The organism is Streptomyces araujoniae, from assembly GCF_050871195.1.
Lineage (GTDB): Bacteria > Actinomycetota > Actinomycetes > Streptomycetales > Streptomycetaceae > Streptomyces > Streptomyces bacillaris.
This window is the reverse complement of the sequence record NZ_CP194070.1, coordinates 1,375,001-1,485,577: the sequence shown is the minus strand read 5'-3', so window position 1 is coordinate 1,485,577 and position 110,577 is coordinate 1,375,001. Positions and strand designations below refer to the sequence as shown.

Here is a 110,577-nt window from a genome sequence, read left to right as displayed (position 1 = left end):
ACGAGCTGCTGGTCGGCAAGGAGCTGACCCAGGCGCGGAAGATCCAGGACACCTTCCTGGAGCTGATGCAGTCCAAGGGCCAGCTGGAGCCGGACGACGCGATGGAGGAGGTGCTGGAGGACGCGGTCGCGTTCGCCGGCGTCTCCAAGTACCCCGCCCGGGTCAAGTGCGCGCTGCTGAGCTGGATGGCGTGGAAGGACGCGACGGCCAAGGCGCTGTCCGAAGGGAAGACCGCATGAGCGAGAACGAGACCGCGACCATGAAGCCGGCCTCCGAGGAGGAGGTCCGCGAGGCGCTGTACGACGTCGTCGACCCCGAGCTGGGCATCGACGTCGTCAACCTGGGCCTGATCTACGGCATCCACGTCGACGACGCCAACATCGCCACCCTCGACATGACCCTCACGTCCGCGGCCTGCCCGCTGACCGACGTCATCGAGGACCAGGCGAAGTCCGCCACGGACGGCATCGTCAACGAGCTCCGGATCAACTGGGTCTGGATGCCGCCGTGGGGCCCGGACAAGATCACGGACGACGGCCGCGAGCAGCTGCGCGCGCTGGGGTTCAACGTCTGACGCACCCTGAGCATCACGGATACGGCCATGCCCGCCAGCCATACTGGCGGGCATGGCCGTATCCCTGTACCACCTCGCCGTCGACGCCCACGACCTGCCGCTCATGGCCCGGTTCTGGAGCGCGGTGCTGGACTGGAAGATCCTCTACGAGGACGAGCACGAGGTCGTCATCGGCGCCCACGAGACCGCGCTGCCGGGCATGTGCTTCCTCCCCGTGCCGGAGGAGAAGACCGTCAAGAACCGGCTGCACATCGATCTGACCCCCGACGACCAGGCCGCCGAGGTCGAGCGGATCATCGCGCTCGGCGCACGGCGGCTGGACGTCGGGCAGGGGCCGGAATCCACCTGGGTGGTGCTGGCGGACCCCGAGGGCAACGAGTTCTGCGTACTGCGCCCGAAGCGGACGCTCACGGACTGAGTCCGGAGCCCTACGCGGGGCCGGGGCCCGGCCCCGACGCGGGGGCGGCCGGCGGCGGGCCGTACTGCTCGGGCAGGGGCTGGGCCGCCGCCTCCGTCAGGACCTGGGCCAGGTTCTCCTTGCGCATGCGGAGGTCCACGTACAGCAGGCCGGTCACCAGCGGCGGGAAGACTGACGAGAAGAGCTGGCTCACCAGGCCGCTGACCATGGACAGCACCATGAAACCGGCGAACAGGGCGATGATCTCGCCGCCGCTCGGTTCCCCCATCGTGTTCGGGTCCTCGAACGTGCCGGGGAGCATCCCCATCGCCTGGAACGGCAGCTGGACCATGTAGCCGACCATGGAAGCGAGGGCGTAGGCGAGCAGGCCGACGCCGAAGACCCGCCACCAGTCGCCGCGGACCAGCTGGGCCGAGCGGCGCAGGGCCGCGACCGGCCCCTGTCCCTCGAAGACCACGATCGTGGGGGCCAGCGAGAACCTCACCATCAGCCAGACGGCGAGCGGGGTGAGGGCGAGCCAGCCGAGAAGGGCGGCGAACAGCAGCGGAAGCACGGAGTCCGAGTCGCCCAGCGTGACCAGGTAGATCACGGCCGCCACCATCGTCGCCATCGCGAGCGCGAAGGGGACGAAGATGATCAGCCCCACCAGGAACACCGTCCCGATCATCGCCCAGACCCGGGACCAGGCGCGGCGCCAGACGGCGCCGAAGCCGATCGGGCGGCCGAGGACGGCCTCCTGGAGGACCACCGGGACCGCCGCCTGGACGACGGCCGACGCCAGCAGGTAGGCGAGGACGCCCAGGACCATCAGGACGCCGAACGCGATGCCCAGCGGGACCAGTTGGGCGGTGTCCGGTTCGCCGAGGCCGGTGAGGCCGTCCCAGTCGGCCGCGACGGTGGAGAAGGCGATGGCCACCCCGATGCCCATCACCACCGCCGCCGCGCCGAAGAGCGCCAGGGCGATGCCGACCAGCGGCTTCCAGTAGCGGCCGATCGTGGTGAAGGCGCCGCTGAGCATGTCCGAGACCCTCAGCGGCGCCAGGGGTATCACCCCCGGCTTGGGCGGTGCCCAGCCGCCGTACCAGCCGGGGCCCGGACCGTACCCGCCCGGACCCGAGCCGCCCGGTCCGCCCTGGCCCGGTCCGCCCGGTCCCTGCGCACCCCCGTGGAAGGGTCCCCCACCGTGGGGCGCGGCCCCCTGCGGGCCACCGCCCCACCCTGCGTCCTGCGCCACTGCGTCTCCCCGTGGTCTCGTCGGCCCGTGCTGGGTGCGGGGCCGTTCCGTCGGTCGGGACACCGTAACGCCCCCGACGTGGGCCGATGATATGTACAGCCGTACGCAACGATGCGTACTCTTGTACACATGGGATACGCATACGGACTGCTGGCCGCGGCGATCGCGGCGGAGGTGGCCGGGACGACGGCCATGAAGTACAGCGAAGGCTTCACCCGGCTCTGGCCCTCGATCGGCACCGCGGTGGGCTATCTCATCGCCTTCACCCTGCTCGCCCAGACCCTCAAGACCCTCTCCGTGGGCACCGCCTACGCGATCTGGGCCGGTGTCGGCACGGCGGCCGTGGCGCTCATCGGCATCCTGTTCATGGGGGAGTCCAGCAGCCTGGTCAAGATCGTGGGGGTCGGTCTGATCGTCGTCGGGGTCGTCGTGCTCAATCTGGGGGGAGCGCACTGATGGCCCGCCGCTACGATCCCGACCGGCGTACGCGGATCATCGACGCGGCGCTGCGGGTGATCGTGGCCGACGGGATAGCCGGGCTCAGCCACCGGTCCGTGGCCGCCGAGGCGGACGTGCCGCTCGGCTCGACCACGTACCACTTCGGTTCGCTCGACGAGCTGCTGACGGCCGCCCTGCGCCGGTCCAACGAGAACTTCGCCCAGGCGCTGCGCGACAGCGAGGTCTGCGCCGGGGACGCGGACGGGGGTGGGGGCGGGGGCGCCTCCTCCGGCGCCCGGCTCGCCGATGAGCTGACCCGGGTGCTGGGGGAGTGGTTCGCCGGGGAGCGGGGCGCGATCGAGCTGGAGTACGAGCTGTACCTCGCCGCCCTGCGCCGCCCTGCCCTGCGCCCGGTCGCCGCCGAGTGGACCACGTCGGCGGTCGAACTGCTGTCGACGCGCACCGACCCGGCCACCGCGCGGGCGCTGGTCGCGCTGATGGACGGCGTCTGCCTCCAGGTGCTGCTGACCGGTTCCGCCTTCGACGCGGAGTACACCCGCGAGATGCTGACCCGGGTCGTGGACGGGTGCGCCTGAGTGGGGGCGCCGGGACCGGCGCGGGGCGGCGGGGTCGGCGCGGGGCGCCGGTCGGCCCGGGGCCCGTACCGTCCGCAGGGCCGTCCGCCGCCCGCCCCGACGGGCACCGGCGGGCGGCCGTGCGGGGTGAGGCGGTACGGGGCCGCGGCGAACGTGCCGGAAGCTGAGACCGGTTCGCCCGAGCGGGCCCCGGCCGGTTAGGTTTCTGTCCATGACCGACACGACTTCCCAGGCCACTTCCCGTACCACCGGCGCCGTCGCCGCCGGCCTCGCCACCGTCGCCGGTGACGGCACCGTCCTCGACACCTGGTTCCCCGCCCCCGAGCTCACGCCCGAGCCCGGCCCGGCCGGTACGACGCGGCTCACCCCGGACGAGGCCGTCAACCGCCTCGGTGAGGGTGCCGCCAAGGCCATCGGCGTGGACGCCCGGCGCGGGGTCGAGGTCGTCGCCGTCTCCACGGTCATCTCCTCGCTGGAGGACAAGCCGCTCGACGCGCACGACGCGTACCTGCGTCTGCACCTGCTCTCGCACCGGCTCGTCCAGCCGCACGGCCAGAACCTCGACGGGCTCTTCGGCCTGCTCGCCAACGTCGCCTGGACCTCGCTCGGCCCGGTCGCCGTCGACGAGCTGGAGCGGGTCCGCCTCAACGCCCGCGCCGAGGGGCTGCACCTCCAGGTGACCTCGGTCGACAAGTTCCCGCGCATGACGGACTACGTGGCCCCCAAGGGCGTACGCATCGCGGACGCCGACCGGGTCCGGCTCGGCGCGCACCTCGCCGCCGGGACCACCGTCATGCACGAGGGCTTCGTCAACTTCAACGCCGGCACGCTCGGCACCTCCATGGTCGAGGGCCGCATCTCCGCGGGCGTCGTCGTGGGCGACGGCTCCGACATCGGCGGCGGCGCCTCCACCATGGGAACCCTCTCGGGCGGCGGCAACGTCCGCATCGTCATCGGCGAGCGCTGCCTGGTCGGCGCCGAGGCGGGCGTCGGCATCGCGCTGGGCGACGAGTGCGTCGTGGAGGCCGGGCTGTACGTCACCGCCGGCACCCGCGTCACGCTGCCGGACGGCCAGGTCGTCAAGGCCCGTGAGCTCTCCGGCGCCTCCAACATCCTCTTCCGCCGCAACTCGGTCACCGGCACGGTGGAGGCCCGCCCGAACAACGCGGTGTGGGGCGGCCTGAACGAGGTCCTGCACGCCCACAACTGACCTTCAGCCCGCGAGGAGTTCCTCGTACGCCGCACGCAGCCCGTCGACCGCATCGCGGCCGGCGGGCTGCAGCGGTTCCCGGACCGGGCCCGCGTCCAGCAGGGCCTTCACGGTGACGGTGCCGGGCAGGCCGGCCGCCATCATCAGCTCGACCAGCCGGACCGTGCGCCCGTTGAGCCGGGCCGCCTCGGCGGTGCGCCCCGCGTCGAACGCGTCCAGCGGCGCCCGCAGGTGGCGCGGGGCCACGTTGGCGACGGTGCTGACATAGCCCGCGCCGCCGACCGCGTACAGCGGGAGGTTCAGCTCCTCGCACCCCGAGTAGTACGCCAGCGAGGTCCGCGCCAGCACCTTCGTCGACCCGAGCAGGTCGTACGCGCAGTCCTTGACCGCCACGATCCGTGGATGGTCCGCCAGCCGCAGCAGGGTCTCCGGCTCGATCCGGACGCCGGTGCGGCCGGGGATGTCGTACAGCATCAGCGGTACGCCGGCGGCCTCCGCGACCCGCAGGAAGTACGCCTCCACCGCTTCCTGCGGCGGGCGGCTGTAGTACGGGGGCACCACCAGCAGACCGTCCGCGCCCGCCTCTTCGGCCTCGCGCGCCAGCCGTACCGCGTGCGCGGTGTCCGCGCTGCCGACGCCGGAGAGCAGCGGCACCCCGGCGCCGACCTCCGCCCGCACGGCCCGCAGCAGCTCCGCCTTCTCCGGGGCCGAGGTGGTGGGCGACTCGCCGGTGGTCCCGCTGAGCACCAGCCCGTCGCACCCCTCGGCCACCAGGTGCGCGGCGTGGGCGCGGGCGGCGTCGAGGTCCAGCGCCCCGGTGGCGGTGAACGGCGTGATCATGGCGCAGAGGGTGCGGCCGAAGGGGCGGGGGCGGGGCGCGGTGGGAGTCATGCCCGAAGTGTCGGCTCCGGCGACCGTGAAGGTCCACTTAGATCTGCTTGCTCGGACCGGAAAGAGATGCTGAACAGTGTGATGCGGCGGCCTTCTGCTGACATGATCGAACATCTGGACGGCGTACGGCTGGTGCGGCGGGGGCTGCGGTGAGGCGGGGGCTGTGGTGAGGGGCGGGCGGGCAACGGTGAGCGGTACGGGCGAGGGGACGCGGAGGCCGGTGCCTGCCGCGGGGGTGCTGCTCGCGGCGGTGGCGGCCCTGGTGCTGACCGGCTGTGCGGGATTTCTGGTTCCGGCCGGTGAGGGGGAGCCCGAGCCCACCCCGACGCCCGCACCGGCTCTCTCCGCCGCTGCTCCGTCCCGGCCGCCCGCCGCCGATGTGCCGGCCGCGGAGGAACCGGGCCCGTCCCCCACCCCCACCGAGGAGTGCCCCGCCTCCGGGGCCGTGGTGACCGTGGGGGAGGTGCAGGCCCTGCTGATGAGCCGCGCGGTCGTCCTCACTCTGACCAACTGCGGCTCCACGCCCTACCGGGTCGACGGCTACCCCTCCGTCCAGGCGCTCGGCGAGGACGGCGAGCGCCTCCCGGTGAAGGTCAACCCGGCGGGCTCGAAGTTCGGCCGGGACCACGGGCCCGAGGCGCTCACCCTGAAGCCCGGCGGCACCGCGCGGTCGGTCCTCGCCTGGGTCTCCACCCAGGAGGGCGGCGAACTCATCATGGCCGACGCCCTGGAACTGGCCGCCGCCCCCGACGCCGGGGCACGGGTCCACCCGCTGGAGGGCCACGACGTCCGGTACATGGACGAGCTGAACATGACGGCCTGGCGGGCCGAACTGCCCGAGTGACCGCCCGGTCCGGGTGCGTCGTGACCGTGGACGTGGAGTCCGGCATGCGTCGTGACCGTGGAGGTGGCGTCCGGCATGCGTCGTGACCGTGGACGTGGCGTCCGACGGGCCCGCACCGGAGCGGCAACGCCCCTGCACCGACGCCGTCTTCGAGAGGCGCTCGACAGCGGGACGACCGGCGGGGGCACGCACCGGTACACGCCCGCGCTCGGCATGCGGGCGGAGCGGGAGCCGGGGTGGGGCACGGCGAAATGCGCATAGGCTGGGACGGCTGAACGCGTACGCGCTCCGTACGCCCCCGAGCACGCACCGAGGAGAACCCCCGATGTCCGCAGAGCGCCCCGTCCTGCCGCCGGTACGGCTGAACTCCGAGGCCGAACTGGCGCGGGACGCGCTCGCCGCGCCGCTGTTCGTCCGGGCCGTCCGGCTCGCCCGCTGGGCCGGTCCCGAGACCCGGGTCGGCGCGGGCGGCGAACTCGTCGAGGCCCAACTGCCCGCCGCCGCCGAGCACCTCGGCCTCCCGGCCGACGAGGACGGCGCCGCGTACGCCAGCGAGGCCTGGCGGCTCGCCGTCGACACCGGCCTCCTCGACGTCACCGACCCCGATGGTGAAGGCGAGGACGACGGGGCCGAGGGCACCGTCACCGCGGGCGAGAACCTGGCGCTGCTCACCACCGGCTCCCCGCAGGAGATCCTCGCCATCTGGCTGGACGGTCTCGACGCCGTGCACGCCGACGCCACCGCGCCCCTCCTGGACGACTTCGCGGACCTCGTCGGCGAGGACGGGTCGATCGACTTCGACGCCCTGGACTGGGACCCGGAGGAGGAGACGGAGTTCCTCGACGGGGTCCTCGGCAACCTCTACCTCCTCACCCTCGCGGACAACGGCGCCGGCGACGCGCCCGTGCCGCTGCCCGCCCTCGCCGCGTCGATGATCGTTCCCGACGACATGGGCGAGCCCACCGACGACATCCTGGAGCAGGTGTCGGAGGCGATGATGCGCCTCGACGACCAGTTCCGGCTGCTCGAACCCATCGGGATCGTCGAGTACCAGCCGGTGGACGAGGCGCTCATGGCCGAGGCGGGCGACCCGGCGGACACCGCCGCCGGCGCCGACGAGGAGGACGTCACCCGGTACGGGATGGTCCGGCTCACCCCTCTCGGCCTGTACGGCATCCGGGCCCGGATGCTGGAGGCCGGGGTGGCCGCTCCCGCCGTCGGCGACCTCGCGGACAAGGGCGCCGACGCCCTCCTCGACGGCGTCGCCCACTACCCGGAGACCGCCGCCCGCGCCGAGATCCAGCTCTGGCTGGCCGGGCGCGGCGCCGGAGGAGCGGTCCCGGCTGCGGCCGAGCTGCTGGCCGCCGCACGTGGCACGGACGAGGGCGCGCCGCTGCGCCGCCTCCACTGCCAGCAGGCGCTCGCCCTCGCCGGTGAGGAGGCCGAACCCGCCGTACGCGCGGTCCTCGGCGACCCGGAGCTGGGCGGCCTGGCCCGGGTCTGGCTGGCCGAGCACGGCGCCACCGACGTCCCGGCCCCCTCGGAGGCGATGGTCTTCTGGCTGGCCATCGACACCATCGCCGCCCAGCTCGACGCCGACGGCGAACTCGACGAACTCCAGGGTCTGGTCGAGGGCCTCTCCGCCCAGCACACCGGCTTCTTCGACGAGATCTGGCGCGTCGACCACCCGGCCACCGCCGAGGTGCTGGAGGCCATGGGCCGCCTGCACAGCGACAAGAAGGCCGCCAAGGACGCCCGGAAGGCCGCGTTCAAGGCGCGGTCGCGGGCAGGCGGCTGAGGGCGACCGCCGGTCTTCCGCCGAGCGCTGCTCCTGCACAGCGGATGTCGGCTTCCGGGCCGATCTCCGCTGTGGAAAACTCCACACGTTCGGGGGTGCTTTCGGGCGCCCCCGAACGCGTGGATCCGCCGCTCAGGGGCGGGGAAAGCGCTGACCGGCGGCGGTGGGCGCGGGTCACGAATGCGGTACGTCTGGGGGGCGGGCGGCAAACGGGCATGGCGTCGGGCCTTCACAAGGCGCATACTCGACCTGATGAAACAATCAGCCGGCTCCCGCCGTCACCTGCCGTCCAGTCCCTTCAACCGCCCGGCCCAGGAGGCCCCACCGGTCGAATGCTTCGATGTGGGCGACAGGGTGTCGCACGACCAGTTCGGACTCGGCAGGATTCTCGCTGTCGAGGGCGACAACGACGCGGTCCTCATCGACTTCTCGGGGCGCCAGGGAAGGATCCTGAGCCCCTACTCCAAGCTCACCAAGCTCTGAGCACCCGCCTTCTTCCGGTCCGGGGCATCTGAACCACTGGTTCAGGTGCCCCGGACGCGTCGGTGCTGAGGGGTGTCCTGCCGATCACGCCGGGCTCGCGGGGTCTGGTGCCCCACCCTGATCCGGCCTGATCGACAAGACACCCCTAGAGCGCCTGGGCGGCGGGCTTCACCATGCCGCGTACGGTCCGTGACTTCACGAACTCGCCCATGGCCGTCATCTCCCACTCACCGCTGAACTGCTTGATCAGCTTGGCCATCATGACGCCGGTCTGCGGCTCGGCGCCGGTGAGGTCGAAGCGGACCAGCTCCTCGCCCGAGGCGTCGTCGATCAGGCGGCAGTAGGCCTTGGCAACCTCGTTGAACTTCTGGCCGGTGAACGAGTTGACCGTGAAGACCAGGCCCGTCGCCTCGGCCGGGATCCGGCCGAGGTCCACGACGATCGTCTCGTCGTCGCCCGCGCCCTCGCCCGTGAGGTTGTCGCCGGAGTGCTTGATCGCCCCGTTCAGGATGGTCAGCTTGCCGAAGTAGCAGCTGTCCAGGTGGTTGCGGTTGGGGCCGTAGGCGATGACGGAGGCGTCCAGGTCGATGTCCTTGCCCCGGAACGCCGGCTCCCAGCCGAGGCCCATCCGGACCCGGGAGAGGAGCGGGGCGCCGCCCTTGACCAGGGAGACGGTCTGGTTCTTCTGGAGGCTGACCCGGCCCTTGTCGAGGTTGATCTTCCCGGCGGCCGCGGGCGGCGCGGCGGGCGGGGCCGGGGGAGCGGCGGGGGCCGGCGGGGCGATCCGCGGGTCGACCGGCGCGGCCACCGGAGCCGGCGGCGCGGCGGCGGCCGGGACCGGCGCGGCGGCCGGCTCCTCCTCGACCGAGACGCCGAAGTCCGTGGCGATGCCCGCCAGCCCGTTCGCATAGCCCTGGCCCACCGCGCGGGCCTTCCAGGCCCCGTTGCGCAGATAGATCTCGATGACCACGAGCGCCGTCTCGTCGCTCAGCCGGGGCGGGGTGAACGTGGCCAGCGGGGTGCCGTCGTCGGCGTTGCGCACGGTGGCGGTGGGCTCGATGCCCTGGAAGGTCTGTCCTGCGGCGTCCGGACTCGCGGTGACGACGATCTTCTCGATGCCCGCCGGGACCGCGGTGGTGTCCACCACGATCGCGTCGGGCGCGGAGCCGCCGCCGGCGCGATAGGTCACACCCGGGCCCGAGGGCTGGTTGTAGAAGATGAAGTCGTCGTCGGAGCGCACCTTGCCGTCGGCGGTGAGCAGCAGGCCCGAGACGTCGAGCCGCACCGGAGCGGCGACGTCCACCGCCACACGGGCGGCGGAGAGAGGAATGTTCGAGCCGGGGGTCATTGCGGTCATGCACGGGGTAACGAACGACCCGGCTTTGCCGTTCCCTTACCTTTCCCCCTCGTCCTCGTCCCCCGGGCGCCGCCGCGAACGTTACGAGCCACCCGTCCGGTGCGCCTCCGCGCGCTCCACGAAGATCCGGTGCAGGTCGCGGGCGGCCCGGGTCACCGAGCCCGAGCGGCCGCGCTGCACCACCAGGAGGACCGTAGTGGTGTCGTCCTTCAGCGGGCGCGCGGTGATCGCGCCGGTACGCTCCAGGGGGTCCCCGATCACGCTGTAGTCCGGCAGCACGGTGACGCCCAGCCCCTCCGCCACCATCAGCTTGCCCATCTCCGCGCCGTCGGCGGAGTACGAGAACGAGGGCGTCCGGCCCTTCAGCAGCCGGTGCGTGAAGCGGTGCATCAGATAGCCGGAGCGCATCACGATCAGCGGCTCGCTCAGCAGATCGTCCACCCCGACCGACTCCAGCGCCGCCAGCGGGCTGTCGGGGCGCAGGCAGACCACCGGGCGGCCCCGGAGCAGCTCGGTGGTCCGCAGGTCCGGGGCCAGGTCGTCGCCCTCCAGGTAGTTGACCAGGCCGAGGTCCACCCCGCCCTCCAGCAGCGAGCGGTGGATCACCGACTGCTGGGCGGCGATCACCTCGACCTCGGTGGCCGGGTGCAGCGCGTGGAACTCCCGCACCGCCGGTACGAGCAGGGGCACCGTCGCCGCGAACACCGTGCCGAGCCGGACCGTGCGGCTGGTGCGGTGCTGCTCGTCGGCGGCCCGGCGCAGCCGGTCCACCGCGTCCAGCACCCCGATGATGTGCGGCAGCAGCTCCCGCCCCGCGTCGCTGATCGTCGCCCCCGACCGCTTCCGGTCCAGCACGGCCACCCCCAGCTCGCGCTCCAGGTTCCGTACCGTCTCGCTCAACGCGGGCTGGGACAGGTGCAGTTCCTCCGCCGCCCGGCGCAGCGACCCCAGCCGGGTGACGGCCTCGATGTACTCCAGCTGCTCGATCCGCACGCTCGCCCTTCCCTCCCGGCCGGACCTCCGGCGGGACCAGGCCGGAAGCGGTGAAAGGAAAACCCTATCGCTCCCTCGACGATGCCTTCTCGACCCGGAGCGTTCCCGCGCCCTACTCTGGAACCCGAAGGCGCCCTGTGATCCACCGGGCGCCCGCCGCGGAACGCGAAAGGAGAGGGATGTGCGCCGCTTGACCCGTCGCCGCCACATCGACCTCGGCCGCGTTTCCAGCGCCTTCTGTTGTTCCCGCTGACGCGAGGCCGGAGGGCCCGAACCCTCCTTAGTGCTCCCGCGTACGACCGCGTGTGTCCGGGTGCGCCCACGTACGGCCGCGTACACCCGCGTACGGCTGTGCACCCCACGCACGCCCGCGTACGCCCTCGCTCTCTCTTCCCGCATCCGTCGCCCCTGATCGGGTTTCTCGATCACCGGGGCCGGTCCGCCGCGCCCGGCCACCCGGCGCGCGCCCCGCCGTCCTGTCCTGTCCACGGGAGAACCGCATGCCCACTCCGCCCTCCGCCGACCCGGTCCGCTTCGCGTACTGGGTGCCCAACGTCAGCGGCGGTCTCGTCACCAGCACCATCGAGCAGCGCACCGACTGGGGGTACGACTACAACCGCGAACTCGCCGTCCTCGCGGAGAACAACGGCTTCGACTACGCCCTCAGCCAGGTCCGCTACATGGCCAGCTACGGCGCCGAGTACCAGCACGAGTCCACCTCCTTCAGCCTCGCCCTGCTGCTCGCCACCGAGCGGCTGAAGGTCATCGCCGCCGTCCACCCCGGCCTCTGGCACCCCGGCGTCCTCGCCAAACTGGGCGCCACCGCCGACCACCTCAGCAACGGGCGGTTCGCCGTCAACGTGGTCAGCGGCTGGTTCAAGGACGAGTTCACCGCGCTCGGCGAACCCTGGCTGGAGCACGACGAACGCTACCGCCGCTCCGAGGAGTTCATCCGTGCCCTGCGCGCCGTCTGGACCGAGGACCACGCCGAACTCGCCGGTGACTTCTACCGCGTCCGGGACTTCACCCTGAAGCCCAAACCGCTCGCCTCACCGGACCGCCCGCACCCGGAGATCTTCCAGGGCGGCAACTCCACGGCCGCCCGGCAGATGGCCGGACGCGTCTCCGACTGGTACTTCTCCAACGGCAAGGACTTCGACGGCGTCACCGAACAGATCAGGGACGTCCGGGCCTCCGCCGGGAGCGCCGGACGCACCCCGCCCCGCTTCGGCCTCAACGGATTCCTCATCGCCCGCGACACCGAGGCGGAGGCCCGCGACACCCTGCGCGAGATCGTCGCCAAGGCCGACACGGACGCCGTCCACGGCTTCGGCTCGGCCGTCAAACAGGCCGGACGGTCCACCGCCGACGGCAAGGGCATGTGGCAGGACTCCTCCTTCGAGGACCTCGTCCAGTACAACGACGGCTTCCGTACGGGGCTGATCGGCACCCCGGAACAGATCGCGGAGCGCATCGTCGCCTACAAGCGCCTCGGCGTCGACCTGCTGCTCCTCGGCTTCCTCCACTACCACGAGGAGGTCGCGTACTTCGGCAAGAACGTCCTCCCCCTCGTCCGGGAGCTGGAGGCCCAGGAGCCGGAGGAACGCGAGCCGGAGGACCACCGAGCCCACCCCTCCCTGGATCTCTCCCCGAAAGGTTCGTCATGAGCACCGCAGCGCCCACCCAGTGGAAGACCCTCCCGGCCCCCGACAGCCCCGAGGCCTGGATCGAGCGGGCGGCCGAGGTCGCCGCGATCCTCGCCACCGACGCCGCGGCCCGCGACAAGGCGGGCGCCACCCCGTACACCGAGGTCCGGCTGCTCAAGGACTCCGGACTCGTCACCCTGCTCGGCCCGGCCGGGCACGGCGGCGGGGGACAGGACTGGACGACCGCCTACCGGGTGATCCGCGAGGTCGCCAAGGCCGACGGCTCCATCGGGCAGCTCCTCGGCTACCACTACCTCTGGAACTGGGCCGCCCGCCTCGTCGGCACCCGCGAGCAGTGGGAGCACGTCGAGGCCGAAGCGGTCCGCCACACCTGGTTCTTCGGCGGCGCCGTCAACCCGCGCGACAGCGACGTGGTGGTCACCGAGGACGGCGACGACCTCGTCTTCACCGGCGCCAAGACCTTCTCCACCGGCAGCAGGGTCTCCGACGTCACCGTCCTCGAAGGCGTCCTGGAAGGCACCGACCGGCACATCTTCGCCATCGTGCCCTCCGACAGCCCGGGGCTCACCTTCCACGACGACTGGGACAACATCGGCCAGCGCCTCACCGAGAGCGGCGGCGTCACCCTCGACGGCGTCCGTACCCCGTGGGCCTCCGCCGCCGGCTATGTCGACAAGGAGTTCCGGCCCCGCGTCTACAACACCCTCAACGTGCCCACGATCCAGCTGGTGTTCATCAGCTTCTATCTGGGCATCGCCGCCGGGGCGCTGGAGACCGCAGCCACCTACACCCGCACCAAGACCCGCTCCTGGCTGCACGGCGGGTACGACAAGGCCATCGACGAGCCGTACGTCATCGACACGTACGGCGACCTCACCGCCAAGCTCTGGGCCGTGGAGGCCCTGGCCGACGCCGTCGCCGCCGAGGGGCAGAGGCTGCACGACGCCCCGGACGAGGTGACGGAGCAGACGCGTGGCGAGTTCGAGGTGCGGGTCGCCGCCGCCAAGGCCCGCGCCACCGAGGTGGCCCTGGAGGTCACCAGCCGCATCTTCGAGGTGACCGGGGCCCGCGCCACCGCCTCCGCGGAGGGGCTCGACCGCTTCTGGCGCAACATCCGCACCCACACCCTGCACGACCCGGTCGCCTACAAGCGCCGCGAGGTCGGCCGCCACGTCCTGACCGGCGAACTCCCCGAACCCACCTGGTACTCCTGACCCGCCGACCCGGGGCCGGTGCGTACGCCACCACCGCCACCAGCGGTGCCGCACCGGCCCCGGGCCACCCCAGAAACGAGGTCCCCATGGCCACCGTCCTGTCGATCTCCGGCAGCCCATCCGCCACCTCCCGCACCGCCCGGCTGCTGCGCCACCTCGACGCCGACCTGATCGCCCAGGGCCACGAGGTGATCCCGCTCGACGTCCGTACGCTCCCCGCCGACGCCCTCCTCGGCGCCGACTTCGCCCACCCCGAGATCGTCCGCGCCACCGGGCTGTTCGCCCGCGCCGACGGTGTCGTCATCGGCACGCCCGTCTACAAGGCCGCCTACTCGGGGCTCCTCAAGACGCTCCTGGACCTGCTGCCGCAGTACGCGCTCACCGGGAAGACCGTCCTCCCGCTCGCCACCGGCGGCACCACCGCCCACGTCCTGGCGCTCGACTACGCGTTGCGACCGGTGCTCTCGTCGATGGGCGCCGCTCACATCGTCCCGGGCTGGTTCGTCCTGGACCGGCACATCACGACGGGCGACGACGGGGGAGTGGTCCTGGACCCGGCCTCCGCCGCCCCGCTCGACCAGGTGGTGGCCCAGTTCGCCGCCGCCCTGGACCGGACCGCGCCCACCACCGCGCCCGCGCCCGTCCCGGCCGCCCGCTGACCCCGACCCGTACGAACCCCTTCTGGAGGCAGGTCCGTGGACCCGTCCGCACTTTTTCTGGAGGCAGGCCCGTGACCGCGCCGGCCCGACGACGACCGCCCCTCACCGCGCGGGTGATCCGCGACGACACCGAGGCGCTGCGCACTGCCGCCGCGCTCGCGGAGGAGTTCCGCCCGGGCGCCTCCGGCCGGGACGCCCGCCGCGAACTGCCCCGCGCCGAGCTGGACCGCCTCACCGCCACCGGCCTCCTCGCCGTCACCGTCCCGGCCGCACACGGTGGCGCCGATGTCTCCGCCGCCACCCTCGCGGAGGTCTTCCGGCTGCTCGCCTCCGCCGACGCCAGCCTCGCCCAGATCCCGCAGAGCCACTTCGCGTACGTCAACGTCCTGCGGCAGCAGGGCAGTCCGGAGCAGCAGGCCTTCTTCTTCGCGGAGGTGCTGGCCGGCCGACGCTTCGGCAACGCCCAGTCCGAGGCCGGGACCAAGCACCTCCAGGACATCCGTACCCGGCTCGTGCGCGGCGAGGGCGGCTCGTACCTCCTGACCGGCGTGAAGCACTACTCCACCGGCGCCCTCTTCGCGGACTGGATCCCCGTCCTCGCCCGCGCCGGCGACGACCTGCTCCATGTCGCGTACGTCCCCGCCGACGCCCCCGGCCTCACCGTCACCGACGACTGGGACGGCATGGGCCAGCGGACGACGGCGAGCGGCACGGTCGAACTGGCGGACGTCGCCGTCCCGGCGGCCCACGTCGTTCCGCACCACCTCACCTTCACCGGCCCCCAACTCCATGGCGCACTCGCCCAGTTGCTGCACACCGCCATCGACGCCGGGATCGCGGCGGGCGCGCTGGCGGAGGCGGCGGAGTTCGTACGGACGCGGAGTCGGCCGTGGTTCGAGAGCGGGTACGACACCGCCGCCGAGGACCCCCTCCTCATCCAGCGCTTCGGTGAACTCGACCTCCGCCGCCGGGCCGCCGACGCCCTGCTCGCCACCGCCGCGCGGGCCGTCGACGCGGCACGCGCGGACCTCGACGACGACAGCGCGGCCGAGGCGTCCGTCGCGGTCGCGGCGGCGAAGGCGTACGCCGGGAGCGCGGCCCTGGAGATCGCGGACGCGCTCTTCGAGGTCTCCGGCACCCGGGCCGCCCTCGACGGCCTCAACCTCCACCGGCACTGGCGCGACGCCCGCACCCACACCCTCCACGACCCCGCGCGCTGGAAGATCCAGCACCTCGGGCGGTACGTCCTCAACGGCACCCGCCCGCCCCGCCACGGCCTGCTCTGACCTCCCATCCCCTGTTCGGAGAAACGATGTCCCTGACCTTCCACTGGTTCCTGCCCACCAACGGCGACAGCCGCCATGTCGTCGGCGGCGGCCACGGAACCCCGGTCACGGCGGCGGGCGGCGACCGCCCGCCGACCGTCCGCTACCTCGCCCAGATCGCCCGCGCCGCCGAGGACGTCGGCTTCACCGGGGTGCTCACCCCCACCGGCGCCTGGTGCGAGGACGCCTGGCTCACCACCGCGATGGTCAGCCAGCACACCGAGCGGCTGAAGTTCCTGGTCGCCTTCCGCCCCGGATTCGTCTCCCCGACCCTGGCCGCCCAGATGGCCGCCACCTACCAGCGCCAGACCGGCGGCCGGCTGCTGCTCAACGTCGTCACCGGCGGCGAGAGCCAGGAGCAGCGCGCGTACGGCGACTTCCTGGACAAGGACGCCCGCTACGCCCGCACCGGTGAATTCCTGGAGATCGTCCGGCAGTTGTGGGACGGCAGGACCGTCGACCTGGACGGCGACCACCTGCGCGTCGAGCAGGCCCGGCTCACCCGGCTTCCCGACCCCGTGCCGGAGGTCTACTTCGGCGGCTCCTCGCCGGCCGCCGGTGAGGTCGCCGCCCGCCACGCGGACGTCTACCTCACCTGGGGCGAGCCCCCGGCCCAGGTCGCGGAGAAGATCGCCTGGATACGGAAGCTCGCCGCCGGGCAGGGCCGTACCCTGCGGTTCGGCATCCGGCTGCACGTGATCACCCGGGACACCTCCGGGGCGGCCTGGGCGGAGGCGGACCGGCTGCTCGCGGGGTTCGACCCGGAGACCGTGCGCTCGGTCCAGGAGGGGCTGCGGCGCAGCGAGTCGGAGGGCCAGCGACGGATGCTGGAGCTGCACGGCGGCGGCCGGGACGGGCTGGAGATCCATCCCAACCTGTGGGCCGGTATCGGCCTCGTCCGGGGCGGCGCGGGCACGGCCCTGGTCGGCAGCCACGCGGAGGTCGCGGAGCGGATCCGGGAGTACCACGCCCTGGGCATCGACGAGTTCGTGCTCTCCGGCTACCCGCATCTGGAGGAGGCGTACTGGTTCGGGGAGGGCGTGCTGCCCCGGCTGGCGGAGGCGGGCCTCTGGGCGCACCCGGCGGGCCCGGTCGGCCCGGCGCCCGCCACGGAGATCCCGTTCGCGGGCGCGGCGCGGTAGGCAGGGCTCCGGGGGAGGTGAAACTTCGGCAGGAAGCGGGACCTCGGCGGAAGTCGAGTGGCTGAGGGCCGAAGGCAGGCGCGGGAGACGGGAGGTGAGAGGCGGGGTCAGGCGGCGAGCGGCGGGAGCGGAAGTCGAGTGGCGGAGGGCCGAAGGCGGGGGCGGCAGACGGCAGACGGCAGACGGCAGACGGGAGGCGGGTCAGGCGGCGAGCGGCAGGAGCGGGAAACGGCAGGCGGGGCAGGAGGCGAGTGGCGGGAACACGGTGTGCGGTAGGCGGTGCGCGGCAGGGCCGCGCCAGGCGGCAGGGATACGGGGCGGGGCTGCGCCAGGGCGGCACGGGCACGGCCCTGGTCGGCAGCCACGCGGAGGTCGCGGAGCGGATCCGGGAGTACCACGCCCTGGGCATCGACGAGTTCGTGCTCTCCGGCTACCCGCATCTGGAGGAGAGGCGGGAGGCGGGGGCAGGCTGCGAGCGGCAGGAGTACGGGGTGCGGTACGCGGCGCGCCAGGCGGCAGGGGTGCGGGGCGGAGTCACCGGCCGCGGAGGGCCAACCGCCTTATCTCCTCCGCCAGTTCCGCCGCCGAGGTGGTCACCACCATGTGGTCCGCCTCCGGCAGCACCACATGCCGTCCGTGCGGCGACCGGCGGGCCCGGTACGCGTGCGAGACCGTGGCCCGTTCCCGTACGGCCTTCGGCATGCCGGGGGAGACCCGCCCCGCCGACACCACCGTCACCGGCAGCCCCGCCAGCCCCGGCGGGTTCTCCAGGAGCGCCCGCAGGTCGCCCGCCGCGTCCTCCAGTTCGCGGCCCCGGGTGCGGGTCATGGCGACCGTGAACCCCTCGGCGTTCATGTCGGCGGCGGCGTCGGGCGGCAGGGCGGCGGTGAGCGAGCGGTAGGCGCGGCCCAGCAGTCCGAGCCGGGCCAGCCAGACCGTGGCCAGCTGGCCGACCCGCTCGGCCCGCCGCGTCGCGGGCCGGAACAGCAGCTCGCACGCCTCGTCCGAGGGGTCCACGAGCACCAGCCCGGCCACCCGCGCGGGCCGGGCGGCCGCGGTCAGCCGCACCAGCGGCCCGCCCCAGCTGTGCCCGACCAGGAGGTACGAGCCCCGACAGTCGCCGTCGGGACCGTCCAGGTGGTCCAGCAGATCGCCCAGGTCGTCGGCCAGCGCGTGCAGCCGGCGGGAGACCCCGGGCGGGGCGGCGGGGCTGCGGCCGAGACCGCTGCGGTCGTACACCACCGTCGGCACGACATCGGCCAAGGCTGCCTGGACCCCCGCCCAGTACGAGCGCCCGGCGGCGAGTCCGCCCTCGAAGACCACGGTGGGCACGGTCTCCGCCCCGGCCGGACCCGGCAGCCGCTGGTAGTACAGCTCGCGCCCGTCGCGGGTGCGGGCCAGGCCCGCCTCGCCCTGGCTGTGGACGGGGGCGTCGGTGCCGGGCCCCGTACCGTGCTCCGCCGGACCCATCCCCGTACCTCCCGCGCACGTCCGTACGTTGGCGCCCCGGGACCGTCCGGGGCGCCAAGTAAGGCAAGGGTAACCTAAGTCGAGCGGCGGGGTGTGTCCTTCGGGTTCCGGAGTGTCCCGCTCCGGTCCAGGGGCGCGCCGCTCGGGTTCAGCGGTGTGCCGCCGGGGTTCCGGGGTGCCCCGCCCGGGATCCCGCCCGTCCCGCTCACCGCTCCAGCGCCGCCTTCATCATCTTCTGGGCGATCGGCGCCGCCAGCCCGTTGCCGCTGACCTCGGAGCGCGCCGAGCCGGAGTCCTCGACGATCACCGCGACGGCGACCTCCTTGCCGCTGCTGTCGTCCTTCGCGTACGAGGTGAACCAGGCGTACGGGGTGTTGCTGTTGTCCACGCCGTTCTGCGCGGTCCCGGTCTTCCCGCCGACCTCGGCCCCGGCGATCCTCGCGTTGGTGCCGGTGCCCTCCTCGACGACGGTCACCATCGCGCTGCGCAGCTGCTCGGCGGTGGACTCCTTCACCACCCGCTCGGTCTCCCCGTCGCCGGTCTCCTCCAGCGTCGAGCCGTCGCCGTCCGTCACCGACGAGACCATGTGCGGGGCGGCCAGCTCACCGCCGTTGGCGAGGGCCGCGGTGACCATCGCCATCTGGAGCGGGGTCGCGGTGACCTCGAACTGGCCGATGCCGGTCAGCGCGGTCTGCGCCTGGTCCATGCCGGTCGGGTAGACGCTCTTCGCCGCCCGCACCGGGACGTCGAGCTTCTCGGTGTCGAACCCGAACGCGTCCGCCATCGCCTTGACCTTGTCCTGGCCGAGGTCGGCCGCCGTCTTGGCGAAGACGTTGTTGCAGGAGTACTGGAGGGCGGTGCGCAGGGTGGCGTTCTCGCAGGGGGCGGAGGCGTTCTCGTTGCGCAGGACCGTCCGGGTGCCGGGGAGGGTGTACGGGTCGGGGCTGTCGGTGGCCTCGTCGACCGAGCCGTACAGCCCGTTCTCCAGCGCCGCCGCCGCGACCACCAGCTTGAACGTGGAGCCCGGCGCCAGCGGCTGCCGCAGCGCCCGGTTGACCAGCGGCTTGTCCTCGTCGGCCAGCAGCTTCTTCCAGGTGTCGCCGTCGTCCGTACCGCTGATCGTGGAGGGATCGTACGAGGGGGTGGAGACCATGCCCAGGATGCGGCCGGTCTTCGGGTCGATGGCCACCGCCGCGCCCTTGTCATCGCCGAGCGCCTCGTACGCCGCCTTCTGGACGTCCGGGTCGATGGTGGTCAGGACGTTGCCCGGGGCGGCCTGCTTGCCGGTGATCAGGTCGGCCGGGTTCTTCAGGCGGTCGTCCGTGCCGTCCAGGACATGGCTGTAGATGCCCTCCAGCTGGGTCGCCCCGTACGCCTGCGAGCTGTAGCCGGTGACGGCCGCGTACAGCTCGCCCTGGGTGTAGGTCCTCTTGTACCGGAGGTCGCCGCCACTGGTCCCCTTCGATCCGGTGACCGGCGAACCGGCCACGATGATGTCCCCGAGCGGCTGCGCGTACTGCGCGATGGTGTTCCGCCGGTTGTGCTCGTCGTCTGCGAGCGCCTTGGCCTGGTAGCCCTGCACCCACGTCGCCCGCACCAGCAGGGCGAGCACCGCGAGCAGGCAGCAGACCGAAGCGCGCCTGATGGTTTTGTTCATCCCGCTGGAGGACGAGCGGGGGCGTTCCGCGCGTTCCCGCTTGTGCCGCTTCTCACCGGTTTCTCACGCGGCGCGGACCCCGGCTGCGGGGTCAGAGCCTGCGCGTCGCCAGCGTCAGCCGGTCGCGGGCGTCGAGCAGGGCGTCCTTGACCGTCTGCTCATGGGCGGGGGTGAGCCGGGCGACCGGCACCGAGCAGCTGACCGCGTCGCGGGCCGGGGTCCGGTACGGGATCGCCACGCCGAAGCAGCGCAGGCCGAGGGTGTTCTCCTCGCGGTCCACCGCGTACCCCTGCTCACGGACCAGGCGCAGTTCCTCGATGAGCCGCTCGCGGTCGGTGACGGTGTGCTCGGTCAGCGCGGGCAGCGTCTCGGGGAGCAGCTTGCGGACCTGCTCGTCGGTGTGGGTGGCCAGCAGGGCCTTGCCGAGCGCGGTGGAGTGGGCGGGGAGCCGGCGGCCGACCCGGGTGAAGGGGCGCAGATAGTGCTGGGACTGGCGGGTGGCGAGGTAGACCACGCTCGTGCCGTCGAGCCGGGCCAGGTGGATGGTCTCCGTGGTGTCGTCGGCCAGCCGGTCCAGGGTGGGGCGGGCAGCGGCCACCACCTCGTCGCCGTCGATGTAGGAGGTGCCCACCAGCAGGGCGCGGACCCCGATCCCGTACCGCGTGCCCGTGGCGTCCGTCTCCACCCAGCCCAGCTCGACCAGGGTGCGCAGCAGCATGTAGAGGCTGGACTTGGGGTAGCCCACGGCCTCCTGCACGGTGGCGAGCGAGTGCATCCCGGGGCGCCCCGCGAAGTACTCCAGCAGCTCCACCGTGCGTACCGCGGACTTGACCGGTGCCCCACCGGACTCGGCGACCGACATCGCCCCACGCTCCTTCTTCGGCTTCTGCGGCCATTGCCAACACGGAAGGCCCGGAAATAGAGTCCGAGGACATTCACGATCAGGAACTCCGTTCAGAATAACGAACGTTTCCGGCCGGTGTTCCAGGACCCGAGGGGAACCACGGTGAGCACAGCACCAGTCTGGAGCGTCGACCCCCGCAGCGGGAACCCGCGTGAACAGGTCGCGGTGGAGGCCACCGCCGAGGAGGTCGACCGGGCGGTCCGGGCGGCCCACTCCGTACGGGACGCCCTGGCCGACCGCACGGCACGCGCCGCGTTCCTGCGTACGGCGGCGGAGCTGCTGGAGGAGTCCGGCGCGCACATCATCGAGGCCGCCGACGCGGAGACCGCCCTCGGCCCGGCCCGCCTCACCGGGGAACTCGCGCGCACGGCCGCCCAGCTGCGGTCCTTCGCGGAGGTGGTGGAGGAGGGCGGCCACCTCGACATCCGCATCGACCACGAGGACGGCTCCCGCACCCCGCCCTGGCCCGACCTGCGCCGCTGGAAGATCCCGCTCGGGGTCGTCGCCGTCTACGCGGCGAGCAACTTCCCGCTCGCCTTCTCCGTCCCCGGCGGCGACACTGCCAGCGCGCTGGCCGCGGGCTGCCCGGTCGTGATCAAGGCCCACCCCGGCCACCCCGCCACCTCCGAACTCTGCGCCTCGGTCCTCCGCCGCGCCGCCGCCCGCACCGGGCTGCCCGAGGACGTGGTGACCCTGGTCCACGGGTTCGACGCGGGCGTCGGGCTGATCCGCCACCCGCTGGTGAGCGCGGCGGGGTTCACCGGCTCCGTGCGCGGCGGCCGGGCCCTGTTCGACGCGGCTGCCGCCCGCCCCGTCCCGATCCCCTTCCACGGCGAACTCGGCTCGCTCAACCCGGTCGTGGTCACCGAGGCGGCCGCCGCCGAGCGGGCGGCGGAGATCGGCGCGGGGCTCGGCGCCTCCATGACCCTGGGCACCGGCCAGTTCTGCACGAAGCCGGGGTTCGTCCTCGCCCCGGTGGGCGGTGCGGGCGACCACCTGGTCAAGGCCCTCACCGAGACGGTCAGTTCCACCGGCTCCGGCGTGATGCTGGACCACCGGATGCGGGACGCGTTCCTCGCGGGCGTACGGGAGAGGGCCGGGCTCCCCGGCGTCGAGGCGCCCGTCACCCCCGGCGCGGCCGGTGAGCACACCGTCTCGGCCGGTTTCCTCACGGTGCCCGCCGGCCGTCTGACGGCCGAGGGCCCGCACGACGCGCTCCTGGAGGAGTGCTTCGGCCCGGTCACCGTGATCGCCCGGTACGCCACCCGGGACGAGGCCGCCGCCGTGCTCGCCCGGCTCCCGGGCAACCTCACCGCCACGCTCCAGACCGCGACGGAGGGCGAGGACCCCGGGGCGGCCGGGCTGCTGGCCGCCCTCACCCCGCTCGCCGGGCGCGTCCTGGTCAACGGCTGGCCGACCGGCGTCGCCGTCGCCCCCGCCCAGCACCACGGCGGCCCGTACCCGGCCACCACCTCGCCCACCACCTCGGTCGGTGCGACGGCGATCGAGCGCTGGCTGCGCCCGGTGACGTACCAGAACACGCCCGACGCGCTCCTCCCGCCGGAGCTGCGCGAGGACAACCCCCTGGGACTGCCCCGGCGGGTGGACGGCCGCCGGGCCTGAGCCCGGCCGGACGGTTCCCGGGAATGACCAGGTCATGTCCGGTGTTCGACCGAGAGGCCGGTACGGCGGAGAGCCTCTTCGCCCACCGCGCCCGCCCCGCCCGCACACCGTCCGCCGCGCCCGTCCGCGGCCCCTGGAGAGAAGAAGAGTCATGCGCGTCGAGATCTGGTCGGACATCGCCTGTCCCTGGTGCTACATCGGCAAGGCCCGTTTCGAGAAGGGGCTCGCCGAGTTCGCCCACCGGGACCGGGTCGAGGTCGTGCACCGGTCGTTCGAGCTGGACCCCGGGCGGGCCAAGGGCGAGCGGGAGCAGGTCATCGACATGCTGGCCGCCAAGTACGGGCGGACCCGCGAGGAGGCCGCCGGGATGGAGGCCAACGTCGCGGCCAACGCGCGGGCCGAGGGGCTCGGGTACCGGACCGAGGGCCGGGACCACGGCTCCACCTTCGACATCCACCGGCTGCTGCACCTGGCCAAGGCCCGCGGCCGCCAGGACGAGCTGCTGACCCTCGCCTACCGGGCCAACTTCGCCGAGGAGCGGTCCGTCTTCGACGACGACGTCCTGCTTGCCCTCGCCGTGGAGGCCGGGCTCGACGGCGAGGAGGCGCGGGCGGTGCTCGCCGACCCCGAGGCGTACGCGGACGAGGTCCGGGCGGACGAGCGCGAGGCGGCCGAACTGGGCGCCAACGCGGTGCCGTTCTTCGTGCTCGACCGCCGGTACGGCATCTCCGGCGGCCAGCCCACCGAGGTCTTCGTCCAGGCGCTGGAGCAGGCCTGGAAGGACCGCCCGGCCACCGCCCTCACCACCGTCGGCGGCGACGCGGAGGCCTGCGACACGGACGGCGCCTGCGAAGTCCCGCGCGGCTGAACCCCTCAACCATAAGGAATCCTTGGGTTCGCAACGTAAAATTCAGTCATTGACTATGAGGTGTGGCGGCTCCAGGCTGAGCGTATGACGATCTCTCCGCTCAGCCGGGCCGCCGCCGCCGAGTTCGCGCCCGAGGTCACCTACCTCAACACCTCCAGCTGGGGGCTGCTGCCCCGCCGGACCATCGCCGCCGTCAAGGCCCTCGCCGACGAGAACGCCGTCGGCCGCCGGACCGGCGCGGGCAGCTTCGACGCGGTGGAGGCGGCCCGGGTCGGCTTCGCCCGGCTGGCCGGGGTCCGGCCGGACCGGGTCGCCACCGGCAGCTCGGTCACCGTCCACGTCGGGCTGATCGCCGCCTCGCTCCCGGCCGGGGCCGAAGTCCTCGTGCCCGAAGGGGAGTTCACCTCTGTCGTGAGCCCGTTCGCACTCCGGGGCGATCTGCGGATGCGGTACGCCCCCCTCGCGGAGCTGGCCGACGCCGTACGCCCCACGACCGCGCTCGTCGCCTTCTCCTCGGTCCAGTCGGCCGACGGCCGGGTCGCCGATCTCGCCGCCGTCCGCGCGGCCGCCGCCGCCCACGGGGCCCGGACCCTGCTGGACGCCACCCAGTCGGCGGGCTGGTTCCCGCTGGACGCGGGGGCGTACGACTACACCGTCGCCGGCGGCTTCAAGTTCCTGCTCTGCCCCCGCGGTACGTCGTTCCTCACCGTCACCGAGGAGGCGCAGGAGACCCTGCCGAAGCTCTTCGCGGGCTGGGTCGCGGCAGGCGCGCCCTGGACCCGCAACTACGGTCCGCTGGACCATCTGGCCCCCGGGGCGCGGGGGTTCGACGAGCCGCCCGCCTTCCTCTCGTACCACGGGGCCGAACACTCCCTCGCGCTGCTCGGGGAGATCGGCACCGACGCGCTGTACGCCCACGCCACCTCGCTGGCCGCCCGGCTGCGCGCGGGACTGGTGGAGCGGGGGTACGAGGTGGTGGCGGGGGAGTCCGCGATCGTCTCCGTGCCGGGGCTGGAGGGCCGGCAGCCGGAGCTGGCCGAGGCCGGGATCGCTGTCTCGGCGCCCGCCGGCAACCTGCGCATCTCCTGCCACCTCTACAACACCGAGGCGGATGTGGACCGGGCGCTGGAGGTCCTGGGCCGCAGGGAGCCCGGCCTGCCCGCCTGAGGAGGCTCGGCCCCGCTCCGCGACCCGCCCCGGGCGGGGTCCGGTCCGCAAGGCCGGGGGCCGCCGGGGCGGGTCGCGGAGCGGGGGCCCGGGACCGATGGGCGCCGTGCGCCCGGGGCGGCGGGCACCGGGGCCGAAGGGCCCGCACGCCCCGGGCGCACGGGCCGGGGCGGGCCGGGGCGGGCCCCCCGGGCTACCGCCTCGGCCCGGCCAGGGCGTAGGAGACCGTACCGGCGGTGCCGAGGACGAGGGCCGTCCAGGTGCTCGACGGTGTACCGGGAGGCATGAGCATCCAGGCGGTCACCGTCATGGAGGGCGGGGCGACGAAGGCGAGGACGAGCCAGCCGAACGGCAGCGTCCAGGCGTACGGCGCGCCCGCGAGGACGGCGCCCACGGCGGCCAGGCCGGTGAGCCCGAGGGCGTTGCGGGCCGTGAGGGCGAGGGGGACACCGGAGTCCCCGAGCGCCTGGACCGCCGTCACGGCCGCCGCGACCGCCCCCGCGGCGACCAGCACATGGGCCGCGCGCCTCGGCCACCACCGGATCGCGGCGGTGCGGTCCAGGGCGTGGTCCCGGCCGCCGAACCCGACGGAGACGACCATCGCGCCCAGGGCCAGGACGAACGCCCCGGTCCGCGGATCGGCGGCCCGTCCGCCCGCGTCGTGGGTGAACGCCCACAGCAGCGCGGCGCCGGCCAGGACGGCGAGGGCACAGGCGGGTACGTGGCGTGAGCGCGCGTACAGGACCAGCGGGGTCATCGGGCGGTACCGCCTTCCAGCGCGGCCAGCGGTTCGCCCTGGCAGGAGTGCGTGACCTCACGCATCGCCCGGACGCGGGCGCGCTGCTCCCCGGGCGGGAGCGCCGCGAGGGCCCGCCACGCCGACTCCGCCCGCTCCGCCGCGTCGGGCGGCAGCGCCCCGGGCAGCGGCTGCGGGTGACCGGTCACCCAACGGGTGGCGACGGACTGGGCGATGACGTCGTCGATCGCGACGGATCCGCCCCAGGAAGGGGGCAGGAGGGAGCAGTCGGGCACCAGACTCTGGGCGATCACCGCACGGGTCAGCCGTTCCCCGCGCGCCCCGGCGAAGAGGGGGTCGTCGAAGCGGAAGAGCACCGTCGCCCGCCGCCGGGGCGGCGGTGTGCCGACCGTCGGGGAGGCGGTGTCCTCCTGGACGGCACGGGGCGCGTCCGGGCCCAGCTTCCGGTCGAGCAGCGACAGCGCCGTGCCCGCCGGTCCGGCCAGCCCGGCGAGCTGCCGCCGCTGGACCTGGGTGACGCAGACCGGGCCCTCGCACACCAGGCGCGCGGCGGATCCGTCGGCGACGTACATCCGGCGGAGGTCCGTGGGCAGCACGGACAGTGCAAGGACCAGCCCCGCCAGCAGGGGAACACCGGCCAGCAGCCGTCCGCGAGGCGTCGAGGCCATCAGGAGCGCGAGCCCGGTGGCGGCCATGCCCAGCAGCCAGGCGCTCTGCCCCAGGTGGACGGAGGGCGCCAGGGTGGTCAGCACGTCCCGTACCTCGCCCACCGCCGGTGACAGCAGCGAGAGCCGGTTGGGCTCGGTGTACGGGATCCCCTGGTCGGTGACGAGCCGCCGCTGCCCGAGCAGGTCGCCCAGGAGCACGACGAACGCGAAGGCGGCCATGGCGAGGGCGGGCGGGGTGAACGGGGACGGCAGGGCCCTGCCCACTCCCAGACCGAGCACGGCTCCGGCGGCCAGGGACAGCGCGCCGACGAGGACGATCGGCAACCAGCGCGGATGGACGTAGGTGGCGTTGCCCATGACCTGCACGGCCCCGGACAGGACGATCAGGGCGAAGGCGGTGACGACCGCGAGGGCCAGCGCGCCCGCGAGTACCGCGGTGCGGTGGAGCAGCGGCCGGGGGGTGCTCGCCAGCAGCTCCACGGTCTTCGAGCGGTGGTCGCGCAGTCCTTGCAGCGCCCCGAGCCCGACGGCGACGGGCCACAGGACGACCAGCAGCGAGCGGGTCCACAGGGCGAGCGCCGTCCACTGGGCGGTCCACGCCGTGGAGCGCTGCGTCCAGGGACCGTCCAGCAGGTACAGGTAGGCGACGCCGCCCGCCAGGACGGCGAGGGCGGCCACGGGGGCGACCGACCTCTTCAGCTCGGTGCGCAGGGGAGCGGCGTTCACCAGGTGCCCCCGTCCCGGCCCGTGGTGCGCAGCAGGGCCGAGTACCCACGTTCCAGGGGGCTGTCGCCCACGTGCTCCGGGCCGCCCGCCGCGGCGAGTTCGCCGGGTGTCCCCTGGAAGACGAGGCGGCCCTCGGCGAAGAGCACCACGTCGGTGCAGGCGGCCGCGACGTCCTCGACGAGGTGGGTGGAGACCAGCACGCAGGTGTCCGTGCCCAGTTCCTGCAGCAGATCCCGGAACCGGAGCCGCTGGGCCGGGTCCAGACCCGCCGTCGGCTCGTCCAGCAGCAGGACCGCGGGGTCGTTGACGATGGCCTGGGCGATGCCGACGCGCCGCACCATGCCCCCGGAGAGGGTCTTCATCCGGTCGTCGGCCCGCTCGGCGAGCCCGACGCGTTCCACGGCGCGCTGTACGGCGGCGGGGGTGTCGGCCTTCGGCACCTCCTTGAGCCAGGCCATGTACGACACGAACTCCCGGACGGTGAACCGCTTGTAGTAGCCGAAATCCTGCGGGAGATACCCCAGCCTGCGACGCAGGGCGCGCTGTCCGCCACCGCCGTCGGCCGGCCTGCCGAGGAGGGTCAGCGTGCCCTCGGTGGGACGCAGGACGGTCGCGAGGGTGCGGATGAGCGTCGTCTTCCCCGCCCCGTTGGGGCCGAGCAGCCCGTGCACACCGATGCCGAGGGACAGGTCCAGGCCGTCGACGGCCATCCTCCTCCGGCCGACCCGCACCTTCAGCCCGGAGGCCTGGATCTCCCAGGCGTACGTGTTGGGGGCGAGGTCGGCCGCCCGTGTCGCGGACGCGGTCATGCGCTGTTCCTTCCGGTCGGTCATCGGTGGGCTCCCAGCAGGGCGTAGGTGTTCCTCCGGCCGATCACCACACCGGTGGAGAGGACGAGCACCCCGGCCCACACGGGCAGCCCGGGGCCCGTGAGGAGGAATCCGGTGTGCTGGGCGGTGAGCGCCGGGAGCACCGTCACCGCTGCCCAGAGGGCCGAGAGCAGTACGGCGGCGCGGTGCAGCGCCATCACGGTGCCCAGGGCGAGGGCCAGCATCGTGAACCCCAGACAGGGCAGCAGCCACTGGGCCGCCCCCGCCCCGGTGGCCCAGCCGGACGCCCACAGGGCCGGGATCACCGCCGCGAGCACCGCGGCGGTCCGCCGCAGCACCAGGGGCAGCCCGGCCATGGGGGTCGAGACCGTCAGCTCGTGGGCGGGGTCCGTCACCCGCGACCAGGACACGGCGACACCGAGCACCGGCAGCAGGGGCGCGATCAGGACGACCGGGGAGACCGCCCCGGCGCGGTGTCCGGCCAGGTCCATCAGGAGCGCGAGCCCCGTCAGGCCCACCACCGTGGCCAGCCACGGCAGCGCGGCCGGTGTCATCCAGCGCGCCGGCCGGATCCGGCCGTGCCGTCCCGCCCCGGCTCCCGGGGCCGCCAGCTCGGTGGCGAGCCCGGTCCACACGCTCCGGGTGAGCGCCGCGACGGCGGGCACCTGCCCGGCCACCGCCTCCGACAGCAGCCCGCGGCAGTCGGCGCACGCTTCCAGATGGGATTCCACCGCCCACAGGACGTCGGCGGGCAGCGCCGTGTCGCCCCGCGCGTAGGCGGTGATGATGTGGGGTGATGCGTGTCCTGCGGTCATGCCAGCGCCCTCCGCATGGCGATCCGGGCCCGCCGTGCGCGGGTCTTGACTGTGCCCTCGGGCAGCCCCAGCAGGACCGCGGTCTCGCGGACCGTCAGCCCGTCGAGCACCAGGGCCCGCAGCACCTCGCGCAGTTCCGGCGCGAGCGCGCTCAGCGCGTCACCGATGTCACCGCCGACGCTCGCGTTCAGCGCCTCCTCCTCGGCGGCCGGCGCGGTCGGTGCCGGAGCGGCCGCGGAGGGCGGTGCGGCGTGGTGGGCGCGGCGGCGGAAGGCGTCGACCAGACGCCGCGCCGCGATCGTCCACAGCCAGCCGACGGCCGTGCCGCCCGTCGCGGTGCCGACGAAGCCCGCCGCCGCGCGCCAGACGGCGAGGTAGGTCTCCTGCATGACCTCGGCGACGATCTGCTCGTCGGCGCAGCGCCGGCGCAGGCGGGTGGCGAGCCAGGGGGAGGTGCGCCGGTACAACTCCTCGAACGCGGCGAGATCGCCCCTGCTCACTCTCCGGACGAGCTGTTCCTCGTCCAGCCGGTCGAGTGCTCTTCTGCCTGTTCTCACACCTGCTAGACGTGGGGATCCGCCCCGGGGTTTTCCTCCTCGTGTGACGTGGGTCACCTCGGCGGCGTCCTGGCGGTGCCCGGGGGCTTTCCCGACCCGGGCGCCGCCAGCGGGAGGGTCAGCTCCCTTCCGGGCAGCCCTCCGTCTCCCGGCAGAGGTTCGCCTCCACCTTCGCCAGCAGCCGCGTCAGCTCCGTGCGCTCGCCGTCGTCCAGCCCGGCGAGCGTGTGCTCCTCCAGGCTGCCCCACGCGTCCCGTACCGCCCGGTGCAGCGCGCAGCTCGCCTCCGTCGCCTCGACCAGCGCGGCCCGCCGGTCGTCCGGGTCGGGGCGGCGGCGCACATGACCGGTCTGCTCCAGGCGCTGGAGCATCTTGGTCACCGTGGAGGGGTCCAGGTCCAGCGTCCTGATCAGCTCGGACTGGCGTACCGGCCCCGCGTCCCACAGGTGCATCATCAGCAGCTCCTGCCCCGGGTAGAGCCCCAGCCCCTTCAGCAGCTTCCCCGCCGCGATCCGGTGCAGCCGGGCGACGCGGGAGACGGCGTGGCTGACGGGCCCGCTGAGCGCTGCTCCGGGCAGCGCGTCGGTACAGGCGGCTTCCGCGGCGCCTGCGTGAGCGGTGTTCATGGCGGGGCTCCTTCGATCCTGCTCCGGCGGCGCTTCCGGTGGTTCCTGACGGGTGTTCGGTCCCGGACGGGTGACGGGTGACGGGTGACGGGTGACGGGTCCGGTCCCGGCGGGTCCGGGGACTGACGGCGGCTTCCGGGGTCCGGTGGCGTCCGAGGCTTGCCCACACTTTACCTTGGTCGGCCAATTAATGAGCTACAGTGACGGCAGCGCCAATACTTGGCCGACCACATACTTTGTTTATCGGTCAATTACCCATCTTTCCCCGGGAGTTCGCATGACCACCGCTTTCGACCCGATCGACCTGGCCGGCACCCGCCTGGCCAACCGCATCGTGATGGCCCCGATGACCCGCAGCCGGGCGGGCGAGGGCGGTACGGCCACCGAGCTGACCGTCGCCTACTACACCCAGCGCGCCTCCGCCGGGCTGATCGTCACCGAGGGCATCCAGCCCTCCGCGGTCGGCCAGGGCTACCCCTTCACCCCCGGGCTGCACAGCGCCGAGCAGGTCGCCTCCTGGCGCACGGTCACCGACGCCGTGCACGCCGAGGGCGGCCGGATCTTCGCCCAGATCATGCACGCGGGCCGCATCGGCCACCCGGTCCTGCTCCCCGACGGACTCGTCCCGGTCGCCCCCTCCCCGGTCCGGGCCGCGGGCCAGGTCTACACCGCCGAGGGCCCCAAGGACTTCGTCGAGCCGCACGAGCTGACCGACGCCGAGATCCGGCAGACCATCGCCGACTTCGCCGCCGCCGCCCGCAACGCCGTCGAGGCCGGGTTCGACGGCGTGGAGCTGCACGGCGCCAACGGCTACCTGATCCACCAGTTCCTCGCGCCCAACACCAACCTGCGCACCGACGAGTGGGGCGGCTCGGAGAGCGCCCGCGTCCGGTTCGCGGTGGAGGTCGTCAAGGCGGTCGCGGCCGAGATCGGCGGAGCCCGTACCGCCCTGCGGATCTCGCCGTCCAACCCGTACAACGACATCGACGAGCCCGCCCCGGACGCCGTCTACACCGCGCTGGCCCAGGAGATCGAGCCGCTCGGCCTCGCCTATCTGCACATCCTGGAGGACGCGCCGATCCGCGAGCTGACCCTCCAGCTGCGCAAGGTGTTCACCGGCTCCGTCCTCATCAACGTGCACTCCGACGGGCCGACCGGGCCGGAGGACCACACCGTGATCGACGACGGCATCGCCGACCTCATCTCGTACGGCGTTCTCTTCCTCGCCAACCCGGACCTCCCCGCCCGTCTCAAGGCAGGGGGCCCCTTCAACACCCCCGACCCGTCGACCTTCTTCGGCGGCGACGCCAAGGGCTACACCGACTACCCGGCGCTCGACGCCGTCTGATCCGCCGGGGGCCGCCCGTCCCACCGCCACGCGGTGCGGCGCGGGTGGTCCGGCAGTCCGGCGCGGCCGGTGGCCCAGAGCAGCACGGTCCACCGGTCGCCGCCCGCCGGGGCGTCGGGGAAGAGCCGGGCCAGCACCCGGTCGCAGAGCGCGGCCGGCGGCGCCCAGTCCAGCCCCAGCCCCGCCGCGACGTCATGGGTGTGCACCAGGGTCTCCACCACCCCCATCGCGGCGAACCCCTCCGGGTCGGAGACGCCGAACCCGTGGTACGAGCGCACCTCCGGCGGCGTCGTCCGCGCCATCGAGGCCAGCAGCGCACCGCTCGCCTCCAGGGTGGCCAGCAGCCCGGCGGGCCCGGCCGCCCGGTCCGCGAAGACCGCGTTGTACGGCCCGCCCTGCCGCTCGGGCGCCCACCGGTAGGGCACCTCACCGTCGAGCGGGGGCGTACGCGGGCCCAACTGGACGGCGTACGCGAAGAGATCGTCGCTCAGGTGCTCCACCGTCTCCCAGCAGGTCCACTCCAGCGTCCCCGCGGGCGCGTCCCACCCCTCCGCCGGGGCCCCGGCCAGCGCGTCCACCGCGAGCCGCACGGCGGTGGTCACGTCGTCGGCGGTCACCGGCAGCCGGGCCCCGGTCAGCGCGGCCCGCTCGGCGGCGGAGCACTCCACACAGAACTCGTTGCCCTCCGGATCCGTGAGGGTCGCCCACCCCCGCCCGTCCGGTCTGCGGCGGTCGCCCACGAGCGTGGCGCCCAGCGCGAGCAGCCGCTCCACCTCCTCGTCCCGGGTGCGGTCCTGCGGCTGGACGTCCAGGTGGACCCGGTTCTTGACGGCCTTCGGGTCGTCGTTCCGGACGAAGAGGACCGCCGCGCCGGGGGTCTCCAGCAGCGCTTCCGGGTCGCCGGGGAAGTCGTCCGGGGCCAGCGGCGCGCCGAGCACCCGGGACCAGAAGGTGCCGAGCGCGTAGGGGTCGGCGCAGTCGATCGTGATGTGCCGTACGTGAGAAGTCATGGCCGCCACCCTCTCCGCTGCCCCGGGGCCCGGTCCACCGGGTTATGCGCGAGGGCCGGGAACGGGTCACGCGCGAGGAGCCGGCCCGGGGTACACGGCGGGGGCCCGGGACGGTGTGCTGTCCCGGGCCCCTCGCGCGTGGCACGTCCCGCTACTTCACCGGGGTGAAGTCCCGCGCCCCGATGAACTCCGGGCGGCGGATCGGTGCCGCGAACGGCTCCTGCGCCGTGTTCTCCACGCTGTTGAAGACGATGAAGACGTTGGAGCGGGCGTACGGGGTGATGTTGTCGCCCGAGCCGTGCATCGCGTTGCAGTCGAACCAGGTCGCCGAACCGGCCTGGCCCGTGAAGAGCCTGATGCCGTGGCGGTCGGCCATCTTCGTCAGCGCCTCGTCGGACGGGGTGCCCGCGTCCTGCATCTGGAGCGACTTCTTGTAGTTGTCCTTCGGCGTCTCGCCCGCACAGCCCAGGAAGGTCTTGTGCGAACCGGGCATGATCATCAGCCCGCCGTTGGTGTCGAAGTTCTCCGTCAGCGCGATCGACACCGACACGGCCCGCATGTTCGGCAGCCCGTCCTCGGCGTGCCAGGTCTCGAAGTCCGAGTGCCAGTAGAAGCCCGAGGCGCCGAACCCCGGCTTCACGTTGATCCGGGACTGGTGCACGTACACGTCCGAGCCGAGGATCTGGCGGGCCCGGCCCACCACCCGCTCGTCGCGGACCAGCCCGGCGAAAACCTCGCTGATCCTGTGCACCTCGAAGACGGACCGGACGTTCTGCGACTGCTTCTCGACGATGGAGCGCTCGTCGGCACGGATCAGCGGGTCGGCGACCAGCCGGTCCAGCTCCGCGCGGTAGACGGCGACCTCGTCCGGGGTGATGAGCTGGTCGACGGTGAGGAAGCCGTCGTGCTCGTAGCTCTGGAGATCCTTGGCGGCGACCGGGCCCGGCGCGCCCGGCGCCGACCAGATGACCGGGTCCTGGCGGGGAGTGGTCATCTCGGCGGCGCCGCGCGAGGGGTACAGATCGGCGCGTACTTCGGTGGTCATACGGTTCAGGCCTCCTCGGTCAGCAGTGGGTAGACACCGTTCTCGTCGTGGTCCTCCCGTCCGGTGACGGGAGGGTTGAAGACGCACACGCAGCGGAAGTCGGTCTTGGGCCGCAGGGTGTGCCGCTCATGGCCGTCCAGCAGGTACATCGTGCCGGGGGAGATCCAGTGGGTCTCGCCGGTCTCGTCGTTGGTCAGCTCGGCCTCGCCCTCGGTGCACAGGACGGCCTCGATGTGGTTCGCGTACCACATCGAGGTCTCCGTGCCCGCGTAGAGCACGGTCTCGTGGAGGGAGAAGCCGACCTTCTCCTTGGCGAGCACGATGCGCTTGCTCTCCCAGGTGCCGGACGCGGCCTTCACATGCCGGTCGGTGTTCTCGATGTCCTTGAACGATCGGACGATCACGGTGAGCGGTGCCTTTCTCTCGTGCTCCGCCCCGGGCCGTGAGGCCCGGGGCGCCTCTTCTTCCTGCCGCCTGCCCCGGCCGCGCCGGGTCAGGCCGTCTCGCGGACGCAGCGGGCCAGCGTGCGCAGGCCCTCGTCCAGTTCCTCGGTGGTGATGGTCAGCGGCGGCAGCAGCTTGACGACCTCGCTCTGCGGGCCCGAGGTCTCCAGCAGGAGCCCCAGCTCGAAGGCGCGGGCGCAGACCGCCGAGGCGCGCGCCGGGTCCTCGAACTCCATGCCCCAGACCAGGCCCCGGCCGCGGAACTGCGCGGTCGGCTCCTCGGCGCAGATCGCCAGCAGCGCCTGCTCGACCTGGAGGCCGCGCTCCTTGGTCTGCTGCTCCACCCGGCCGTCGGCCCAGTAGGCGTCCAGCGCGGCGGCGGCCGTGACGAAGGCCGGGTTGTTGCCGCGGAAGGTGCCGTTGTGCTCGCCCGGCTCCCAGATGTCCAGCTCCGGCTTGAACAGGCAGAGCGACATCGGCAGGCCGTAGCCGCTGATGGACTTCGACAGCGTGACGATGTCCGGGACGATCCCGGCCTCCTCGAAGGAGAAGAAGCCGCCCGTCCGGCCGCAGCCCATCTGGATGTCGTCGACGATCAGCAGCATGTCCTGGCGCTCGCACAGCTCCTGGAGGGCGCGCAGCCACTCGGCGCGGGCCACGTTGATGCCGCCCTCGCCCTGCACGGTCTCCACGATCACGGCGGCGGGCTTGTTGAGCCCGGAGCCCTGGTCCTCCAGCAGCCGCTCGAACCAGAGGAAGTCGGGGACCTTGCCGTCGAAGTAGTTGTCGAACGGCATCGGCGTGCCGTGCACCAGCGGGATGCCGGCGCCCGCCCGCTTGAACGCGTTGCCGGTGACGGCGAGCGAGCCCAGCGACATGCCGTGGAAGGCGTTGGTGAACGACACCACGGACTCGCGGCCCTTGACCTTGCGGGCCAGCTTCAGCGCCGACTCGACGGCGTTGGTGCCCGTCGGGCCGGGGAACATCACCTTGTACGGCAGGTCGCGCGGGCGCAGGATCACGTTCTGGAACGTCTCCAGGAAGGCGCGCTTGGCCGTGGTCGCCATGTCCAGGCCGTGGGTGATGCCGTCGCGCTCGATGTAGTCGATCAGCGCTCGTTTCAGCACGGGGTTGTTGTGGCCGTAGTTGAGCGAGCCGGCCCCGGCGAAGAAGTCCAGGTAGGAGTGGCCGTCCTCGTCGGTCAGCCGGGCGCCCTGCGCGCGGTCGAACACGGCGGGCCAGCCGCGGCAGTAGCTACGGACCTCCGACTCCAGGGTCTCGAAGACGCTCAGTGCGGGCGGGGTGATGGTCACAGCGGATCTCCTGCGTGAGGGGGTGTGACGGGCGGTGTGGTCGGTGCTCCCGGCCCCGCGGGGCGGCCGGGACCGCGCCGGGTGGTCGGCCGGCGCGAAAAGTCGTGGGGGACCGGGCGTACGGGTGCGGTACGCCGGTCGTGCGGGGGTGTACGGGCCGTGCGGTCGTACGGGACCGTCCGGGCCCGGGCATTCCGGGCGGGCCGGGCGGGTCGTCTCCGGCGGCCGGGCGGTGGCCCGGCCGGTGGGGCCGGGCGCCTCGGACGCCCGGGGCCGCCGCGGCGGCGCCCCGTTGCCTCGGGGCTCGGTGGCGCCCCGGGCACCTCAGCCGGTGAGCGGTCCTATCCGGTAGAGGACCTCGGGCAGGTGCGTCCCCTCGGGGAACAGCCCGCCGTCGAAGAGCACCTCCCGCTCCAGCGCCACGTCGTGCCGCTGGGCGTAGGACGTGAACAGCCGGTCGGACGCGGTGTTGTCGGGGGTGATCGTCGTCTCGACCCAGGAGAGCCCCTGGTCGGCGGCGACCCGGGCGGTCAGCGCGTCCAACAGCGTGGCGGCCAGCCCCTTGCCGCGGTGCGCTCCGTCGACGGCCACCTGCCAGACCACCAGGGTCTCGGGGCGGTCGGGCCGGATGTAGCCGGTGACGAAGGCGATCGGCTCGCCGTCCTCGCCACGGGCGACGACGGACGTCGCGGCGAAGTCACGGCACCACAGCAGGTAGCTGTACGAGGAGTTCAGGTCCAGGACCTCGGAGTCGCGGGCGATGCGCCAGATCGCGGCTCCGTCCTCCACTCGTGGCGTGTCGATACTCAGGAATTCGCTTCGGGCACGGGCAAAATCTGCTGGTGCGGCGGTCATGTGAATTGAATTTACCCAGCAAATTTCGAAATTGCATCGAGGCAAGGGGTTGGGTGGAGCGCTCGTCTGTGTTATCAGGCGTGCGTGAGACCCGGGGTGATCAGGGGGCGATTCAGTGCTTTTTGTCCTGAATTTTTCGGGCATAACGCCGAGCTAGTGGAGTCGGTCACAAGGTGGTAACTCCTTCGGAACGTGTCCGAATCATGAAGTTCGGGCCCCGGGAAAACTTCTGCGTTTAGGGGACGGGAAAGCGGGCAGAAGAATGCGGGGAGCTGATTTCGATAAAGCAGCTCCCCGCATTTTGAATATCAGAGGCTCAGAGGTCCGGAGAGGTTTCCGAGACCGCGCGGCGGGCAGCATCGAAGTCGACCTGCCGGCCTGTGTCGCCGAGCGCCGCCCCCAGGGCCGCGAGCGAGGACAGCACCGCGCTCCGCGTCGCGTCCGCCCCGTAGTGATTGACCCGGATCATCTTCTTCGACAGCGCCCCGCCGCCCGCGACGAGCGGCAGCGAGGGTTCCGTCGTGAGCGCCCGCGCGACCAGTGCGGCGGCGTCGGTCCCCGCCGGGGCGCGCAGCGTGGTGGCCACAGGAGCGGCGTCCCGCGCCTCGTGGACGTACGGCTCCAGCCCGCCGCCGAGGGCCACCGCGCCCGCCCGGGTCGCCGCCGCGGCTGCGGCGTGACGGGCCATCACGTGGTCCGGTCCCTCCTCCTCGATCCGCTCCAGGCACGCCTCCAGGCCCAGCATCTCCAACTGCGCCGGGGCGTGCGGGAGCGCCTTGCGGCCGGCGTCGATCCAGCGCTCCTTCCAGTCCAGGAGCGAGAGGTAGGAGCGGCGCGGGGCGGCCGGGTTGGCGGCGAACCGCTCCCAGGCCCGCTCGCTCACCGACACCGCCGAGACCCCGGCCGGACCGCCCATCGCCTTCTGCGCGCCGATCACGCACAGGTCCACGCCCCAGGCGTCCGGCAGCAGCGGCTCGGCGCCCACCGAGGCGACCGCGTCCAGCATGAACAGCGCCCCGTGCGCCCGGACCGCCTCACCGATCTCCGCGACCGGGTTGGTGTTGCCGGTGGCCGCCTCCGCGTGCACCAGCGAGACGAAGTCGATCTCCGGGTGCCCGGCGAGCGCCTCGGCGACCTGGCCGGCGGTGACCGCCGTGTGGAAGGGCACGGTGAGGTCGACGACCTGGGCGCCGCAGTCCCGCAGCCAGTTGCCGAAGGTCTGCCCGTACGGCCCCGTGACCACGTTCAGCGCGGTCGAGCCGGGCCGGGCGCCGCTGCGGATGCAGCCCTCCAGCGGCAGCAGCGCCTCGCCCTGGGTGATGACGACGTCCTGCCGGGTGGCGAGGAGCGCGGCCACCCGCCGCTCGATGGCCGCGAAGCGGTCGGCGGTCAGCGGCGGGAGGTCGAGGAAGGGGTGCGTCACGGTGGGGCTCTCTTCGGATCGGGGCCGTGGTCGGGCGGCGGTGCTGCGGAGCGGTCGGCGCCCCCTCGGGGGAGTGCCGCGCCCAGGGGTGTCCGGCTCGGTCCCGACGCCCCCCTCGCAGCCTACCGATGGCCTCGTACAGTGCCGCTATGAGTGATCAGGTGCGCGATCAGGAGCGGCAGCCGGTGCTGCGCGTGAAGGGGCGGGTCCTCGTCGGCCCGGACGAGGTGCGGGACGGACTGTGGGCCGTCGACGGGCGGATCACCTTCGACCGGCCGCCGGGCGCGGACCGCGCGGAGACCGTCACGGGCTGGGCGCTGCCCGGCCTCGTCGACGCGCACTGCCATGTCGGCCTGGACCGGCACGGCCCGGTCGACGGGGCGACCGCCGAGAAGCAGGCACTCACCGACCGGGAGGCCGGGACCCTGCTCATCCGGGACGCAGGGTCGCCCTCCGACACCCGCTGGATCGACGACCGCGAGGACCTGCCGAAGATCATCCGGGCGGGCCGCCACATCGCCAGGACCCGCCGCTACATCCGTAACTACGCCCACGAGATCGAGCCCGGCGACCTCGTCGCATACGTGGCGCGGGAGGCCCGGCGCGGGGACGGCTGGGTCAAGCTGGTGGGGGACTGGATCGACCGGTCCGCCGGGGACCTCACCGCCTGCTGGCCGCGCGGCGAGGTGGAGGCGGCCATCGCGGAGGCGCACCGGCTGGGCGCCCGCGTCACCGCGCACTGTTTCGCGGAGGAGTCGCTGCGCGATCTGGTCGAGGCGGGCATCGACTGCGTCGAGCACGCCACCGGCCTCACCGAGGAGACCGTCCCGCTCTTCGCCGAACGCGGGGTCGCCATCGTCCCGACCCTGGTCAACATCGCCACGTTCCCCGACCTCGCGGCGGGCGGCGAGGACAAGTTCCCCCGCTGGTCGGCCCATATGCGGCAGCTGTACGAGCGCCGGTACGACACCGTGCGCGCCGCGTACGACGCCGGCATCCCGGTCTACGTCGGCACCGACGCGGGCGGCTCGCTGGCGCACGGCCTGGTCGCGGGCGAGGTGGCCGAGCTGGTGAAGGCGGGCATCCCGTCCCTGGAGGCCCTCTCCGCCACCACGTGGGGGGCGAGGCGGTGGCTGGGGCGGCCGGGCCTGGAGGAGGGCGCTCCGGCGGATCTGGTCGTGTACGAGGAGGACCCGCGCGCCGACGTCCGGGTGCTGGCGGCCCCGCGCCATGTGGTGCTCAACGGTCGGGTGGTGGGGTGAGCCGGGGCCGGGGCGCCGGGTGGTGACGGGTTGACCGGGGGTGACGTAACCGGCCCCCGGCTCGTTGAACGCCTTTACGCGGCCCCCGGTACGGTCGCACGCCGTTCGGTTCACCCGTGGGAAACGGGTGACGGAACGAGGCGCGGGGGAACGCGCGTGCCGAAAGATTCGAATATGCGCGCGAAAACCCCCCTTTGGGGTGAACTCACTTCAGGTGTCCGCCAGTTCACCCACAGTGCGTAAAGATTCACGGAGTCGATGCCACCGGCACAGGCGATGTCCCCCATTGGACTGCGCCGGTGGCTCCATGTCTCTTGTGGGGGTTCCACCATCTTGAACAGCAACACCTTCCGTCTCGCTGCCCTGGCGGCCGCCGCCGCTCCCGTCGCCCTGTTTGCCGCCGTCCCCGCGCAGGCAGCCCCGGCGACGCCCGCCACCGGCGGCGAGGGCAAGGCGAGCGCGGTCGTGCTCCGTACCGGGCTCGACGTCTCGCTCCTCAACAAGTCCGTCCAGGTGCCCCTCAAGGTCACGCTCAACGAGGTGCAGGCCCCGGCCAGCGCCGAGAAGACCGCGCTGACGGTGAACCTGGACGGTGTCGAGGGCGGGAAGCCGGTCAGCGTGCTGCGCGCCGACGTGGCCACGGCCGAGGCGACCGTGGACGAGAAGAAGGCCGAGGGCTACACCAACCTGGCCAAGGCCCGCGTCCACGTGCCCGGTCTGCCGCTGCTCTCGCTCATCGAGGTCGAGAAGGTCACCTCCAAGGCGTTCTGCGAGGTCGGCAAGGCGCCCGTCGCCGAGTCCAACGTGCTCGGCCATGTCGCGGTGCTCGGCAAGAAGGTGACGCTCTCCGCGGGCGGGCCGACCCGGGTGGCGGTGCCGGGCGTCGGTGAGGTGAGCCTCGACCTGTCGAAGACGGAGACCACCTCCCGTACGGCCGCCGCGACGGCGCTTCAGCTCAAGGTGGCGGTCAACCCGCTCGACCTCAACGTGGCCGAGGTGAACGGCGAGGTCACCCTCGCCGGGGCCACCTGCGAGACCCCGAAGAAGCCCGAGAAGCCGGGCACCACCGACGGCGGGGCCACGAACGGCTCCACCGGAGGCTCCACGGGCGGTGACACGGGCGGTTCCACCGGTGGTTCGGACGGCGGTTCCACGGGCGGCTCCACCGGCTCGACCGGCGGCGACCAGGGCGACGGCGGTGCCGGGACGAAGCCGCAGACCGGCTCCGACACCACGCCCAACCTCGCCGAGACCGGCGGCAACTCCTCCACCCCGTACCTCGCGGGCGGCGCGGCCCTGCTGCTCGCGGCCGGCGCGGGCGCCACGGTGATCGCGCGCCGGCGCAGCGGCAGCCAGGGCTGATCCCCGCCTTACGGGGGACCTCGGGGCGGCGCCCGTACGACGGAACGCCGCCCCGAGGGGGCCGTGACGCCCTACGGGCCCCTCAGCGCCCCGTCCGCGCGGGCAGCGCCTGCACCGCCTGGTCCAGGGCCTGGAGGAAGCGGTTCGTCGTCGTCCGGTCCCGCACGGCGAGCCGCAGCCACTGCGGCCCGAGCCCCGGGAACGTGTCACCGCGACGGGCCGCGAAGCCCAGCAGCCGCAGCCGCTCCCGGATCTCCGCCGCCCGCTCCAGCCGGACCAGCACGAACGGCCCCCGCGCCTCCTCCACCACCCGCACCTCGCTGAACTCCGCGAGCCCGGCCAGCAGATGGGCCCGGTCCACCGTGATCCGGTCCGCCGCCTCGGCCGCCTCCACCAGCGCCCGCGGCTCCATGCACGCCTGGGCCGCCGCCAGCGCCGGGGACGACACCGGCCAGAGCGGCTGCGCCTCCGCCAGCAGCGCCACGGTCTCCGGCTCGGCCAGCACATAGCCGATCCGCAGCCCCGCCAGCCCCCAGGTCTTGGTCAGGCTGCGCAGCACGACCAGCCCCGGGATGTCCGTACGCCCGCAGAGCGCCTCGCGCTCGCCCGGCACCACGTCCATGAACGCCTCGTCGACCACCAGCGTCCGCCCCGGTCTGGCCAGCCGCTCCAGCAGGGCCGCCGGGTGCAGCACGGACGTCGGGTTGGTCGGGTTGCCGACCACCACGAGGTCCGCCTCCTCCGGCACCGCCGCCGGATCCAGCCGGAAGCCGTCCTCCGCCCGTAGCAGCACCCGCCCCACCCCGTGACCGGCCGCCCGCAGCGCCGCCTCCGGCTCGGTGAACTGCGGATGCACCACCACCGGGCAGCGGGCCGGGAGCGCCCGCGCGATCAGGACGAACGCCTCGGCGGCGCCCGCCGTCAACAGCACGCGCTCCACCGGCAGTCCGTGCCGCTCGGCGACCGCCTCCCGGGCCGCGGTGCCGTCGGGATAGGCGGCCAGCGAGACCAGGGACGCGGCTATCCGCTGGCGCAGCCACTCCGGTGGGGTGTGGGCCCGGACGTTCACGGCGAGATCGGTCAGATTCTCGCCGCGCACCTCCGCGTCGCCGTGGTGCCGCAGGTCGGGCCCGGCGCTCTCGATGTCCCGCGTGGGGGGATGCGTGGGGGGATTCATGGCTGCCATGGTGAACGGGCCGGGGCCTTCCGTCACGAGTGGGGTGGAAGTTTTCTCGCCGGAAACGGGGAATGACGGGAGGACGGCCGGAAAGCGGCGGGCCACCGCACAGGTCGCACGTCCCTTTCCGGCGGACTTCTCCACCACCAGCTCGTCCGCCTCGATCAGCGCCGCCGCCTCCGCGACCGACGGTGTGCCCACCGAACCGGCGGCCGCGTCCGACGGGTTCGGCACCCGCACCCCGGCCAGCGCCGCCGCCGGATGCGACCGCACCGCGACCCCCAGCCGGGCGGCGGCCCCCACGATCCCGGGCTCGTCCGCCTTCGCGTCGACGGTCGCCACCTCCACCACATCGGCCATCCGCAGCCCGGCCCCGCGCAGCACCGCCTCGATCAGGCCGTACACCTCGTCGGCCGGCACACCGCGCCGGGCACCGACCCCGACGACCAGGTTCCGCACACCGGGCTCAGGGGTGGGGGTCGTCATGGCGGGGCCGGCCTTTCACATCAAGCACGTCGAGCGGTGGGGGGTGGATCTGTTCCGTATACGGTCACGGGCCCGGTCCCCGTGGCGGGCGGGGCCGCCGGGGAGAGGGCCACGGGTAAGGACCCACCGAGATGCGGGCGACGGGGTCGATCGGCTAGCAAGACCCCATGGCGGTGTTCGTCGCGCTCGGCGCGTTCCTGATGACCCTGGTCGGCGGCTGGGTCGCGCAACGCGTCACCGACCGCCGCCACCTGGTGCTCGGCCTCGCGGGCGGGCTGATGCTCGGCGTGGTCGGCCTGGACCTCCTGCCGGAGGCCCTGGAGGCGGCGGGCACACCGGTGTTCGGGGTGCCCGCGGCGCTGCTGCTGTTCGTCGGCGGCTTCCTGGTGGCCCATCTGGTCGAGCGGCTGCTCGCCGCCCGCCAGGTGGCACACGGGGCGGACGGAGAGCGGGTGCCGCAGGTGGGGCTGGCGGCGGCCGCCGCGATGGTCGGCCACAGCCTGATGGACGGCATCGCGCTCGGCGCCGCCTTCCAGATCAGCGGCTCCATGGGCGTGGCCGTGGCGCTGGCCGTGATCAGTCATGACTTCGCCGACGGATTCAACACGTACACCCTCACCAGTCTTTACGGGAACGCCCGCCGCAAGGCGCTCCTGATGCTCTTCGCGGCCGCCGCGGCCCCGGTCGTGGGGGCCGCGACGACGCTGCTGTTCACCCTTCCGGAGGAACTGCTCGGCGGCTATCTCGGATTCTTCGGCGGAGCCCTGCTCTATCTGGCCGCCGCCGAGATTCTTCCCGAGGCACACCACACCCATCCCGCCCGCTCCACCCTTCTCTGCACCGTCGGGGGCGTGGGCTTCATCTGGCTGGTGGTCGGCATCGCGGAGTGAGCCGCGCGCACGCCTCCGCGCGCCCTGGTGCGCCTCACCGCGCCCGGCAGTGCTCCACGAACCGCCGGGCCACCTCCGGCGAGGCCGCCCAGTGGGTGTGCAGATAGCTGGCGTGCACGCCCCGCTGGACGTACCCCTCCACCCGCCGCTCCGGCTGGTGCATCCCCCAGGCGGGCACCGGACCCGCGCCCGGCTCCAGCACCGTCCGGTGGAACTCGTGCCCCCGCATCCGGGTCCCGGCCGCCGCGAGCGGGCTGTCCGAGACCGCCACCGCCTGCCGGTACCCGAGCGTGAGCCGCTCCGACATCCGGGCCTCCGCGTCCAGCACCCCGCACATCGGCTTCCCGTCCAGCTCCCGCGCCAGATAGAGCAGCCCCGCGCACTCGGCCGCCACCGGGGCACCGCTCAGCGCCAGCCCGGTCACCGCCCGCCGCAGCGGCTCGTTGGCCGACAGCTCGGGGGCGTACACCTCCGGGAACCCGCCGCCGATCACGAGCCCCGCCGTCCCCGCCGGCAGCTTCTCGTCCCGCAGCGGGTCGAAGACCACGACCTCCGCACCGGCCGCCGTCAGCAGCTCGGCGTGTTCCGCGTAAGCGAAGGTGAACGCGGCCCCGCCCGCCACGGCGACGACGGGCCGAGGGCCTTCCGCAGGGGCGTACGCGGGCTCCCACGCCTCATCCGGCAGCGCGGGCGCCGTCCGCGCCAGTGCCAGCAGCGCGTCCAGGTCGCACCCGGCGAGGACCCGCTCACCCATGGCCCGTACGGCCTCCACCGCGTCGCCCTGCCGCTCGGCCACCGGGACCAGCCCCAGATGGCGCGAGGGCGTCGCGACCTGCGGGGCCCGCCGGATCACGCCGAGCACGGGCAGCCCGGACTCGTCCAGCGCGTCCCGCAGCAGCGCCTCGTGCCGGTCGGAGGCCACCTTGTTCAGGATCACCCCGCCGATCCGCACCTGAGGGTCCCAGGAGGCGAACCCGTGCACCAGGGCCGCCACCGACCGCGACTGCGAGGAGGCGTCCACCACCAGCACCACCGGCGCCTTGAGCAACTTCGCCACCTGCGCGGTCGACGCCAGCTCGCCCTGCCCCGAGGCACCGTCGTACAGCCCCATCACGCCCTCGACCACGGCGAGGTCGCACCCCGCCGACCCGTGCGCGAAGAGCGGGGCGACCAGCTCCGGCCCGCACATGTACGCGTCGAGATTCCGGCCCGGGCGGTCCGTCGCCAGCGCGTGGTAGCCCGGATCGATGTAGTCCGGGCCCACCTTGTGCGGCGAGACGGCCAGCCCGCGCGCGGTGAAGGCGGCCATCAGGCCGGTGGCGACGGTGGTCTTGCCGCTGTTCGAAGCAGGTGCGGCGATGACCAGACGGGGCGTACTCACCACTCGATGCCCCTCTGGCCCTTCTGCCCCGCGTCCATCGGGTGCTTGACCTTCGACATGTCGGTCACCAGGTCGGCGGCCTCGATGAGCGCGTCCGGCGCGTTGCGGCCGGTGATCACCACGTGCTGGGTGCCGGGCCGGTTCCGCATCACCTCGACGACCTCGTCGGTGTCGATCCAGCCCCAGTGCAGCGGATAGGCGAACTCGTCGAGCACGTACAGCTTGTACGTCTCGGCGGCGAGGTCGCGCTTGACCTGCTCCCAGCCCTCGCGGGCCTTCTCCTCGTTGTCGAGCTGGCCGTCGCGCTGGACCCAGGACCAGCCCTCGCCCATCTTGTGCCAGTCGACGGTGCCGCCCTCGCCGCTCGCGCCCAGCACCTTCAGCGCGTTCTCCTCGCCGACCTTCCACTTCGCCGACTTCACGAACTGGAACACCCCGATCGGCCACCCCTGGTTCCAGGCGCGCAGCGCGAGCCCGAAGGCGGCGGTCGACTTGCCCTTCCCGATGCCCGTGTGGACGAACAGGAGCGGGCGGTTGCGGCGCTGACGGGTGGTGAGCCCGTCGTCCGGCACCGATATCGGCTGTCCCTGCGGCATTAGGCGGCCCTCCCGGCGGCGGTGACGTCCTTGACGAGCCCGGCGATCGAGTCGGCCCGCAGCTCGTCCAGCGTGACGGCGGTGCCTCCCAGCTCCCGGGCCAGCTCCCCGGCGAGACCGAGGCGTACGTACCCCGACTCGCAGTCCACGACGACCGAGGCCGTCCCCTCCGAGCGGTGCAGCCGCGCCGCCCGCCCCGCGAGCGCCACGGGCTCCGGCCCCCCGGTCGCCCGGCCGTCCGTGACCACGACGAGCAGCGGCCGGCGCGACGGATCGCGCAACCGCTCCACCCGCAGCACGTCATGGGCCTTGAGCAGCCCGGCGGCCAGCGGAGTGCGCCCGCCCGTCGGCAGCGACTCCAGCCGGGCGGCGGCCGCGTCCACGGACGAGGTCGGCGGCAGCGCCACCTCCGCCTCCTTGCCCCGGAAGGTGACCAGACCGACCTTGTCCCGCCGCTGGTAGGCATCCAGCAGCAGCGAGAGCACGGCCCCCTTGACCGCGCTCATCCGCTGCCGGGCCGCCATCGACCCGGAGGCGTCCACGACGAACAGCACGAGGTTGCCCTCCCGCCCCTCCCGGGTCGCCTGCCGCAGGTCGTCCCGGCGCACCACGAGCCCGCGCCCGCTGCGCCCGCGCGCACGCTGGTGCGGGGCGGCGGCCTGCACGGTGGCGGCCAGGTGCAGCTTGGTCAGCGCTCCCTCGGGCCGCCGCGCGCCGGTCGTACGCCCGTGCTCGGTACGGGCCCGGGAGCGCCGCCCCGCAGCGCCCTCACCGAGCCCCGGCACGCTGAGCATCTTCGTACGGAACGGCTCGGCGGCGGCCACCGGCTGCTGCTCGCTGCCGGCGGGCCGTCCGGGCGCACCGGGCGCGCCCTCGGGGGCCGGGGACGGCGCATCGCCCTCGGAGCCCTGGGGCGGAGTCCGGTCCTCCCCGTCGGCCTGCGGCGGAACGCCACCGCCTCCGCCGCCGTCACCGCCGCCATCGGGACCGGGGTCGGGATCGTCGTCGTCGTGGTTCTCCTGCGGACCGGCCTCGTCCAGCGTCCGGTCGAGCTTGTCCTCGTCGAGGCCCGGTGCGTCGAACGGGTTGCGGCGCCGCCGGTGGGGGAGGGCCAGCAGGGCGGCCTGCCGTACGTCGTCGGCGGTGACCTCCTCGCGCCCGGCCCAGGCGGCGAGCGCGGTCGCGGTCCGGGCCATCACGATGTCGGCCCGCATCCCGTCCACCTCGAACGCGGCGCAGGTGGCCGCGATCTGCCGCAGCACGCCGTCACCGAGCACGACCCGGGGCAGCAGGGCCCGCGCGCCCGCGATCCGCTCGCGCAGGGCGCCCTCCTCCTCGGCCCAGCGCGCGGCGAACCCCTCGGGATCGTCGTCGTACGCGAGCCGGCGCCGTACGACCTCCACCCGCTCGTCGGTGTCCCGGGAGGCGGAGACCTCCACGGTCAGCCCGAACCGGTCCAGCAACTGCGGCCGCAGCTCGCCCTCTTCCGGGTTCATCGTGCCGACCAGCAGGAACCGTGCCGCATGCCGTACGGAGACGCCCTCGCGCTCGACGTACGAGGCACCCATGGCCGCCGCGTCCAGCAGCAGGTCCACCAGGTGGTCGTGGAGGAGGTTGACCTCGTCGACGTACAGGATCCCCCGGTGCGCGTCGGCCAGCAGCCCCGGCTCGAACGCCTTCACGCCCTCCGAGAGCGCCCGCTCGATGTCCAGCGCCCCCACGAGCCGGTCCTCGGACGCGCCCACGGGCAGCTCCACGGTCCGCGCGGCCCGTGCCACTCCGGCCGCCTCCGCGTGCGGCCCGTCGGGACACGCCGGGTCGGGCGAGACCGGGTCGCAGGAGAACCGGCACCCCGGTACGACGGCGACCTCGGGCATCAGCGCGGCCAGCGCCCGCACGGCGGTGGACTTGGCGGTCCCCTTCTCACCCCGCACGAGCACGCCGCCGACGGCCGGACTGACGGCGTTCAGCAACAGCCCGAGCCGCAGGTCGTCCTGCCCGACGATCGCGGTGAACGGATAGGGCGTACTCACAAGGCCTCCTCGTCGACATGCTGTTCAGCTTCCTGCCCGAGCCCGGCGGACCCGGCATTCTCAAGCTCCGGGCCCTTTGACGCGGCGGACCCGGCATTCTCAACCCCCTGGTCCCTTGACGCGGCGGACCCGGGATTCTCAAGCTCCTGGTCCCTTGACGCCGTGGACCTGGGATTTTCAACCCCCTGGCCCCTTGACGCGGCGGACCCGCGATTCTCAAGCCCCTGGCCCTTTAACCCGGCAGACCCGGGATTTTCAACCCCCTGGCCCTTTGCCGGGGCGGACCCGGGATTTTCAAGCCCCTCCGGCGATTGAGGAGCGGGGTCCGGGGCAGTGCCCCGGCTCTCCGGCGCACCCGCACCCGCACCCGCACCCGCACCCACGTCCCCCGGCCCCGAAGGGGCCCCCGGCGGCACGAACGGCAACCCGCGCGGCGCGCCCCCCTCGATCAGCCGCCACAACGCGTCCGTGTCCGCGTGCTCCTCCACCAGATCCCCGAGCCGGTCCAACTGCTCCTCCCGCAGCACCCCGAAACAGGTGTCCGGCGCCGGTACGAACCGCCGCCCGGCGGCCCGGGCCACCTCCTCCAGGAACCGCCGCCGGAACGCATCGCTCTCCAGCGACCCGTGCCAGTGCGTGCCCCACACCGCCCCGACCCGGCAGCCGTCCAGGAACGGTTCCCCGCCCCGTACATCGGCCACCCCGTGGTGGATCTCGTACCCCTCCACCACCTCACCGAGCGCCGAACCCACCGGCCGCGCCAGCGTCTTGGCCCGGTCGAAGCGGACGCGTACGGGAAGGAGTCCCAGCCCGTCCACGACCCCGGCCCGCGACTCCACCTCGTCCTCGATGCGCTCACCGAGCACCTGGAACCCGCCGCAGATCCCCAGCACCGGACGCCCCTCGGCCGCCCGCCGCACCAGCGCCTCCGCGAGCCCGCGCTCACGCAGCCAGGCCAGCGCCTTCACCGTGCCGCGCGTGCCGGGCACGACGACCAGGTCCGCGTCGGCCAGCTCCTCGGCCCGGTCCACGAACCGCACGACGACGCCCGGTTCGGCGGCCAGCGCGTCCACGTCCGTGAAGTTGGACATCAGCGGCACCGCGCAGACCGCGACCCGCAGCACGTCCTCCCCGTGCGGCGGCGCCACGACCGACTCGCGCACCGCACCCCGCAGGGAGACCCGCAGCCCGTCCTCCTCGTCGATGCCGAGCCCGTGGGCGTACGGCAGCACCCCGTACGTACGCCGCCCGGTCAGCCCGTACAGCATGTCCAGCCCCGGCTCCAGCAGCGAGACGTCGCCCCGGAACTTGTTCACCAGATAGCCCGCGACCAGCGACTGGTCCTCCGCGCTCAGCAGGGCCGTCGTCCCGAAGAACGAGGCGAAGACCCCGCCCCGGTCGATGTCCCCGACGACCAGCACGGGGAAGCGGGCGGCCCGCGCGATGCCCATGTTCACGATGTCGGTGCGCCGGAGGTTGATCTCGGCCGGTGACCCGGCGCCCTCGCAGATCACCGCGTCGTACGTGGACCGCAGCTGCTCCAGGCAGTCCGTGACCGTCCCGAGCAGGGCCTCCTGACGGCCCCCGTGATACCCCCGGGCGCTCATCTCGCCGACCGGCCTGCCCATCAGGACGACCTGGCTGGAACGGTCGCTGCCCGGCTTCAGGAGCACCGGGTTCATCAGCGCCGTCGGCTCCACCCGGGCGGCCTGGGCCTGCATGGCCTGGGCGCGCCCGATCTCGGCGCCCTCGCGGGTGACGAAGGAGTTGAGGGACATGTTCTGCGCCTTGAACGGCGCGACCTTCACGCCCCGGCGCACCAGCCAGCGGCAGATGCCCGCCGTGACGACGCTCTTGCCCGCGTCGGAGGTCGTCCCCGCGACCAGCAGCCCGCCGCCGCTCATGCCCGCCCCCGTTCCCGTACCGCACCGCTCGATGCCGTACCGCTCGCGCCCACGCCGGTCATCCCCGCCCCCGCTTCCGTGCCCCGACCGAAAGCCCTGCGGTCGAAGGTCCTGCCCCCGAACGCCCTGCGGCCGACCGGTTCGCGACCAGGTGCCCGGCCACCAGCCGGCCCGCTACACAGACCCCCAGGGCCAGCGCGCCCACCCGCCGCGAGAGCCCGACGGCCCGCTCGATGTCGCTGCCCCGGACCTCCCGCCCGGACGCCCCGTTCAGCACCGGCCGGTGCTCCACGCGCCCGGCGTACGCGAGCGTGCCGCCCAGCCGTACGCCGAGCGCCCCCGCGAACGCCGCCTCCACCGGGCCCGCGTTCGGGCTCGGATGGCGGTGCGCGTCCGCCTGCCAGGCGCGTACGGCCTCCGCGGGCCGCCCGCCGGCCACCACGGCCAGCGCGGCGGTCAGCCGGGCGCCGGGCCAGCCCACCACGTCGTCCAGGCGGGCCGAGGCCCAGCCGTAGCGGCGGTAGCGGGGCGACTTGTGGCCGACCATCGCGTCCAGCGTGTTCGCGGCCCGGAAGCCGACGAGCCCGGGGACCCCGCCGATCGCGCCCCACACCAGCGCGCCCACGACGGCGTCCGAGGTGTTCTCCGCGACCGACTCCACGACCGCGCGGGCGATCCCCGGGCCGTCCAGGGCCTGCGGGTCGCGCCCGCACAGATGCGGCAGCCGCTCCCGGGCCACCTCCAGGTCCCCGGCGGCCAGCGCGCCCCCGATGGCGCGGGCCTCCCGGCCCAGCGACGTACCGCCGACGACCGACCAGGTGGTGGCGGCGGTCAGCGCGACGGCGAGCGCGGGGCGCCCCCGTACGGCACGGGCGGTCAGCGCGGCGGCCCCCACGGCGCCTCCGGCGCAGACGAGGGTGTGCAGCGCGCCCCGGCCCCGGTCGTCCCGCCACAGCAGCGACTCCACGCGCGCGGCCACCCGCCCGAAACCGGCGACGGGGTGCCCCCGGCGGGGGTCACCGAGCAGGGCGTCGGCGACGAGCCCGGCGGTGGCGCCGTACGCGAAGACGCGCCCGGCACGCAGAGGAGCGCGGCCGGCGCGTACGGGAAGGCGATCGGCGCGCAGAGGAGCGCGATCGGCACGCACGGGGTCAGGCCGTCGCGGGGCGGGAGGTTCCGGCGTACGGGAACAGCGGCACGTGCGGGAACGACGGCACGTACGGGAACAGCGGCAACGGCGGCTGCGGCGCTCGGCGGCCAGGCATGGCGTCAGGTCCTTAACTCAGGGTCCGCGCCCTGGTTCGACGTGTCCGGCGACGAGAGTCTCCTGGCTCCCGGATCCGCACGTCCCCCGGCCTTCCAGCCCGCGCGCGGCGGGCCGTGACTCCGGTGTGGGGGAGTGCTCCCCGGTGACAGTGGCGGGACCGCGCCGGATTCGCACCGGCTTCCTCTCCTGTCGCCGTAATGGCCCAGGCAGTCCACCACGCTGCGAGAACGGCCGTCAACTTGCTGTTGACCTGCGGAGGCCCGGTGTGCGCAGACGCACACGCGGACGCGCATCGGGCCGGACACACGGTGGTGTGTCCGGCCCGATGGAGTGCGTCGGCGCGGGTCAGGCGACGATCAGATAGATGCCGTACGCGACCGCCGCCACGCACGCCGCGAAGGCGGCGTACGCGCCGGTGCGCGCCAGCGCTGCCGTACCGCCGGAGGCGGCGGGGGTGTCGCTGTCGGCCGGGGCCGACAGCTTGGAGAGGGCGACGATGCCCAGGGTGAAGACGCCGACCAGTGCGACGGTGACGACGAGACTGACACCGAAGACGGAGGCGAGAGCTGCCCAGTCGATTTTCATGCGGATCTGTCCTTACACCGTGGCCGCGGGGCGGGGCGTGTCGTCGGGCGCCCCGGCCGGGGCCGGGATGGTGGTCGAGAGCTCGGAGACCGCACCGGCGGTGGGCGGCGGGGCGACCGCGGCCATGGCGGTGGTGACGACGCCCTGCGGCTCGTCCGCCGTCGTGTCGTCGGTGTCGTTGACGTTGGTGTGGTCGACCGGCTCGCGGCGCGAGGCCAGCCAGATGGCGAAGGAGCCGCCGACCAGGATGACCGCCGTGACGGCGATGCCCCAGGGGCCCTGCTTGGTGAGGAACTCGGCACCGGCGCCGACCAGGGCGGCGGCCGGGAGCGTCAGACCCCAGGCGACGAACATCCGGGTGGCGGTGGACCAGCGGACCACCCCGCCCTTGCGGCCGAGGCCCGCGCCCATGACGGCGCCGGAGCAGGACTGCGTGGTGGAGAGCGAGAAGCCGAGGTGCGAGGAGGCCAGGATGACCGTGGCCGCGCTGGTCTGGGCGGCGAAGCCCTGCGGCGGCTGGAGGTCGGTGAGGCCCTTGCCCATGGTGCGGATGATGCGCCAGCCACCGAGGTAGGTGCCGAGCGCGATGGCGACACCGGCCGAGACGATGACCCACATGGGCGGGTTGGAGCCGGGGGCCAGGACACCGCTGGTGACCAGCGCCAGCGTGATGATGCCCATCGTCTTCTGGGCGTCGTTGGTGCCGTGGGCGAGCGAGACGAGACCGGCGGAGGCGATCTGCCCGGCCCGGTAGCCCTTGGCGGTGGACTTCTGCTGGTTCGGGTCGGTGACGTTCCGGTTGATCCGGTACGTGAGCCGGGTGGCCAGCATCGCGGCGATCCCGGCGACCAGCGGGGCGGCGATCGCGGGCAGCAGCACCTTGGTGACGACGGTGCCGCCGTTGATCGAGGACCAGCCGGCCGACATCACGGCGGCGCCGATCAGACCGCCGAACAGGGCGTGGGAGGAGCTGGACGGAAGGCCCAGCAGCCAGGTGAAGAGATTCCACAGGATGGCGCCGACGAGCGCCGCGAAGATGACCTCTGTTCTGATGCCGTCTTCGTTGACGATCCCGCCGGAGATCGTCTTGGCGACCTCCACCGACAGGAACGCGCCGATCAGGTTGAGAACGGCGGACATGGCCACCGCTGTCTTGGGCTTCATCGCGCCGGTCGAGATGGTGGTCGCCATCGCGTTGGCGGTGTCGTGGAAACCGTTCGTGAAATCGAACACGAGAGCTGTTACGACCACAATCGCAAGCAGCAGCGTGATGTGTTCCATTTACCCAGGCAATCGTTCGACGTCAGTGGCTCGTGGACCGTAGGCAACCTGAGTGAACGGAAGATGAACTGGGCGGGGCGCTGTGGTGTCCCCAAGCGGAGTGCGCCGGTTCCGTTTGTGTGCGCGAGGGGCTGTGCAGGGTCCCTGGGGCACCGCCTGGGCTGCCCTTTACCCCTCGTTGGCGAAGACTTTGACGGACGGTCCCGGGCCCGGAAGAGATCCCCGTCACGTGGGGGATCACGTTCCGCTTCCGGGCCGTCACCCCTACGCTCGCCCCATGAGCGAGCAGCAGCCGGAATCCGTCGCCCGGGCCTGGCGGAAGGTGGTCGAGACCGCCCGCCGCAGCGCCGCCGACGGGCTGGTCGTCGGCACCTCGGGCAATGTCTCCGCCCGGGTCGGGGACCTGGTCCTGGTGACCCCCAGCGGGGTGCCCTACGACCGGCTCGGACCGCGCGACGCGGTCGGCGTCGGCCTCGACGGCCGCCAGGTCCTCGGGAGGCTCCGGCCGACCAGCGAACTCCCCCTCCACCTCACGGTCTACCGGGAGACCGACGCGGCCGCCGTGGTCCACACCCACGCCGTGCACGCCACCGCCGTCTCCACGCTCGTCACCGAGGTGCCGCTCGTGCACTACGCGGCCGCCGTCCTCGGCGGCCCCGTCCGTACCGCCGCCTACGCCCGCTACGGCACCCCGGAGCTGGCCGACGCCATGCTCACCGCCCTCCGCGGCCGCACCGGCTGCCTGCTCGCCAACCACGGCACCGTCACCTACGGAACCACTCTCGACCAGGCCTACGAGCGCACCGCCCAGCTGGAGTGGCTCTGCCGCCTCTGGCTCACCGCGAACGCCGTACCGGGCCTGAGCCCGTCCCTGCTCAGCCGCGCCCAGCTCGACGAGGTGACGGAAGCGCTGAAGGGATACGGACAGCAGGACTGACGCCCCGCACCCCGTCGCTCCCCGCCCCGGCCCTTCACACCCCGGCCCTCCCGGCCCCCCGGCCTCCCCGCCCCGGTCCTCCCCGCTTCCGGCCCCGCGCCCCTCGGCCGTCCGGCGGCCCCCGGTCGGCCGGGGGAGTGGGCGCGGCACCGGACGGACCCCGCCCACTGGCACCACGCCGCCCGCCCCACGACACTGAAGCGGTGCGCCCGGCAACTGCGACGGCAACGGCCGTCACCACGATCCTCGGCGCCGGCGCGGCAGCGGTCGCGGCCGGCCGGTACGCCAGCGACGCCGCCCTCAAGGCGGCCCCCGGACGGCCCCTCCCCGCCGACCGCAGGCTCACCGTCCACGCCACGGCGCCCGGCCGGATCACCCTGACCCGCTCCCTCACCGCGCTCCGCCCCGGCACGTACGGGATCGAGGGGCCCGGCGGCCACGCGGTGGTCGGCCCCGTCGTCGAGGGGGCCGAGACCACCGCCGACACCGTCGTCCGCCGACTGGAGCGGATCGGCACCGGCACCCTGGAGCCGGGCGACAAGGTCCGCCTCACCCCCGAGCTGTACCGGGGCGACCCGGGCACCGCCCTCGGCCTGGAGTACCGGGAGGTCGAGATCCCCGGCGAACTGGGCGGCCTGCCCGCCTGGTGGGTGCCCGGCGAGCGCGACACCTGGGTCATCACCGCCCACGGACTCGGCACCACCCGCGACCACCCCATGAACCTGATGGGCTTCCTCGCCGACCGTCAGCTCCCCGTGCTGGACCTCGCCTACCGGGGCGACCCCGGAGCCCCCCGCCCCGCCGACGGCCTCGGCCACCTCGGCGCCTCCGAGTGGCGCGACCTGGACGCGGCCCTGCGCTTCGCCGTCCGCTACGGCGCCCGGCGCGTGATCCTGTACGGCTGGTCCACCGGCGCCTCCATGGCCCTGCACGCGGCGGTCGGCTCCCCGCTCCGCGAACGGATCGGCGGCCTCGTCCTGGACTCCCCGGTCCTGGACTGGCAGACCACCCTGCGCGCTCTCGCCGTCGCCCGCGGTGTCCCCGCCGCCCTCCTGCCGCTTGCCGTCCGCGCCGCCCAGGGCCGGACGGGGATGGCCTCGGACCCGCTCCTGGACCCGGCCCTGCCCGACGCGCTGCCCGCCCCGACGCTGATCCTGCACGGCCCCGACGACACCATCGCCCCCTGGGGCCCCTCCCGGGAGCTGGCCGCGCGCCGCCCGGACCTCGTCAGCCTGCACGCCGTACGGCAGGCTCCGCACGCGTCGATGTGGAACGCCGATCCCGGGCGGTACGAGGAGACCCTCCGGCGCTTCCTCACGCCCCTGATGTGAGGTGATGCGGGGATCGGTCCCTTTGGTCACCGGGCCCCGCGAAACGGTGCCGGTAACGGGGAAACGCCTTCCGTTTGGGCTTTCGGGCCGTCAGGGGCAAGACTGCTCCCGTGACGTCCCGTACCCCGCGCGACTCCAGGCTGCGACTTGTCCGCCCGCGACCCCTCGCCACCGCCCGCAGGGCCGTGTCCACCCGGCGCACCAGGCCGGCCCCCCGGCCCCCCGAGGGCACCCCTCCCCGCACGGAACTGGCCCGCCAGGCCAGGGCGGTCCTCGCCGATGCCGTGCGGATCGCCCACTGGGCGGCCGGCGCCCCGGCTCCCGGCAGCTCCGCCCCGCTCGCCGCCCAGGCGCTCGAACGGGCCGCCACCGCCCTGGAACTCTCCCCGGCCCAGGTCCGCGCGGGCTGGGACCGGGCCCGGCTGGCCGGCCTCATCGAGCTGCACGGCGACACCGCCCGCCCCGGCTGGCGGCTGCGGGCCTGGGACCGGGACGACTCGGCCGTGCTCCGCGGCTGGGTGGCGCTCTTCGACGCCTGGTCGCTGGTCCACGCGGCGCCCGAGGGCATCGAGACCGGCGCGGTCGCGGAAGCCGTCGAGGCCGTGCCCCAGGTGCTCTCCCTCCTCCAGCTCTCCGCGGGCCCCGTTCCCGTACCCGCCCTTCTGGACCTCCTCGCCCAGCGCATCGCCGAACTCCAGGAAGAGCGCTGCGAAGTGCCGTACGGGACCGGCCGCGCGGCCCTTGAGAGCGCTCCGGCCGACGGCCGCCCGGCCGCACCGGCACCCGCCCCCGCGCCCGCTCCGGCACCTTCGGGGAACCGGACCACCGACCGGAACGCCGACCTGGACGCCCTGCTGCTGGACTGGGCCCTGGAGGGCCTCGCCGCCGTCGGCGCGCTGACCCTCGGCAACGGCCACGCCACCCTCACCCCGCTCGGCAACTGGGCTGTCTGGGTCAAGCTGGAACAGATCTGCGTCGCCGCCCAGAGCCCGGCCGGGAACATCGAGCAGTCCGCCGCCGACATGCTCCTCGGCTGCGCCCGGCTCACCCCCGGACCGGCCCGCGACGAGTACCGCGCCTGGCTCGCCGCCCGGACGGTCGGCAGCGCCGTCGCGGAACTGCTCGCCGTCGCCCGGGGCCAGGACGCGCTCCTGCGCGGCCTGGCCTTCGAAGCGCTGCGCGTCGTCGGCGCCCCCGCAGAACCCGAGGTCCGCGCGGTGGTGGACCATCCCTCGCTGCGCCCCTACGCCCTGCTCTGGCTCGCCGAGTACGAAGGCGTCGACCCGGACGACGCGCAGGAGATCCTCAGCCGGGAGGAGGCCACCTGGCTCTGGGTCGACACCGCCGCCGCCGTCGCGGACCACGGCGAGACCGGGCTGCTGGTGCGCCACCTCGACTCCGCCGTCCAGGGCACCGTCCCGGCCCTGCTCGACGAGGTCAGGGCCGTCGGCCACCCGCGCACGGTCCAGGTCCTGGTCGCCCTCGCCGCCGCCCACCCCGACCCGGCCCTGGCCAAGGCCGTCCGCAGAGCCGCCTTCCAGGTCCACACGGGCGGAGCCTGACCCGAGCCCTTGCGCGCGGTGCGCGAACGCCCCCTCGGGCGCAGCCGCACGCCCGACCCCGTACGGCCCGAGCCCGCGCCCCGCACGGTCGCACGCCTCCGCCGGGGCCCGCCGCTCAGCCGGCGGACCCCGGTGTGTACGTCCCGAAGCTCCAGACGTTGCCCTCGGCGTCCCGGGCCATGTAGTCCCGCGAGCCGTAGTCCTGGTCCGTGGGCTCCATGAGGATCTCCACACCGAACTCCCGGGCCCGCGCGCAGTGCGCGTCCACCTCGTCGACCACCACGTACACCCCCGTTGGTCCGGCGCCCGCCATCGCCCGGGCGAACACCCCCGAACCGCCCTTGGAGCCGAGCATCACCCTGCCGTTGCCGCAGGACAGCTCGGCGTGGAGCACGCTGCCGTCCTCGCCCTCGTAGACCGCCTCCTCGGTGAAGCCGAAGCCCTCCGTCAGCGTCCTGATCGCCGCCTTCGCGTCCTGGTACAGCACCGTCGGGTAGATCGTCGGGACACCTCGCGCCGCGCCCGCCATCGTCCTCACCTCTTCCGGGACCGACCACCTGTGTGATCTGCGTCTCAGTCTTCCACCCGGCACTGACAACGGCCTTCCGTCCGCCGCCGACGGCCTTCCGCCCGGCCCGGGGAGGGGGTCAGGAGAAGGTGTCGCACTGGGCCATGTCACCGCTGCGGAACCCCGTGGAGAACCACTGCTGCCGCTGCGCGGAGGAGCCGTGCGTCCAGGACTCCGGGGTCACCCGGCCCTGGAACCGCTCCTGGATCCGGTCGTCCCCGACCGCGGCCGCCGCGTCCAGCCCGTCCCGGATGTCCGCCCGGGTCAGCTCGGTGATCAGCGGCCGGCCCGTCGACCCGTCCGGCGTCGTCGTCGCGTGGTGCGCCCAGACCCCGGCGTAGCAGTCGGCCTGGAGCTCCACCTTCACCGCGTTGCTGTCCGCGCCCTGCCGCCCGTCCTGCGACCGGCTCAGCGTGCCCAGTTGGTTCTGCACGTGGTGGCCGTACTCGTGCGCCACCACGTACGCCTGGGCGAACGGCCCGCCGCTGGAGCCGAACTTCGTCCGCAGCTCGTCGAAGAAGCCGAGGTCCAGATAGACCTTCCGGTCACCGGGGCAGTAGAAGGGGCCCACCGCCGAGGTCGCCGACCCGCACGCGGTGTTCACCCGCTCGCTGAACAGGACCGTCGGCGCCGCCGCGTAACTGCCCCGCCGGCGCTCGAACTCCTGGCGCCAGAAGTCCTGCACGCTGTTGACCACCGCCACGGTCCGGCAGTCGTCCCGGTTGTTGGCGTCCTGGCCCGTCCGGCAGCTCTGCTGCACCTGCGCCGCCGACGAGGAGACCGCCTCCGGCTCGGTGTCGCCGGACGAGAGGCCGAGCTGATCCGGGCCGACACCGAACAGCAGCCCCACGACCAGGGCGATGAGCCCCACGATGCCGCCGCCCACGGTGGCCCGACCGCCCGGGATGCGGCTCCCGCGCACATCCTGGACCTCCGACGTGTCCAGATCGGCGTCGTCGTCGAACTGCACGGGCGCACCTCCATCGGTCGGGGGAGGGGACCGGGGCGGCACCCTGCGCCGAGTATCGGACGGATACCCCCGGCGGGCACGCGGAAAAGCAGTTGCACACCGCCAGTAGAATGGAGCCCATGGCCATTCTCCTTGCGCATTAGCGGCGTCGAGAGACCTCCGCCCTCGTCCCTCCGCCGTCCATCCTGCCCTGGAGTTTTTCCGTGATCACCGCCACCGGCATCGAGCTGCGCGCCGGCGCCCGCATCCTCATCGAGTCCGCCTCCTTCCGCATCGCCAAGGGCGACCGCATCGGCCTGGTGGGCCGCAACGGAGCGGGCAAGACCACCCTCACCAAGTGCCTCGCGGGCGAGGGCACCCCCGCGGGCGGCACCATCACCCGCTCCGGCGAGGTGGGCTACCTCCCGCAGGACCCCCGCACCGGCGACCTCGACGTCCTCGCCCGCGACCGCATCCTCTCCGCCCGTGGTCTCGACGAGATCCTGCGCAAGATGCACGAGAACGAGGACCGGATGGCGAACGGCAAGGGCGCCACCCGCGAGAAGGCGATGAAGAAGTACGAGCGCCTGGAGACGGAGTTCCTCACCAAGGGCGGATACGCCGCCGAGGCCGAGGCCGCCACCATCGCCGCCGCGCTCAACCTGCCCGACCGGGTGCTCGGCCAGCCGCTCCACACCCTCTCCGGCGGTCAGCGCCGCCGTGTCGAGCTGGCCCGGATCCTCTTCTCGGACGCCGACACCCTGCTCCTGGACGAGCCGACCAACCACCTGGACGCCGACTCCATCGTCTGGCTGCGCGACTACCTGAAGTCCTACCGCGGCGGCTTCGTCGTGATCTCCCACGACGTCGAGCTGGTCGAGACGGTCGTCAACAAGGTCTTCTACCTCGACGCCAACCGCTCCCAGATCGACATCTACAACATGGGCTGGAAGCTCTACCAGCAGCAGCGCGAGGCGGACGAGAAGCGCCGCAAGCGCGAGCGCCAGAACGCCGAGAAGAAGGCCGCCGCCCTCAACTCGCAGGCCGACAAGATGCGCGCCAAGGCCACCAAGACCGTCGCCGCCCAGAACATGGCCAAGCGAGCCGACCGGCTGCTGGCCGGGCTGGAGGCCGTCCGGGTCTCCGACAAGGTCGCCAAGCTCCGCTTCCCCGAGCCCGCCCCCTGCGGCAAGACCCCGCTGATGGCGGAGGGCCTGTCGAAGTCCTACGGATCGCTGGAGATCTTCACCGACGTCGACCTCGCGATCGACAAGGGCTCCCGCGTCGTCATCCTCGGCCTCAACGGCGCCGGCAAGACCACGCTGCTGCGCCTCCTCGGCGGAGCCGAGAAGCCCGACACCGGCGAGATCATCCAGGGCCACGGCCTCAAGCTCGGCTACTACGCCCAGGAGCACGAGACCCTGGACCCCGAGCGCACGGTCCTGGAGAACATGCGCTCCGCCGCCCCCGACCTCGATCTCGTCGAGGTCCGCAAGACGCTCGGCTCGTTCCTCTTCTCCGGTGACGACGTCGACAAGCCGGCCGGGGTGCTCTCCGGCGGCGAGAAGACCCGGCTCGCGCTGGCGACCCTGGTCGTCTCCTCCGCCAACGTGCTCCTGCTCGACGAGCCCACCAACAACCTGGACCCCGCCAGCCGCGAGGAGATCCTCGGCGCACTCCGTACGTACAAGGGTGCCGTCGTCCTCGTCACCCACGACGAGGGCGCGGTCGAGGCGCTCCAGCCGGAGCGCATCATCCTCCTCCCGGACGGTGTCGAGGACCTCTGGGGCGCCGACTACCGCGACCTGGTCGCCCTGGCCTGAGCCGCCGCGCCCCCGCCGGGGCCCGGAGCGTGCCCTCCGCCGAGCCCCGCGCCGAACCCCTCGGGAGGGGCCCGGATCGCCTCCGGATAGATCATTCGGCCTACGCGTGATCCACCATCTGCGTGAGGGCGTCTCGTACCCCGGTGGTGCGCCCGGCCCCCACTCGCCGCGCGCCCCTTTCCGGACCGCCCCTCCCCGTACGGCTCTGACCTGCCGGTTCTCCCGCCGGTAGGTTCCGCATGCCCCGGCAACCCGGCGGAATACGGGATTCCGATCGTGTCGGAGCGCTCTCCGGTCCGGAATCCGGTCGTATCGACCTTGCCGAATGGGTGGCCAGGAAGCGCGGGAGGGGTGATCATGAGAGTCCAGAGCGCACTTCCCATAGAGGAGGCACGGGTGGCCGAGACTCTGAAGAAGGGCAGCCGGGTGACCGGCGCCGCGCGTGACAAGCTCGCGGCAGACCTGAAGAAGAAGTACGACTCCGGTGCGAGCATCAGGGCGCTGGCCGAGGAAACCGGCCGCTCCTACGGGTTCGTCCACCGGATGCTCAGTGAGTCCGGAGTGACGCTGCGAGGTCGTGGCGGTGCCACACGAGGCAAGAAGGCCGCTTCGGCCTGAGTGCCCCGGTCCTCTGCGGGCTCATCGGAATTCGGGGTGGCCACCCGGCTGACCGCAAGGTCGTCCGGGTGGTTACTGTTCAGTCACTTCATTCCCGAGTGCTGACTGCACCCGATCCGGAGGTGCCCCATGACCTCGCTCGACCCTGTGCTCGACAAGGACGGCGTACGGCTCACCGTCGAAGACGCGGTCGCCACGGTGACGCTCACCAACCCGGCCAAGCGCAACGCCCAGTCTCCCGCTCTCTGGCGGGCGTTGACCGAGGCCGGGCGGGTGCTGCCCGGCGATGTCCGTGTCGTGGTGCTCCGTGGCGAGGGCAAGTCCTTCTCCGCGGGACTCGACCGGCAGGCGTTCACCCCCGAGGGGTTCGACGGTGAGCCGTCCTTCCTCGACATGGCGCGCGGCCCGGAGGCCGAACTCGACGCGACCATCGCCGAGTACCAGGAGGCGTTCACCTGGTGGCGCCGCAATGACCTCGTGTCGATCGCGACCGTCCAGGGCCACGCCATCGGCGCAGGCTTCCAGCTCGCTCTCGCCTGCGATCTGCGGATCGTCGCCGAGGACGTCCAGTTCGCCATGCGCGAGACCAGCCTCGGCCTGGTCCCCGACCTCACGGGCACCCACCCCCTGGTGAACCTCGTGGGGTACGCCCGCGCGCTCGAGATCTGTGCCACCGGGCGGTTCGTGCACGCCGAGGAGGCCGAGCGCACCGGCCTCGCCAACCTCGTCGTCCCCGCCGACCAGCTCGACGGCGCCGCCCGCGACCTGGCCGCCGCACTGCTCGCCGCCCCGCGCGACGCCGTCGTGGAGACCAAGGCGCTCTTGAGCGGTGCCGTCTCCCGTACGTACGAGGAGCAGCGCACCGCCGAGCGCGCCGCCCAGGGCCGCAGGCTGCGGGACCTGGCGGGCATCACCGACTGATCCGGCCGGGCCGGTCGCACGGGCCGAGCCGACCGGACCGGCTGGGCCGATGGAGCCGACCGCTCTGACCGATCCGACCGGCCGGGAGGCGTGCCCCCGAACGGCACCCGTCTGGTGCGGACAGGCCCCTAGGGGGTGTCTTGCCGATCACGCCGGGCTCGCGGGGCCCGGCACCGCACCTCGCGGCGTTGTCGTCACTCGCCGACGCTCCGCGTCGACTCCCTCCTCCGCCTTGCGATGCACGGCACCGGACCCCGCTCCCTGATCCGGCCTGACCGGCAAGACACCCCCTAGCTCCCGGCCGGTGACGCCACCACGTCCGTGACCAGCACCGACACCGGCAGCCCGCCCGTCGTGGCCGCCGCCACCGCCGTACGCACCGACCGGGCCACGTCGAGGGCCCGGTGGTCCGCTGCCGTCGCCACCTCGACCCGGATGTGGTCGGTGGCGGTGTGCACCGGGCTGCCCAGGGTCCGGGTCAGCGAGACGACCCCGGGCACCCCGGTGGCCGCCTCCGCCGCCGGACCCCCGGCCCGCGCGGCAGCGGGGGACGCGGCGGAGGCGGCCATCACCTGATCGGGGGCATCGCCGTCATCGGATGCCCGACCGCCATCGGACGGCCTGCCGCCATCCGACTGCCCGTGGTCAGAGGATGCCCGACCGTCACCGGATGGTCCGCCGTCAGGAGATGCCTCGCCGTCGCCGGACGTCCCGCCGTCGCTGTATGTCCCGTCCCCGGCCGCCGCCCCGTCCTCCAGCAGTGCCGTCACCCTCAGGTCCACCTCCCCGACCTCCAGGCCGAGCCGGGCGGCGGCCGCCGCGACGAGCGCCGCGCGCAGGGTGGCCGCCGTCCCCGGCAGCGGGCGGTCCGCCGCCGCCCGGAACTCCGCCTCGATCCTCAGCGGCCCGGGCGGCAGCGCCCCCGGCGGCGGCACGGGCCCCGGCGCGGCCCCGGACGAGGAGGGAGAGGCGGGCGGGGGCGTGGGCTCGGACGTGGTCATGTCCTTCCTATCGGCGGCTTCCCGGGACAGCCCGATCCTCAGCGTCCCGAGCACCGCGCCCGGGACAACCGCCTCCGCGCGCAGCACCGAGGCAGCCGCCGTCTCCGCGATCCAGACGCCGTCCGCGGCACCACCCAGGGGGAGCAGCCGGCCGAGGCCCAGCCGTTGCCGTACCGCAGCTGTCCATCCGTCGGCCCTCCGCGGGCTCAGCTCCGTCGTCATCCCCCCACCCTGCCGTATCCACGGCGCGGGACCGGGCAAGCGCACTTAACGTGGGCAAGGAAGTCCCAACCCTGTCCCGAAGGGAAGAGCGGCGATGAGCGAGAACTCCCAGCGCAACGGCCCCGACAGCGGTTCCGGCGACGGCCGGGGCAAGTCCTCCCTGAACAAGCGCGGTGGCGGTGATCCCGGCACCCGGGGCCGTACCACCATCGCGGACGGCGTGGTCGAGAAGATCGCCGGAATGGCCGCACGCGATGTGGTCGGCGTCCATGCGATGGGCAGCGGCCTGTCCCGGACCTTCGGCGCGGTCCGCGACCGGGTCCCCGGCGGCGGCAAGTCCGTCACCCGCGGCGTGAAGGCCGAAGTCGGCGAGTCCCAGGCGGCCCTGGACCTGGAGATCGTCGTCGACTACGGCGTGGCCATCTCCAACGTCGCCCGTGACGTGCGCGAGAACGTCGTCTCGGCGGTCGAGCGCATGACCGGACTCGAAGTCGTCGAGGTCAACATCGCGGTCAGCGACGTCAAGCTGCCCGACGAGGACGACGACGATGACGACGAGGGCCAGCAGCGCGTCCAGTGATCCCCGGGTTCCGTACGGCAGTTGAGGAGAGACGATGAGCATGGCTGCGGCCGGTCTGCTGGCCGGCATGGCGCTCGGGTTCGCCGGGTATTTCGGCGGGTTCGGAGCGTTCGTCCTGGTGGCCGCCCTGGGGGCGATCGGCTTCATCGCCGGCCGCTTCCTCGACGGTGACCTGGAACCCGGCGACTTCTTCCGGAGTCGCGAGCGCGGCGACCGGCGACGGTGACGGCGGTGACCGGGCAGGTCGCCGCCGCCGAGCGGGGCGAGACCCGGATCGCCGACCGGGTCGTCGCCAAGATCGCCGCGCAGGCGGCGAAGGAAGCCGTCGACGATCCCCCCGAGGACGGCGCCTCCCCGCGCGCCACCGTCACCGTCCACCGTGACGCCGCCCGGGTCCGGGTCAGCCTGGAACTGCGCTACCCCTGCGACATCGGCCGCCAGTGCGGTGCCGTACGGAGCCGGGTCGCCCAGCGGGTCAAGTCGCTGGCCGGGATGGACGTGCCGGAAGTTGCCGTCCAGGTCGAACGGCTGCACACGGCGGGAGCCGGCGGCGGACAGGGGAGGCTCCGATGACGACCGACCCCACCGACCCCACGGTCCCCGACGACCCCATGGGCTCCACCGGTTCCACCCTGCGTATGCCCACGGTGGACCGGGCCGGGGGCACCCCGGGCCCGCCCGACCCCGGCGCGCCCCCGTCCCACGAGCCGGTCCCCACCCTCGATCAGGGCGGCGGCGGCCGGGCAGGCCGCTTCTGGTCCGCCCGCCGGGTCCCGGCCGCCCTGCTGGCCCTGGTGCTCCTGGGCGCGACGGGGCTGCTGCTCTACGACATCGCCGCCGTACGGGCCGGTCATCCGGCCATGCAGTGGCGGCGCTCCCTGGCGGACGGCCTGGCGGAACGGCAGCTCGACGATGCCGCCGTGCTCGTCGGCGCGGGCGTCGCCGCGGCCGTCGGCCTCTGGCTGCTCCTGCTCGCCCTCACCCCCGGGCTGCGCGACCTGCTGCCGATGCGCCGCGACCGTACCGAGGTACGGGCCGGACTCGACCGGACCGCCGCCGCGCTGGTTCTGCGGGACCGGGCCGTGGAGGTGCCCGGAGTGCAGTCCGTCCGGGTCCGGATGGGGCGGCGCAAGGCGAAGGTGCGGGCGCTCTCGCACTTCCGGGGGATCGACGACGTACGCACCGACCTGGAGACCGTGCTGGCCAGGGCCGTCGGGGAGCTGGGCCTGGCGAAGCCGCCCGGCCTCTCCGTCCGGGTCGACCGGCCGGAGAGGAAGGGATGAGCGGCATGCGCCCCACCGTCAACCGGATCCTGCTGGCCCTCGCCGGACTCGTCCTGATCGTCGTGGGCGGCGCGGTCCTCGCGGCGGGCCTCGGCGCCGCCGTACCGTCCTGGTGGCCCTGGGACGGCAAGACCGACGTACTGCTCAGCGCCGCCGACCGGGGGCGCCGGCGCGACGAGGGCTGGTGGTGGCCGACCGTGATCGCGGTCCTCGCCGTGCTGGTCGTCCTCGCCCTGTGGTGGTTCCTCGCCCAGTTCCGGCGCGGCCGCCTCGCCGAGGTGCTGGTCGACAGCGGTGACGGCGAGGGGGCCCGGATCCGCGGCCGGGCGCTGGAGGGCGTCCTCGCCGAGGAGGCGGGCGAGGTGGACGGGGTGGCCCGCGCCCAGGCGGCCCTGACCGGCCGCCGGACCGCGCCCCGGGCCCGCGTCCGCCTCCTGATGGAGCCGCACGCCGCCCCCGCCCGGGCCCTGAACGCGGTGGCCGACGGCGCGCTGGTCCACGCCCGTGAGTCGGCGGGCCTGGAAGAACTCCCGGCCGAGGTCCGGCTGAAGGCCGTCAAGCACCGTGCGGAGCGGGTGTCCTGACGGTCTGTTGGCCTACCGGCCCGTCCCCGTAGGTACGGGGACGGGCCGGAGGCGTGCGAGGGGGTCGGGCCGGAGGCGTGCGGGGCGGACCCGGCCCCGTACGCCCCGCGCTGAGCTCAGAATCCGTGCCGGGCCCCGCCGTCCACCGGCACCATGATCCCCGTCAGATACGAGGCGGCGGGGGAGAGCAGGAAGGCCGCGGTCTTCCCGAACTCCTCCGGCGTCCCGTACCGGCGCAGCGGGATGCGGGACTCGTTGGCCGTACGAGCGGCATCGGCGTCGCCCGAGAGCGCGTCCAGTTCGCGGACCCGGTCGGTGTCGATCCGGGCGGGCAGCACGCCCACGACCCGGATGCCGCGCGGCCCCAGCTCGTCGGAGAGCGACTTGGCGAAACCGGCGAGACCGGGGCGCAGCCCGTTGGAGATGGTCAGTCCGGCGATCGGCTCGTGCACCGAACCGGAGAGCACGAAGCCGATCACCCCGCCCTCGCCGAGCGCGGCGGCCGCCGTGCGGGCCAGCCGGACCGCCCCGAGGAACACCGTCTCGAAGGCCGTCTGCCACTGGTCGTCGGTGTTGTCCGCGACGAAGCCGGGCGCGGGCCCGCCGACGCTGATGAGAATGCCGTCGAGCCGCCCGAAACGTTCCCGCGCCGTGTCCACCAGCCGCTGGGCGGCGCTCGGGTCGGCGTTGTCGGCGGCGATCCCGACGGCGTCCGGGCCCAGTTCGGCGGCTGCCTCCTCGACGCTCTTCGCGTCCCGGCCGGTGATGATCACCTTCGCGCCGTCGGCGGCCAGCTCCCGTGCCGTGGCGTTGCCCAGGCCCCGGGTCGCGCCGGTGACGATGTACACGCGGTCCTTCAGTCCAAGATCCATGGTGTAGGTTCCCATCCTTCGAGTCGTGATCAACGAACTTGATCATTGGTTTCATAGCTGAATCCCGGGTTCATGTCGGTGGAGTCGTCCCGGGTGGATGTCATTTTCCCCGGAGTCTCGTTGGCGATGTGAGCGATGACGTGGGACGCGCACGCTGCTTGTGTCGGTGTGTAGTAGGTGCGGCCTCGGCCACCTTGTCTTCGTGCTGAGCGTTCGGCCGGTGTTTCAGGGCGGCTTGTCACCCAGCCGGCTCGCTGGAGGAGCCTGAGCTGTTTGTAGATGGTCGTGAACGGGATGCCGGTGTCGTTGTGGATCTTCGACGCGTATGCCTCATGCGCCCGGCGACTGAGGACGTAGCGGACGACCGGAAGCATTGAGGGTGGGATGTGGACATGCTGCGCGGGAAGTTCTGTCAGAGCACTGCGCTCGCCGTCGACTGTTCTCCGGGACTCTTTGAGCGTTTGCGCAGGTGGAAGTGGGTCGAGGGTTGAGCCGAGCGCGCGCTGTATGAGTTCCTGGACCTCGCTGCGTTCGAGGTCTGCCAGGAGGGCCGCGCCGCGCTCTGTCGGTCGCTGGGGGGCGTGACGGACCGACCTGACGAACAGTGCACCGCCGATGTCGTCTTCCAGACGGTTGAACTGTGCGGCGAGGGCGCTGGGCATGAGGTGTAGGTGGTGGGCAGCAGCTGAGAGAGTCGGGAACTTTATATGGACTTGGAATCGGCGAAGTCGGAGCCACCCGTATTGAGTGTTCTCGACGGCTTTTTTGATGTCACGAGAGACAGACCCGCCAAGGTTCATAGTTGCGTCGGACTGGCCGGAAAGGCAGGCGGGTCTGAGATCTACTCCGGCTTTCCGCAGGAATGCTCGGACGGTTTTTTGATCACATTTGAGCGTTTGGGCGATGTGGGCGATTCCTTGGAATCTCTCGCAATACTCGCTTCGGAGCCAGTCGTAGTCAACCTCGATAGGGAATTTTCCGCCTGTGCGGGTCTTGATTCCGACGCTTTTTGCTTGCCTGGCGACGAGGACCTTCGGTAACTGGCACCTTTCGGCAATCTCGGCGATCGTCTTTCCGGCCTTGTTGTATTCCTGGTCCATGAACTCGTAGGTGATGAGCTTCTCTGTGCGAGCTTTGACCCGCCACCCATGAAACGTGGTGTTGTGTGCGGTGATGGCTGTGAGTGCCTTCTCCCAGTTCCCTGGTGAGACGTTCTCTATTTCTTCGAGATCTTTCTCGGTCATGGCATCCAGCAGGGCAGCGAGGTGCTCGTCGACAACGGAGAAGATTTCGGTGGCGCCAGCAGTGTCGCGAATGGGGATCGTGTCCAGGATCCGTTGTGCTGCGAGCAGGGGATGGTGCGTGCCGAGGGGGAGGAGCGGGGCAGCCGCGAGGTCCTGCTTGCACGTTCGTCGAGGCGTGGTCGTGAGCATGCACTGCCCAGGCGAATGCAGGTGCACCGCGCCGAGGAACCGGCTGCGCGAGGCGCTTCGGCATCCCGGGCAAATGTCGTGCATCAGCGTCTGATGCCTGGTGCAGGCGAATGTCCACGGCAACCACCATCGCGTCAGCCACCTGCCTTGGTCCTCCTGCAGACACCTGGGGCAATACCGGAAATAGGGGAGACGCTTGAGGAACATTCCGGGCTCGGTGATGGAATTGTCGAGAGCCCCTTCAGAGAGCCTGAGCTGGGTTTCGATGAGCCTCAGGTCCTCCGGGGGAGTGCGGTTGACCAGCCGGGCAGGGTTGTTGCGAGGGCCAATTCCCAGGGCCTCGGTCAGTGACTGCAAGGGGACCCAGTTGCGGCGGGCGAGGGCCTCGAGCCAGCTGTCCAGGCTTTCGCCGGGCCGCGGGAGGACGCGGATCGCCAGGGTGCGGGGTTCTGTCACGACGCCTCTTTCCCAGGACGGCTGACGAGCCGGCCGGTGTCGAAGGCGTGTTGGAGCTCTTGGCGGGCCTGCTCGGACGCGGCGTCGTTCTTCACCTGGTCCAGCAGCTTCTGATCCAGGCGTTCGGCGCCAGCGCGTACTGCTCTCTGGCAGCCGCGGTTGATCAGTGTCATGAGCGAGCCGATGTGTCCGGTGCTGCGGGCGAAGAGGTAGTCGGACAGTTCGTCAGCGATCATGCCGGGGAATTTGTCCGCGAGGACGACGCGTTCCTCGATCGCGAGAAGGGCATCGCGCCAGTGGGTGCGTTGCTTTGCGCAGGAGATTGTGAACGGATCCATGTCGAGCCGAGTGGTGCGGCGTCCCGTCTGCGCGAGAATCGCGTCCTCGTAACTTGATCCTTCACTGAACAATCCTCGCTTTTCCAGGCCGACGCCGATCATGAGCAAGGTGACAGGGAACTCGTTGGCGATGTATTTGAAGTGGTTGCTGACTTCGATCCCGTTCTTGTTCTGCCACTTCAGGAAGTGCAGGTCGTCCACGATCAAGAGCTTTGTTTCCGCCGAGAGTACTGAATCAAGGGCGCGATAGCCGAACTCGGAGGCGGTTCCGCGAAAACGTCCGGGGTGCCCGTAGTACTCGAGAATTGCCCGATTGAAGTCGCGCATCCCAGTGTTGCTGGTCAGCCCAACGCGGCAGACCGGCCACCGCTCGTGCCCCTCCTCGGTGTACTTCCCTTCCTCCTCGATGATCTGTCGATGGACCTTCTTGGCGAAGGCGAGCACTGCCGTTGTTTTCCCGAGTCCCGGGAAGGCGTCGAGGGCGATACCGCCTTTGACCTTGTCGCTGTCCTGGTCGTTGCTGTCGAAGATGTCCCAGAGATCTTCGTGCAGGGCTTTCATCTGTGCGGTCCCCAGCGGGCCGAGGTTCGCGTGCCACTTGCGGCGGCAGCGGTTGTACTCGGCAAGCGCCTTCTCGCCCAGCTTCTTCAACTGTCGGCGGGACAGATGCTCGGGACGCTTCCTGCGTGGGGCTTCGGCCAGGCGGCCGAAGCCTTCCTTGCGGGACAGTGTGAGGTGATCCAGCCGGGAGCGCAGATCGGCTTCCTCAGCTTGAGCGCGGGCCGCCTTACTCATCATCGACGTCCTTCAAAGCCGTGGCGTAGAAGTCGAGTTCTTCGTCCAACTCCTCCAGACCGTCCGCGTCGGCATCCCCCTGCTCGACATCACCGGACTCGACGGATGGCGCCGAGGGCTGTTCAGGAAGGGACAGCACGCGGGCGACCGATGGCAGGGCGCTGACCTCGGAGGCTTCATCCGCAGGCAGGGCCAGGGCGGCCTGTTCGCGAGAAAGCCGCAAAGCCATGCGCCGCTCGACCAAGGAGTTGCCAAGCCCGAGATTCCACCGTTCCAGGAGCAGGGCGACGGCGAGCCGGTCGTTGGGGTAGGTGTACTGCTTCGCGGCCAGACGCCGGGCGAACTGCAGAGCCTCTTCGCTCAGCGGCATCCGGAGGCTCAGCGCGTGTTCCCACCGCAGCGTGTGCCACGTGCGTTCCGCGTCGCGGAAGTAGATGCGGGTGACGTCATCGGGGTCGGCGAAGAACTCGAGCCGTCGCTTGGCCAGTTCGATGTTCGATCCGGCCATGTCCCGCAGGCCGTCGAGCCCCGGACCGTCGTAGCGGCGTCCCTTGATCTCGACGCCGTAGTGCTGGACGGTCCGCATCGTGACCTCCAGGAATTCGTAGGCCAGATCCGCATCACGCGGCACTTCGATGTAGCCGGCCCGCGCGAGCCCGTGCTCGAACATCGCCGTCGGCGACAGGTCCACGGCCGGGAAGTGGGGGTCGAGGAGACCGCTGTGTGGCCTGCGGTGATAGACGCAGGCCACCCACTCACGGATGATCGCCTCGAGCTCGTGCAGGAAGAAGAAGGCGTCATTTTCGGGGTTGAGCCCTCGCGTGTGGATGTCGGGGCCCTTGTAGCCGGGCAGTACCTGCAGCAGGTCTTCCCGCAGGGTCCTGAAGAATCTTTCGATCGGTCCCTTGTCCCGGCCCGTCCGTAGCCGGGCTGGCTGGATCGACATGCCCAGTCGGCGGCAGACGCTGGTCAGATGGGCGGAGAGATAGATCTTGCCGTGGTCGACGATGATTGTCTCCGGTGCCAGAGCTGGCCCAACGGCCCCCGTGACGGGGCCATGGACCGCTTCGGCATCCACCAGGACACCGCGGGGGATCCCGTGATCGGGCCAGGCAGCTTCCTTCGGCCAGGTCTCGGGGACGGGCCGGGGCCGGTAGGTCTGGAAGAGGACGGCCGCCGCGTCGACGGCCTTCGTCGATACCGGCGTGACGCGGATGCCGGTGATGCAGCGGGTGTACCAGTCCATCGCGATGGTCAGCTCCGCCTGCACCCACTTCAGCGTGACCGGGTCGAAGGCGAATACATCCAGTCGTGTGGTGTCCATCAGCACGTACTCGCCCGGCCGTGTCGGTCGCAGCTTTCCGTAGACGCCGGCGGGACGATCCGCGATGTCACGGTTGCGCTTCGTGCTCAGGCGGAACGTCGGATGACGCCGCTCAAGCTCGTGCATCCACCGATATCCTGCCGTTCGCTTCGGCAGCGGCACGGTGTCCTGCCCGAAGCGCTCCTTCAGCCGGGCCTGCACCCGTTCCAACACGAGCTTGACGGAGGGCCGGGACTCCTCCTTGTACTCGCCCAGAATTTCTTGGGCCACCTCCACCCAGCGCGGATCGGCATGGGCCAGCCCGCCCTCCGCCTGGGCCTTCTTCGGGACGAGTCCCACCTCACCGCTCTGCAGGAATGACTGTGCCCAACGCTCTACCGACCGAACGGTCAGGCCCAGCTCGGACGCCTTGGCCGCGTATCGCTTTCCCAACGGCAGGCCGGGAGCGTACTGAGGCCGTGGCTCGCCCGGCCTCGCCAACTCCTCGGATCCCGAGCGGTAGCCCGTCAACATCTCCCGGACGTGATCGGCCCGCTCAAGAACGTCCTTGCGTTCCTCCTTGGTCAGCCGAGCCAGCACCGAGGCGGCCAGGTCCCCGTCGTCGGCGGCCGGACCCCGATCACTCGGGATCACCTCAGCCCGTTCCGAAGTCAGCAGTTCCCTTACCGACATCCGCACCAGCCGGTCACGGGCGTCCTTGAGGATGACCTCCATGCCCGTGGCCAGGCTCGCGAACTCAACGACCTCGACCGTCTCGCCGTCGAGCCTGAAGCGCGTGCCGACACCAAGCCGGGTTCCCGCCCCGCTCATGCGGCCCTCCTCAACACATGCCCCGCGCTGAGCGGCCGGTCCAGCTCCGTCGCCACATGCCCCGACCACAACAGGTGCAGCACCGCCGACTTCACCAGCGGCCGGGGACACTCGGGCAGCAGGCGAAAAGCCTCATGCAGCGACCGTCCCTCCAGCTCACAGGCCCGCAAGCCGTCCAGGAGGCCCGGATCGAACAACCAGTCCCGGCGGTAGCCGGCGAGGAAACGGACATTCTCCAGCTCATTAGGGTCCGGCTCGCTCCAGACCTCGTAACGCCACCCGCGCGAGGCGACCGCCGCACGAGTCCACGCGAACGAGAACGCGACTTTCGGTCGCTCCAGCCGATGCCGCGGCTTGACATCCACAACCACCGGCCCGCCGTCAGTCAACAGCAGATAGTCCGGAATGTGCCGCCGCAGCTTGCCCTCGACCTCTGCCTTGAGCAAGAAAGGCTGGGCGACGATATGCCTGACGCTCGGAGCGAAGTCTGCGAACAGCAGCCGTGCCAGTTCCAACCGTGACTCGTAGATCACGTGGTCGCGTACCGTCGCTGCCCAGTACGTGCCTGAATAGTGCTGCTGGCCCTTGTACCAACGGAATGTTCGCCACGGCTGTGCCTTCCGCAGCAGATCGAGTGGCACGGACGCCCACTCCAAATCCTCCACCACGGACTCGTCGGCTTCCCGGACACTCACTTGTGCCGACGCAGCCAGATGTGTCGTGCTCACCGGACCCCCAACCCTGCGTTCTCAAGCGCGGCTTGATCTGCCACCAAACGCCGTGGGCATGCCCAGGTTGCACACGTTGATGACGACCAGGACGGTCCGGTACACGAAGAGGGGAACTGCTGGGGAAAGAGGCGTGAATCCCGCTCACATGCCGTATCCGACATGGCTACGACACCCCCGCGCGGAATCCGACACGGGGAGCGGGATCCCACACATGGCCCTATCCTGCCGGGTCCTCCCCGGCCAGGTCGACCGCGGAGTTGACCAGTCCGATATGGCTGAACGCCTGCGGGAAGTTGCCCAGCTGGCGTCCGGCCGTCACGTCGTACTCCTCGGCCAGCAGCCCCACGTCGTTGCGCAGCTCCAGCAGATGCTCGAACAGCTCCCGTGCCTCCTCCGGCCTGCCGATCCGCTGCAACGCGTCCACCAGCCAGAACGAGCAGGCCAGGAACGCCCCCTCGTCGCCGGGCAGCCCGTCGACGGAGGCGCCCTCGGTGCTGTAGCGGCGGACCAGTCCGTCGCTGCCCAGCTCGGCGCGGACCGCGTCGACCGTGCCGATGACCCGGGGGTCGTCCGGCGGCAGGAACCCGGTCCGCACGATCAGCAGCGTCGAGGCGTCCAGCTCCCGTGACCCGTAGGACTGGGTGAAGGTGTTCCGGTCGGGGTCGTACCCCTTCTCGCACACCTCGGCGTGGACGGCGTCCCGCATCGCCCGCCAGCGGTCCGCGTCCCCGGCCAGCTCCGGGTTCTCCTCCAGCGAGCGGACCGCCCGGTCGGCGGCGACCCAGGCCATCACCTTGGAGTGGACGAAGTGGCGGCGCGCGCCCCGGATCTCCCACAGCCCCTCGTCCGGCTCGCGCCACGACGACTCCAGGAAGCCCAGCAGACTGAGCTGGAGGTTCCAGGCGTGCCGCTGGTCGTCCAGCCCGGCGACCCTGGCGAGCCGGAGCGCGTCGATGACCTCGCCGTAGACGTCCAGCTGGCGCTGGCGTACGGCCGCGTTCCCGATCCGCACCGGGCGCGAGTTCTCGTATCCGGCGAGCCAGGGCAGCTCCGACTCCGGCAGCCGGCGCTCACCCGCGAGCCCGTACATGATCTGGAGGTCGGCGGGGTCCCCGGCGACGGCCCGCAGCAGCCAGTCCCGCCAGGCCTCCGCCTCCTCCAGATACCCGGCCGAGACCATCGCCCCGAGGGTGAGCGTGGCGTCCCGCAGCCAGCAGAAGCGGTAGTCCCAGTTCCGTACGCCACCGATCTCCTCCGGCAGCGAGGTGGTCGCGGCCGCCACGATGCCGCCGGTCGGCGCGTACGTCAGCGCCTTGAGCGTGATCAGCGAACGGAGCACGGCCTCGCGGTAGGGCCCCTCGTAGGTGCACCGCTCGGTCCACTTCGCCCAGTCGTGCAGCGTGTGCTTGAGCGCCTTGTGCGGGTCGATCAGCTTCGGACGCGGCGAGTGCGAGGGGTGCCAGGTCAGCACGAACGCCACGCTCTCGCCCTCCGCGACGGTGAACGAGGAGCAGGTGCTGAACTGCTGGCCCCACGTCTTGACCGGCGGCTCGCTGCGCAGCCACACGGAGTCGGGCCCCGCGACCGCGACCCGGTGGCCGTGCGACTTGCGCACCCAGGGCACGACGGAGCCGAAGTCGAAGCGCAGCCGCAGCACGGAGCTCATGTCGACGCTGCCGCTGACGCCCTCCACGATCCGCATCACATCGGGCGACTTGTCGCGCTGCGGCATGAAGTCGACGACCTTGACCGTGCCGGTCCGGGTCTCCCAGTACGTCTCCAGGACCAGCGAATCACCCGCGTAGCCGCGCCGGGTGCAGGTGTCGGAGGGTCCGGCGCCCTGCGGGGCGATGCGCCAGTGGCCGTTCTCCTCGGTGCCGAGCAGGGCCGCGAAACAGGCGCCGGAGTCGAAGCGGGGCAGGCAGAGCCAGTCGATCGAACCGTTCCTGCCGACGAGCGCGGCGGCCTGGAGATCGCCGATCAGAGCGTAGTCCTCGATACGTGGGGTCACGCTCTGGCGTTTTCCCGAACCGGCCCTTCGTCAACCAGGCAACCGGTGTGCCGGACCTCTCAGGAGCTGCCGGGAACCGGGCGGCGGACGGGCTCAGGCGCTCGCGGGGGCGGGCTGCTCGGTGTCCTCGGCGGCCGGCTCGCCCTTGGCGGCGGCCTCCTCGCGGTCCCGCTTCTCCCGCCGTACGAGGATGATCCAGCCGACCGGGACGGCGGCGACGAACAGCCACCACTGGACCGCGTACGCCATATGGGCGCCGATCGAGCTGTCGTCGGGGTCCGGGATCTGCTCGGGCAGCCCGCCCGAGGGCTCGGGGGAGGTCTGCTCGATGTATCCGCCGAGGACCTCCCGGGAGAGCAGCTGAGCCTGCTGCTCGCTGTTGATCAGCATGACCTGCCGGTCCGGCAGCCCCGCCAGGTCCTTGATCCCGCTGCTGCCGGTCGTCTCGTCCGCCTTGAGCCGCCCGGTGACGGTCACTTCACCCCGGGGGGCGGGCGGCACCTCCGGAAACGCCGTCTGGTCGGGCGCGGCGGGGACCCAGCCCCGGTTGACGAGGACGGTGCCGCCGCCCTTGAGGTCCAGCGGGGTCAGCACGTGCACACCGATCTGGTCGTCCGCCGACGTCCGGCGGCGGACGACCACCTCGTGCTCGGTGTCGAACGTGCCCGTCGCGGTCACCGCCCGCCAGTAGTCGTCACGCGGGACGGTGTGCCCGGGGGAGGTGAGATCGGTGACCGGGGCCGGGGCGGCCTCCAGGTTCCGGGAGATCAGCTCGTTCTGCGCGACCCGCCGCTCGTGGCGGTGGAACTGCCAGAACCCCAGCTCGACCATCGTCGGCATCAGGACGAGCCCGAGAAGGGTGAGGAGAACCCACTGCCGGGTCAACAGGAAGCGGTACACCCCATGACCGTACAACCGGGGTCATGGCGTGCGGCACTCAGGGGGTGTGGTCGGGACTGCCCGACGGTGAGTGGTTGCGTCACACTTTGTCCACGATGCCCGCCTTCCCCTCGGCGCGGGCGCAGTGGGCGCCGCAGTACCACTGCCCGTCGGCCTCGACGCCCTGCCCGATCACCTGGACCCGGCAGTGCTCGCAGATCGGCGCCATGCGGTGGATGGCGCAGGCGAAGCAGTCGAAGACGTGCACCGCACCTTGTGCGTGCACCTCGAAGGACATGCCGTAGTCGTTTCCGCAAACCTCACAACGTGCCATGCGCCACAGGGTGGGACGCCCGGCGGCGACGGGCGAGCGGGCGCGGGGCGAGTCGCGCCCGGTTCACTCCGATGACGGGGTGGCCTCCGACGGCGGCGGGGTGGCCTGCCGGGGCAGCGCGGTCCCGTCGGCGGGGGCCACATCGCGCAGCAGATGGGTGAAGGCGCTCTCGTCCACGACCGGCGTCCCGAACGCCTTCGCCTTCTGCGTCTTGGAGGTGGCCGAGTCCGGGTCGTTGGTGACCAGCAGGCTGGTCAGCCGCGACACGCTGGTCGCCACATGCAGCCCCGCCTCCACGGCCCGGTCCTCCAGCAGCTCCCGGTCGACCGAGGTGTCCCCGGAGAACGCCACCCGCATCCCCTGCTTGAGCGGCCTCTCCTTCTCGTACCGCCCCGGATTCGGATACGGGCAGGCCGGCCGCTTCCGCGAGGGCCGCCAGCTGTTCGGCTGCCGGGCCGGGCGGTATCCGACGCGCGGGGTGACGGGGGAGTCGGACCACTCGGTCAGCGGCCGGCACTCCAGCAACGGCAGCCGCACCCCGTCCCGCGCCGCCGCGTGCAGACTCGGCCGGAACGCCTCGGCCAGCACCCGGGCGTCGTCCAGGGCGTGGTGCGCGTGCTGCTGTACGACGCCGAAGTGGGCGGCGAGCGAGGCCAGTTTGTGGTTGGGCAGCGGCAGCCGCAGCTCCTTGGCCAGCGCGATCGTGCAGAGCCGCTGCTCGACCGGGGCGACGACCGAGGCCCGGGCGTACTCCCGGGCGATCATCGACCAGTCGAACGCCGCGTTGTGCGCCACGAGCACCCGGTCCGCGAGCCGCGCCGACAACTCCCCGGCCACTTCGGGGAAGAGCGGCGCGCCCTCCAGCACATCGCTCGTCAGCCCGTGGATCCAGACGGGACCGGGATCCCGCTCGGGGTTCACCAGCGTGTACCAGTGGTCCTCGACATTGCCCAGGGCGTCGAGCCGGTAGACGGCGGCGGAGATGATCCGGTCGTCCCGGGCGAGGCCGGTGGTCTCCACGTCGACGACCGCGTACCCCTGCGGGTAGGCGGTCGGCCACGGCGCGGCTGTCTGACGGTCGTCGAGCATGGTCACAGAGAATACGGGCCGCGACTGACAGTGCCCTATTCGGTGGTGCCCGGCGGCTCGTCCACCGGGAGGGCCAGGGGGGCGGACGGGCCGGGTCCGGGGCCGTGCCCGCGTCCGGTCCCGGGGTCGTCGCCGCCGCGCCGGGCACCGCCGTCGCCGGCCGATCAACGCAACGTCCGTACCGGACGCGCGCGTTCCTCCCGCTCGACCACGCGCGCTCCGGAGATCCTGCGGCCCCGTCCATTGGCGGAAGGTGCCAAAGACTGCTGACAGCGGGTCTCGCATACTTGTGGGTAACAACCTCTAGCCCTCACCGACGGGCGGCCCTACGGTGCTCGCATGGAGCCGAACCTGCCCGATGTCGTGCTGTGGTCAATACCGGCCTTCGTGCTGCTCACCGTGATCGAGATGGTCAGCTACCGCTTCCATCCGGACGAGGACGCCGCCGGATACGACACCAAGGACGCCGCCACCAGCGTCACCATGGGGCTCGGCAGCCTCGGGTTCGACCTGCTGTGGAAGATCCCCGTCCTCGCCGTCTACATGGCGGTCTACGAGCTGACACCGCTGCGCGTGCCGGTCGTGTGGTGGACGGTCCTGCTGATGCTCCTCGCCCAGGACTTCTTCTACTACTGGTCCCACCGGGGCCACCACGTCATCCGGATCCTGTGGGCCTGCCACGTGGTCCACCACTCCAGCCGGAAGTTCAACCTCACCACCGCGCTCCGCCAGCCCTGGACCTCCGCGACCGTCTGGCCCTTCTACCTGCCGATGATCGCCTGCGGTGTCCACCCGGCGGCCCTCGCCTTCTGCCAGTCGGCCAACCTCGTCTACCAGTTCTGGGTCCACACCGAGCGCGTCGGCAAGCTCCCGCGCCCCTTCGAGTACGTCCTCAACACGCCGTCGCACCACCGCGTCCACCACGCCTCGCAGGGCAGCTACCTGGACCGCAACTACGGCGGGATCCTGATCATCTGGGACCGGATGTTCGGCTCCTTCGCGGCCGAGACCGAGCGGCCCGTCTACGGGCTCACCAAGAACATCTCCACCCACAACCCGCTGCGCGTGGCCACCCACGAGTACGCGGCCATCGCCCGGGACGTCCGGGCCGCCGACAGCTGGAGCGAGCGCGCCGGGCGGGTCTTCCGGGGGCCGGGCTGGCAGCCCGCGGCGAAGACGTGGGCGGAGCCGGTGTCCGGCGGAGCCGCCGCAGCGGTCGAAGCACCTGCCCCCGTAGGCGGACAGGCCCCCGAACCCGCGCCGGTGGGCGGCGAAGCTCCCGCACCCGCCGCCGTACGCGGCGAAGCTCCCGCACCCGCCCCCGTACCCGCTCAGGCCGCCGCCCCGGAGCCCACCCGATGAGCGCCACGGCCTCCCGTCCCACCCGCCCGGGACGCGCCACCGCACCACGGGCCGGGCGGTTCGCGCGGCCCCTGCTCATCGCCTTCCTCCTCGCCGCCGCCGTCGACCTGGCCGGGCTCCTCGCCGGGCTCGACACCGTCCACCTGGTCGCCAAGCCGCTGCTGATGCCGCTGCTCGCCGGGTACGCGGCGGTCCGGGGCGGGCCCCGGCTGCTGGTCGCGGCCCTGCTGTTCGGGTGGGGCGGGGACGTGTTCCTGCTCGCCGACAACGACCTGGCGTTCCTCCTCGGGATGGGCTCCTTCGCCGTCGGCCATCTCTGCTACCTGACGCTCTTCGGCCGCGACCGGGCCCCGGCGGCCCTGGCCACCGGGGTCGCGTACGTCCTCGTCCTCGCCGTCTTCCTCGTCCTGATCTGGTCCGACCTCCCGGCGGAGCTGCGTGTTCCGGTGGCCGGCTACAGCCTGCTGCTCACCGCGATGGCGTGGCGGGCCGGGGTCCTCGGCCGGTACGCGGCGGCCGGCGGGGCGCTCTTCCTGCTCTCCGACGCCCTCATCGCCACCGGTATCGCGGAGTGGCCCCGGCTGCCCGCCCCCGACTTCTGGGTGATGCTCACCTACATCGCCGCGCAACTCCTGCTGGCCCTCGGGGCGCTGGGGGCGGCCCGGGCCGTCCGCCCGCAGGGGGCGTGAACGTACGAGCAGGGGCCCGGGGGAGATCCCCCGGGCCCCTGCCCATGACCGTGCCCGGCGCGTCAGGCGTCTACCAGCGCACCGCGTCCAGCGCGTCCACCACACCGGCCCCGTAGAAGCCGTTGTAGCTCTTGCCGCCCTCGCAGACCGCGTCGATGACCCCGTCACCGTTGTAGTCGTACGGCTCGCCGCACGCCTTCGCGTCCGCCTGGAGGCCCAGCAGCACCTTCACCGCGGCCGGCGAGGCGTAGGGGTGGCGGGACTTGATGAGGGCCACCACGCCCGCGACGTGCGGGGACGCCATCGACGTACCGGCCTTGTAGCCGAACCTGCCGCCCGGCAGCGTGGAGAGGATCAGCCCGTTGACGGCCGGCGGCTCGGGGGTCTGGTAGACCGTCGAGTCACCGCCCGGCGCCGCGACGTCGATGACGCCCTTGCCGTAGTTCGAGTACGAGGACTTGAGGCCCTTGGCACCCGTCGCGGCGACCGTCACGACGCCCGGCAGCATGGTCGGGATGTCGGGGCAGACGCGCGGGTCGATCGTCCGGGTGACCGGCTCGGTGTCGTTCGGGCTGGTCCGGTCCTCGATCGTGCGGGCGGCCAGGTCGTGGCGGGCGTTGCCCGCGGCGGCGACGTTGACCGTGCCCTTGCGCTCGGCGTACTTGACGGCCCGGGTGAGGGACTCGACCAGGGCGCCCTGGTCGGCGTCGTTCTTGCAGGCGAACAGCCACGGGTCGGTGTAGTAGCTGTTGTTCGTCACGTCGACGCCCCGCTCGGCCGCCCACAGGAAGCCGCAGACCACGGCCTCGGTGTAGAAGAGGCCCTCGGGGGTGGAGACCTTGATGCCGGAGACCTTCACACCCGGCGCCACACCGGTCACGCCGAAGCCGTTCTTCGCCGCGGCGATGGTGCCCGCCACATGAGTGCCGTGGTCGCTCTCGCCCGCCGCCGGTCGCCAGGAGCCGGCGGTGGTGTCCGGAGCGCCCGTCACACAGTTGACGGAGGCGGCACGGTCGAAGTTGGGCGCCAGGTCCGGGTGGGTGTCGTCGACGCCCGTGTCGATGACGGCGACCGTGACCCGCTTCGAGCCCAGCGACTTCTGGTGCGCCTTGTCCGCCTTGATCGCGGGCAGCGACCACTGGAGCGGCTCCAGCGGGTCCTCGTCCGCCGTCGCAGCGGCTGCCGCGGCGGCGGCCTGGGCCTCGGTCAGCGGCTGCGCTATGGCACCGACGTCCTTGGTGGCCTGGGGCACGATCGGGTTGGTCCGGGTCGCGCCCGCCGACGCCACCCCCCGTACGCGCCGGATCGTTTCGCCGAAGGCCGGGTTCTGCGAGTGGGCGACGATCACGCCGATCTGCTCGTACGAGATGACGACCGTGCCACCGGCCTGCTCGACGGCCTTCTCCACCTGCCGGACGGCCGCGCGGCCGGTCCCGGTGTTGACGACGTAGCTGAGCTTCGGGCCGTCGGTCCGCGGGGTCGCGGTGGCCGGGGCGCCGGTGGGCGCCGCCGTGGCCGTCGCCGCCGGCAGGACGCCGAGCGAGGCGACGAGAGCGAGTCCGACGGGCAGCGCCAGTGCGCGCGCCCGTCTCGATGCCAGATGAGCCATGGGTTCTCCACATCATCCGTGCCGGACGACCGGACACCTGGCGTGTTCGGTCGCGTACATGACGAGTGAAGCTACCGTTGATCTTCCCGGCGTATCAACGATTTGGGGCAAGTGAGTTCGAAGAGTGCACCTGTGCGGCCGAATGCGTACGGGTGGCCTTCCCGTCACCGGAATCGAGCCTCCGGGCCCCTGGGGGCCGTGCTCCCCGCCCACCGGGATCGAGCGTCCGGTCCACCGCGGCCGAGCCCGCCCGGCCGGCACCATGCGGCCGAGAAGGCGAAAGATCCGGTGAACCGCTTCGTCGCGCTCTCCGTGCCGTTGTCCAGGAGGCACATCACCGTCCCCCGGTAACGAGGCCTCCCATGACACCCACCGTTCCCCAGATCACCGCACCAGCGTCGCGAGGAGATTCCGTGGCTACCGATGCACCGCCGCCCGAGGGCCCGGTCGGCACGAGCCCTGCCCAGCCCACCACCGAGGCGTACAAAGCGGTGCAGGCGAGTGCCGAGTTCGCCGACCTGCGCCGCTCGTTCCGTTCCTTCGCCTTCCCGCTCACCGTCGGCTTCGTCGCCTGGTACCTGCTCTACGTCCTGCTCTGCAGCTACGCGGCCGACTTCATGGGCACCAAGATCCTCGGCAACATCAACCTGGCGCTCGTCCTCGGCCTCGCCCAGTTCGCCACCACCTTCCTCATCGCCTGGCTCTACTCCCGGCACGCCGCCACCAAGCTCGACCCGAAGGCCGAAGCGATCAAGTCCCGTATGGAGGCCGACGCATGAGCGCCGCCCACACCCTCTACCCGACCGTCCAGCTCGCCGCCGACAGCGCGGGTGAGCACCGGCCGCTGATCATCACGCTGTTCGCCGCCTTCGTCGTGGCCACCCTCTTCATCACCGTGTGGGCCGGCCGCCAGACCAAGAGCGCCGCCGACTTCTACGCGGGCGGCCGCCAGTTCACCGGATTCCAGAACGGACTCGCGGTCTCCGGCGACTACATGTCCGCCGCGTCCTTCCTCGGCATCGCGGGCGCCATCGCCCTCTTCGGCTACGACGGCTTCCTCTACTCCATCGGCTTCCTCGTCGCCTGGCTCGTCGCCCTGCTCCTGGTCGCCGAACCGCTGCGCAACTCCGGCCGTTACACCATGGGCGACGTCCTCGCCTACCGGATGCGCCAGCGCCCCGTCCGTACGGCCGCGGGCACCTCCACCATCGTCGTCTCGATCTTCTACCTGCTGGCCCAGATGGCCGGTGCGGGCGTCCTCGTCTCGCTGCTGCTCGGCATCACCAGCGACTTCGGCAAGATCGTCATCGTCGCCCTGGTCGGCGTGCTGATGATCCTTTACGTCACCATCGGCGGCATGAAGGGCACCACCTGGGTGCAGATGGTCAAGGCCGTCCTGCTCATCGCGGGCACCCTGCTCATCACCTTCCTGATCCTGCTGAAGTTCAACTTCAACATCTCCGACCTGCTCGGCACCGCCGCCAGCAACAGCGGCAAGGGCGCGGCCTTCCTGGAGCCCGGTCTGAAGTACGGCGCCACCGGCGTCTCGAAGCTGGACTTCATCTCGCTCGGCATCGCCCTGGTCCTCGGCACCGCGGGTCTGCCGCACATCCTGATCCGCTTCTACACCGTGCCCACCGCCAAGGCCGCCCGTAAGTCCGTGAACTGGGCGATCGGCATCATCGGCGCCTTCTACCTGATGACGATCGTGCTCGGCTTCGGCGCCGCCGCGATCCTCAACCCCGACGACATCATCGCCTCGAACAAGGCGGGCAACACGGCCGCGCCACTCGCGGCCCTGGAGATCGGCGGCGGCTCCGGCTCCACCGGCGGCGCGATCCTCCTCGCGGTGATCTCCGCCGTCGCCTTCGCGACCATCCTCGCCGTCGTCGCCGGACTCACCCTCGCCTCCTCCTCGTCCTTCGCGCACGACATCTACGCCAACGTCATCCGCAAGGGGAAGGCCACCGAGAAGGAGGAGGTCCGCGCCGCCCGCTGGGCCACCGTCGCCATCGGCGTCGTCTCCATCGCCCTCGGCGCACTCGCCCGCGACCTCAACGTCGCCGGACTGGTCGCCCTGGCCTTCGCGGTCGCCGCCTCCGCCAACCTGCCGACGATCCTCTACAGCCTCTTCTGGAAGCGGTTCACCACGCAGGGGGCCCTCTGGTCCATCTACGGCGGTCTCGCCTCCTCCGTCCTGCTGGTGCTCTTCTCGCCGGTCGTCTCCTCCAAGCCGACGTCGATGTTCCCGGGCGTCGACTTCGCCTGGTTCCCCCTGGAGAACCCCGGCCTGATCTCGATCCCGCTGGGCTTCCTGCTCGGCTGGGTCGGCTCGGTGATCTCCAAGGAGAAGGCCGACGCCGACAAGTACGCCGAGCTGGAGGTCAAGTCCCTGACCGGCACCGGAGCGCACTGAGAGCACCCGCCCACCGAGCCGTTCGGCTCATCGGCCGGCGTGAGGCCCGGGCCGCGTCGTAGAGTCCTACGACGCGGCCCGGCCGCACCTCGTGGCAAACGGGCCCCCGCGATGTCACCGGTCTCACGTAGGCTCGGAAGAGACGGCGGAGAGGACGGCGGCCGGGGACGGCGCAGGCCGACCGGGCGACACCTTCCCGCCGGACAGCCGCATGTCAGCCGGAGAGACACATGACCGCACCATCGCGGACACCACCGGGGGAGGGACCCACCGTGCTCATCGACACCTATGACAGGGTCGCCACCGATCTGCGCGTGTCACTGACCGACAAGTGCAATCTGCGGTGCACCTACTGCATGCCGGAAGAAGGGCTGCAGTGGCTCGGCAAGAGCGAGCTGCTCTCCGACGACGAGATCGTGCGCCTGATCCGCATCGCGGTCACCTCCCTCGGCATCACCGAGGTCCGCTTCACCGGCGGCGAGCCCCTGCTCCGCCCCGGCCTCGTCTCCATCGTCGAGCAGTGCGCCGCGCTGACCCCGCGCCCCCGCATGTCCCTCACGACCAACGGCATCGGCCTCAAGCGGACCGCCGCCGCCCTCCGGGCCGCGGGCCTCGACCGGGTCAACGTCTCGCTGGACACCCTGCGCCCCGACGTCTTCAAGACCCTCACCCGCCGCGACCGCCACAAGGACGTGCTGGAAGGCCTCGAAGCCGCCCGCGAGGCCGGCCTCACCCCGGTGAAGGTCAACTCCGTCCTGATGCCGGGACTCAACGACGACGAGGCCCCCGAACTGCTCGCCTGGGCCGTGGCCAACGACTACGAGCTGCGCTTCATCGAGCAGATGCCCCTGGACGCCCAGCACGGCTGGAAGCGCGACGGCATGATCACCGCGGGCGACATCCTCGCCTCGCTGCGCACCCGCTTCACCCTCGCCCCGGAGGACGACGAGGCCCGCGGCTCCGCCCCCGCCGAGCGCTGGACCGTCGACGGCGGCCCGCACCGCGTGGGCGTGATCGCCTCGGTCACCCGCCCGTTCTGCCGGGCCTGCGACCGCACCCGGCTCACCGCCGACGGCCAGATCCGCACCTGCCTCTTCGCCCGCGAGGAGACGGACCTGCGCTCCGCCCTCCGCTCGGACGCGCCGGACGCGGAGATCGCCCGGCTCTGGAAGGTCGCCATGTGGGGCAAGAAGGCGGGCTCCGGACTGGACGACCCGTCCTTCCTCCAGCCGGACCGGCCGATGTCGGCCATCGGAGGCTGACGCACCTCCAGGGCCGTCGTCACCCTGCCGTCTGCCGGGCGACGACGGCAGTTCGACGACAGGCCCTAGGAGCTCCCCGACTCCCAGTCCGCCAGCGCCACGACCTCCTTGAGGAACCCCCGTACGCCCAGGAACTGCGACAGGTGCTCCCGGTGCTCCTCGCAGGCCAGCCACGTCTTGCGCCGGTCCGGCGTGTGCAGCTTGGGGTTGTTCCAGGCGAGCACCCAGACCGCGTCGGCCCGGCAGCCCTTGGCGGAACAGATCGGGGCACCGGCGGCGCTCTCGGCGGAGGTCTCGGGGAAGATCACGGGACCAGCCTAAGTCAGGCCGGGCGACGGCCCGGAGTCAGCCGGCGGGCCCGCCGCGGCGGGGTGCCGTCCACGGTGAAGTCCGCTGCCGCGCACGGCGGACGACGCATCCCCGGCCGGAGAAACGGCGACGCCGGGCAGCCACGGGGGGAGCTGCCCGGCGTCGGTCCATCGCTCCGACGGGGGATGCGGAGCGCATTCGAAGTATGTCACGGGGACCGGGGTGCGGTGCACCGGAACGTCATGATTGATCTGACCATTTCCCGCGCTTCCCGGGGTACGTACGGTCACCTGCGCTCGTGCGCCGGAGGCACCCATCCCGGGCGCTCGTGAGGCCCCGCCGACTCGGCGGAACCGGCCGCCGGAGCCGCCTCCACGGCGGGCCGGACCGGCGCCGAAAGATACGTCGACGGCAACGAAGGGGCATTTTCCCGGCCCGCGTTGGCGATGACCACCGCGATGTACGGCAGCAGCACCCCCAGCGCCAGCGCCACGATCGCCACATGCCGCTCCACGTTCCACAGCACCGCGGCCAGCACCACCGAGACCGTACGCACGGACATCGAGATCACATACCGCCGCTGCCTGCCCCGCACGTCGTCGGCCAGCCCCTGACGGGCCCCCGTGATCCGGAAGACCTCCACCTCGTCGCTCTTCCGCAGCATGTGTTCCACCACCAGATCTCTGTGCCGGACGGTCCCGGACCGGGCCGCATCCACCGTACGCCGGGCCCGCGCCGGACCGAAGACCGGGGCGCCCCGGTGGCGTACGGCAACCGCCCCACCTGTACGCCCCACCCGTACGGCCCTGCCCGGAGTGCGGCCCCGCCGGGCGGCCCCGAGACTGGGGCGGACGCGCACTCCGCGCTGTACGAGGAGGCGAAATGGGCTGGTTGTGGGCAATCATCGTGGGCCTGGTGCTCGGTGTGATCGCGCGGGCGATCCTGCCGGGCAAACAGGACATCCCGCTCTGGCTGACGATCGTGTTCGGTATTCTCGGCTCCATCCTCGGTAATGCCGTGGCCGGCTGGATCGGCGTCGCGGACACCAAGGGCATCGACTGGATCCGCCATCTGCTCCAGCTGATCGGCGCCGTGGCCGTCGTCGGGGTGGGGGACATGGCCTGGCAGTCCATCCGGGGCAACAGAAGCAGAACCTGACCCCGGGGCCGGAAACCACAGCGCCGCGGCCGGACACGCTCTTCCTCGCGTGTCCGGCCGCGGCGCTTTCGTGCCGTACGTGGCGCCAGGCCGTACGTGGCGCTGTCGTGCTCGTACGTGATGCGGCGGCGTGGATCAGCCGGCCGGGACGACCTCCACCGCCGCCAGGTTCTTCTTGCCCCGGCGCAGCACCAGCCAGCGCCCGTGCAGCAGCTCCCCGGCGTCCGGAGCGACCTCGCCGTCGACGACCTTCACGTTGTTCACGTAGGCCCCGCCCTCCTTGACCGTGCGGCGGGCTCCCGACTTGCTCGGCGCGAGGCCGACCTCGACCAGCAGGTCCACCAGCGGGCCCAGCTCGGGGACCCGGGCGTGCGGCACCTCGGAGAGGGCGGCGCTCAGCGTCGCCTCGTCCAGCTCGGCCAGATCGCCCTGCCCGAACAGCGCCTTCGACGCCGCGATGACCGCCGCGCACTGCTCGCCGCCGTGCACCAGCGTGGTCAGCTCCTCGGCCAGCGCGCGCTGCGCCGAACGGGCCTGCGGCCGCTCCTCGGTCAGCTGCTCCAGCTCCTCCAGCTCCGCGCGGCTCCTGAAGCTGAGGATGCGCATGTAGCGCGAGATGTCCCGGTCGTCCACGTTCAGCCAGAACTGGTAGAACGCGTACGGCGTGGTCATCTCCGGGTCCAGCCAGACGGCACCGCTCTCGGACTTGCCGAACTTGGTCCCGTCCGCCTTCACCATCAGCGGCGTCGCCAGCGCGTGCACGGTGGCACCCGGCTCCAGCCGGTGGATCAGGTCGATACCCGCGGTGAGGTTGCCCCACTGGTCGCTGCCGCCCTGCTGGAGGACGCAGCCGTAGCGGCGGTACAGCTCCAGGAAGTCCATCCCCTGGAGCAGCTGGTAGCTGAACTCCGTGTAGCTGATGCCCTCCTGCGACTCCAGCCGGCGGGCGACCGAGTCCTTGGTGAGCATCTTGTTGACCCGGAAGTGCTTGCCGATGTCCCGCAGGAACTCGATCGCGGACATCCCCGCGGTCCAGTCCAGGTTGTTGACCATGGTCGCCGCGTTCGGCCCCTCGAAGGTGAGGAAGGGCTCGATCTGCTCCCGCAGCCGCTGCACCCAGGCCGCGATGGTCTCCGGGTCGTTCAGCGTGCGCTCGGCGGTCGGGCGCGGGTCACCGATCTGACCGGTGGCCCCGCCGACCAGGGCGAGCGGGCGGTGCCCCGCCTGCTGGAGCCGGCGCACGGTGAGGACCTGCACGAGGTGGCCCACGTGCAGGCTCGCCGCCGTCGGGTCGAAGCCGCAATAGAACGTGACGGGACCGTCCGCGAGAGCCTTGCGCAATGCGTCCTCGTCAGTGGACTGGGCGAACAGCCCGCGCCACTTCAGCTCGTCGACGATGTCCGTCACGGTTCCGGTGCTCCTCAATAGGTGTAGGGGTTTAAGAGTCAGTCTAGGCGGGTCACACCCCCTGGCTGACCGAGCTCATGTTGAAGTCCGGGATGCGCAGCGCCGGCATCGCGGCCCGGGTGAACCAGTCGCCCCACTCGCGCGGCAGCGTCTTCTCCGTACGCCCCGCCTCCGAGGCCCGGGAGAGCAGGTCCACCGGCGACTCGTTGAACCGGAAGTTGTTCACCTCACCGACCACCTCGCCGTCCTCCACCAGATAGACGCCGTCCCGGGTCAGCCCGGTCAGCAGCAGCGTCGCCGGGTCCACCTCCCTGATGTACCAGAGGCAGGTCAGCAGCAGCGCCCGCCCGGTCGTCGCGGCCACCATCTCCTCCAGCGACCGCTCACCGCCCCCGTCCAGCACCAGGTTGTCGATCGCCGGGGCCACCGGCAGCCCGGTGAGGGCCGCGGAGTGCCGGGTCGTCGTCAGCCGCTCCAGCCTCCCCTCCCGGAGCCAGTCCGTCGGGGCCAGCGGCAGCCCGTTGTCGAAGACCGAGGCACTGTCACCGGAGGAGTGGGCGATCACGAACGGCGCCGACTCCAGACCCGGCGCGTGCGGGTCGCTGCGCAGGGTCAGCGGCAGCGGCGCCAAGGTCTCGCCCAGCCGCGTACCGCCGCCCGGCCGGGAGAAGACCGTACGGCCCTCCACCGCGTCCCGTGCCGTGGACGACCAGAGCTGGTAGATCAGCAGGTCCGCCACGGCGGTCGGCGGCAGCAGCGTCTCGTACCGTCCGGCGGGCAGGTCGATCCGCCGCTCGGCCCAGCCCAGCCGCCGCGCCAGCTCCGCGTCCATCGCCGCCGGGTCGACGTCCTTGAAGTCCCGGGTCGACCGCCCCGCCCACGCGGAACGGGTCCGGTCCGGCGACTTGGCGTTCAGCTCCAGTGTCCCGGTCGGCTGGTCGTGGCGGAGCCGCAGCCCCGTCGACGTCCCCAGATAGGTGGAGGTCAGCTCGTGGTTGGCGAACCCGTACAGCTCGCGGTCCCCCGAGCGGGCCCGGGCGAAGGCGTCACCGAGGGCCGGGGCGAAGTCCGCGAAGACCTCCGAGCCGGTCTCGGCGGGCGCGTCCGTGAAGTCCGGGGACGACGGCACCCCGCTCACCAGCGGCTGCGCGTCCTCCGCCGGACCCGCGCCCCGGGCGGCGGCCTCGGCGGCCCGCACCAGCGGCTCCAGGTCGTCGGCCGTCACGGCGGACCGGGAGACGACACCGGAGGCCGTGCCCTTCGCCCCGTCCACGGTCGCGATGACGGTGAGGGTCCGCCCCCGGGTCACCCCGTTGGTGGTGAGCGCGTTGCCCGCCCAGCGCAGATTGGCGGAGGAGTGCTCGTCGGCGACGACCACCAGACCGTCCGTGGTGGACAGCTCCAGAGCCCGCTCGACGATCTCGTACGGCTTGCTGACCCGGCTCATCGTCCGGCCTCCTGCGTCGTGTTGAGGATGTTCACGCCTCGGAAGAGGGCGGAGGGGCAGCCGTGCGAGACCGCCGCGACCTGGCCCGGCTGGGCCTTGCCGCAGTTGAACGCGCCGCCGAGGACGTACGTCTGCGGGCCGCCGACCTTCTCCATCGAGCCCCAGAAGTCCGTCGTCGTCGCCTGGTACGCCACATCGCGCAGCTGCCCGGCGAGGCGGCCGTTCTCGATGCGGAAGAACCGCTGCCCGGTGAACTGGAAGTTGTAGCGCTGCATGTCGATCGACCAGGACCGGTCACCGACCACGTAGATCCCGCGCTCGACCCCGCCGATCAGGTCCTCCGTCGACAGCCCGCCCGGGTCCGGCCGGAGCGACACGTTCGCCATGCGCTGTACGGGGACGTGGCCCGGCGAGTCCGCGAACGCGCACCCGTTGGAGCGGCCCAGACCCGTGAGCTTCGCGATGCGGCGGTCCAGCTGGTAGCCGACCAGGGTGCCGTTCTTGACCAGGTCCCAGGACTGCGCCTCGACGCCCTCGTCGTCGTACCCGATGGTCGCGAGGCCGTGTTCGGCGGTGCGGTCACCGGTCACGTTCATGACGGGGGAGCCGTACGCCAGCTTGCCGAGCTGGTCGAAGGTGGCGAACGACGTGCCCGCGTACGCCGCCTCGTAACCGAGCGCCCGGTCCAGCTCGGTGGCGTGACCGATCGACTCGTGGATGGTCAGCCACAGGTTCGACGGGTCGACCACCAGGTCGTACGTCCCCGCCTCGACGCCCGGCGCCCGCATCTTCTCCGCCAGCAGCCCCGGGATCTGCTCCAGCTCCGCGTCCCAGTCCCAGCCGGTGCCGGTCAGATACTCCCAGCCGCGCCCGGCCGGCGGCGCGATCGTCCGCATCGAGTCGAACTCACCGGTCGCGGAGTCCACCGCCACCGCCGTCAACTGCGGCTGGATGCGCACCCGCTGCTGCGTGGTGACCGTCCCCGCCGTGTCCGCGTAGAACTTGTTCTCGTGCACGGTCATCAGGGAGGCGTCCACGTGCGCCACCCCCTCCCCGCCCAGCAGCCGCCCGCTCCACTCCGCGAGCAGCGCCGCCTTCTCCTCGTCCGGTACGGAGAACGGGTCGACGTCGTACGCCGAGACCCAGGTCCGCTCGCCGTGCACCGGCTCGTCCGCCAGCTCGACCCGCTCGTCGGAACCGGCGGCCGCGATCACCTTCGCCGACAGCTTGGCCATCGCCACGGCCTGCGAGGCCACCTTCGCCGCCGCGTCCATCGTCAGGTCCACGCCCGAGGCGAACCCCCAGGCGCCACCGTGCACGACCCGCACCGCGTACCCGAGGTCCGTACTGTCCGAAGCCCCGGCCGGGCGCGCGTCCCGCAGCCGCAGGGAGGCGCTGCGCACCCGCTCCAGCCGGAAGTCGGCGTGCGTGGCGCCGAGGGCCCGCGCCCGCGCGAGCGCCGCGTCGGCCAGGGCGCGCAACGGCAGGGCCAGGAATGACTGATCTACCTCGTGGGGCACAGGGAATTCCCTTCTCGATACACGACGGCAGTGAACCACGCGCACGGTGTGGACAGCCGGGGATATCGCGGGCATGTGTGCCCGACATGCAACCGTGCGGACTGTAGGAACCCCACAGCACCCCGGACAAGCCACTGTCAGGGCCCGATTCCCCGATCGGAGCACGGTACCGATAGGTTTTCGACGTACCAGCCCGTCATGGACTGCGCACCACACCGCCAAGGAAAGGGTGATCCGTTGAGCCGCTCGGTTCTCGTCACCGGAGGAAACCGGGGCATCGGCCTCGCCATCGCCCGCGCCTTCGCCGACAACGGCGACCAGGTAGCGATCACCTACCGCTCCGGCGAGCCGCCCCAGGCCCTCACCGAAGCCGGCGTTCTCGCGGTCCGCTGCGACATCACCGACGCCGAGCAGGTGGAGCAGGCCTACAAGGAGATCGAGGACAAGCACGGTCCCGTGGAGGTGCTGGTCGCCAACGCCGGCATCACCAAGGACCAGTTGCTGATGCGGATGTCGGAGGAGGACTTCACCTCCGTCGTCGACACCAACCTCACCGGCACCTTCCGGGTCGTCAAGCGCGCCAACCGCGGCATGCTGCGCGCCAAGAAGGGCCGCGTCGTCCTGATCTCCTCCGTCGTCGGCCTCCTCGGCTCGGCGGGCCAGGCGAACTACGCCGCCTCCAAGGCCGGACTGGTCGGGTTCGCCCGCTCCCTCGCCCGTGAGCTGGGCTCCCGGAACATCACCTTCAACGTCGTCGCCCCCGGCTTTGTCGACACCGACATGACCCAGGTGCTCACCGAGGAGCAGCGCAAGGGCATCGTGTCCCAGGTGCCGCTGGGCCGCTACGCGCAGCCCGAGGAGATCGCCGCCGCGGTGCGCTTCCTCGCCTCCGACGACGCGTCGTACATCACTGGAGCCGTCATCCCCGTTGACGGCGGATTGGGCATGGGTCACTGATCACCATGAGCGGAATTCTCGACGGCAAGCGCATCCTCATCACCGGGGTGCTGATGGAGTCGTCCATCGCGTTCCACACCGCGAAGGTGGCCCAGGAGCAGGGCGCCGAGGTCATCCTCACCGCCTTCCCGCGCCCGACCCTGACCGAGCGCATCGCCAAGAAGCTGCCGAAGCCCGCCAAGGTCATCGAGCTGGACGTGACCAACCAGGAGCACCTGGACCGGCTGGAGGGCCTCGTCCGCGAGGAGCTGGGCTCGCTCGACGGCGTCGTCCACTCCATCGGCTTCGCCCCGCAGGACGCGCTCGGCGGCAACTTCCTCAACACCCCGTTCGAGTCCGTCGCCACCGCGATGCACGTCTCGGCGTTCTCGCTGAAGTCGCTGGCCATGGCCTGCAAGCCGCTGATGAGCGAGGGCGGCTCGATCGTCGGCCTCACCTTCGACGCCCAGTACGCCTGGCCGCAGTACGACTGGATGGGCCCGGCCAAGGCCGCCCTGGAGGCCACCTCCCGCTACCTCGCCCGTGACCTGGGCAAGGACGGGCTGCGCTGCAACCTGATCTCCGCCGGACCGATCGGCTCCATGGCGGCCAAGTCCATCCCGGGCTTCGCCGAGCTGGCCGACGTCTGGAACACCCGCGCCCCGCTCGCCTGGGACATGTCCGACCCGGAGCCGGCCGGCCGCGGTGTCGTGGCGCTGCTCTCCGACTTCTTCCCGCGGACGACGGGCGAGATCATCCACGTCGACAGCGGCGTGCACATGATGGGCGCCTGACCGGCCGCCACCCCTGCTCACCGGCCCCCTGCCGCGCACCTCCTCGTCGTTCTCCGAGGCGGTACGCGGCCGGGGGCCGTCGCCGTCCCTGCCCCCTGCCGCCGCTCCGGCCGGTGCCCCGGGCCCGCTCCCTTCGGCGCCCCGGTTCCGCTCCGGTCGGCGCCCCGGTTCCGCTCCGGTCGAAAAGTCGGCCGATCCACCGCAGAATGTGGAGGAACCGGACTTCTGGTCAGGCTGCGGGAGGGAGATCGCTGTGCGCCCCGAGCGTCGCCGCACCCGTCTCCTGCTCGCCGCGTCGGTGGCCGTCGCCGCCCTCGCCGTACCTCTGGGGGTCCGCGCGGCCAGCGGTGCCGACTCCGGAACGGCGGCGGCGCCCGCCGAGCCCGAACCGGCCGGCTCCGAGTGCCGTACGACGATCGAAGGCTCCCGGGTCGTCGCCTACTGCCACAACCCGTACCCCTCCACCGACCTGGTCCAGCTCCACACCGAGTGCGCCCGCTGGTGGGACGTGGACGCGGACGGCGCGGAGGTGGCGGTGGAGCCGGGGCGGACCGTACGGCTGGAGGACCGCTGCTGGAAGGAGATCGCGACCGCCTGGGTCAGCCACCGCCCGGCCCCGGTCTGAGGCGCTGCCCCGGCTCCTGGCGCTGTCCCTGGTTCCCGGCGCGGCCTTGGCTCCTGATGCTGCCCCCGGCTCCGGCGCGGCCTCGGCTCCTGGCGCTGCCCCCGGCTCCGGGGTTCCCCCCGGCTCCGGGGCGGCCTTGGCTCCTGGGTGCTGCCCCCGACTCCCGGCGGGGCCTGGGCTCCTGGCTCCCGGCGCGGCCTCCCATCCCGGCGCGGCCTCCGCTCCCGGCCCCGGCGTGCCCCCGGCCCCGCCGGGGGCACGCCGGGGGTCACACCCGGGTCACACCCGGTCCGCCAGGCAGTTCAGCGCATGGCTCGCCGCCTCGGCCGCCGCCGTCTCCGCGTCCCCCGCCCGGATCGCCTCGACCAGCCGCGCGTGGTCCATGTGGTTCTCGGGGCGCAGCTCCGGCCCCACGTCGCCGCGCAGATAGTCGCGCAGCAGATCCCCGAGGTCCGCGTACAGCTCGGTCAGCACGTCGTTGTGCGAGGCGGCGACCACCGCCAGGTGCAGCGTCGCGTCGGCCGCCACGAACGCCTCCGCGTCCCCCGACGCCCACGCCTCCTCCCGGCGCGCCATCAGCGTGTCGAGCTGCCGCAGGTCGCGCTCGGTGCGCCGTACGGCGGCCAGCCGCGCGGCCGAGGACTCCAGCGTCGAGCGCAGCTCCGCGATGTGGCGGGGGTCGGCGGCGGCGAAGCGGCGGTGCATCACCCCGGCCAGCTCGCTGGTGGCGACCACATAGGTGCCCGAGCCCTGCCGGATGTCCAGCAGCCCGTTGTGCGCCAGGGCCCGTACCGCCTCGCGCACGGTGTTGCGGGCCACGCCGAGCTGCTCGACCAGCTCCGGCTCGGTCGGGATCCGCGAGCCGACCGGCCACTCGCCCGAGGTGATCTGGTTCCGCAGTTGCGCGATCACCTGGTCGGCGAGTGCCGAACGCCGGGGAGACGTCAGCGCCATGGTGCTCCTTGCTCGTGGCGGGCTGTGAGATGTGACGGAGGTCCGGCCGGATTCTCTCAGGAACCCGGACCTCCGAGGATTGGACAACCAATCATCCCATGATTCTATGATGGGCCTCATGCCGTACGACGAGACCCCGGCCCCGACCCAGGCCCCACCGCAGCCCCAGACCCCGAACCGCAGCTCCGCCGGATCCTCGGCCGCCCGGCTTCCCGCCCCGCGGCTTCCCGGGCCCGTCGACGGCGGCGGCCCGGCCCCCTGGCTGCTGCGCCTGATCGCCGTCGGACTCGTCCTCGCCGCCCTCAACCTCCGCCCCGCCATCACCAGCCTCGGCGCCCTCCTCGAAGAGGTCCGCGAGGGGCTGCACATGAGCGGCAGCGTGGCGGGCGTGCTGACCTCCGTGCCGCCGCTCTGCTTCGCGGTCTTCGGCGTCATGGCGCCCCGGCTGGCCCGGCGCTTCGGCGCGGGCACCGTCGTCTGCGCGGGCATGGCCGCCATCGCGGCGGGCCTGGTGATCCGCCCGTACATCGGCTCCACCGCCGGGTTCCTGGCCGCCAGCGCGCTGGCCCTGATGGGCATCGCCGTCAGCAACATCCTGATGCCGGTGATCGTCAAGCGCTGGTTCCCCGACCGCGTGGGCACCATGACCGGCCTCTACTCCATGGCCCTGGCCCTCGGCACGGCCCTCGCCGCCGCCGTCACCGTCCCGCTCACCGGCGCGCTCGGCGGCAACTGGCAGTCCGGACTGGCCGTCTGGGCCGTGCTCGCCGCCCTCGCGGTGCTGCCGTGGATCGTCCTCGTACGGGACCGGACCCCGGCGCCGGGGCAGCGGGAGGCCCCGCGGCCCCGGCGGGGCTCCGGGTCGGCCTCCGCTTCCGGTACGGCCTCCGCGTCCGGTGGGGCTTCAGGGTCGGCTTCCGCTCTCGGTACGGCCTCCAGCTCCGGATCGGCCTCCGGCTCGGCCCAGGGCTCCGGTCCTGCCTCCGTCCCTGCCTCCGCTTCCGGTACGGCCTCCGGTTCCCCCTCGGCTTCCGGGTCGGCCGACGCGCGCCCCGCCGAGGCCCCGGCCCTCCGGATCACCCGGAGCCGGACCGCGTGGGGACTGGCCTGCTTCTTCGGGCTCCAGGCGACCGCCGCGTACATCACCATGGGCTGGATGCCGCAGATCTTCCGCGACGCGGGGGTCCCGGCCGGTACGGCGGGCGTCCTGCTCGCGGTCACCATGGCGATGGGCGTGCCGCTCGCCTTCGTCATCCCCCGGGTCGCCGGCCGGCTCCGGCAGCAGGGCCCGATCGTGGTCGTCCTCGGCCTCTGCGGCCTGATCGGCTACACGGGCCTCTACCTGGCCCCGGCCGCCGGTGCCTGGGCCTGGGCGCTGCTGCTCGGCGTGGCCAACTGCGCCTTCCCGCTCGCGCTCACCATGATCGGGATGCGGTCGCGGACCGGGGCGGGCGTGGTCCGGCTCTCCGCCTTCGCCCAGTCCACCGGCTACCTGCTCTCGATCCCCGGCCCGCTGCTCGTCGGCGTGCTCTACCAGCACAGCGGCGGCTGGGGGCTGCCGATCGCCCTGATGGCGGGGCTGATGATCCCGCAGATGGTGGCCGGGGTGCTGGCCGGGCGGGACCGGACGATCGAGGACGAGTGCTGAGATGCGAGACTGGCCCCATGCCAGTGCTCGATCCGCACCCCAAGAACGGTCAGAAGAAGCTCCTCCTCGTCTTCGGAGGGATGCTTCTCGTCACGGTGGTCATCGGTGTGATCGCCTCGATCGCCTCCCCCTGACGGCGGCCGGTCCCGCCCATGGTGGGGCTGGCCCCACCATCCCCTAGGGGGCCAGGGTCAGGGTGAAGTGGGTGGATCACCGGATGGGACCGCCGTCGCCCGTTCCGTAGGTTCTTCGGTAACGAACCGAACACCCCACGGAGGCGGACATGACGGTCCCTGCGCATCCCAGGTCATCAGGACCGACCGCCTCCCGCCGCCCGGCCGTCTCCCGCCCCTCGGTCGCCCTCCGCCCCCCAATCGCCTCCCGCCGCCCGGCCGCTCCCCGTCATCCCGCCGCCTCCCGCCGCCCGGCCGCCGACCGTGCCGAGATACGGCTGCCCTGGTGGGCCGTGGCGCTCCCGGTCGTCGCGTTCGGCGCCCTGCTGATCATGATCATGAGCCCGGGGCAGGCGCAGGCCGCCACCGCCGACCCCGCGCTCGGACAGCTGATCGAGCGCACCCTCCGGCTGCTCTCCCACTGAGCCGCGCCCTGCCGCCGACCCGCCCCGGACCAGCGCGTCCACCTTCGGATGAGGCTGTCAACACCCTGCGCCACAGGCCACGTTTCATGCGAAGCTGAGGTGTATGAGCGTCGAGACACCTCGCAGGATCGTCCTTCTCAGGCATGCCAAGGCGGAATGGTCGCAGTCCTCCGACCATGAGCGCCCGCTGGCCGAGCGCGGTCGCAAGGACGCGCCCGTGGCCGGCCGCAGGCTCGCCGACTCCGGCATCGACTTCGATCTGGCCCTGTGCTCCAGCGCCGTCAGGACCCGGGAGACCTGGAAGCTGGCGGTCCACGAATTCGCCCAGCGCCCCCGGACCGTCTACGAGGAGAGGCTGTACGAGGCCTCCCTCGGCGATCTGATCGCCCTGTTCAACGAGACCCCGGACGATGTCCGCAACCTCCTGGTCATCGGCCACAACCCGGGCATGCACGGGGCCGCCGACGCCCTCTCCGGCTCGGCCGAGGGCGAGACATTGGCCCGGATGACCAGGGACGGCTTCCCGACGGCCTCCTACGCGGTGGTCGAGTTCCCCGGCTCCTGGAAGAGCGTGGAGCACGGGGCGGGCCGCCTCGTCGAGTACTGGACGCCGAACGACTGAGCCGCCTCGACGGCCGAGTCGCGGGGCACCGGCGACCGGTCCGCCACGGCACCGCTGAACATCCGAACGCACAGGGCCCCGGCACCTCTCCCGTGCCGGGGCCCTCCTCTCGTACGTCTCCGGGACACCCGCTCCGTACGTACGTCTCCGGGAGCCGGTCGGCCCCCGCCGCCGTCAGTCGACGAGGCTGTCCGCCGCCTCCACCTCTTCACGGGTGATGCCGAGCAGATAGAGCACGGTGTCCAGGAACGGCACGTTCACGGCGGTGTGCGCCGCCTCGCGGACCACGGGCTTGGCGTTGAAGGCGACCCCGAGCCCCGCCGTGTTCAGCATGTCGAGGTCGTTCGCCCCGTCCCCGATGGCCACCGTCTGCGCCAGCGGCACCCCCGCCTGCTCGGCGAAGCTCCGCAGCAGCCGGGCCTTGCCCGCCCGGTCCACCACATCGCCGACGACCCGACCGGTGAACCTGCCGTCCACCACCTCCAGGGTGTTGGCGGAGGCGAAGTCCAGGCCGAGACGTTCCTTCAGGTCGTCCGTGACCTGGGTGAAACCCCCCGAGACGACCCCCACCTGGTACCCGAGGCGCTTCAGCGTACGGATCAGGGTGCGGGCACCGGGCGTGAGCCGCACCTCGGCGCGGACCTTCTCCACCACCGAGGCGTCCAGCCCCGCCAGCAGCGCCACCCGGGCGTGCAGCGACTGCTCGAAGTCCAGCTCGCCGCGCATCGCCTGCTCGGTGACCTCGGCGACCTTGTCCTCACAGCCCGCGTGGGCCGCGAACAGCTCGATCACCTCGTCCTGGATGAGCGTGGAGTCCACGTCCATGACGACCAGCCGCTGGGCCCGCCGGCTCAGCCCGGCCGAGACCACCGCGACGTCCACGCCGATCTCCGCGGCCTCGGTCGCCAGCGCGGTCCGCAGCTCCGCGGTCCCGGTCCCCGACACCGCGAACTCGACGGCGGTGACCGGGTACTTCGCCAGCCGGAAGATACGGTCGATGTTCCCGCCGGTCGAGGTGATCGTGGCCGCTATGGCGGCGGTCGACTCCGCGGTGAGCGGGTGGCCCAGCACGGTCACATGGGAACGGCCGCTGCCCCGGGGCCGGTTGTCACCGGTGCCCGAGATGATCTCGGCCTGGAGCTTCAGGGAGTCGGCCCAGCTGTGCACGGTCGCCCGCAGATCGCCCTCGGTCGTCCCGCCCGCGGTGGGCGAGGTCACCAGGGCGCACAGCACGATGCGGCCCCGGGTGACGACCTGCTCGATGTCCACGACGTCGACGGAGTAGGCGGCGAGGGTGTCGAAGAGCCCGGCGGTGATGCCGGGACGGTCCTTGCCGAAGATCTTGACGAGGAGGGTGGGCGTGCCGTCCACGGAGGTCACGGAAGGCTCGGGGGAGGAGGGGGGCTGAGGTGGCTGAGATGCGCTCATGGTGCTCCCACCGTATCGGTCCCGGGGCCGCCACCGGCCGTCCGTCCCGAGTGCCGGACGGAAAGGTGCGGACCGTGGGGCGCGGCCTCCGCCGACCCCCGGCCCGCCGTCCCCTTTGCGGCGAGATCACGCCACTTGCCCTTCACCGGGCGGTAAGGGGATCTTCGTGTCGCCTTCTCCTTTTCAGGGCCCCTCTTCACCGGCCCGACTTTCGGATAAGGGACTGCTCCTGGAATAGTTCCCCACGATGTTCAGCATCCCTAGACTCCCTGCGACGGGGGTAACACGGGGGACAACTAGTGGGGCGCGGAGTGCCGGAACTCGTACTGGAATTGAATGGCAGCACCTGGACGCTCGATCCGTCCAGGCCGTACACCCTGGGGCGTGATCCGCAGGGGGACCTGACGATCGACGACGCCAGGGTCTCGTGGCGGCACGCCACGATCAGCTGGGACGGCCGGAGTTGGTCCATCGAGGACCACGGCTCCACCAACGGCACGTACGTGCAGGGGCAGCGGGTCCAGCGGGTGGAGATCGGACCCGGCTCCGCCGTGCGCCTGGGCAACGCCACCGACGGTCCGCGGCTGAATCTCACCGCTCCCGCCGGTGCCCACGGCGGTCAGCCGGCCGCCGCCCACCAGGCTCCGGCACAGCAGCAGCACGCTCAGCCGGGCGCCGCCTGGCCCGGACAGCAGGCACCCGCCCAGCACCAGGCCCAGCAGCACCAGGCTCCGCCCCAGCAGGCGTGGCAGCAGCAGCCTCCGGCGCACCAGCAGCAGGCCCCGTACCAGCAGGCCCCGTACCAGCAGGTTCCGCACCAGCAGGGCCCGGCCCAGCCGGCCGCCCCGGCCCACGGCGGCGGGGCAGGGACCCCGCCCGTCTACGGCGACCGCAGCCCGACCACGTTCCACCAGCTGGCGCTGGGCCGGGTCATGCGCATCGGCCGTGCGCTGGAGAACGAGCTGGTCGTCTCCGACCTCCAGGTCTCCCGCAACCACGCCGAGTTCCACGCGACCCCCGACGGCCGGTTCGAGATCCGGGACCTCGGCTCGCACAACGGCACGTACGTCAACGGTCTGCCGCTCCAGAAGTCCGGCTCGGCGCTCATCGGCCCGAACGACATCGTCGGCGTCGGCCACTCGACGTTCCGCCTGGTCGGGGACCGGCTGGAAGAGTTCGTCGACACCGGCCAGGTCTCCTTCTCCGCCCGCCACCTCACGGTGACGGTCGACGGCGGCAAGCAGATCCTCAAGGACGTCTCCTTCGGCGTCCCGGAGAAGTCGCTGGTCGCGGTGATCGGCCCCTCCGGCTCCGGAAAGTCCACCCTGCTCAAGGCGCTCACCGGCTACCGGCCCGCCGACGAGGGCGACGTCCTCTACGACAACCGGAACCTGTACAAGCAGTTCGCCGAGCTGCGCCAGCGCATCGGTCTGGTCCCGCAGGACGACATCCTGCACAAGGAGCTGACCGTCGCCAAGGCGCTCAAGTACGCGGCCAGACTTCGCTTCCCGGCGGACACCACCGAGGCCGAGCGCCAGGCCCGGATCACCGAGGTCCTCGCCGAGCTCAAGCTCGACATCCACAAGGACAAGAAGATCACCTCGCTCTCCGGCGGCCAGCGCAAGCGCGTCTCGGTCGCCCTGGAGCTGCTGACCAAGCCGTCGCTGATCTTCCTGGACGAGCCGACCTCGGGCCTCGACCCGGGCATGGACCGCGACGTCATGCAGCTGCTGCGCAGCCTGGCCGACGACGGCCGTACCGTGCTCGTCGTCACGCACTCCGTGGCCGAGCTGGCCATCTGCGACAAGCTGCTGGTGATGGCGCCCGGCGGCGCCGTCGCGTACTTCGGTCCGCCGGAGGAGGCGCTGAACTTCTTCGGCTACAGCTCCTGGGCCGACGTCTTCTCCGCCTTCGAGAACTACCGCGACTACGACTGGGCGGGCCGCTGGCGCGGTTCGCAGCACTACCAGATGTACGCCGCCGACATCGACAGCGTCGCCGCGCAGTCCGTGCACATGCCGCCGCCCCAGCAGATGCGGCCCCCGAAGCCGCAGAGCTGGGGGACCCAGCTCTGGACCCTGGTGCGCCGCTACACCTCCGTCATCGCCTCCGACAAGGCCTTCCTCGGCCTGATGGTGGCGCTGCCCGCGGTGATCGGCGTGCTGGCCGCGGTCATCCCGGCGGACTTCGGGCTGGCCCCGCCCACCCCGCCGACCCAGTTCAACGGCAAGGCCGGGATGATCCTGCTGATCCTCGCGGTCGGCATCTGCCTGGCGGGCTCGGCCAGCTCCGTACGCGAACTGATCAAGGAACGCGTGATCTACGAACGGGAACGGGCCACCGGCCTCTCCCGCTCGGCCTATCTGACCTCCAAGGTCATCGTGCTCGGTGTGATCACGGCCTTCCAGAGCGTCATCCTCTGCGGCATCTGCTTCGCCGTCCGTGAGCTGCCGGAGGAGGGGCTGTTCATGCCTCCGGCCGTCGAGATCTGCATCTCGATCGTGGCCCTCGGGTTCACCTCGATGATGTTCGGCCTGATGATCTCGGCGATGGTCAAGACCTCCGAGATGACCATGCCGCTGCTGGTCATGTTCGCGATCGTCCAGCTGGTCTTCACCGGCGTGCTCTTCCAGGTGTACGGGACGCCCGGCCTGGAGCAGCTCACCTGGCTGATGCCGTCCCGCTGGGGCGTGGCCGCGGCCGGCACCACGCTGGACCTGGCCAACCTGATGCCGCCGTGGGACCCGAAGAACCCGACCGACCTGGACCCGCTCTGGGAGGCTACGGCGACCCAGTGGGGGATCAACATCTTCGTCCTGCTGGTGATCGGCGGGCTCTGCGCCGTCGCGGTCGCGCGCCTGCTGCGCCGCCACGAGCCCGAGGTCATGCGCAAGTAAGGTCCACCGGGAGACGGACGACGCCGAGGCCGGCACCCCGCGGGGTGCCGGCCTCGGCGTGTGTACGGCCGGGCTCGGCCTCGGTACGGCTGGACCGGGACTCAGTACGCGCTGTTGACGTTGTCCATCGAGCCGTAGCGGTCGGCCGCGTAGTTGCAGGCGGCGACGATGTTGGCGACCGGGTCGTACAGGTCCTTCTTGGTGCCCTTGACGTGGTACCGGTCGAAGGTCGGCTGGATCACCTGGAGGAGACCCTTGGAGGGGATGCCGTTGCGGGCGTTGATGTCCCAGTTGTTGATCGCCCAGCGGTTGCCGCTGGACTCCCGGATGATGTTGCGGTGGATCCCGTCGTAGGAGCCCGGGATGCCTTCCTTCTTCATGATCGCCATGGCCTCGCGGATCCAGCCGTCCAGGTTGTTGGCGTAGACGGGCTTGCGCGCGGTGGAGCGGTTGGCGGCCTGGTCGCCGCGCTTCTTGGCGTCGGCCTTGGCCTTGGCGGCCTTCTCGGCCTTGGCCTTCGAGTCCGCCGCGGCCTTGGCCTTGGCGGCCTTCGCCTTGGCCTCGGCGGCGGCCTTGGCCTTGGCGGCGTCGGCGGCCTTCACGATCTGCTCGGCCGTGGAGTGCTGCTTGATCAGGCTGTCCTGCACGGTCTTGGCCTGTGCGGAGCCGCCGATGACGGCGACGGGGGCGGCAGCGGTGGCTGCCTGCGGGGCAATCTCGGCTTCGGCGTTCGACGGGACGAGCGAGAAGGTCAGGGAGGCGACGGCCAGGGCCGACACACCGGCCACGGAGATCTTCTGGACCTTGTTCAGACGACGGAGACGGCTGGGAATGCGAGTCGCAGACATGTAGGGCTACCTCTTCGAATGCTCAGGTGTCCTCCACGGAGGACGAGACCGGAGGCGGTGATGCGCACCTCCGTCGGGGACGAGAGCAATTCTTAGCGGCAGCAAAATCGTGTGGCAAAGGTGTGACGTACGAAGCCGGGTAGTGGAAGAGGGTCCCGTTAGTCCGAAATAAACCCTGGTCATGCCCACCCAAAACGCCCTTACCCGCCCACTAGGTACGTTCGTAAGTGACGTGGGCCCTATGCCCGGGCTCACATCGGCGACACGCCCGACTCACCTCACGTTGCTAGAGCAATCCGGAGCGTTACGTTCCTCATCCGGTAGGAGGAGGTGGACGTCCCCGAACTCATGCCAGAGGTAGCGCCGTTCCAGCGCCGCCTCGTACCCCCGGCGCAGCGCCTCGCGCCCGGCCACCGCCTCCAGCATCAGCAGATGCGAGGCCTCCGGCTCGTGCAGCCCGGTCAGCAGCCCGTCCACCACCCGCACGCCCCGGCGCGGTGTCACGACCAGGTCCGTCCACCCCGACACCGGCCGCACCACTCCGGCCGCGTCCACCGCCGACTCCAGCGCCCGCACCGCCGTCGTCCCCACCGCGATCACCCGGCCGCCGGCCGCCCGCGCCGCGTTCACCAGCCACGCCGTGGTGGGCGGCACGGAGAACCGCTCCGGGTACGGCGGCTCGTGCGCCTCGGCCGACGCCACCCCCGTGTCCAGCGACAGCGGGGCGAACTGCACCCCGCGGCTCACCAGCTCCGCAACCAGGGCGGCCGTGAAGGGACGGGCCGCACTCGGCATCTCCGCCGAACCGCTCCCGTCGGGCGCCGCCACGGCGAAGACCGTCTGGTACGCGGAGAGGGGCTGGTCCCGCTCCGTGTACCCGTACCGGATCGGCCGCCCGTACCGCCGCAACAGCCCCGGCACCCCCTCCGGCACCCGCGCCCACCAGAGCCGCGCACCTGAGGCGGGCCCTGCCCCGACGGGCCCCCTGTCCACGGCTCCCCTTGCCCCGGCCCCGGCCTCTACGGTTCCCCCTTCTACGGCCCCGACCTCGGTGGCCCCGGCCTCCACCGTTCCCCTTCCTACGGCCCCGGCCTCCGAGGGCCCCGCCTCCACGGCTCCCGCAGCCTCTCCAGCTCCCGCCTCCGCGGCCCCGGCCTCGGTGCCCCCTGGAGCGAGCGCCGGAGTCTGCCCCGGAGCGCGCCGAGACCGTGTTGTCGACGAGGCGTTCCCCGCCGACAACACGCCCCCCATCGGCTCCTCCAGCACCAGTTCCCGTCCGCCCGGCAGCCGCACCACCGCACCGGCGGGACCGCCGGGCCGGGGCCCGGTGGCCCCCGACCCACCCGGCGCCCGCAGCTCCACCGCCCACCGCCCGTCCTCACCCCGCGTCGAGAAGTGCACGACGACCCGCTCGCCGCCCACCCGCCCGTTCACCGCGGCCGGCAACGTCGCCGACGTGTTCACCACCAGCACGTCGCCGGCCCGCATCTGCCCGGGCAGCTCCCGGAACGCGTGGTGCGAGACCTCCGTCCCCCGCGTCACCAGCAGCCGTACGTCGTCGCGCCCCGACCCCCGCTGCTCGGCCGGCACCCTGGCCGACAGCTCCGGCGGCACCCGCAGGGCCTCCAGCGAGAGAGCCCCGGGCCCCTCTCCGCACCCCGCATCCGCCGGAGCACCCGAGCTCCTGTCCCGCCGCACCGCGTCCACCGCGCTCACCGGGCACCCCCGGCAGCCCCCGGGGCCCCCTCTAGCAGCGCCGGAGCGGAGAACCGCCCACTGGCCGGCCGCTCCCGCACCAGCCGCATGAACGCGGGCGCCACACGCGCGGGCGACGGCCGCCGCTCCCCGTCGTCCCGCGGCACCGCGGCCTCGTACAGATCCGTGTCCATGTCCCCCGGGTCGACGGCCCACACCCGCAGCCCCGGCTCCTCCACGCCCAGTACCGCCGCCAGCTGGTCCAGGGCCGCCTTGGACGCCCCGTACCCGCCCCACGTCCCGTACGCCTCCGCCGCCGCGTCCGAGCTGACGACCACGACCGCCCCGGCGGCCGAGGCCCGCAACAGAGGCAACGCCTCCTGTACGAGACCGAGCGCGGCCACCACATTGGTCTCCAGCGCCTGCCGCAGCCCCTCCAGCGGGTGCGCCTCCAGCCGGACCAGCGGCTCGGCCCCCAGCACACTCGCGTTGCTCACCAGCAGATCGAGGCCGCCCAGCTCCCCGGCGGCCGACACCAGCTCCGCCCGGTGCGCGGCGTCCGTGACATCCCCGGGCACGGCCACCACCCGGGCCCCGTACCGCTCCCGTACCTCCTCCGCCGCCGCCTCCAGCACCCCGGCCGTCCGCGCATCCAGCACCAGGTCCCAGCCCTGGCCGGCCAGCACCTCGGCCAGGGCGCGCCCCAGCCCCTTCGAACCACCCGTGATCAACGCAACCGGCATGGTGACCGTCCCCTTGGTCCGTGCGGCTACCCGCACATCGGCGTCCGCCGGGCGACCCCCGGCGCCTCCAACGTAGGAAGACGCGACCCCGCCCCGCCTCGCCCGGGAGCCGCACCCGCCGACGGCCCTTCGCCCTAGGTCCTGTCGTCGAACTGTCGCCTGCCGTGCGACGCCCGGCACGCACGCTCGCGGCGTTGCCGAGATGCCCTGGTAGCTCCGCTACAAGACCATCCCGGCGCCTTGCGATCGCACGCACCGGACGCCGCACGGCCGCCCTCCGGGCGACGACGGCAGTTCGACGACAGGCCCTAGTCCTCACGGAGTCCCGAGCCCCGGCACTCCTCCGGCCCTGCGACTTCCGACCGCCCCATGCCCTCCGCCCGCCCTACGCCCTCCACCGGCCCTACGCCCTCCACCGGCCCTCCTCCCGCCGACCGGCCCTCCTCCCGCCGACCGCCCCTCCTCCCGCCGACCGGTCCTACGACCGTCACCGGGCCCTCCTCCTGCCGACCGGTCCTACGCCCTCCACCGGGCTCTCCCTCTGCCGAGTGGTCCTACGACCTCCGACCGGGTACCGGCCGGGACCGGCCTAGGACCACCGGCCACGGGCCGCCGCCCTCGGCCCGATACGGCCCCGGACCCCCGCCGGTACGGTGATCCCATGAGTCATCGCCCTGCGTCGGGCCTCGCCGCGGTGAGCGCCGCGCTCCTCGCCATGAGCCGGCATCTGGAAGTGGGGGACGTCCTCAAGACGATCGTCGCCTCCGCCCGCGAACTCCTCGACGCCCAGTACGCGGCGCTCGGCGTCCCGGACGACCACGGCGGCTTCGCCCAGTTCGTGGTCGACGGGGTGAGCGACGAACAGTGGAAGGCCATCGGACCGCTGCCCCGCCAGCACGGCATCCTCGCCGCGATGCTCCACCAGGCGAAGCCGGAACGGCTCGCGGACGTCCGTACGGACCCCCGCTTCGGCGGCTGGCCCGAAGCGCACCCCGACATGTCGGACTTCCTCGGCCTGCCCATCACGGACGGCGACGAGATCATCGGCGCGCTCTTCCTCGCCAACAAGATGTGCCCCAAGCCCGCCGGAGGCTGCGGCTTCACCGCCGAGGACGAGGAGCTGCTCTCGATCCTGGCCCAGCACGCCGCGATCGCCCTCACCAACGCCCGCCTCTACGAGCGCAGCCGCGAGCTGACCATCGCCGAGGAACGCTCCCGCCTCGCCCACGAGCTGCACGACGCGGTCAGCCAGAAGCTGTTCTCGCTCCGGCTCACCGCCCAGGCCGCCGCCGCCCTCGTCGACCGCGACCCGACCCGTGCCAAGGGGGAGCTGCAACAGGTCGCCACCCTCGCCGCCGAAGCGGTCGACGAACTGCGGGCGGCGGTGGTGGAGCTGCGCCCGGCCGCCCTCGACGAGGACGGCCTGATCGCCACTCTCCGCACCCAGATCCAGGTCCTGGACCGGGCCCACACGGCCCGGGTCACCTTCGGGACCAGCGGCGTACGCGCCCTGCCCGCCGCCCAGGAGGAGGCGCTCCTCCGGGTCGCCCAGGAGGCCCTGCACAACGCCCTGCGCCACTCGGGCGCGGAGCACGTGGACGTCACCCTGACCCGGCGCTCGACCTGGACCGTCCTGCGCATCACCGACGACGGCACCGGCTTCGACCCCACTGCTGTCCGCCGGGCGGGCCGCCATCTGGGGCTGGTCTCCATGCGCCACCGGGCCAAGAGCGTCGGCGGCCGGCTCACCGTTGCTTCGGAGCCCGGAAAGGGCGCCACGATCGAGATGGAGGTCCCCGGTGGCTGACAAGACCATCAGGGTGCTGCTGGTCGACGACCACCAGGTCGTCCGCCGTGGACTGCGGACGTTCCTGGAGATCCAGGACGACATCGAGGTCGTCGGCGAGGCGTCCGACGGCGCGGAGGGCGTGGCCCGCACCGAGGAGCTGCGGCCCGACGTCGTCCTCATGGACATCAAGATGCCCGGCACCGACGGGATAGAGGCCCTGCGCAGGCTCCGCGAGCTGGAGAACCCGGCGAAGATCCTCATCGTCACCAGCTTCACCGAACAGCGCACGGTGGTCCCGGCCCTGCGCGCCGGAGCCTCCGGTTACGTGTACAAGGACGTCGACCCGGACGCCCTGGCCGGCGCCATCCGCTCGGTCCACGCCGGACACGTCCTGCTCCAGCCGGAGGTCGCGGGCGCGCTCCTCGCCCAGGACGACGCGGGCGGCGGTACGGGGCGGGGGAGCACCCTCACCGAGCGCGAGCGCGAAGTCCTCGGCCTGATCGCGGACGGCCGCTCCAACCGCGAGATCGCCCGCGCCCTCGTCCTCTCCGAGAAGACGGTCAAGACACACGTGTCGAACATCCTGATGAAGCTCGACCTGGCGGACCGCACCCAGGCCGCGCTGTGGGCGGTACGGAACGGGGCGGCGGGCTGAGACCCACGCCGACCGTGCCGGGGACCCGTGCCGACACCGGCCGGGACCCACACCGACCGGGCTGAGATTCATACTGTCGGGTGGATGTCACCCGAACGGCGCATCCTTCCGTGCCGTACGGAGTTCTCCAGGGCACGCTGCGGCGGCTTGCCGCAGCCTCTCTAGGAGGAACCTGAAGTGAAGAACCTGAAGAAGGCCGCCGCCGTCACCATGATCGCCGGCGGGCTCATCGCCGCCGGCGCGGGCGCGGCCTCCGCCACCGGCCACAGCGGCGCCGACGCCCACGGCGTGGCCGTCGGCTCCCCGGGCGTCGCCAGCGGCAACCTGGCCCAGGTCCCGGTCCACGTCCCGGTGAACGCGGTGGGCAACACGGTCAACGTGATCGGCCTGCTCAACCCGGCCTTCGGCAACCTCGGCCTGAACCACTGACACCCGTGGCTGGGCGGGCCACACAAGCCCGTCCAGCCACCCCCACCACTCAAGCCCACCCGGGCACCACTCAAGCCCGTCCGGCGTTTGAGGACGGAACCCTTGAGCCGGGCCGGGGCGCGAAACGTGCTTCCCGCCCAGGGGCCCTGCCCAGCCCGTCCGGCGCTTGAGGACGGAACCCCCACCCCGGTGGGCTCGCCGAGAACAAGCCCCCGCCCAGGCGCACCCGGGAACCAGCCCGTCCGGCGCCCGAGGACAGAGGCCCGCGGGCCTACCGCCGAACCTCCCCGCCCTCCACATACGCGTTGTACGCGGCCACCACCGCCCGCCGAGCCACCCGCTCCACCGGCCGCAACGCGGCCCCCCGCGCTGCCATCTCCGACGCGCTCACCGCACCCCCGTGCCCGTTCTCGTACGCCACCGAGACCAGCAGCCCCACCCGCTGCGCCAACTCCAGCACCCGCACCGCCCGCGGCGGATACCCGGGCGCCAGCACCTCGCGCCCCCGGCCCCCCTCCGCCCGCGCCCGGTACGCGTCCACCGCAGCCTCCGCCACCGGACCGGAACCGGCCACATCGAGCCGGGACAGCAGCGCCGTCGCATCCCGCAGCGCCTCCGCCAGCTCCCGCTCCGCCTCGCTCAGCGACGGCACGTCCGCCGGTGGCGCCTCTCGCACCGGCAGCACCCGCCACACCACCTCGACGTGCAGATCCCCCTCCGGCCCCGCCTCGGACACCTCCGGCACCAGCCCGTACGGCACCCCGTACGCGACCACCGCCTCCTCCGCCTCCAGCGCCCGCGCGTTGAAGTCCGGCGGCCCCGACAACCCCAGCGGATGCCCCGGCACCGGCAGCGCCACCCGGAATCCGGTCGCCCCCAGCGCCCGCAGCCGGCCCAGCGCCAGCGTCAGCCCGACCGGCCCCGCCTCACCCGGCACCCCCTCGACGCGGTGCACCGCGTCCTCACCGACAATCGCGACAACGGCGTCGTCCGGCGAGACGAGCCCCGCCAGCAGCGCGTTCCCCCAGGCGGCCAACAATCCTGAACGTGGTTCCACAAGCATGGAGACAGCCTAGGGGGGTGTCCCGTCGGCCATGCCGGGCCCGGAAAGACCCGGGTTACGGACCTCACGGCCGGACCGCTCGCGCGGTGGCGTAGGTTTTCTCCTGGGACCGTGCCCACAGGCACGCGACGATCTCGACGAGACTGCATGGGGAGACAACGCGCTCATGAGCGATGTACTGGAGCTGGTGGACGTATCCGTGGTCCGCGACGGACGCGCTCTGGTGGACGACGTCTCCTGGTCGGTCAAGGAGGGGGAGCGCTGGGTCATCCTCGGCCCCAACGGCGCCGGCAAGACGACGCTTCTCAACCTCGCGTCCAGCTACCTCTTCCCGAGCAGGGGAACGGCCACCGTCCTCGGCGAGAAGCTGGGCGGCGTCGGCACCGACGTCTTCGAACTGCGCCCCCGCATCGGCATGGCGGGCGTGGCGATGGCCGACAAGCTGCCCAAGCGCCAGACCGTCCTGCAGACGGTGCTCACCGCCGCGTACGGCATGACCGCCACCTGGAACGAGAACTACGAGGCCGTCGACGAGGAGCGCGCCCGCGCCTTCCTGGACCGCCTCGGCATGACCGAGTACCTGGACCGCAGGTTCGGGACGCTCTCCGAAGGAGAGCGCAAGCGCACGCTGATCGCCCGCGCGATGATGACCGACCCCGAACTCCTGCTTCTCGACGAGCCCGCCGCCGGACTCGACCTCGGCGGCCGCGAGGACCTGGTCCGCCGCCTCGGCCGGCTCGCCCGCGACCCGTACGCCCCCTCCATGATCATGGTCACCCACCATGTCGAGGAGATCCCGCCCGGCTTCACCCACGTCCTCATGATCCGCCAGGGCAAGGTCCTCGCCGCCGGGCCCATGGAGACCGAGCTGACCTCCCGTAACCTCTCGCTCTGCTTCGGCCTGCCGCTGGTCGTCGAGCACACCGGCGACCGCTACACCGCCCACGGCCTGCCGCTCTCCTGACCTCCGGGGCACACCCGCCCCGGCCCTCCCGCCCGTCGCCCGTGCCCCCGTCATGGCGCAATTCGGCGGGCACGTACCGCAGTTGTCCACAGTTGACCACCCCTGCGCCCTGTCGGTGACGCACCGACAGTCCTACGATGACCATGTGGACATCGACGCGTGGGTGTGGTGGCTGATCGTCGCGGCGGGGCTGGGCATCCCCCTCGTCCTGACCGCGATGCCCGAGTTGGGAATGTTCGCGGTCGGGGCGCTGGCCGCCTCCGTCACCGCGGCGCTCGGCGGCGGCATCGTCGCCCAGGTGCTGGTCTTCGTCGTGGTGTCGGTGGCGCTCATCGCCGTCGTCCGCCCGATCGCGGCCAGACACCGGGCCGGGCAGACCGGACACGCCAGCGGTATCGACGCCCTGAAGGGCCGTCAGGCGGTCGTCCTGGAACGGGTCAGCGCCGCCGGCGGCCGCGTCAAGCTCGCCGGGGAGGTCTGGTCGGCCCGCTCGCTCGACGAGGACCAGGTCTTCGAGCCCGGCAAGCAGGTCGATGTCGTGGACATCGACGGAGCGACGGCCGTCGTCATGTGAGCGAACGGCGCACGACACGGCCGCAGTTCTGCGAGACTCGAAGTCGATCATGTCGATCACCATGTGAGTCGATCACCATGAGATCCGTCGGCAACCGAAGGGCACGAGAGACACGATGCAACCGATCATCATCGTCCTGATCATTCTGGTGGTGCTCGTCTTCATCGCCCTGATCAAGACGATCCAGGTCATCCCGCAGGCCAGCGCCGCCATCGTGGAGCGCTTCGGCCGCTACACGCGCACTCTGAACGCGGGCCTGAACATCGTCGTCCCGTTCATCGACTCGATCCGCAACCGGATCGACCTCCGTGAACAGGTCGTGCCCTTCCCGCCGCAGCCGGTGATCACCCAGGACAACCTGGTCGTCAACATCGACACCGTCATCTACTACCAGGTGACCGACGCCCGTGCCGCGACCTACGAAGTCGCCTCCTACATCCAGGCGATCGAGCAGCTCACCGTCACCACCCTCCGCAACATCATCGGCGGCATGGACCTGGAGCGCACCCTCACCTCCCGCGAGGAGATCAACGCGGCGCTGCGCGGCGTCCTCGACGAGGCCACCGGCAAATGGGGCATCCGCGTCAACCGCGTCGAGCTGAAGGCGATCGAACCGCCCACCTCCATCCAGGACTCGATGGAGAAGCAGATGCGCGCCGACCGTGACAAGCGCGCCGCGATCCTCACCGCCGAAGGCATCCGGCAGTCCCAGATCCTCACCGCCGAGGGCGAGAAGCAGTCCGCGATCCTGCGCGCCGAGGGTGAGGCCAAGGCGGCCGCCCTCAAGGCCGAGGGCGAGGCCCAGGCCGTACGGACGGTCTTCGAGGCCATCCACGCCGGAGACCCGGACCAGAAGCTCCTGTCGTACCAGTACCTCCAGATGCTCCCGAAGATCGCCGAGGGCGACGCCAACAAGCTCTGGATCGTCCCCAGCGAGATCGGCGACGCCCTCAAGGGCCTCAGCGGAGCCTTCGGCAACCTCGGCGGAGGCGTCCCCGGCTTCGACACCAGCGGCAGCGGCGGAAACGGGGGCAACGGCGGCAACGGAGGAGCCCCCGGCGTGGTCAACCCCCGTGGCGCGGCCGTCGAACGGCGCGAGGAGCCCCCGGTCCACTGACGCACCACCCCCTTCGTGCATGATCAGTGAGGCCCCTCGACCTTCATGGCGGGGAGGCGTCACTGACCATCGAAGGAGATGGCCTTGTCCATCTGGGAAATACTCGCCGTCTTCGCGGCGGGCGTCGGCGCGGGCACGATCAACACCATCGTGGGTTCAGGCACCCTGATCACCTTCCCCGTCCTCCTCGCCACCGGCCTGCCGCCGGTGACCGCCACCGTCTCCAACGCGCTCGGCCTCATCCCCGGCTCCATCAGCGGAGCCATCGGCTACCGCAAGGAGCTGGCGGGCCAGCGCCGCCGCATCCTGAAGCTGTCCGTCGGAGCCGCCATCGGCGGCCTCACCGGCGCCACCCTCCTCCTCGCCCTGCCCTCCACGGCGTTCGAGACGATCGTCCCCGTCCTGGTCGCGCTCGCCCTCGTCCTGGTGGTCCTGCAGCCGCGCATCAGCAGAGCCGTCCAGAACCGCCGCGAGCGCACCGGCACCCCGGCCCGCCCCGACGGCGGCCCGCTCCTCTTCACCGGCCTCACCCTCGCCAGCGTCTACGGGGGCTACTTCACCGCCGCCCAGGGGATCATCTACCTCTCCCTCATGGGCATGCTGGTCGACGACACCCTCCAGCGCCTCAACGCCGTCAAGAACGTCCTGGCCGCCGTGGTCAACACCATCGCCGCGCTGTTCTTCCTCTTCGTCGCGGACTTCGACTGGACGGCGGTCCTGCTGATCGCGGTCGGCTCCGCCATCGGCGGCCAGATCGGCGCCAAGGTCGGCCGCCGCCTCAGCCCCACCCTGCTCCGCGGTCTGATCGTCGCCGTCGGCACGGCGGCCATCGTCCAACTGCTGCTCCGCTGACACACGTGGGCCCGCCCGGCAACGGGACGGGCCCACCTGTCCGTCGACAGCCGTACGTACGCGACCGACGCGACCACTCTGCCTAGGCGGCAGCCGCCCCCGCCCGGTCCAGCCACTCGGGCAGCCCCGCCCGGTCACCGGCCCCCATCGCCAGCAGCATCGCCTCGGCGGGGGAGGGCACGAACGGCTGCTTCAGCAGCGGCATCCCCGCCTGCTCCGGAGTCCGGGCGGCCTTGCGGTGGTTGTCCTCGGCACAGGAGGCCACCGTGTTCAGCCAGGTGTCCTGACCGCCCTGGGCCCGCGGCACCACATGGTCCACCGTGGAGGCCCGCCTCCCGCAGTACGCGCACCGGTGCTGGTCCCGTACGAGCACACCCCTCCGGGACCACGGAGCCTGTCTTCGGAACGGCACCCGTACGTAACGGCAGAGCCTGATCACCCGGGGCGCCGGAATGTCCACGGCGGCACCACGCATACGCAGCTCGGGATGCGACTGCTCGACGACGGCCTTGTCCGTGAGGATCAGGACCACCGCACGGTTGAGCGTCACTGTCGACAGCGGCTCGAAGCTCGCATTGAGAACCAGCGTGTCACGCATCCTGCCCACCTCCCGTGTGCCGCCCGCCCCCTGGCAGGCCCGGATCAACTCTGGCTGGGCAGGCCGCGATGGACAACGCAATAAAAAATGCCCTGCTCTGGTCTCTCCAAGACCGGAGCAGGGCAAACAACAGGCGAACTAATCGGTGACGGGAGCCTCGTACTCACCGATCAGCTGAGCACGCCCCAGCGTGTGGAACCGGAGGTTGAATCCGACCACCGCGGGCGAGGAGTCACCGTCGATACCGAGCTTCTCGGTGTCCACCGCGTACACGGTGAACACATAGCGGTGGTTCTCCCCGGCGGGCGGCGCGGCCCCGCCGAAGTCCTTGGACCCGTAGTCGTTACGGGCCTGGACGGCCCCGGCGGGCAGCCCCTCGAACACACCGCTGCCCGCGCCCGCCGGCAGCTCGGTCACCGACGCCGGGATGTCGAAGACCACCCAGTGCCAGAACCCGCTCCCCGTCGGGGCGTCCGGGTCGAAGCACGTCACGGCGAAGCTCCTGGTCTCCGCAGGGAACCCCTCCCACCGCAGCTGCGGCGACGTGTTCCCGGACGCGAGCACCTGGGCGTCGCCCAGCACCGCACCCGGGGCGAGATCGTCGCTCGTCACGGTGAACGCGGGCACCTCCGGATGGAAGTCGTGCGGGAGCGGGGCCCTCTTCGGCTCGGTCACGTCAGCACCTTTCCTGATCGACAGCATCGACGGCTCTTGGCCAGGTCCTTCCCCGACCTCAACAGATCATGGACGTTTTTCCATACCCGACCCCGACCCGCCCCTGAGGACACCACAGGCGAAGGCCCCCTCAGCCCGTGCCCTAGAGCCAGTTGCGCTGACCGCCGACCTGAGCGAGCCACTGGTTGAGGTACGCCGCCCAGTCCGTCTGGTGGAAGTCGTGCAGACTGACCTTGAACGCCCGGTACGAGTCGCTGCCCTCGCTGAACAGG

108 protein-coding genes, 1 pseudogene and 1 riboswitch (2 of these 110 only partly in view) are annotated in these 110,577 nt (G+C 72.4%); of the genes and pseudogenes, 55 read left to right on the top strand and 54 right to left on the bottom strand.

The annotated features are described in order from the left end of the window. The 3 genes in view from sufU to ACQ9ZG_RS06310 are tightly spaced (at most 52 nt apart) and all read left to right on the top strand, a layout consistent with a single transcriptional unit that may run on beyond the window. Positions 1-239, top strand: the 3' portion of a protein-coding gene (gene sufU, locus ACQ9ZG_RS06320) for a Fe-S cluster assembly sulfur transfer protein SufU (protein WP_026237549.1). Its footprint begins 217 nt before the window's first position; 239 of the gene's 456 nt are visible here — the last part of the coding sequence; its start codon lies off the left edge, out of view; the stop codon is at positions 237-239. Further along, positions 236-574, top strand: coding sequence for a metal-sulfur cluster assembly factor (locus tag ACQ9ZG_RS06315; RefSeq protein WP_015607822.1), 339 nt, complete (start codon positions 236-238; stop codon positions 572-574). The genes sufU and ACQ9ZG_RS06315 overlap by 4 nt, the downstream gene beginning before the upstream one ends. Before the next feature lie 52 nt (positions 575-626). Next, on the top strand, positions 627-992 hold the full coding sequence (locus tag ACQ9ZG_RS06310) for a VOC family protein (RefSeq protein ID WP_109915391.1): 366 nt from the start codon (positions 627-629) through the stop codon (positions 990-992). 10 nt (positions 993-1,002) lie between these two features. Here ACQ9ZG_RS06310 and ACQ9ZG_RS06305 read toward each other — a convergent pair whose 3' ends face one another. Then, complete coding sequence (locus ACQ9ZG_RS06305; protein WP_109915390.1) at positions 1,003-2,010, bottom strand: DUF7847 domain-containing protein; 1,008 nt, start codon at positions 2,008-2,010, stop codon at positions 1,003-1,005. A gap of 345 nt (positions 2,011-2,355) precedes the next feature. Between ACQ9ZG_RS06305 and ACQ9ZG_RS06300 the strand changes: the two genes are divergently transcribed. The 3 genes from ACQ9ZG_RS06300 to dapD all read left to right on the top strand — a co-directional run bounded on the left by ACQ9ZG_RS06300 (position 2,356) and on the right by dapD (position 4,470). Next, positions 2,356-2,682 (top strand): DMT family transporter, encoded by a 327-nt coding sequence (locus ACQ9ZG_RS06300; protein WP_018488143.1) that lies wholly within the window; start codon positions 2,356-2,358, stop codon positions 2,680-2,682. Beyond that, entirely contained in the window at positions 2,682-3,260 is a 579-nt protein-coding gene (locus tag ACQ9ZG_RS06295) for a TetR/AcrR family transcriptional regulator (protein ID WP_109914646.1), read from the top strand. Before ACQ9ZG_RS06300 ends, ACQ9ZG_RS06295 begins: the two co-directional genes overlap by 1 nt. A 211-nt stretch (positions 3,261-3,471) precedes the next feature. After that, positions 3,472-4,470 (top strand): 2,3,4,5-tetrahydropyridine-2,6-dicarboxylate N-succinyltransferase, encoded by a 999-nt coding sequence (gene dapD / locus ACQ9ZG_RS06290; RefSeq protein WP_018488145.1) that lies wholly within the window; start codon positions 3,472-3,474, stop codon positions 4,468-4,470. A 3-nt stretch (positions 4,471-4,473) separates the two neighbouring features. On the opposite strand, the gene dapA is transcribed toward dapD, so the two are convergent. After that, positions 4,474-5,361: a 4-hydroxy-tetrahydrodipicolinate synthase gene (gene dapA / locus ACQ9ZG_RS06285; protein ID WP_109916709.1), complete on the bottom strand. Its 888-nt coding sequence runs from the start codon at positions 5,359-5,361 to the stop codon at positions 4,474-4,476. A gap of 220 nt (positions 5,362-5,581) precedes the next feature. Between dapA and ACQ9ZG_RS06280 the strand changes: the two genes are divergently transcribed. The 3 genes from ACQ9ZG_RS06280 (at position 5,582) to ACQ9ZG_RS06270 (ending at position 8,486) form a co-directional block, all read left to right on the top strand. Beyond that, positions 5,582-6,205, top strand: a complete 624-nt coding sequence (locus ACQ9ZG_RS06280) for a DUF4232 domain-containing protein (protein ID WP_258312314.1) — start codon at positions 5,582-5,584, stop codon at positions 6,203-6,205. Positions 6,206-6,530: 325 nt separating this feature from the next. Then, on the top strand, positions 6,531-8,003 hold the full coding sequence (locus ACQ9ZG_RS06275; protein ID WP_499280080.1) for a hypothetical protein: 1,473 nt from the start codon (positions 6,531-6,533) through the stop codon (positions 8,001-8,003). A 252-nt stretch (positions 8,004-8,255) separates the two neighbouring features. Next, positions 8,256-8,486 (top strand): hypothetical protein, encoded by a 231-nt coding sequence (locus tag ACQ9ZG_RS06270; protein WP_003969918.1) that lies wholly within the window; start codon positions 8,256-8,258, stop codon positions 8,484-8,486. Between the two features lie 145 nt (positions 8,487-8,631). Here the strand turns inward: ACQ9ZG_RS06270 and ACQ9ZG_RS06265 are convergent, their stop codons facing one another. Together ACQ9ZG_RS06265 and ACQ9ZG_RS06260 are read right to left on the bottom strand one after the other, a co-directional pair. After that, positions 8,632-9,843 carry a TerD family protein gene (locus ACQ9ZG_RS06265; protein WP_386697388.1) on the bottom strand — a complete coding sequence of 404 codons (1,212 nt, stop codon included), beginning with the start codon at positions 9,841-9,843 and terminating at the stop codon, positions 8,632-8,634. An 81-nt stretch (positions 9,844-9,924) separates the two neighbouring features. Continuing rightward, positions 9,925-10,836: a LysR family transcriptional regulator gene (locus ACQ9ZG_RS06260; RefSeq protein ID WP_084996149.1), complete on the bottom strand. Its 912-nt coding sequence runs from the start codon at positions 10,834-10,836 to the stop codon at positions 9,925-9,927. Here ACQ9ZG_RS06260 and ACQ9ZG_RS06255 point away from each other — a divergent pair. From ACQ9ZG_RS06255 to ACQ9ZG_RS06225, 7 genes and pseudogenes are all read left to right on the top strand, one after another. Next, positions 10,811-11,089 (top strand): putative leader peptide, encoded by a 279-nt coding sequence (locus ACQ9ZG_RS06255; RefSeq protein WP_375138320.1) that lies wholly within the window; start codon positions 10,811-10,813, stop codon positions 11,087-11,089. The genes ACQ9ZG_RS06260 and ACQ9ZG_RS06255 overlap by 26 nt on opposite strands. 247 nt (positions 11,090-11,336) lie before the next feature. Beyond that, the gene (gene sfnG / locus ACQ9ZG_RS06250; RefSeq protein ID WP_109915960.1) at positions 11,337-12,503 is read left to right on the top strand and encodes a dimethylsulfone monooxygenase SfnG; all 1,167 of its coding nucleotides are present in this window, start codon (positions 11,337-11,339) and stop codon (positions 12,501-12,503) included. Then, entirely contained in the window at positions 12,500-13,717 is a 1,218-nt protein-coding gene (locus ACQ9ZG_RS06245; protein ID WP_109915962.1) for an acyl-CoA dehydrogenase family protein, read from the top strand. Before sfnG ends, ACQ9ZG_RS06245 begins: the two co-directional genes overlap by 4 nt. A gap of 86 nt (positions 13,718-13,803) precedes the next feature. After that, positions 13,804-14,376, top strand: a complete 573-nt coding sequence (ssuE, locus tag ACQ9ZG_RS06240; protein ID WP_109915964.1) for an NADPH-dependent FMN reductase — start codon at positions 13,804-13,806, stop codon at positions 14,374-14,376. A 113-nt stretch (positions 14,377-14,489) separates the two neighbouring features. Next, on the top strand, positions 14,490-15,662 hold the full coding sequence (locus tag ACQ9ZG_RS06235) for an SfnB family sulfur acquisition oxidoreductase (RefSeq protein WP_499281575.1): 1,173 nt from the start codon (positions 14,490-14,492) through the stop codon (positions 15,660-15,662). 26 nt (positions 15,663-15,688) lie between these two features. Further along, entirely contained in the window at positions 15,689-16,843 is a 1,155-nt protein-coding gene (locus tag ACQ9ZG_RS06230; RefSeq protein ID WP_109917680.1) for an LLM class flavin-dependent oxidoreductase, read from the top strand. Positions 16,844-17,157: 314 nt separating this feature from the next. After that, a pseudogene (locus ACQ9ZG_RS06225) lies at positions 17,158-17,299 on the top strand (LLM class flavin-dependent oxidoreductase); the annotation flags it as partial. A 78-nt stretch (positions 17,300-17,377) separates the two neighbouring features. Here ACQ9ZG_RS06225 and ACQ9ZG_RS06220 read toward each other — a convergent pair. The 3 genes from ACQ9ZG_RS06220 to ACQ9ZG_RS06210 all read right to left on the bottom strand — a co-directional run bounded on the left by ACQ9ZG_RS06220 (position 17,378) and on the right by ACQ9ZG_RS06210 (position 20,832). Then, positions 17,378-18,313, bottom strand: coding sequence for an alpha/beta fold hydrolase (locus ACQ9ZG_RS06220; protein ID WP_499280078.1), 936 nt, complete (start codon positions 18,311-18,313; stop codon positions 17,378-17,380). Between the two features lie 205 nt (positions 18,314-18,518). After that, a complete protein-coding gene (locus ACQ9ZG_RS06215; protein ID WP_109916629.1) occupies positions 18,519-19,970 on the bottom strand; it encodes a peptidoglycan D,D-transpeptidase FtsI family protein in 1,452 nt (483 codons plus the stop codon). A 91-nt stretch (positions 19,971-20,061) separates the two neighbouring features. Next, positions 20,062-20,832 carry an IclR family transcriptional regulator gene (locus ACQ9ZG_RS06210; protein WP_109916630.1) on the bottom strand — a complete coding sequence of 257 codons (771 nt, stop codon included), beginning with the start codon at positions 20,830-20,832 and terminating at the stop codon, positions 20,062-20,064. Between the two features lie 144 nt (positions 20,833-20,976). Between ACQ9ZG_RS06210 and ACQ9ZG_RS06205 the strand changes: the two genes are divergently transcribed. The 3 genes from ACQ9ZG_RS06205 (at position 20,977) to ACQ9ZG_RS06195 (ending at position 24,532) form a co-directional block, all read left to right on the top strand. Beyond that, positions 20,977-22,497 carry an aldehyde dehydrogenase (NADP(+)) gene (locus ACQ9ZG_RS06205; protein WP_499280077.1) on the top strand — a complete coding sequence of 507 codons (1,521 nt, stop codon included), beginning with the start codon at positions 20,977-20,979 and terminating at the stop codon, positions 22,495-22,497. Between the two features lie 151 nt (positions 22,498-22,648). After that, positions 22,649-23,365: a DsbA family oxidoreductase gene (locus ACQ9ZG_RS06200; protein WP_028419336.1), complete on the top strand. Its 717-nt coding sequence runs from the start codon at positions 22,649-22,651 to the stop codon at positions 23,363-23,365. A gap of 84 nt (positions 23,366-23,449) precedes the next feature. After that, positions 23,450-24,532 (top strand): aminotransferase class V-fold PLP-dependent enzyme, encoded by a 1,083-nt coding sequence (locus ACQ9ZG_RS06195; RefSeq protein ID WP_499280075.1) that lies wholly within the window; start codon positions 23,450-23,452, stop codon positions 24,530-24,532. Between the two features lie 193 nt (positions 24,533-24,725). Here the strand turns inward: ACQ9ZG_RS06195 and ACQ9ZG_RS06190 are convergent, their stop codons facing one another. From ACQ9ZG_RS06190 to ACQ9ZG_RS06165, 6 genes are all read right to left on the bottom strand, one after another. Beyond that, positions 24,726-25,289, bottom strand: coding sequence for a hypothetical protein (locus ACQ9ZG_RS06190; RefSeq protein WP_028419338.1), 564 nt, complete (start codon positions 25,287-25,289; stop codon positions 24,726-24,728). Further along, the gene (locus ACQ9ZG_RS06185) at positions 25,286-26,683 is read right to left on the bottom strand and encodes a hypothetical protein (protein ID WP_499280073.1); all 1,398 of its coding nucleotides are present in this window, start codon (positions 26,681-26,683) and stop codon (positions 25,286-25,288) included. Before ACQ9ZG_RS06185 ends, ACQ9ZG_RS06190 begins: the two co-directional genes overlap by 4 nt. Further along, positions 26,680-27,516, bottom strand: coding sequence for an ABC transporter ATP-binding protein (locus ACQ9ZG_RS06180; RefSeq protein ID WP_109917443.1), 837 nt, complete (start codon positions 27,514-27,516; stop codon positions 26,680-26,682). The genes ACQ9ZG_RS06185 and ACQ9ZG_RS06180 overlap by 4 nt, the downstream gene beginning before the upstream one ends. After that, positions 27,513-28,328, bottom strand: coding sequence for a zf-HC2 domain-containing protein (locus ACQ9ZG_RS06175; protein WP_084996157.1), 816 nt, complete (start codon positions 28,326-28,328; stop codon positions 27,513-27,515). The genes ACQ9ZG_RS06180 and ACQ9ZG_RS06175 overlap by 4 nt, the downstream gene beginning before the upstream one ends. After that, a complete protein-coding gene (locus tag ACQ9ZG_RS06170; protein WP_050451677.1) occupies positions 28,325-28,885 on the bottom strand; it encodes an RNA polymerase sigma factor in 561 nt (186 codons plus the stop codon). Before ACQ9ZG_RS06170 ends, ACQ9ZG_RS06175 begins: the two co-directional genes overlap by 4 nt. A 118-nt stretch (positions 28,886-29,003) precedes the next feature. Next, positions 29,004-29,510 (bottom strand): MarR family winged helix-turn-helix transcriptional regulator, encoded by a 507-nt coding sequence (locus ACQ9ZG_RS06165; RefSeq protein WP_018488166.1) that lies wholly within the window; start codon positions 29,508-29,510, stop codon positions 29,004-29,006. Between the two features lie 277 nt (positions 29,511-29,787). On the opposite strand from ACQ9ZG_RS06165, the gene ACQ9ZG_RS06160 reads away from it, so the two are divergent. Then, positions 29,788-30,858, top strand: a complete 1,071-nt coding sequence (locus ACQ9ZG_RS06160) for an alkene reductase (protein ID WP_028419343.1) — start codon at positions 29,788-29,790, stop codon at positions 30,856-30,858. On the opposite strand, the gene ACQ9ZG_RS06155 is transcribed toward ACQ9ZG_RS06160, so the two are convergent. From ACQ9ZG_RS06155 to ACQ9ZG_RS06130, 6 genes are all read right to left on the bottom strand, one after another. After that, on the bottom strand, positions 30,834-31,868 hold the full coding sequence (locus tag ACQ9ZG_RS06155; RefSeq protein WP_499280072.1) for a VOC family protein: 1,035 nt from the start codon (positions 31,866-31,868) through the stop codon (positions 30,834-30,836). The two genes, ACQ9ZG_RS06160 and ACQ9ZG_RS06155, sit on opposite strands and share 25 nt — an antisense overlap. Before the next feature lie 151 nt (positions 31,869-32,019). After that, positions 32,020-32,913, bottom strand: a complete 894-nt coding sequence (thpD, locus tag ACQ9ZG_RS06150; RefSeq protein ID WP_084996161.1) for an ectoine hydroxylase — start codon at positions 32,911-32,913, stop codon at positions 32,020-32,022. 5 nt (positions 32,914-32,918) lie between these two features. Beyond that, positions 32,919-33,317 carry an ectoine synthase gene (locus ACQ9ZG_RS06145; RefSeq protein ID WP_018488170.1) on the bottom strand — a complete coding sequence of 133 codons (399 nt, stop codon included), beginning with the start codon at positions 33,315-33,317 and terminating at the stop codon, positions 32,919-32,921. 89 nt (positions 33,318-33,406) lie between these two features. Continuing rightward, a complete protein-coding gene (gene ectB, locus ACQ9ZG_RS06140) occupies positions 33,407-34,669 on the bottom strand; it encodes a diaminobutyrate--2-oxoglutarate transaminase (protein ID WP_028419346.1) in 1,263 nt (420 codons plus the stop codon). Positions 34,670-34,993: 324 nt separating this feature from the next. Further along, positions 34,994-35,524 (bottom strand): diaminobutyrate acetyltransferase, encoded by a 531-nt coding sequence (gene ectA / locus ACQ9ZG_RS06135; protein ID WP_026237552.1) that lies wholly within the window; start codon positions 35,522-35,524, stop codon positions 34,994-34,996. Between the two features lie 316 nt (positions 35,525-35,840). Then, complete coding sequence (locus ACQ9ZG_RS06130) at positions 35,841-36,947, bottom strand: pyridoxal-phosphate-dependent aminotransferase family protein (RefSeq protein ID WP_499280070.1); 1,107 nt, start codon at positions 36,945-36,947, stop codon at positions 35,841-35,843. 185 nt (positions 36,948-37,132) lie between these two features. Here ACQ9ZG_RS06130 and ACQ9ZG_RS06125 point away from each other — a divergent pair, with 185 nt between their 5' ends. Together ACQ9ZG_RS06125 and ACQ9ZG_RS06120 are read left to right on the top strand one after the other, a co-directional pair. Continuing rightward, entirely contained in the window at positions 37,133-38,209 is a 1,077-nt protein-coding gene (locus tag ACQ9ZG_RS06125) for an amidohydrolase family protein (RefSeq protein WP_109917047.1), read from the top strand. Positions 38,210-38,542: 333 nt separating this feature from the next. After that, complete coding sequence (locus ACQ9ZG_RS06120) at positions 38,543-39,571, top strand: SCO1860 family LAETG-anchored protein (protein ID WP_499280069.1); 1,029 nt, start codon at positions 38,543-38,545, stop codon at positions 39,569-39,571. An 82-nt stretch (positions 39,572-39,653) separates the two neighbouring features. On the opposite strand, the gene cobC is transcribed toward ACQ9ZG_RS06120, so the two are convergent. Then, positions 39,654-41,234: an Rv2231c family histidinol phosphate aminotransferase CobC gene (cobC, locus tag ACQ9ZG_RS06115; protein ID WP_499280068.1), complete on the bottom strand. Its 1,581-nt coding sequence runs from the start codon at positions 41,232-41,234 to the stop codon at positions 39,654-39,656. Positions 41,235-41,401: 167 nt separating this feature from the next. Here cobC and ACQ9ZG_RS06110 point away from each other — a divergent pair, with 167 nt between their 5' ends. Continuing rightward, complete coding sequence (locus ACQ9ZG_RS06110) at positions 41,402-42,124, top strand: ZIP family metal transporter (protein ID WP_028419351.1); 723 nt, start codon at positions 41,402-41,404, stop codon at positions 42,122-42,124. 34 nt (positions 42,125-42,158) lie between these two features. Here ACQ9ZG_RS06110 and ACQ9ZG_RS06105 read toward each other — a convergent pair whose 3' ends face one another. The 7 genes from ACQ9ZG_RS06105 to ACQ9ZG_RS06075 all read right to left on the bottom strand — a co-directional run bounded on the left by ACQ9ZG_RS06105 (position 42,159) and on the right by ACQ9ZG_RS06075 (position 51,171). After that, positions 42,159-43,508 (bottom strand): cobyrinic acid a,c-diamide synthase CobB, encoded by a 1,350-nt coding sequence (locus tag ACQ9ZG_RS06105; protein ID WP_499280067.1) that lies wholly within the window; start codon positions 43,506-43,508, stop codon positions 42,159-42,161. After that, complete coding sequence (cobO, locus tag ACQ9ZG_RS06100; protein ID WP_070203786.1) at positions 43,502-44,101, bottom strand: cob(I)yrinic acid a,c-diamide adenosyltransferase; 600 nt, start codon at positions 44,099-44,101, stop codon at positions 43,502-43,504. The genes ACQ9ZG_RS06105 and cobO overlap by 7 nt, the downstream gene beginning before the upstream one ends. Then, a complete protein-coding gene (locus tag ACQ9ZG_RS06095; RefSeq protein ID WP_499280066.1) occupies positions 44,101-46,134 on the bottom strand; it encodes a putative cobaltochelatase in 2,034 nt (677 codons plus the stop codon). The genes cobO and ACQ9ZG_RS06095 overlap by 1 nt, the downstream gene beginning before the upstream one ends. Next, positions 46,131-48,038, bottom strand: a complete 1,908-nt coding sequence (locus tag ACQ9ZG_RS06090) for a cobyric acid synthase (protein WP_109917143.1) — start codon at positions 48,036-48,038, stop codon at positions 46,131-46,133. The genes ACQ9ZG_RS06095 and ACQ9ZG_RS06090 overlap by 4 nt, the downstream gene beginning before the upstream one ends. Before the next feature lie 58 nt (positions 48,039-48,096). After that, a complete protein-coding gene (locus ACQ9ZG_RS06085; RefSeq protein ID WP_499281574.1) occupies positions 48,097-49,122 on the bottom strand; it encodes a cobalamin biosynthesis protein in 1,026 nt (341 codons plus the stop codon). Between the two features lie 237 nt (positions 49,123-49,359). Then, a riboswitch (cobalamin riboswitch) is annotated at positions 49,360-49,488 on the bottom strand. Positions 49,489-49,650: 162 nt separating this feature from the next. After that, positions 49,651-49,890: a hypothetical protein gene (locus ACQ9ZG_RS06080; protein ID WP_018488183.1), complete on the bottom strand. Its 240-nt coding sequence runs from the start codon at positions 49,888-49,890 to the stop codon at positions 49,651-49,653. Between the two features lie 12 nt (positions 49,891-49,902). Beyond that, positions 49,903-51,171 carry an inorganic phosphate transporter gene (locus ACQ9ZG_RS06075; protein ID WP_026237555.1) on the bottom strand — a complete coding sequence of 423 codons (1,269 nt, stop codon included), beginning with the start codon at positions 51,169-51,171 and terminating at the stop codon, positions 49,903-49,905. 277 nt (positions 51,172-51,448) lie between these two features. Here ACQ9ZG_RS06075 and ACQ9ZG_RS06070 point away from each other — a divergent pair, with 277 nt between their 5' ends. The 3 genes from ACQ9ZG_RS06070 (at position 51,449) to ACQ9ZG_RS06060 (ending at position 55,001) form a co-directional block, all read left to right on the top strand. Further along, complete coding sequence (locus ACQ9ZG_RS06070) at positions 51,449-52,108, top strand: class II aldolase/adducin family protein (protein WP_109917236.1); 660 nt, start codon at positions 51,449-51,451, stop codon at positions 52,106-52,108. A gap of 203 nt (positions 52,109-52,311) precedes the next feature. Further along, on the top strand, positions 52,312-53,439 hold the full coding sequence (locus ACQ9ZG_RS06065) for an alpha/beta hydrolase (protein ID WP_386697341.1): 1,128 nt from the start codon (positions 52,312-52,314) through the stop codon (positions 53,437-53,439). A 185-nt stretch (positions 53,440-53,624) separates the two neighbouring features. Then, the gene (locus ACQ9ZG_RS06060; RefSeq protein WP_499281573.1) at positions 53,625-55,001 is read left to right on the top strand and encodes a hypothetical protein; all 1,377 of its coding nucleotides are present in this window, start codon (positions 53,625-53,627) and stop codon (positions 54,999-55,001) included. A 115-nt stretch (positions 55,002-55,116) separates the two neighbouring features. Here the strand turns inward: ACQ9ZG_RS06060 and ACQ9ZG_RS06055 are convergent, their stop codons facing one another. Together ACQ9ZG_RS06055 and ypfJ are read right to left on the bottom strand one after the other, a co-directional pair. Then, positions 55,117-55,530 carry a VOC family protein gene (locus ACQ9ZG_RS06055; RefSeq protein WP_109916115.1) on the bottom strand — a complete coding sequence of 138 codons (414 nt, stop codon included), beginning with the start codon at positions 55,528-55,530 and terminating at the stop codon, positions 55,117-55,119. 118 nt (positions 55,531-55,648) lie between these two features. Next, positions 55,649-56,539: a KPN_02809 family neutral zinc metallopeptidase gene (gene ypfJ, locus ACQ9ZG_RS06050; protein ID WP_109916114.1), complete on the bottom strand. Its 891-nt coding sequence runs from the start codon at positions 56,537-56,539 to the stop codon at positions 55,649-55,651. A 203-nt stretch (positions 56,540-56,742) separates the two neighbouring features. Between ypfJ and ACQ9ZG_RS06045 the strand changes: the two genes are divergently transcribed. The 3 genes from ACQ9ZG_RS06045 (at position 56,743) to ACQ9ZG_RS06035 (ending at position 59,880) form a co-directional block, all read left to right on the top strand. Next, a complete protein-coding gene (locus tag ACQ9ZG_RS06045) occupies positions 56,743-58,341 on the top strand; it encodes an ABC-F family ATP-binding cassette domain-containing protein (RefSeq protein WP_018488190.1) in 1,599 nt (532 codons plus the stop codon). A 396-nt stretch (positions 58,342-58,737) separates the two neighbouring features. Next, entirely contained in the window at positions 58,738-58,959 is a 222-nt protein-coding gene (locus ACQ9ZG_RS06040; protein WP_006123601.1) for a helix-turn-helix domain-containing protein, read from the top strand. A 129-nt stretch (positions 58,960-59,088) separates the two neighbouring features. Continuing rightward, positions 59,089-59,880, top strand: a complete 792-nt coding sequence (locus ACQ9ZG_RS06035; RefSeq protein WP_028419363.1) for an enoyl-CoA hydratase/isomerase family protein — start codon at positions 59,089-59,091, stop codon at positions 59,878-59,880. A gap of 290 nt (positions 59,881-60,170) precedes the next feature. Here the strand turns inward: ACQ9ZG_RS06035 and ACQ9ZG_RS06030 are convergent, their stop codons facing one another. After that, the gene (locus ACQ9ZG_RS06030) at positions 60,171-61,103 is read right to left on the bottom strand and encodes a hypothetical protein (RefSeq protein ID WP_499280063.1); all 933 of its coding nucleotides are present in this window, start codon (positions 61,101-61,103) and stop codon (positions 60,171-60,173) included. Positions 61,104-61,197: 94 nt separating this feature from the next. On the opposite strand from ACQ9ZG_RS06030, the gene ACQ9ZG_RS06025 reads away from it, so the two are divergent. From ACQ9ZG_RS06025 to amaP, 5 genes are read left to right on the top strand one after another with little or no spacing between them, the layout of a single operon-like run. Beyond that, a complete protein-coding gene (locus ACQ9ZG_RS06025; RefSeq protein WP_018488193.1) occupies positions 61,198-61,683 on the top strand; it encodes an Asp23/Gls24 family envelope stress response protein in 486 nt (161 codons plus the stop codon). A gap of 34 nt (positions 61,684-61,717) precedes the next feature. Next, entirely contained in the window at positions 61,718-61,909 is a 192-nt protein-coding gene (locus ACQ9ZG_RS06020) for a hypothetical protein (RefSeq protein WP_018488194.1), read from the top strand. Beyond that, positions 61,906-62,256: an Asp23/Gls24 family envelope stress response protein gene (locus ACQ9ZG_RS06015; RefSeq protein WP_109914390.1), complete on the top strand. Its 351-nt coding sequence runs from the start codon at positions 61,906-61,908 to the stop codon at positions 62,254-62,256. Before ACQ9ZG_RS06020 ends, ACQ9ZG_RS06015 begins: the two co-directional genes overlap by 4 nt. Beyond that, complete coding sequence (locus ACQ9ZG_RS06010) at positions 62,253-62,966, top strand: DUF6286 domain-containing protein (protein ID WP_499280060.1); 714 nt, start codon at positions 62,253-62,255, stop codon at positions 62,964-62,966. Before ACQ9ZG_RS06015 ends, ACQ9ZG_RS06010 begins: the two co-directional genes overlap by 4 nt. A 5-nt stretch (positions 62,967-62,971) precedes the next feature. After that, positions 62,972-63,550 carry an alkaline shock response membrane anchor protein AmaP gene (gene amaP, locus ACQ9ZG_RS06005; protein ID WP_109917497.1) on the top strand — a complete coding sequence of 193 codons (579 nt, stop codon included), beginning with the start codon at positions 62,972-62,974 and terminating at the stop codon, positions 63,548-63,550. A 116-nt stretch (positions 63,551-63,666) separates the two neighbouring features. Here the strand turns inward: amaP and ACQ9ZG_RS06000 are convergent, their stop codons facing one another. The 9 genes from ACQ9ZG_RS06000 to ACQ9ZG_RS05960 form a co-directional block, all read right to left on the bottom strand. Next, positions 63,667-64,422, bottom strand: a complete 756-nt coding sequence (locus tag ACQ9ZG_RS06000; RefSeq protein ID WP_028419368.1) for an SDR family oxidoreductase — start codon at positions 64,420-64,422, stop codon at positions 63,667-63,669. Positions 64,423-64,451: 29 nt separating this feature from the next. Beyond that, entirely contained in the window at positions 64,452-66,311 is a 1,860-nt protein-coding gene (locus tag ACQ9ZG_RS05995) for a TniQ family protein (RefSeq protein ID WP_109917494.1), read from the bottom strand. Next, on the bottom strand, positions 66,308-67,444 hold the full coding sequence (locus ACQ9ZG_RS05990; protein WP_109917493.1) for an ATP-binding protein: 1,137 nt from the start codon (positions 67,442-67,444) through the stop codon (positions 66,308-66,310). Before ACQ9ZG_RS05990 ends, ACQ9ZG_RS05995 begins: the two co-directional genes overlap by 4 nt. After that, positions 67,437-69,578 carry a TnsB C-terminal domain-containing protein gene (locus ACQ9ZG_RS05985; protein WP_109917492.1) on the bottom strand — a complete coding sequence of 714 codons (2,142 nt, stop codon included), beginning with the start codon at positions 69,576-69,578 and terminating at the stop codon, positions 67,437-67,439. Before ACQ9ZG_RS05985 ends, ACQ9ZG_RS05990 begins: the two co-directional genes overlap by 8 nt. After that, positions 69,575-70,306 carry a TnsA-like heteromeric transposase endonuclease subunit gene (locus ACQ9ZG_RS05980; RefSeq protein ID WP_258312470.1) on the bottom strand — a complete coding sequence of 244 codons (732 nt, stop codon included), beginning with the start codon at positions 70,304-70,306 and terminating at the stop codon, positions 69,575-69,577. The genes ACQ9ZG_RS05985 and ACQ9ZG_RS05980 overlap by 4 nt, the downstream gene beginning before the upstream one ends. Positions 70,307-70,526: 220 nt before the next feature. Beyond that, positions 70,527-72,320 (bottom strand): glycoside hydrolase family 15 protein, encoded by a 1,794-nt coding sequence (locus ACQ9ZG_RS05975; protein ID WP_028419369.1) that lies wholly within the window; start codon positions 72,318-72,320, stop codon positions 70,527-70,529. Between the two features lie 93 nt (positions 72,321-72,413). Beyond that, complete coding sequence (locus ACQ9ZG_RS05970; RefSeq protein ID WP_109917491.1) at positions 72,414-73,220, bottom strand: SURF1 family cytochrome oxidase biogenesis protein; 807 nt, start codon at positions 73,218-73,220, stop codon at positions 72,414-72,416. Positions 73,221-73,299: 79 nt separating this feature from the next. After that, positions 73,300-73,533: a metallothionein gene (locus tag ACQ9ZG_RS05965; protein ID WP_078507646.1), complete on the bottom strand. Its 234-nt coding sequence runs from the start codon at positions 73,531-73,533 to the stop codon at positions 73,300-73,302. 63 nt (positions 73,534-73,596) lie between these two features. Further along, entirely contained in the window at positions 73,597-74,628 is a 1,032-nt protein-coding gene (locus ACQ9ZG_RS05960) for a DEDDh family exonuclease (RefSeq protein ID WP_018488202.1), read from the bottom strand. A gap of 333 nt (positions 74,629-74,961) precedes the next feature. Here ACQ9ZG_RS05960 and ACQ9ZG_RS05955 point away from each other — a divergent pair, with 333 nt between their 5' ends. Continuing rightward, complete coding sequence (locus tag ACQ9ZG_RS05955; protein WP_099219257.1) at positions 74,962-75,984, top strand: sterol desaturase family protein; 1,023 nt, start codon at positions 74,962-74,964, stop codon at positions 75,982-75,984. Continuing rightward, the gene (locus ACQ9ZG_RS05950; protein WP_109914048.1) at positions 75,981-76,673 is read left to right on the top strand and encodes a lysoplasmalogenase; all 693 of its coding nucleotides are present in this window, start codon (positions 75,981-75,983) and stop codon (positions 76,671-76,673) included. The genes ACQ9ZG_RS05955 and ACQ9ZG_RS05950 overlap by 4 nt, the downstream gene beginning before the upstream one ends. A gap of 70 nt (positions 76,674-76,743) precedes the next feature. Here ACQ9ZG_RS05950 and ACQ9ZG_RS05945 read toward each other — a convergent pair whose 3' ends face one another. Then, positions 76,744-78,282: a S8 family peptidase gene (locus ACQ9ZG_RS05945; protein ID WP_499280059.1), complete on the bottom strand. Its 1,539-nt coding sequence runs from the start codon at positions 78,280-78,282 to the stop codon at positions 76,744-76,746. A gap of 413 nt (positions 78,283-78,695) precedes the next feature. Between ACQ9ZG_RS05945 and ACQ9ZG_RS05940 the strand changes: the two genes are divergently transcribed. From ACQ9ZG_RS05940 to moaA, 3 genes are all read left to right on the top strand, one after another. Continuing rightward, positions 78,696-79,061 carry a DUF485 domain-containing protein gene (locus ACQ9ZG_RS05940; RefSeq protein ID WP_028419373.1) on the top strand — a complete coding sequence of 122 codons (366 nt, stop codon included), beginning with the start codon at positions 78,696-78,698 and terminating at the stop codon, positions 79,059-79,061. Further along, positions 79,058-80,698, top strand: coding sequence for a monocarboxylic acid transporter (locus tag ACQ9ZG_RS05935; RefSeq protein WP_028419374.1), 1,641 nt, complete (start codon positions 79,058-79,060; stop codon positions 80,696-80,698). The genes ACQ9ZG_RS05940 and ACQ9ZG_RS05935 overlap by 4 nt, the downstream gene beginning before the upstream one ends. A gap of 272 nt (positions 80,699-80,970) precedes the next feature. Further along, on the top strand, positions 80,971-81,960 hold the full coding sequence (gene moaA, locus ACQ9ZG_RS05930; RefSeq protein WP_028419375.1) for a GTP 3',8-cyclase MoaA: 990 nt from the start codon (positions 80,971-80,973) through the stop codon (positions 81,958-81,960). 65 nt (positions 81,961-82,025) lie between these two features. Here moaA and ACQ9ZG_RS05925 read toward each other — a convergent pair whose 3' ends face one another. Then, complete coding sequence (locus tag ACQ9ZG_RS05925) at positions 82,026-82,268, bottom strand: hypothetical protein (RefSeq protein ID WP_028419376.1); 243 nt, start codon at positions 82,266-82,268, stop codon at positions 82,026-82,028. A gap of 287 nt (positions 82,269-82,555) precedes the next feature. Beyond that, entirely contained in the window at positions 82,556-82,933 is a 378-nt protein-coding gene (locus ACQ9ZG_RS05920) for a DUF3099 domain-containing protein (RefSeq protein ID WP_026237557.1), read from the bottom strand. 218 nt (positions 82,934-83,151) lie between these two features. Between ACQ9ZG_RS05920 and ACQ9ZG_RS05915 the strand changes: the two genes are divergently transcribed. Next, entirely contained in the window at positions 83,152-83,427 is a 276-nt protein-coding gene (locus tag ACQ9ZG_RS05915) for a GlsB/YeaQ/YmgE family stress response membrane protein (protein ID WP_109915281.1), read from the top strand. Between the two features lie 135 nt (positions 83,428-83,562). On the opposite strand, the gene tyrS is transcribed toward ACQ9ZG_RS05915, so the two are convergent. The 3 genes from tyrS to ACQ9ZG_RS05900 are packed head-to-tail and all read right to left on the bottom strand — an operon-like array spanning position 83,563 to position 87,801. Then, on the bottom strand, positions 83,563-84,834 hold the full coding sequence (gene tyrS, locus ACQ9ZG_RS05910; RefSeq protein WP_018488212.1) for a tyrosine--tRNA ligase: 1,272 nt from the start codon (positions 84,832-84,834) through the stop codon (positions 83,563-83,565). 52 nt (positions 84,835-84,886) lie between these two features. After that, positions 84,887-86,281: a metallopeptidase TldD-related protein gene (locus tag ACQ9ZG_RS05905; RefSeq protein WP_499280058.1), complete on the bottom strand. Its 1,395-nt coding sequence runs from the start codon at positions 86,279-86,281 to the stop codon at positions 84,887-84,889. Next, positions 86,278-87,801, bottom strand: coding sequence for a TldD/PmbA family protein (locus tag ACQ9ZG_RS05900; protein ID WP_084996181.1), 1,524 nt, complete (start codon positions 87,799-87,801; stop codon positions 86,278-86,280). The genes ACQ9ZG_RS05905 and ACQ9ZG_RS05900 overlap by 4 nt, the downstream gene beginning before the upstream one ends. Before the next feature lie 237 nt (positions 87,802-88,038). Here ACQ9ZG_RS05900 and fabG point away from each other — a divergent pair, with 237 nt between their 5' ends. The 3 genes from fabG (at position 88,039) to ACQ9ZG_RS05885 (ending at position 90,156) form a co-directional block, all read left to right on the top strand. After that, positions 88,039-88,758: a 3-oxoacyl-[acyl-carrier-protein] reductase gene (gene fabG / locus ACQ9ZG_RS05895; RefSeq protein WP_018488215.1), complete on the top strand. Its 720-nt coding sequence runs from the start codon at positions 88,039-88,041 to the stop codon at positions 88,756-88,758. 5 nt (positions 88,759-88,763) lie between these two features. Then, the gene (fabI, locus tag ACQ9ZG_RS05890; RefSeq protein WP_018488216.1) at positions 88,764-89,531 is read left to right on the top strand and encodes an enoyl-ACP reductase FabI; all 768 of its coding nucleotides are present in this window, start codon (positions 88,764-88,766) and stop codon (positions 89,529-89,531) included. A 253-nt stretch (positions 89,532-89,784) separates the two neighbouring features. Further along, positions 89,785-90,156, top strand: coding sequence for a hypothetical protein (locus tag ACQ9ZG_RS05885; RefSeq protein WP_109914936.1), 372 nt, complete (start codon positions 89,785-89,787; stop codon positions 90,154-90,156). Positions 90,157-90,435: 279 nt separating this feature from the next. Here ACQ9ZG_RS05885 and ACQ9ZG_RS05880 read toward each other — a convergent pair whose 3' ends face one another. Beyond that, positions 90,436-91,110: a FadR/GntR family transcriptional regulator gene (locus tag ACQ9ZG_RS05880; RefSeq protein ID WP_018488218.1), complete on the bottom strand. Its 675-nt coding sequence runs from the start codon at positions 91,108-91,110 to the stop codon at positions 90,436-90,438. Between the two features lie 118 nt (positions 91,111-91,228). Here ACQ9ZG_RS05880 and ACQ9ZG_RS05875 point away from each other — a divergent pair, with 118 nt between their 5' ends. The 4 genes from ACQ9ZG_RS05875 to ACQ9ZG_RS05860 all read left to right on the top strand — a co-directional run bounded on the left by ACQ9ZG_RS05875 (position 91,229) and on the right by ACQ9ZG_RS05860 (position 93,978). After that, complete coding sequence (locus tag ACQ9ZG_RS05875) at positions 91,229-92,758, top strand: CynX/NimT family MFS transporter (RefSeq protein ID WP_181398427.1); 1,530 nt, start codon at positions 91,229-91,231, stop codon at positions 92,756-92,758. Between the two features lie 17 nt (positions 92,759-92,775). Further along, the gene (locus ACQ9ZG_RS05870) at positions 92,776-92,892 is read left to right on the top strand and encodes an SGM_5486 family transporter-associated protein (RefSeq protein ID WP_086018704.1); all 117 of its coding nucleotides are present in this window, start codon (positions 92,776-92,778) and stop codon (positions 92,890-92,892) included. 239 nt (positions 92,893-93,131) lie between these two features. Further along, positions 93,132-93,356, top strand: coding sequence for a hypothetical protein (locus ACQ9ZG_RS05865; RefSeq protein WP_109915400.1), 225 nt, complete (start codon positions 93,132-93,134; stop codon positions 93,354-93,356). 103 nt (positions 93,357-93,459) lie between these two features. Next, positions 93,460-93,978, top strand: a complete 519-nt coding sequence (locus tag ACQ9ZG_RS05860; protein ID WP_028419385.1) for a SixA phosphatase family protein — start codon at positions 93,460-93,462, stop codon at positions 93,976-93,978. A 174-nt stretch (positions 93,979-94,152) separates the two neighbouring features. Here ACQ9ZG_RS05860 and serB read toward each other — a convergent pair whose 3' ends face one another. Continuing rightward, the gene (gene serB, locus ACQ9ZG_RS05855; protein WP_026237560.1) at positions 94,153-95,406 is read right to left on the bottom strand and encodes a phosphoserine phosphatase SerB; all 1,254 of its coding nucleotides are present in this window, start codon (positions 95,404-95,406) and stop codon (positions 94,153-94,155) included. Between the two features lie 299 nt (positions 95,407-95,705). Between serB and ACQ9ZG_RS05850 the strand changes: the two genes are divergently transcribed. Then, a complete protein-coding gene (locus ACQ9ZG_RS05850; protein ID WP_109915398.1) occupies positions 95,706-98,303 on the top strand; it encodes an ABC transporter ATP-binding protein/permease in 2,598 nt (865 codons plus the stop codon). Positions 98,304-98,404: 101 nt separating this feature from the next. Here ACQ9ZG_RS05850 and ACQ9ZG_RS05845 read toward each other — a convergent pair whose 3' ends face one another. From ACQ9ZG_RS05845 to ACQ9ZG_RS05835, 3 genes are all read right to left on the bottom strand, one after another. Then, a complete protein-coding gene (locus ACQ9ZG_RS05845; protein WP_109915399.1) occupies positions 98,405-99,151 on the bottom strand; it encodes a transglycosylase SLT domain-containing protein in 747 nt (248 codons plus the stop codon). Positions 99,152-99,424: 273 nt separating this feature from the next. Then, complete coding sequence (locus tag ACQ9ZG_RS05840; RefSeq protein WP_499280055.1) at positions 99,425-100,867, bottom strand: S-adenosylmethionine:tRNA ribosyltransferase-isomerase; 1,443 nt, start codon at positions 100,865-100,867, stop codon at positions 99,425-99,427. Beyond that, entirely contained in the window at positions 100,864-101,589 is a 726-nt protein-coding gene (locus ACQ9ZG_RS05835; RefSeq protein WP_109916884.1) for an SDR family NAD(P)-dependent oxidoreductase, read from the bottom strand. The genes ACQ9ZG_RS05840 and ACQ9ZG_RS05835 overlap by 4 nt, the downstream gene beginning before the upstream one ends. A gap of 661 nt (positions 101,590-102,250) precedes the next feature. Here ACQ9ZG_RS05835 and ACQ9ZG_RS05830 point away from each other — a divergent pair. The 3 genes from ACQ9ZG_RS05830 to ACQ9ZG_RS05820 all read left to right on the top strand — a co-directional run bounded on the left by ACQ9ZG_RS05830 (position 102,251) and on the right by ACQ9ZG_RS05820 (position 104,462). Next, positions 102,251-103,396, top strand: a complete 1,146-nt coding sequence (locus ACQ9ZG_RS05830) for a GAF domain-containing sensor histidine kinase (RefSeq protein WP_078507648.1) — start codon at positions 102,251-102,253, stop codon at positions 103,394-103,396. Continuing rightward, entirely contained in the window at positions 103,389-104,033 is a 645-nt protein-coding gene (locus ACQ9ZG_RS05825; RefSeq protein WP_018488229.1) for a response regulator, read from the top strand. The genes ACQ9ZG_RS05830 and ACQ9ZG_RS05825 overlap by 8 nt, the downstream gene beginning before the upstream one ends. A gap of 177 nt (positions 104,034-104,210) precedes the next feature. Beyond that, entirely contained in the window at positions 104,211-104,462 is a 252-nt protein-coding gene (locus tag ACQ9ZG_RS05820) for a chaplin (protein WP_018488230.1), read from the top strand. A 271-nt stretch (positions 104,463-104,733) separates the two neighbouring features. On the opposite strand, the gene ACQ9ZG_RS05815 is transcribed toward ACQ9ZG_RS05820, so the two are convergent. Further along, positions 104,734-105,525 carry an Rv1486c family protein gene (locus tag ACQ9ZG_RS05815; protein ID WP_026237563.1) on the bottom strand — a complete coding sequence of 264 codons (792 nt, stop codon included), beginning with the start codon at positions 105,523-105,525 and terminating at the stop codon, positions 104,734-104,736. A gap of 166 nt (positions 105,526-105,691) precedes the next feature. On the opposite strand from ACQ9ZG_RS05815, the gene ACQ9ZG_RS05810 reads away from it, so the two are divergent. The 4 genes from ACQ9ZG_RS05810 to ACQ9ZG_RS05795 all read left to right on the top strand — a co-directional run bounded on the left by ACQ9ZG_RS05810 (position 105,692) and on the right by ACQ9ZG_RS05795 (position 109,032). Then, positions 105,692-106,489, top strand: a complete 798-nt coding sequence (locus tag ACQ9ZG_RS05810) for an ABC transporter ATP-binding protein (protein WP_028419391.1) — start codon at positions 105,692-105,694, stop codon at positions 106,487-106,489. 145 nt (positions 106,490-106,634) lie between these two features. Continuing rightward, positions 106,635-107,063 (top strand): NfeD family protein, encoded by a 429-nt coding sequence (locus ACQ9ZG_RS05805; RefSeq protein ID WP_018488233.1) that lies wholly within the window; start codon positions 106,635-106,637, stop codon positions 107,061-107,063. 115 nt (positions 107,064-107,178) lie between these two features. Next, positions 107,179-108,180, top strand: a complete 1,002-nt coding sequence (locus tag ACQ9ZG_RS05800; RefSeq protein ID WP_018488234.1) for an SPFH domain-containing protein — start codon at positions 107,179-107,181, stop codon at positions 108,178-108,180. A 78-nt stretch (positions 108,181-108,258) separates the two neighbouring features. Beyond that, a complete protein-coding gene (locus ACQ9ZG_RS05795; RefSeq protein ID WP_086018705.1) occupies positions 108,259-109,032 on the top strand; it encodes a sulfite exporter TauE/SafE family protein in 774 nt (257 codons plus the stop codon). An 82-nt stretch (positions 109,033-109,114) separates the two neighbouring features. On the opposite strand, the gene ACQ9ZG_RS05790 is transcribed toward ACQ9ZG_RS05795, so the two are convergent. The 3 genes from ACQ9ZG_RS05790 to ACQ9ZG_RS05780 all read right to left on the bottom strand — a co-directional run. After that, on the bottom strand, positions 109,115-109,630 hold the full coding sequence (locus ACQ9ZG_RS05790; protein WP_018488236.1) for an HNH endonuclease: 516 nt from the start codon (positions 109,628-109,630) through the stop codon (positions 109,115-109,117). A 138-nt stretch (positions 109,631-109,768) separates the two neighbouring features. Next, a complete protein-coding gene (locus tag ACQ9ZG_RS05785; protein WP_028419393.1) occupies positions 109,769-110,305 on the bottom strand; it encodes a YbhB/YbcL family Raf kinase inhibitor-like protein in 537 nt (178 codons plus the stop codon). Between the two features lie 142 nt (positions 110,306-110,447). Next, positions 110,448-110,577, bottom strand: partial view of a sporulation protein gene (locus ACQ9ZG_RS05780; RefSeq protein ID WP_018488238.1) — the 3' portion only. 653 nt of this gene lie beyond the right edge of the window; the window shows 130 of its 783 coding nt (coding positions 654-783); its start codon lies off the right edge, out of view; the stop codon is at positions 110,448-110,450.

Excerpts from the sequence above, each read along its gene's own strand:
- ACQ9ZG_RS05800 (WP_018488234.1), top strand. The coding sequence starts at position 107,179 with ATGCAACCGATCATCATCGTCCTGATCATTCTGGTGGTGCTCGTCTTC.
- ACQ9ZG_RS06070 (WP_109917236.1), top strand. The coding sequence starts at position 51,449 with ATGAGCGAGCAGCAGCCGGAATCCGTCGCCCGGGCCTGGCGGAAGGTG.
- ACQ9ZG_RS05965 (WP_078507646.1), bottom strand. The coding sequence starts at position 73,533 with ATGGCACGTTGTGAGGTTTGCGGAAACGACTACGGCATGTCCTTCGAG.
- fabI (WP_018488216.1), top strand. The coding sequence starts at position 88,764 with ATGAGCGGAATTCTCGACGGCAAGCGCATCCTCATCACCGGGGTGCTG.
- ACQ9ZG_RS06090 (WP_109917143.1), bottom strand. The coding sequence starts at position 48,038 with ATGAGCGGCGGCGGGCTGCTGGTCGCGGGGACGACCTCCGACGCGGGC.
- ACQ9ZG_RS06175 (WP_084996157.1), bottom strand. The coding sequence starts at position 28,328 with ATGACCGCAGGACACGCATCACCCCACATCATCACCGCCTACGCGCGG.
- ACQ9ZG_RS06160 (WP_028419343.1), top strand. The coding sequence starts at position 29,788 with ATGACCACCGCTTTCGACCCGATCGACCTGGCCGGCACCCGCCTGGCC.
- ACQ9ZG_RS05920 (WP_026237557.1), bottom strand. The coding sequence starts at position 82,933 with ATGCTGCGGAAGAGCGACGAGGTGGAGGTCTTCCGGATCACGGGGGCC.
- ACQ9ZG_RS06305 (WP_109915390.1), bottom strand. The coding sequence starts at position 2,010 with ATGCTCAGCGGCGCCTTCACCACGATCGGCCGCTACTGGAAGCCGCTG.
- ACQ9ZG_RS06310 (WP_109915391.1), top strand. The coding sequence starts at position 627 with ATGGCCGTATCCCTGTACCACCTCGCCGTCGACGCCCACGACCTGCCG.
- dapA (WP_109916709.1), bottom strand. The coding sequence starts at position 5,361 with ATGACTCCCACCGCGCCCCGCCCCCGCCCCTTCGGCCGCACCCTCTGC.
- ACQ9ZG_RS05860 (WP_028419385.1), top strand. The coding sequence starts at position 93,460 with ATGAGCGTCGAGACACCTCGCAGGATCGTCCTTCTCAGGCATGCCAAG.
- cobO (WP_070203786.1), bottom strand. The coding sequence starts at position 44,101 with ATGCCGCAGGGACAGCCGATATCGGTGCCGGACGACGGGCTCACCACC.
- ACQ9ZG_RS05990 (WP_109917493.1), bottom strand. The coding sequence starts at position 67,444 with ATGAGTAAGGCGGCCCGCGCTCAAGCTGAGGAAGCCGATCTGCGCTCC.
- ACQ9ZG_RS06030 (WP_499280063.1), bottom strand. The coding sequence starts at position 61,103 with ATGACGACGGAGCTGAGCCCGCGGAGGGCCGACGGATGGACAGCTGCG.
- ACQ9ZG_RS05950 (WP_109914048.1), top strand. The coding sequence starts at position 75,981 with ATGAGCGCCACGGCCTCCCGTCCCACCCGCCCGGGACGCGCCACCGCA.
- cobC (WP_499280068.1), bottom strand. The coding sequence starts at position 41,234 with ATGACGACCCCCACCCCTGAGCCCGGTGTGCGGAACCTGGTCGTCGGG.
- ACQ9ZG_RS06215 (WP_109916629.1), bottom strand. The coding sequence starts at position 19,970 with ATGAACAAAACCATCAGGCGCGCTTCGGTCTGCTGCCTGCTCGCGGTG.
- ACQ9ZG_RS05945 (WP_499280059.1), bottom strand. The coding sequence starts at position 78,282 with ATGGCTCATCTGGCATCGAGACGGGCGCGCGCACTGGCGCTGCCCGTC.
- dapD (WP_018488145.1), top strand. The coding sequence starts at position 3,472 with ATGACCGACACGACTTCCCAGGCCACTTCCCGTACCACCGGCGCCGTC.
- ACQ9ZG_RS06270 (WP_003969918.1), top strand. The coding sequence starts at position 8,256 with ATGAAACAATCAGCCGGCTCCCGCCGTCACCTGCCGTCCAGTCCCTTC.
- ACQ9ZG_RS06020 (WP_018488194.1), top strand. The coding sequence starts at position 61,718 with ATGAGCATGGCTGCGGCCGGTCTGCTGGCCGGCATGGCGCTCGGGTTC.
- ACQ9ZG_RS05870 (WP_086018704.1), top strand. The coding sequence starts at position 92,776 with ATGCCAGTGCTCGATCCGCACCCCAAGAACGGTCAGAAGAAGCTCCTC.
- ACQ9ZG_RS06295 (WP_109914646.1), top strand. The coding sequence starts at position 2,682 with ATGGCCCGCCGCTACGATCCCGACCGGCGTACGCGGATCATCGACGCG.
- ACQ9ZG_RS05835 (WP_109916884.1), bottom strand. The coding sequence starts at position 101,589 with ATGCCGGTTGCGTTGATCACGGGTGGTTCGAAGGGGCTGGGGCGCGCC.
- ACQ9ZG_RS06255 (WP_375138320.1), top strand. The coding sequence starts at position 10,811 with ATGTACTCCAGCTGCTCGATCCGCACGCTCGCCCTTCCCTCCCGGCCG.
- ACQ9ZG_RS06080 (WP_018488183.1), bottom strand. The coding sequence starts at position 49,890 with ATGAAAATCGACTGGGCAGCTCTCGCCTCCGTCTTCGGTGTCAGTCTC.
- amaP (WP_109917497.1), top strand. The coding sequence starts at position 62,972 with ATGCGCCCCACCGTCAACCGGATCCTGCTGGCCCTCGCCGGACTCGTC.
- ACQ9ZG_RS06200 (WP_028419336.1), top strand. The coding sequence starts at position 22,649 with ATGCGCGTCGAGATCTGGTCGGACATCGCCTGTCCCTGGTGCTACATC.
- ACQ9ZG_RS06195 (WP_499280075.1), top strand. The coding sequence starts at position 23,450 with ATGACGATCTCTCCGCTCAGCCGGGCCGCCGCCGCCGAGTTCGCGCCC.
- ACQ9ZG_RS05935 (WP_028419374.1), top strand. The coding sequence starts at position 79,058 with ATGAGCGCCGCCCACACCCTCTACCCGACCGTCCAGCTCGCCGCCGAC.
- ACQ9ZG_RS06220 (WP_499280078.1), bottom strand. The coding sequence starts at position 18,313 with ATGGGTCCGGCGGAGCACGGTACGGGGCCCGGCACCGACGCCCCCGTC.
- ACQ9ZG_RS06035 (WP_028419363.1), top strand. The coding sequence starts at position 59,089 with ATGACCTCGCTCGACCCTGTGCTCGACAAGGACGGCGTACGGCTCACC.
- thpD (WP_084996161.1), bottom strand. The coding sequence starts at position 32,913 with ATGACCACCGAAGTACGCGCCGATCTGTACCCCTCGCGCGGCGCCGCC.
- ACQ9ZG_RS05790 (WP_018488236.1), bottom strand. The coding sequence starts at position 109,630 with ATGCGTGACACGCTGGTTCTCAATGCGAGCTTCGAGCCGCTGTCGACA.
- ACQ9ZG_RS05875 (WP_181398427.1), top strand. The coding sequence starts at position 91,229 with ATGCCGTACGACGAGACCCCGGCCCCGACCCAGGCCCCACCGCAGCCC.
- ACQ9ZG_RS06210 (WP_109916630.1), bottom strand. The coding sequence starts at position 20,832 with ATGTCGGTCGCCGAGTCCGGTGGGGCACCGGTCAAGTCCGCGGTACGC.
- ACQ9ZG_RS06275 (WP_499280080.1), top strand. The coding sequence starts at position 6,531 with ATGTCCGCAGAGCGCCCCGTCCTGCCGCCGGTACGGCTGAACTCCGAG.
- ACQ9ZG_RS05810 (WP_028419391.1), top strand. The coding sequence starts at position 105,692 with ATGAGCGATGTACTGGAGCTGGTGGACGTATCCGTGGTCCGCGACGGA.
- ACQ9ZG_RS06230 (WP_109917680.1), top strand. The coding sequence starts at position 15,689 with ATGTCCCTGACCTTCCACTGGTTCCTGCCCACCAACGGCGACAGCCGC.
- ACQ9ZG_RS06110 (WP_028419351.1), top strand. The coding sequence starts at position 41,402 with ATGGCGGTGTTCGTCGCGCTCGGCGCGTTCCTGATGACCCTGGTCGGC.
- ACQ9ZG_RS06180 (WP_109917443.1), bottom strand. The coding sequence starts at position 27,516 with ATGACCGACCGGAAGGAACAGCGCATGACCGCGTCCGCGACACGGGCG.
- sfnG (WP_109915960.1), top strand. The coding sequence starts at position 11,337 with ATGCCCACTCCGCCCTCCGCCGACCCGGTCCGCTTCGCGTACTGGGTG.
- ACQ9ZG_RS06190 (WP_028419338.1), bottom strand. The coding sequence starts at position 25,289 with ATGACCCCGCTGGTCCTGTACGCGCGCTCACGCCACGTACCCGCCTGT.
- ACQ9ZG_RS06315 (WP_015607822.1), top strand. The coding sequence starts at position 236 with ATGAGCGAGAACGAGACCGCGACCATGAAGCCGGCCTCCGAGGAGGAG.
- ectA (WP_026237552.1), bottom strand. The coding sequence starts at position 35,524 with ATGACCGCCGCACCAGCAGATTTTGCCCGTGCCCGAAGCGAATTCCTG.
- ACQ9ZG_RS05955 (WP_099219257.1), top strand. The coding sequence starts at position 74,962 with ATGGAGCCGAACCTGCCCGATGTCGTGCTGTGGTCAATACCGGCCTTC.
- ACQ9ZG_RS06155 (WP_499280072.1), bottom strand. The coding sequence starts at position 31,868 with ATGACTTCTCACGTACGGCACATCACGATCGACTGCGCCGACCCCTAC.
- ssuE (WP_109915964.1), top strand. The coding sequence starts at position 13,804 with ATGGCCACCGTCCTGTCGATCTCCGGCAGCCCATCCGCCACCTCCCGC.
- ACQ9ZG_RS05985 (WP_109917492.1), bottom strand. The coding sequence starts at position 69,578 with ATGAGCGGGGCGGGAACCCGGCTTGGTGTCGGCACGCGCTTCAGGCTC.
- ACQ9ZG_RS06055 (WP_109916115.1), bottom strand. The coding sequence starts at position 55,530 with ATGGCGGGCGCGGCGCGAGGTGTCCCGACGATCTACCCGACGGTGCTG.
- ACQ9ZG_RS06265 (WP_386697388.1), bottom strand. The coding sequence starts at position 9,843 with ATGACCGCAATGACCCCCGGCTCGAACATTCCTCTCTCCGCCGCCCGT.
- ACQ9ZG_RS06245 (WP_109915962.1), top strand. The coding sequence starts at position 12,500 with ATGAGCACCGCAGCGCCCACCCAGTGGAAGACCCTCCCGGCCCCCGAC.
- ACQ9ZG_RS06000 (WP_028419368.1), bottom strand. The coding sequence starts at position 64,422 with ATGGATCTTGGACTGAAGGACCGCGTGTACATCGTCACCGGCGCGACC.
- ACQ9ZG_RS06075 (WP_026237555.1), bottom strand. The coding sequence starts at position 51,171 with ATGGAACACATCACGCTGCTGCTTGCGATTGTGGTCGTAACAGCTCTC.
- ACQ9ZG_RS05815 (WP_026237563.1), bottom strand. The coding sequence starts at position 105,525 with ATGCTTGTGGAACCACGTTCAGGATTGTTGGCCGCCTGGGGGAACGCG.
- ACQ9ZG_RS05845 (WP_109915399.1), bottom strand. The coding sequence starts at position 99,151 with ATGTCTGCGACTCGCATTCCCAGCCGTCTCCGTCGTCTGAACAAGGTC.
- ACQ9ZG_RS06165 (WP_018488166.1), bottom strand. The coding sequence starts at position 29,510 with ATGAACACCGCTCACGCAGGCGCCGCGGAAGCCGCCTGTACCGACGCG.
- serB (WP_026237560.1), bottom strand. The coding sequence starts at position 95,406 with ATGAGCGCATCTCAGCCACCTCAGCCCCCCTCCTCCCCCGAGCCTTCC.
- ACQ9ZG_RS05880 (WP_018488218.1), bottom strand. The coding sequence starts at position 91,110 with ATGGCGCTGACGTCTCCCCGGCGTTCGGCACTCGCCGACCAGGTGATC.
- ACQ9ZG_RS05915 (WP_109915281.1), top strand. The coding sequence starts at position 83,152 with ATGGGCTGGTTGTGGGCAATCATCGTGGGCCTGGTGCTCGGTGTGATC.
- ACQ9ZG_RS05830 (WP_078507648.1), top strand. The coding sequence starts at position 102,251 with ATGAGTCATCGCCCTGCGTCGGGCCTCGCCGCGGTGAGCGCCGCGCTC.
- ACQ9ZG_RS05795 (WP_086018705.1), top strand. The coding sequence starts at position 108,259 with ATGGCCTTGTCCATCTGGGAAATACTCGCCGTCTTCGCGGCGGGCGTC.
- ACQ9ZG_RS06300 (WP_018488143.1), top strand. The coding sequence starts at position 2,356 with ATGGGATACGCATACGGACTGCTGGCCGCGGCGATCGCGGCGGAGGTG.
- ACQ9ZG_RS06010 (WP_499280060.1), top strand. The coding sequence starts at position 62,253 with ATGACGACCGACCCCACCGACCCCACGGTCCCCGACGACCCCATGGGC.
- ACQ9ZG_RS05905 (WP_499280058.1), bottom strand. The coding sequence starts at position 86,281 with ATGAGCCGGGTCAGCAAGCCGTACGAGATCGTCGAGCGGGCTCTGGAG.
- ACQ9ZG_RS06025 (WP_018488193.1), top strand. The coding sequence starts at position 61,198 with ATGAGCGAGAACTCCCAGCGCAACGGCCCCGACAGCGGTTCCGGCGAC.